This is a genomic window from Mariniflexile sp. HNIBRBA6329, assembly GCF_043558645.1.
GTDB lineage: Bacteria > Bacteroidota > Bacteroidia > Flavobacteriales > Flavobacteriaceae > Mariniflexile.
Window position 1 is genome coordinate 403,701 of sequence record NZ_JBIFXS010000001.1, and the last position, 115,343, is coordinate 519,043.

Sequence of the window (115,343 nt, forward strand, 5' to 3'; positions counted from 1 at the left end):
AATTACTTCCAAGGGTTGTGTAATCTGGTTTAAAGTAATCAGCCGTAGATGCCGAACCGGAATACGTAGCCACTTGATTAGCAGTACCCAAATTAAATGGCCATGTAATAGTTGCTGTTTCATTAACGGTTTGCGCACTTAATTGCAAACCGGTTGCCAAAAAAACAATAAAAAAGGCAAAAAAGACTCCATGCCTTTTTAAGCGTAAAGTTGAATTCATAATGTAAAATTTAGTTTAGTTTAATAATGTTGAATACAATTATACACTTTTTTAGTCAAAAAAAGTAATCGATTACATAAAAATATTTTAATAGCATAAAAAACAGATATAATGAAGCTTTTTGATTATAAATCCTTAAATAGTGTTTACTTTATTTACATAACTTTTAACCGTTAACACTTTTACTATTCAATGTAAAATATAAAAGTTAGATCGAATAATTTTAAGACCAAGCATTGTTAACATAATATCATCAATTAAAATACAGGACATTATAAATCAAAAAAGCCTTTCAATTACTTGAAAGACTTTGTAGATAGTGGTCCCACCTGAACCTAAATTAACTTGAATCTATGTTAACCTATTTTACCATAAAATAATCATAAACCCTTTATTTACAAGGTTTGCAAGGTTATACAAATAATTTGTTTATATTTGAAATCCATATAATTAAAGAATATGTTGTCCCTAATGTTGTACCCTTTTAATAGAATTATAATTAAATGAATTCAATACAATTAACTTCAGGCACTGTAAAATTCAGACTTAAAGAAACTAACACATCCAAAGAAACTCCAATAATCTTTGACTACAGCTTTGGCAGAGGAAATAGGTTAAAATATTCAACTGGTTATAAAACTACAGTAAAAAATTGGGATGCCAAAAATCAAAGAGTAAGAGCAATTTCTACATTAAACAATAGAGAAGAAATAAACAATCGTCTTAAAGAAATTGAATTAAACTTTATCAAATCTTTGTCCGATTTGGATGAAACAGATAAACAAAACAAAAGCATTCTTAAAAGAATTTATAACGAAGCATTAGGAAAAACTAATAGTCCTTCTCAAGTAGAATCTCAGATTCCGTTTATTAAATACGCTGAAAATTTTGTTGAAACAAAAGAAAATGGTCTTATTAACGCTGCCAGCATGAAATTAAGCCCTGGCACTATTAGATCCTATAAACAAACTATCAAACAATTAAAAGAATTTGATTCCCAACACAAATATCAATTAGATTTCGACAAAATTGATATGACATTCTATTATTCATTTGTTTCCTTTTTAGAAGAGGAAAACTTTTCACTAAACACTATCGGAAAACATATTAAAAATGTTATAGCCCTATTAAACCGCGCTACAGAGGACAGTGTTAATACAAATCTTAAATTTAAGCACCGGGACTTTAAAAGGGTTTCAGAAAAAACAACATCTATCTACCTTACAGTAGATGAGATTGAATCCATTTATAAACTAAACTTATCAGATCTTCCTGAGTGGGAAAAAGCCAGAGACATTTTTCTAATTGGTTACTATACTGGACAACGTGTTTCTGACTATAATAACTTAACATATAAAAACATTAAAAAGTTTGAGGGCCAAGAGGTATTTGAAATTTTTCAAAAGAAAACTAAGAAAACTGTTTATGTACCAGTTCATCCAAGAATTAAAAAAATAATGAAATTACGTTACAAAGGAAAACTTCCTACCAAAATGCCAGATCAGGAAATTAATGAGCATATTAAAAAAGTTGCGAGAAAAGCAAAAATTAAAGAAAATGTATTGACAAAGATTACTATTGGAGGAGTAGTAAAAGAAGAGACGATTCCAAAACACAAATTAATTGGTACACATACAGCAAGAAGGTCATTCTGCACGAATGCATACCTCTCTAAAATGCCTGTAATAGATATCATGGCTTTAAGCGGCCATACTACAGAAAAGGAATTTTATAACTATATCAAAGTAACTCCGCAAGAGAGGGCTATTAAAATTGCCGATAGTAGCTTTTTTAAATCTTAAATAATTTAAATACCCAACTATGAACTACAAAGAAGCCTTTGTTATTAATGACATTCATTATAATAAATTGAAAGAGGATGAAAAAAACACAAATTCAAACTTTGATTTAAACAATTTTGACTACTATGAACCAAAACTTATTGAAGATTTCTACTTAAAACATTTCCTGCGTAAATTTTTATTTGATATTGATATTTTAAATCTGGAGCAGTTTATTTACTATCAATATGATTATTGTAAAAATCCTAATGATTTTATTTCGATAATTAAATATAAAGTTGATCCTATAGCCCAAGATATTATTGATAATGCTGGGTTTGCTTTGGGACATGAAGGGTATTACAAAGAAATTAGATTAGAAGATGATTTTGCAGAAACTGAAGGGGTAATAAAAAATTATCAATACGAAGTTCCATTTTTCTACTATACAGCAGGAATAAGAAAGAACAAAGCAGAACTGTTAAAAAGAGTTGAAATTTTAAAAACTTTTATAGAAAAATTAGACAGCTTAGTAGAAGGATTATTACCTGCTCCGCTTGAATGGGTAGCAGGTTCAGCTCAACTTGGTTTTATCATTTCAATGCTAGTTCAAAATGGTTACATTAAACCACCTATTGGGCAAAAAAACAACGGAAAAAACAAAGGAAAGATAGGAGTAAACCATTCACAATTAGCCAGGGATGTTCTAGCCGCTTTTAAGATCCCTGGACAAGGCTCAGAAAATAGTCTAAAATTATATTTAAACCCGACAAATTATAAAAATACAGAAATAAGCAAAAAATTAATTTCCAATGGTTTCTTCTTACCAAAGTATGACCAACTAGACTAAGTATTAATACCCGTTGATACCCTATAGTAGGGTAATTAATCATTATTAAAACTTCTTAATATTAGTTTTGAACTATGAAAACTTCAAATAAGTTAACATGGATTCAAAACAAACTATATTTTATCAAGCTAACCCAGAAGATATTGTTACAAATGTTCTTATTGGTGTAGATAAGAAAATTGAAGAATGCATTAAGAAATTCAAGCAATCTCAAAAGGACAATGAAGAATTGCTCTCGGTAGATGAAACCTTAAAGTTTCTTAAATGCTCCAAACAAGCCCTTTGGAATTGGCGCAAAAATGGCATACTGCCCTCTTACCGTCTGGGAAACCGCGTCTATTATAAAAAAAGCGACATCTACGCTAAACTTGTTAAACAAGAATAGAATGATAGGTTTTATATTTCTACATAGAGACTTATTAGAGTGGGAATGGTACCAAAACCCAGAGGTTAGCCGCTTATACATCCATATTTTACTTAAAGCAAACTTTACCGATAAAAAATGGCAAGGTATAAGTGTAAAGCGAGGGCAGTTTATTACTTCATCCAATCACTTAGCCTCTGATTTGAATCTATCTATTCAAAAAATTAGAACCGCTTTAAAAAAACTCGAATCCAGCGGATACATAACACGCCAAACAACAAACAAGTTTACCCTAATAACAATTGTTAATTATAACAACAGGCAACACCAATCAGTTCTAACCAACAAACAAAAAATAACACAAACCCAAAACAAACAACTTACGAACAACAATCCACCAACAACAACTAAAGAAAGTAATAAAATAAAGAACTTAAATAAAGAAAAAATAGAGTTGCGTTTAGCAAAATTCAAAAAACAAGTTTTTGAACACTCACAATATTCAACTAAAATTTTAAATGCTTTTTTTAATTACTGGAGCGAATTTAATACAGCAAAGACAAAAATGAAATATGAAAGCCAGCGCGGTTTTTTTGAAATCGAACGACGATTGAAAAAATGGACCGAAAATGAATGGAAAACAACTAATAAAAATAATCAACAAAAAAATACAATTTCAAATCGATAATTATGGAAAATTTTAATTCACAACCCAATCATGACCCCAACATTTTTAATCAAATCAGAAACAATCTTAAAAACGCTTCCTTAGAAACAAAAAGAGAACATCCTTTTAACAAGAAGACTTTGTGGAATTTATTTATCTGTGAATATCGCCTACTTTTTAGTAAACCTTTTTTGTGCGATGCTGTTGTAGCTAGAAATATCGAAGCTATATTTTATTATTTTTTAGAATCTGAAGAGTTTTTTAATTGTCAAAATTTGCGTTCAGACATTTCTGCGCCATCCTTTAATAAAGGATTATTACTTTTTGGGAATGTTGGTGTTGGTAAAACACATATAATGAGAGTCTTTGAAAGTATATTTAAAAAATACCCTCCTCACCGATTTACAATATCACCGACATATGAGGTCGTAGACAAATATGAAGCCATCAGTACTAGAGCTGATAAAGATTTCTTTTATCAATCTTATACGAACGGAACAATTCTTTTTGACGATCTAAATTCCGAAAAAATTGCAAACAATTATGGTTCCGTAAACATTATGAAGGAATTGATTATTCGCCGTTGCGACAAAGGGAATAAAACACATTTAACAATGAACCCACTTCCAGGTTTTGAAAATGACATAGACGGTTCTTTATTAGGGTTAGGTGACGATTATGACCAAAGAACAGTTGATAGATTTTATGAAATGTTCAACGTTATCCAATTAACTGGAAAAAGCATAAGAAGATAATAGGTTAAATTAAACTTTATTTAACGGATTAAAACACAAAACAACCATGAATAGAATAAAAAAATGTAACTATTGCAACGAAAACTTCACACCAAGAAGGCGTAATCACCTGTATTGCACTGGTAGCTGCAAAACCATGGCAAGCTATAAGAGAAACAACTATAAATATATGACAGGTCATTATCAAAAACAACAATTAACTAGGCTCGAAGCAGAAATCATTCCTATCTCAACAGAGATTAAGACTTCCGGACAAACTTTAGAAGATCGCGTTGAAAAAATGAGTAAGGTTAATGTATCCTCCGTAACAAATGCTGCACTTGGTTCATTGGCTGCAAGCACTGCTATAAATGGAGCTAAACGATTATTTGCACCTAATACATTGCCCGCGACAAAAGGAGATGTTGATACTTTAAAAAAGGAAATTAATGAACTAAAGAACTTATTAAAGGGTAAAGAAACAAATTGATTTCCTTTTAAAAATTAATAAAACAAATATGTAGATATTATCTTATATTTAACTTTTAAAAGTATCATTCTTAAATTTTATGGGTTCAACTTTTTCTTTTCTAAAATCCGATTATCCGGAATTATTTACAATTTGTGAAATTTCAGAAGAGTTAATTCATATTGACCCCAGTTCAACACTTTCTAAAACACGGTTACTTTCAGAAAAAATAGCGGCATTAATTTGGAGTTTTGAAGACTTGGGTTATTTCAGCGGCACACAAGTAGACCGTATTAATCAACTATATTATAAAAACGTATTACCCGAAATAATTAAAGGACTATTACACACTATAAGAAAATCTGGGAACAAAGCCACTCATGACGGAACTGGGTCAAGAGAAGAAGCGTTGTTTGTTTTAAAAAAATGCTTCCAACTGTCTAAATGGTTCTATGAAACCTACAACAACGATTATGTTGAAATAAAAGAATATGTGTTACCTCCTAACCCACAGAATAATATAGAAGTGTTAAATACGCAACTTGAAACTTTATCTAAACAAGTTGTAGATTATAAATCAAAAATTGAAAGTCTTAATCAAAACAAACAGGTAACTGACGCTAGAAAAAGAAGAGGTGAAAACAATGCTAAAAACCTTACGCTTAGCGAAAAAGATACACGTCTATTATTAATAGACCCTAAACTTCGTTTGGCAGGTTGGGAATGTGATACAGAAATTCTAAACTATAAAACAAATAAAACACTTCCTGAAAAAGGAAAGATGATGGCTATTGCTGAATGGCCATGCGAAGGTAAGTGGGCGGACTACGCACTTTTTATTGGAAAAACATTATATGGTATCGTTGAAGCTAAAAAATATGCCAGTGATATTTCTACAGATTTAAGACAATCTAAAATTTATGCAGAACGCATAGAACAACGTAATGATTTTGAAATACTCAACAATTGGTACGGTTATAAAGCACCATTCTTATTTTCAACAAATGGTCGAGATTATTTGGAACAACTGGAGACAAAAAGTGGGATTTGGTTTTTAGATATTAGAAACAACCGAAATAGGCCTTCTGCCAAAAAAGGCTGGTTTTCTCCGGAAGGTTTAATTGGACTTTATGAAAAAGATATTAATGAAATTAATGAAAGGTTAGAAAAAAGCGATTATGATTACCTTCAGGAAAAAGGAGGGTTATCACTTCGAGACTACCAAATAAACGCTATTAAAGCCGTCGAAAACAAACTACTAACTCAACCTGAAAACCCAAAATCATTATTAATTATGGCAACGGGTACAGGAAAAACAAGAACCGTTATTGGACTATCGTACAGATTCATTAAATCTAATAGATTTAAACGTATTTTATTTCTCACCGATCGTAAATTATTAGCATTACAGGCTATTGCCAATTATAAAGATAATAAAATTGAACGCCTAAATACTTTTGGCGATGTATATCAAATAGACGGACTAAAAGATAAAAACCCTGACTCTGACACGAGACTGCATTTTGCAACGGTTCAAAGTATGGTAAAACGTTTATTCTATTCGGAAAATGACACTTTACCTATTGACTCCTACGATTGCATAATAATAGACGAAGCCCATAGAGGTTATAATCTAGATCGTGAAATAGATGACGAAGACATCCATTTCAAAGACCAAGAAGATTACGTAAGCCAGTACAAACGGGTTATTGAATATTTTAACGCCTATATCATTGGTTTAACCGCTACTCCTGCTTTGCATACTACTCAAATTTTTGGCAATCCCGTTTTTAGCTACTCCTACAGGCAAGCTGTTTTAGATGGCTATTTGGCTGACCACGAACCTCCCAACCGTATAAAAACCCGTTTAAGCGAAGAAGGAATTCTTTGGAAAAAAGGAGAGCGTCCAAAAGTTTTTAATCCTGAAACCAATACTATTGAAGAACTTGCCGAATTAGAAGATGATTTATTAATTGAAATAGAGCAATTCAATAAATTAGTATTGACCGAATCTTTCAATCGCACAGTTTGTAAAGAACTCGTGAAGCATTTGGATCCCGAAAGTGACGAAAAAACGTTGATTTTTGCTGTTCGTGATTCTCATGCAGACGATATTGTAAAAATACTAAAAGAAGAGTTTGCTGAAATTGGCATGGATGTGCACCAAAATGCTATTCAAAAAATAACGGGTAATGTTTATGACCCAGAACAACTAACAAAGGAATACAAAAACGAAAAATATCCAAATATTGCTGTAACAGTAGATTTACTAACAACTGGAATAGATGTTCCTAAAATTTGCAACTTAGTCTTTTTACGTCGAGTAGGTTCTCGAATTTTATACGAACAAATGATAGGCCGTGCTACCCGTAAATGCGATGAGATTGGTAAGGAAGCCTTTAATATATACGATGCGGTTAGGGTTCATGAAGCTCTGGGCGATTATACCCAAATGTCCAGTGTTGCAAAACCAAAAGTATCTTTTGTGCAGTTGGTAGAAGAACTTGATTTTATTGATTCTGATGAACGTACTAAATCTCAAATAGAACAAATTATTGCAAAACTACAACGGAAACGAAATAAAATAGAAGAACACACCATGGAAGAATTTATGTATGCTTCCAACGGGCTTTCACCTGAAGATTTAATTGAAAAACTTCAAAATTTAAAAGCTTCAGAAACCAAACAAATTATAAAAAATTATGGTTCCCTTTGGCACTATTTGGACACCAAAATATATATTCCTAAAAACCAATTGGTATCTGAACATCAAGATGAATTTTATGGTATTGAGCGTGATTATGGCACCGCAAAAAAACCGGAAGATTATATTGATAATTTTAAAAAATTTATTGAAGAAAACAAAAATAAAATTGCCGCCATTCAAGTAATTTGCAATCGTCCTTCATCATTGGATCGGGCATCACTTAAAGAATTAAAATTACTTTTAGACCAAGAAGGCTACAATGCCAGAACATTGCATGCAGCTTGGAAAAATGCCAAAAATGAGGATATTGCAGCCGATATCATTTCGTACATTCGCACACTGGCATTGGATGTGCATTTGGTTAGCCATAAAGACCGCATTGATAAAGCATTTGAAACTGTTTATGCCTTGAAAGATTGGAATAAAATTCAATTAAAATGGTTAGAGCGTTTCCATGCGCAACTTATTGCCGAAACCGTGCTGTCTAAAGAAGATTTAGACAAAGAACCGTTTAAAGAGGAAGGCGGCTTTAAACGTATTAATAAAATATTTGAAAATCAACTGGATGCCATTCTAAAAACTATAAACGATAATTTGTATTCAGCTTAAACCAATTAACTATTTATGAGTGCAGACGAAATTGCTCAAAAACTATGGAACTTATGTAATGTGTTGCGCGACGATGGCGTAACCTATCACCAATATTTAAACGAACTTACTTATATCCTGTTTTTAAAATTAAGTGAAGTTAAAGATTTTGAAGAACACATCCCTGAAAACTACCGTTGGCAATCTTTTGTAAACGAACACGATAACAACGAAGCTTTTTTAAAGTATCGAAAATTTTTAGCTGAAATTAGTGCACAAACCACTAGCGAAAGCATTAAAGAGATTTATGCAGATGCCTCCACCAGTTTACGCAAACCAGTGAACTTTAATACCCTAGTGCAAGCCATTGATAAATTAGATTGGTACGAAGAAAGTGACCGTGATGTTATGGGCGATATTTACGAAAGTTTGCTGGAAAAAAATGCAGGGGAGAAAAAAAGTGGTGCAGGACAGTATTTTACGCCACGACCATTGATTAATATCATGGTAAGTTTAATGGCACCCAAATTGAATGAACGTTGGAATGATCCTGCCGCAGGTACCTTTGGATTTATGATTGCTGCCGACGAATATCTTAGAAACAAACATGATGGTTATTTTCATTTAAATGAAAAAGATCGAAAATTCCAAAAAGAAGATGCCTTTAGTGGTGTTGAATTAGTAGGAGATGCCCACCGTTTGGCATTAATGAATGCACGATTACATGGTATGGAAAGCCGCATCTATTTAGGTGATACTTTAACGGATTTAGGTAAAAAACTCAGCAATTTTGATGGCGTATTAGCAAACCCGCCCTTTGGAACCAAAAAAGGTGGAGAGCGCCCAACCCGAGATGATTTTACCTTCCCAACAAGCAATAAACAGCTTAACTTTTTACAGCACATTTACCGAAGTCTTAAAAAAGATGGAAAAGCCCGTGCCGCCGTGGTGTTACCAGATAACGTGCTGTTTGAAGATGGAGATGGCCAAAAAATACGTCGCGATTTAATGGACAAATGCAACCTACATACTGTATTGCGCTTACCAACAGGCATCTTTTATGCTGCAGGCGTAAAAACCAACGTACTGTTTTTCACCCGTGGCACCACTGAAACCGACAATACTAAAAATGTGTGGTTTTACGATATGCGTACCAACACGCCCAATTACGGTAAGCGCACCCCATTTGTTGAAGCTGCTTTTAAAGACTTTGTAAAAGCCTACACAGGGGGTATTGGCATTGATACATTAGATGAAGATTTTAATGGTTTAATAAGTGATGAAAAACGAAAGACAATTACAGACGAACGTTGGCAATGCATAAGCAGAGAAACCATTGCAAAGAAAAACCACAATCTGGATTTAGGTTTAATTGCAGATGATAGTATTAGTAATTCTGAAGATTTGGGAGAACCGATTGATTTGGCAAAAGAAGCATTGAAGGAGTTAAACAGTATTACAGAGCAATTGAATGCCATGATAAAGGAATTAGGATAATGGGAGAGAAATTGCCGAAGAATTGGGTTACGACAGAACTTAAAAACATTATTTTTTTTGTTATTGGTGGAGATTGGGGAAAAGACCCCGAAGCCGATTTAGATGATGAATTTATTGATGCTTTATGTATTAGAGGAAGTGAAATTAAAAACTGGGTAAAAGAAAAAGGCGAAACAGCCAGTTTAAGAAAAATTAAAACAGCCAGTCTCGAAAAAAGAAAACTACAGATAGGAGATATTCTTATAGAAATTTCTGGTGGTGGTCCAGAACAACCTGTTGGCAGGGTAGTATACATGGACAAAGAATCTATAACAAAAAATAGTCTGCCAAAGGTTTGTACAAATTTTTTGAGAATGATTAGGCTTCATGACTTATTAAACAAAAACTATGTAAGTAACTATTTGGAATACTTCTATTTGTCAGGAGAAGTGATTAAATATCAGGGAGGAAGTAATAATTTAAGAAATTTAAAATTTAAAGATTATCAAACGATTCCGATTCCTCTCCCACCCTTACCCGAACAAAACCGTATCGTAGCCAAATTAGACCAATTATTTTGGCAGTTAGAGTTGATAAAGTTAAGTTTGGACAGCATCCCACAACTTTTAAAAGATTTTAAACATCAAGTGTTGACACAGGCGGTTACTGGGAAGTTGACGGAGGAGTGGAGAAAAGGGAAGAATTTATCTGATTGGAAAATTGAACTAGCAAAAAATTGTTGTGAAAAAGTTCAAAGCGGTGGCACTCCAAAAGGAAGTAATTTTGCTCTGTCTGGGATTCCTTTTTTTAAGGTCTATAATATTGTAGATCAACAAATATCATTTGATGATAAACCTCAATATGTATCCGAAGAGATTCAAAATACCCAATGTAAAAAGTCAATCTGCCATCCCAATGATGTTTTAATGAATATTGTTGGTCCTCCTTTAAATAAAGTTGCAATTATTCCTGAACGCTTTAAAGAATGCAATATAAATCAAGCCATTACGCTATTTAGACCAAAGCCGTATTTAAATTACAAATTCCTTTATTACTTTTTAAGAGAAGGTACTCCTGTGAATAATTTAGTTAATGAAACAAGAGGTGTGGTTGGACAGGTTAACATATCACTAACTCAATGTAGAGAGTTTAAAATTCCCATTCCATCTGAACAAGAACAAGAAGAAATTGTCAATCGTGTTGAAAGCCTATTCACCAAAGCCGACAGCATAGAAAAACACTATGATGCCTTAAAGGAAAAAATAGACAACCTACCACAAACCATTTTGCATAAAGCGTTTAAAGGTGAGTTAGTGCCGCAATTGGCCAGTGATGGTGATGCTAAAGATTTGCTAAAGGAGATAAAGGCTTTAAAAGCACAAACCAATATAACACCAAGAAACAGTGTTTCTAAAAAAATATTACATGACGTAGCGGCAAATAGTAAACAAAAAAAACAGCTATATAAAGCTAATGAAAACCCTTTAAGCCAAGTAGCCGAAGAGAATTAAATTTATAAATAAAACCGTGTCATTTTATATTAAGTAACATTTAATTACTTTTAAGCAACATTGTTTTACAATCACAAACCCCCTATACATTAAGGGCTAAGACACATTAAGCAACATTTATTAACAAATAAGCAACTTTATTAACAAATCAAGAAGCCATGAGTACAACAGCCATATCCTCTATTAACACCATAATTACCGAGGATTACCTGCGCACTAAACCCGAAAACCAATATTTTGAACGCAAAGGTTTGGGCGATAAAGAGATTAAACCCGGCAGAATAGCCGAAGAACTTATAGGGATGCTAAATGCAGACGGGGGCATTCTTGCCTTTGGGATTTCAGATAATGGAGATTTTGAAGATTTAAGACAATTGGGAGATAAACTTAATAGTTACAGAACCCTTGTTATGGACTATGTGCATCCTGCTTGTAACATACAACTCGAAGAAATAGAAATTGGTGGTAACTTAATTTTTTTATTTCATACAGAACAAGAGTTGGAGCGTATATATTGCCGAAAAGATACTGAACAAGTTTTTTTACGTGTTTTCGATACCAACAGGAAACTAGATAGAGACGCAGTAAAAAAACTGGAATATGATAAAACGATTCGTAGGTTTGAAGAAGAGCAATCTAAAAACTTTGACTTTGAAGATTTAGACCAAGACTTATTACTTGCGTACAAGGAACGGCTTAACTATGCAGGTGATCCTTTAGATCTATTGACAAAGCGATATTTAGCCGTAAAGAAAAATGACAACTTTACTTTAAAAAATGCTGCCGTTTTATTGTTTGCAAAAGACCCTGAAAAATATATCCCATCAGCTTCTGTTCGCTATATCCGTTATGATGGTACCGAAGCACTTTCAGGTACAGATTATAATGTTGTTAAGGACGAACGTTTTGAGGACAACATCCCGAATCTTATTGATACAATTAAGACCTTCCTAAATACTTCTTTTAGAGACTATTATTTTCTGGATATGGAAGAAGGAAAATTTAAAAAAGTACCCGAATATCCAGAAGATGCTTGGCTAGAAGGCATTGTAAATGCTTTATGCCATCGCTCCTATAATGTTCAGGGTAGTGCCATTTACATTAAGCACTTTAATAATAGATTGGAGATTTCCAACAGTGGTCCGCTACCAGCTCAAGTTACCGTTGAAAATATAAAGACTGAACGTTTTGCTAGAAACCCAAGAATAGCAAGAGTTCTAGAAGATATGGGTTATGTAAGACAATTGAATGAAGGTGTCTCCCGTATTTATAAATCTATGGAAAAATCTATGTTGTCCGTACCAGAATACAAAGAGGCCAACGGCAATGTATATCTTACATTGAGAAACTTGATAAGTAAACATTTAAAAACTATTCATGATTCTGTTATCAAAAAAATAGAAAGTGATTGGCAAACTTACAATCCTACTCAAAAGAAAATACTCAATTATTTATTTATAAAGCACCAAGCTACTTTGGATGAATTATCCGAATACACAGGGATTAATAATAATACCATTCGAATTTACATCAATAAGTTTACAGATGATGATATATTAAATCGCAATAGTGAAAAACAAAGAGACATAAATGCGCTTTATACTTTTAAGAAACAATAATCCGCAATTAAGCAAGGTTGATAGATCTAAATGAATTCCTTGTTTTTCGGCAACCAATAAACATTAAGAAACAAATTTGATTAATTAAGCAAGGGACAAACACTACTAGTAAACATATAGTAATCAAATTTCATTATTGTTTGCTAGTATTATTTTGACATTTAAATTAAAGAAAAGTATGCCAATTAATATTGAAAAAAAATCAAAAGAGCTTAAATCTTTTGTCAGTCAATATGACACCAAAACTTTTATGGGGGATTTGAGTACTTTGCTTACTATGGTTCCCATGCAAAATATACCTCCAAGTTTAGTTGGGCTTGTAGCACCACAAAGACAATTGTTCTATTTAGCAGGATTACATTTAACGTCAAAGAAAGATGATAATATTGAAACTAAATATCAATATACTGAAGAAGATTGGGATCAAATAAAAGCCCTATTGATTAAAATTGAGTCAGGTTATGAAGAAAACTTTTATCCTGATGATGGAATAGTAATAAATGATGTTTTAAAAGAGCAGCGTATAATTGGTTTAATGTACCATTTAAATTATTTTAATCAAGGTGATTTAAATTATGAGGAACAAATTATTGAACGAATAGGTATATACTTTGCTCCTTTCGATAATGAAATCAAAGTTCATTTTGGTTTAAGTTTAAACGAATTTATATCTATTTATAGATTCCTTGACGAGATGCTTCATCAGAAATTAAATTCGGTCTTTCCTGTTGAAGGAGAACAAACATGGGATGATATAAGCATAGAACAATTTGCAGAAGGTATGACGAACCCTGACAAGATGCATTTGGCTGTTCCTCCACATTATTTAAGAATGTCTGAAAGTATGATTGATCCAGGGAAAAAATATCGATTTAATTTGGTTGAATTGAATAAAGAATTTGACCCTAATATTGTTAGTGCATTTATTGATACTCTATCTATACGAAGAGTCGAAAGTGATTTTCTATATTACACAGAAAATAACCCCTATTTTAATCATCCAATTTTTGAGGTTGCAGAAAAAGAATATCAATCAATTGATATGAAACAAATCGTTATAGCTATTTACAATCAGTTATTAGATTTTGTTACTTCAGGTATCCCAATTACTGAGCCATTTTATAAACATAGAGGTATTGAATTAGAAAACAAAATCGTGAATTTATTTAGATTGGTTTTAGGAAATAAGGCAATAATATATCAAAGCTATTACACAAAAGTTGGAAACGAACAAGATATATTGGTTTTATACAAAGGTATGGCGTTAATTATTGAGGCAAAAGCATCAAAACGAAAAGAACCGCGTTCAGATCCTGATAAAGCCTATGGTTTAATTAGAAAGAATTTTGATAAAGTTATACAAAAAGGCTATGACCAGTCATATAGAGTTAAGCAGCGTTTTATTAAAAAGGAGACATTCAAATTATATGAAGATTTAGCATTAACAAATGAAATAGGACAAATAAATACTAGAAAATATCACCATGCTTTTAGTTTAGTTGTAACTCTCGAGCGATTTGGTCAAATTCAAACTGATCTCGACGCAATGTTATCGGTAGAAGAAGAAGACCAATTTCCATTATCAATTTGTATCGATGATTTAGAGGTTTTCTTATTGGCCTTTAAAAAAAGAGGCTCAAAATTTAATGAACTTCTTAGGTATTTTGATTTGAGAGAATATCTTCATGGTGGTTTGTTGTGTGGTGATGAGCTTGAAATATGTGGAGCTATACTCGACAAACTAATTCCCGATAAATATTTAAAATCGGATCAAGTAATAAGAACCCGTCCTAATCATGCTCAGCTTTTTGACGATTATTATCATGGTGGATTAGGGTTTGAGAATGAAATTAACCTTGATAGAAAAACTAGTGGAAAATTCATAACCATGTTTAGATAATTAAATAATTAAAACTATGCCAATTCCAAAACACGATGACATCAGAGTACCAGCGTTAAAATTACTTTCTGAAAAAGGACTTTTAAAATTAAAAGACTTTGTGGAATTGCTCGGAAGCCACTTTAAACTCACAGAAGAAGAGCTTTCAGAAATGTATCCATCTGGTAATGGTCACATTTTTTATGATCGTGTCTCTTGGGCATTAAGTTATCTCAATATGTCTGATTTAGTGGAAAAGCCAAAAAGAGGCACCTATTCAATCAATAATGTAGGCCTAAAATTACTTAAAACACCAGAAGCTGTAAATGATTATATAGCTGAGAAATTAAGTCAAAGAGAGGTTCCAAAACAACAAAAGAAGGCAGTTATAAGTTCTGAGTCGGAAACCATGACATCAGACTTCACACCAGCAGAAAAGTTGTATGCGTCTTTTGAAAAAATAAAGAAAACCCGTAAAGATGAAATCTTAAATACCATTTTAAGTAAAACTCCTTTCGAGTTTGAAACAATTGTTGTTAAGTTGCTTCAAAAAATGGGCTATGGTGGTGAAATAAAGGATTCTGGGTTAGTAACAAAAGCGACTAATGATGGTGGCATTGATGGGGTTATCAAAGAAGATGTTCTAGGTCTTGGCCGTATTCATATACAAGCCAAACGATATGCTTTAAACAACAGTATTAATCGTGATGAAATCCAAAAGTTCGCTGGTGCATTGTTAGGCGCTCCAATGAGCAAAGGTGTTTTTATAACAACCTCATATTTTTCAGACGGTGCATTGACTTATGTGAAAAATTTAAATAACTCCACGATTATCTTAATTGATGGTGATCAACTTGCAGAATATATGTATGAATATGGTTTGGGTATGCAAATTGTGCAAACCATAGAACTTAAAAAACTCGATACCGATTTTTGGGATGCGATGAAAGATGATTAATTTATGGATTATTCTATAGTAAAATTAAACTTAAAGAAAGAACTGAGCGCACTCTCATCACTTGTCGAAAGAACAACTTTAACAAGGTATAATGATATTTTTAGTATCGATGCTATAAAATTACAAACTCATTCCAATGAGACAGTAAAAGAAAATATTAGAGACTTCTTTAAATCATTTGAACAACCTGTTATTTATACTTTCGAGCTAAAAGGCTGTGATGATTTCACTATATTAAATAAAGCATTTAATAAGGCTAAAAACACAAACCACGAAGGTCGTGCCTATTCTAAATTTAATGATAACTTTCCAAAAAACGAAATTACATTGTATGTTGGAAGCAGTAAGGGAGAGAACCTGACAGCCAGAATGATCAATCATTTTGGAGTTGGATCTAAAAGCGTGTATTCTATGCATCTAAAAGCATGGTTACCCAAAGATTATAATTATAAAATTCAGGTTAGCTTATTTACGCCAATGATACCCAATCATAATCTTTCTTTTTTCAAAGTACTTGAAGTTATTGAACAAGGTTTTTGGAACTACCAGAGACCGTTATTTGGTAAGCAAAGTGGGTTACTTTAAAAAGTAAATATTTTCTAAATATTAAAAACTTGAAACAAGAAACTGAACAAAATGATTTATAGGTTATACTACTTTATTTTAAAATTTAAATAAACAATAAAAACTGAATGAAATATTCTTTATTACAAGGAGATCTTAAATTTAAGATTATCCCTATTTTACAAAATATCGTATCCTACAACCAATCGGAATTGTCAAATTTATTCGATGGTATAGAGGAGTCTAAAAATGAATTAGATTTTACTAAAAGAGGAAAGCCTGGTGATATTTTAAATGATAATTTTGAAATGTTTTTTGATAAAATAGGTTTAGGAATTGATTTACCTATATGGTTTGAATGGGAAAAAGACAAAAAGAAAACCATGATAATTGGAAGAGACCCTCAACGAAATCATAATACCCATGAATTAATAATTAGCTCACCTTTTGGGCTGGCTAACAAAAAAGGTCGAGAATCTATTAAAAATAAATATTGGCAATTTACTGAACCTCTTTTAGAAAATAATAGAGTTTATATAACGGATGTTTATAAACTATTCGCTAAAAGTCTAACTGATCGAAAATTAATTCGAAAAGATAAAGAAACTCATTATGGGATTTTAAAACAAGAAATAGATGTAATTAAACCCGACAATATTATTACAATTGGAAAAGATGCTAAAATTGCCATCTCAAAAATTCTAGAGTGTTCCTCAGAAGATCCCTTTTTAACCACAAAACGTGGTATTGATGTTCATTTCGTGCCTCATATTTCTAATATGGTTCTTCAAAATTTTATTCCTATTGCAAATTTATTTTTATCCATTGGAAAACTTAAAAATGAGTCTCATTTGCAAAAAATAGGCAAGGATATTTTAGAACATAAAGATGAGTTATTTAAATAGCTCATCTTTATGTATAATACTTATAACAAGAATATGACTTGATATTTAATTTAAAAATACTTTAAACTATGCTTAATACTTGATAATATTTTTGAATAAATTCAGATAACTCATTAACTGCCTTATTTAAAAGTTTTTCATGGTTATCAGCGGACATTAATTTTGAAAGGAATGCAACATCATTAAAGTCTATTTTTTCACCATTTAACTCCTTTAAGTAATACCAAATAGGGAAATGATTTGTTGTATTTACTTTGCCCTTTAAAAACTCCTGAACCAATTTTATATTTTCAATATTGGCTGTATGGTTATAAATACCGTAATAAACATGTTCCCCTTGATTAAACATTATAGCAAAGCATAATTGTTCGCTTTTATAATTAGGCAATCCTATATACGTATTTCCGGAATCTATTCTAAATTCTAATTCTTTTGGTATTCTTTTATATAAAGCTATTTCGAATTTCTTTCTAAAATCTTCTCTTATTTTCCTCTTTACAACTGGAAATGTATTGGCAACTTGTTCAGCCTCTAATAGGTTATTTATTAACATCATTTCTAATTCATCCATAAATTCATCTTTAAGTTGGTTCGTTATTTTTTTTACTAAATTCAAATATTGTCTAATATTTATTTTTAAATATGCATTGGAGCATTTTTCAATGCAGTTTTCGAGCCACTCAACAATATGCTCCTGATAGCTAATAGGGTAATAATCCTTATGTGCCAATAGTTTTCCTGCACTATGGTTTGATGCTTCATTACCCCATAAATTCAGATAAAAAATAATGCTTTTATTAGGCTTGTAATTATTGTATCGTTCTAATTGGAGTAACTGATCACTAGCATCAATTTTGTTCTCTATTATAATATTGGTTTCATTAGATTGTATTAAAATATCTATTCGCCCACCAGTACCTTTATCTAAATTAATAGTACCAATCGATTTTTCTTGAAATACTATGGGTTTAGCTTTTATAAAATCGCTCGCTTTTTTTTCTAAATCACAGTTTTCATCTTTAGATTGGTAAACAATTGAAAAAATGATTTTTATAAACTCATCTAAAAACATAGCGCCCTGATGATGCGACCCTTTTGGATTTAACAATTCGGTAATCATTGCAGAATGCGTGTTATTTTCGTAACGCTCAATTTTAGTGATACTGAAGATGTTGAAATCTTCTCCACTTTCTTGTAAATATTTTTTTTGTTTTTCTAAAATGGTTTTGGTTTTAGAAATTATTACATTCTCTCTTTTAATCATTTTCTTAATTTATTTACTCATAACATGAATTTTAGAACAACACAAAACTCCTTAACCTAAACACTTTTGTTTAAAAACTTAATATAATTATTTAAAAGTCCTTTAATTTGTTCAGCGGCAACAGGATTAGCAGAATGTACATTAAATTTTAAACGTTGTAAATCTAATCCCGATTCATAAACCAACCATTTAGCAGCTGCTAAACCATCTGGAGCAATTATGCCATCTTTATCCATTCCAAGGTCATTGTCAAAACTAATCAACTCTGGAAGCCCATTTAGCTCTATGTAATTAACAAACTCCTTATAGGTGCGGACAACATCAAATTCGGAGACCATGGTTTTATCATAAACCATGTCTACTGTTCTTATATCATCTAAAAAAAGTTTTTTCATTGCAATTAATAATACATTTTATAAAAAATATTTTCACTTCTTTTTCAAATACATCAATAAAAATACGATGTGCTAAATTATTGTGAATGTATATCTTGAACTCAGGATTCACCGTCAAAATCTCGTCAATAAGGTTAAGCGTAAGTTTGGGGTCAACTACATAGTCACGGGTTCCCAAAACTATTTGTCTAAAAACACTTGATTCATTTTTGACCTCAGAAATATTTTGCGGTATTGATCTTTAAGCTAAAGCCGTTAAATAATAAGTCAGTACGCTAAATGGCATTTGAAATAAAATAGCATACCACTCACAATAATGACATTAATTGCCTTTTTGTTAAAGTCTTGTATTAAAGTACTAATACTATTCAGTTTTGCTAAATAATCAATTCTTGGAACAAAAACTTTACCATTTATCTCTAAAACAACTCTTTTCTCTTGACCAAAACAGATATTAAGCCTAGGTAGATAAAGTATATTCATAAACTTGTTATATCTTTAAAATATTCATAAATCATAACCATTGCTAGAGTATCTAACTCACAATACTTTAAAAGTCCTTGTGAAATTTCTTGTCTTTCAGTATCGGACATATTCTCAAATTGTAACTTACCATAGGCCGTTAAAGCAGCTCCTCCATCGGCAATCATACCCATTTCGGAAACCAATGTTTCCAAATCTTTATCATTCCAATTATCAAATAATGGAGGCAATGTTTTATAGGGACTTATCACATACTCATTTTCAAAATTCAAAAAAACATGGTTACTTTCAAAGTTCTTACTTGTGATATTAATTTCTGAAATTGGTTTAACGTATTTCATTTTTAGAAAATTACTTGAGTTTAAAACCGCTGGTAAAACAGCTTTAATTGAAATAGACCCTTGGGTTTGTGGGCTGTAATAAAACTCTTTAACTACACGATATAAATCAATCATATCTCTTTCTCCACACCATAAATTAGCACTACTATTGGTTGCGTGCGATATTTGTTCAATAAAACCTTTTAAGTCTTCCTTGTCTACTTCGTTTGAATTATCCAATTGCAAATGGATTTGATTTAGCACGGTGTTTTCATGATTATGATACCTGAAAATACTGCCAAAATTTGATTCTAAAGCTCTTTTTAATGCTCTTACAAAATCAAAATTAGGAAACATTCCCATTTCGGCATTTAGATATTCTGTTTTGTGTTCCACCCTACCATCTTCATAAACCATGTGATGTGAAAATTGAAATGCAGTTTGCTCATAAGGGCTTCTTCCAGATGTAAAAGGTAATGCCCCCATTGAAGTTTCAAAATCAATAAAATTTAAAGGGTATACCCATGTTTTCATTTCATTTTTTAAACCCTCAAATTTAACAACTGGAGAGATATCTAAATATTTTACTTTTCCAACTTGTATCCATTGCCGATCAGAATTTGAAATTTTACCTGGTTCGGGTTGAGGGTTAATATCCGTTTCAACCAAATCATGCATAAAATATTTTCCACTTTCAATAAGAGATTTGGCACCCCTAAAATTCCATATATCATATACTTTAGGTCTATTTATCATTTGATTTGACACTTCTAATTGTGATGACCAACATTCATGGAAACCACTTTTATTCTCTTGGGTGGGTTGCTCTAAATAAAACTCGCAACCTTTACAATGGTGACCTATAGGTGTGTTGATTTTTATGTCATTGCTGTAATGTTTTTTAAAATACAATACGGTCTCTTCAAATGACATCCCCTCAATGTGCGGATTATCTTTAAAAATTAAATCAATTTCAGACTGAATAAGAATATCAGACAATAAAGGGTTTCCTAAGTCTTCTAAAGTTAACCCCTCCTTTTTTAGAATACCAGTCCTTAAATCTGATGATTTAGTAATTTTAAAGTATTGATTAATACCATCAACAGTTGCAACAGAATCCTTATTCACTAATTTAAGAAATGGAGTTATTTTCCACTTAGGATATGCTTTTTGAATTACATATTGCTGAAAAGCTACGTCGTACAAATATGCTGACCATCCACTATTTAAATTTCCACGGGAACCAATAAATCCATTATGTTCACTTTCCCGAACTGATTTAGCTTTAACTTCTATAAGTTTTATATTATTATCTCTTTTTTCTAATATATCAACACGAATAAATAAGCCTTCGTACAAAAAAGCCGCTTCAAAAATAACAACCTTCTCTTGTTGTAGTAAATCGGCAGTTTTTCTAGCAAGCAAATCATAGTTCCAATCATTACCTATAATCGCAATACCGTCAGGATAATACATGCGTGACAATTCTTCCACTTGAAAACCACCTTCTGCCAAAGCTTCCAAAAACGGATCGCTTTCACTTTGATTTTCATACTCTTGTTTACGAGTGTAAAATAGCTTTGTAGGACAATCTAATGCCAATTTAAAACGAGATTTTGTTAAATATCTTGGTTTTTTATGAGTCATGCATTATTGTATTTGTTGTAAATAGCTGATACTTTTTGTTTGATTTTTTCTCTGAACCACAAAGGTTCAATCACTTCTACCTCAATACTCATTTTCAAGATTTCAATAATAAACTCATAATTAGGTATTAGATCATAAGATACATAACTAAAGTCTTTATTCATTTCAATTGTTTTTTGTGATGCATGCAACGGTAAACTTTCTAAATATTTCAAATGATTATTTGTAACCTTTATGATAATGTTTTCGGGTTCATTTTTTGAATAGTTTAAACCAATAATATTATCAAACTTTGCTATTTGCTTCAAGTATTTCAGCTTATTTAGCTTAGTTAATTCACTTAGTTTCATCTCCAGTAATCTATCAATACCAAATGTTCTAATTTCGCTTTTCCCATCTGGAAGTCCAATAACATACCAGCGGTTTAGATACTCTTTTAAGACTAAAGGCGTAATACTGTAAGCTGTTTTAGTGTTCTTATAATAATTATAATGGGTAAATTCCAGCACTCTATCCTGTTTTATTGCTATAAGAATTGTTTCTAAATTTTCAATTCCTTTAAGTTTACTAGAATCATCGAAAATCACATAATCCAAAACCTTATGGTTATCCTTTAAACCGTCAGAAAACACATCCGCCAAAGTAACCAACTCTAAAAACTTAAAAAACGATTCTACTTTCACGCTTCTATCCTTATCTATAAAATAACCATTATGCTGTTTACTATAACCTAACTCAATTCCAAAATCAGCCCTTATTTTACTCATATCACGTTCCAAAGTACGCTCAGAAATATCAAAATCTTTACTGTTTAAAAATTCAACAAGCTGATCTTTAGAAGCATAATTTCTATCGTTTACATATTGTATTATAAACTGTAATCTTCTGGAAATATGATATTTTGACATAACAAGCAATATTAAAAAGTTAAACCGCCAAATCGTGTCGGCGTGATAAATATAGTCGAAATTTATTACGCCGACACGATTTGGCGGTCAATTGTAATTGGTTTGCCTCATAATCATTAAAAACATAATTATGAATACAAAACTTATAAAGTTAAAAGATGAATTTATAACCAAGCAAAAACAATTAGAATATGCACGAAATACCTTAAAAAAAGAGTTTTTTGGAATTGATAAGGCTATTGACGAATTGGTTAATAATACACGTTCCTGGTATGTGCTAAACGAATACCAAACAAGGCCATTAGTAGTAAATCTTTGGGGTTTAACAGGTGTGGGAAAAACTTCTTTAATCACTCGACTTGCCGAGTTATTAAATTGTAATGATAGCCTTTTTAAATTTGATTTAGGAATAAAAACCAGCAGCTCTTCTTTTACACGAGGACTTGATGACTTATGTGAAAAGGATGAATCTAAACCAATAATAATAGCTTTAGATGAATTTCAACATAGTCGAACTTTAAGAGGGCCATTACGTGAAGAAGTTCAAGAAGACGATAATAGAAAAGTGTGGGAATTAATAGATTCTGGGAAAATTGAATACTATCCATGGGACCATGGGCTGTATAACTTGATAGATTACACTAAAAAACTACAGTTTTTACTTCAATCTTCAGTAAAAGTAGAAAAAGGAAAAATAATAAAAGGAATAAGTATTTATAATGCTGAATTTAATGGAGATAGTTTCTGGGATGATGATGATGATAATAAAAAAAATTTGTTTGTTAAACGTTCTATTTACTCATCTATTCTAGACTATGCTGGTAAAGCATTCCATTTTAATTTAATCCAAGATGTTAATAAACATCTTTTAAACTTAAACGGAGAAGAAACTATAGCTTTTTTATATAATGTTATTAAAATTGCAAAAAAACCAAAAACTAAAAACTTTACAAAGGCTCTCATTTTCATAATTGGAAATCTAGACGAAGCATATACTATGAGTAACAATTTAACTGCAGATATTGATGCTGATTTGTTTCATGAATCATCATTAAAAATTACAATTCCACAAATAAAAAATGCACTCTCTAACAGGTTTAGAAAAGAACAAATATCAAGGCTGGGCAATATTCATATTATTTATCCTGCACTAAATAAAGAGGCTTATAAAGCAATAATTTTAAATGAATTACAAAAGGTTATAACAAAAACCAAAAATCATATTGGATTAAAAATAAAATTTGATGAATCTGTTTCAGATCTAATTTACAAAGAAGGTGTCTTTCCAACCCAAGGAGTAAGACCTTTGTTAACTTCATTAAATTACTTGATCAAGACAAACTTGTCTATTTTCTTTTCAGAAATTATAATCAAAAATTTAAACAGTTCAGAGCTATCATTTCATATTTTTGAGAAGGAACTCGTTTGCTCTTATCTTTATAGAAATAAGATTGTGCACAATAAAAAAGTATCTGTACTAACACCTCTTGAAGATATTAGAATATCAAAAAAAGACGATTTACAAGCCATTACTGCTGTTCATGAAAGTGGTCATGCTATTATTTCAGCCATATTACTCAAAGTTGTTCCAGAGCACATTTATTCGGTAACTACTGAAGGTGATAATAATGGCTTTATATATACTAAATTTCCATGGAATTATATTGCCAAAAAAGAAATTGTTAAAAGAATAGCAATGTACTTAGGTGGCATAATGGCGGAAGAATTGGTATTTGGAAAAGACAATATTACAGCTGGATCATCAAGTGACATTATTATGGCTACAAAATTTTTAAGCAACATGTATAAATTGAATGGTTTAGGAACGATACCTATGTTTTTTGATTTAGATTCTGCAAACAATGATAGCTATCATGATTGTAATGATGTAGAATTGCTAATCAAGGAGACTTTAAAAGAAGGTTATGAACTAGCAAAATGCACTCTTATTAAAGAAATGAAGTTATTGTTGACTTTATCCAATTATTTAAGCGACCATAGTTCGATAGACAAATTAGCTTTGGAAAAAATGATAAAAAAATATAAAATTTCAGAAGTAGAATTAATTAATAACAGTGAATTATTGTATTACAGAAATGAATTAAAATCGAAAATATCTTCAGATTTAAGTAGCATATCTAAAGAGCTCTTTAATACGATTTCTCTAAACCATAAAAATAACAAATGAAAATACTCTGGTTGGATGACCTGCGAAACCCATATATCAATTTAGAGAAACGTGCCTAAAGAAGACGGAATAATCAAATGGGTTTTGAATTTTGAACAATTTACTCAATGGATTACAAAGTTCAGTTTACCAGATATAATATCTTTTGACCACGATTTGGCTGATGTTGACAAGAACAATGAAGGGAATTTTGCACATTATCAAGAAAAAACGGGAATGGATTGTGCAAAATGGCTGGTGAATTATTGTATTGATAATAATAAAAAATTACCAAGATTTTATGTGCATTCGGCTAATCCTGTAGGTTCTAAAAATATAGAAAGTCTTTTAAATAATTTCATTAAGCATGCAAAAAACAGTTGAATACCAAAATCTAATAATATCAATTAAATTGGAATTCAACATGATTTACACCAATTATTGTCCCTTTTGTTGTCCCTCATGCAAAAATAAAAATCCGTAAATAGCTAAAAAACAGCTATTTACGGATTTTAAAAGTGGTCCCACCTGGGCTCGAACCAGGGACCACCTGATTATGAGTCAGGTGCTCTAACCAACTGAGCTATAGGACCGATTCGTATATGTTACTGTATAAAATACGGTTTCATTCCGAAATTGGCTGCGAATTTAATACTAATTTTAAAACTCTACAAGAAAATTATTCTTTTAAAACAATTTCTTGACAAAGCTCTATAAGAACACCGTTTGTGGTTTTGGGGTGAAGAAAAACAACTAGCTTATTATCAGCTCCTTTTTTAAGTCCCGAAACCTCGGGATCGTTTAAAACCACGAACCCTGCATTGGTTAACCTCTTTACTTCTGCTACAATATCATCTACATCAAAAGCAATATGATGGATGCCTTCACCTTTTTTTGCTATAAACTTTGCAATGGGACTATCTTCATTTGTTGCCTCTAAAAGTTCAATTTTATTGGTTCCTACTTTAAAAAAAGACGTTTTTACGTTTTCGCTTTCTACAGTTTCCGTTTTATAGCTTGGTACACCAAAAAGTTTGGAAAACAATTCATTAGAATTTTCAAGACTTTTAACCGCTATTCCTATGTGTTCAATTTTATTCATTTACCTACGCTTTATAGTAAGATACAAATTTTGTAAATCAAAAGTAAGATAATCTTTAAATAACCGCTATTTTTGCATTCTAAACCTATAAGAGGTATCAAAATGAGTAACGTAGAGGAAAGTCAAAGACAAAAAAAAATAGGATCGGTTTTACAACGCGATTTAGTTGAAGTTTTACAAGGTGCTGCCACACAAGGTGGTATGCATGGCATATTAATATCGGTATCTAAAGTTAAAGTAACTGTAGATTTAGGTGTTGCCAAAGTATATTTAAGTATCTTTCCTAATGATAAGGCCAAAGAATTATTGGTAGGGATCAAATCGAACACCCCGTTAATTAGGCATGAATTGGCACAACGCACCAAAAACCAACTGCGACGTATGCCTAATTTAGAGTTTTTTATAGATGACTCTTTAGAATATATTGACCAAATTGACAAATCTTTAAAAGGCGAAGATAACCCTATTAAAGACCCAAGTATTTTAGACAAAAGGAAAAAAGCCTAATTAAAAATTGAACTTCCCCTTATATATAGCTAAACGTTATTTACGCTCAAAAAGCAGTAACAACGCTATTAATTTTATTACCATTATAGCCATTGTTGGTGTTATTTTAGGCTCTGCATCCTTATTTATTGTGCTTTCTGGTTTTGCGGGTTTAAAAGATTTTACACTTCAGTTTTCTAGCATTATAGACCCTAATTTAAAAGCCGAAACTTCCAAAGGAAAATCGTTTGAACTAACGGACAGCGAAATTTTTAAGCTCAACAATTTAGATGAAATTGCTATGTACTCTAAAATTGTAGAAGAACGCGTTATTATTGCTTCACAAGATAAAAACACATTAGCAAACATAAAGGGCGTTGATGAACGTTATCAAGATGTTGTTGATTTTGATTCGGTAATTGAACACGGCAATTGGATAGAACAAAATTCCAGACAAATTGTAGTGGGTTGGGGCATTGCAAACAGTCTTTCTTTAGGACTTTTAGATTACACAAAACCTGTAAATATATATGTTCCAAAACCCGGAAAAGGGCAAATAACCTCAACAAAAAATGCATTTAATAGCATTAAAGTTGTTAATGTTGGTGTGTTTTTTGTGAACGAAAAACTAAACGATACCTATATTTTCTCTCCTATAGGTTTAGCACAAAACCTCTTAAATTATGAACCCAACCAAGTAACAGCTATTGAATTTAAGTTGAAAGAAGGGGTAGATGAAAGCGTAGCCATAGAAAAAATAAAAACCATTTTAGGTGATAAGGTCATTTTAAAAAACAGAGCGCAATTAAACGATGCCCTTTACAAAATGCTAAACACCGAAAATTTAGCAGTTTACCTAATATTTACACTCGTTTTGATTATTGCATTTTTCAATGTTATAGGCTCTTTAATTATGATGATGCTCGACAAAAAACGAAGCCTAAACACCTTGTTCAACATAGGTGTTACCGTAAAAGATATTCGCCGGATCTTCTTTTACCAAGGCAGTTTAATGAGCATTGTTGGTGGCTTTATAGGCATTATTGTTAGCCTTATTGTGGTGTTTCTTCAAAAAACATTCTCGTTGGTTATGATAACCCCGTCACTTCCCTACCCCGTAACCATCAGGTTTGGAAACCTCATACTTGTGTTTTTAACCATTTCGGTTTTAGGCATTATTGCCTCAAAAATTGCATCGGTACGTATTTCAAAAAGTTTGGTAGAAGAATATCATTAATTAGGGCAAGTTGCCATGAAAAATGGCAAAAAAAGATGCCGCTTCAAATGCGAAGCATTCACGAATTCCAAATTATTAAAATAGTATGCATGAGTAATCCTTCGTGCGATCAACCCGCAATGGTATAGCTAAAACCTAAAATCATCTTTTTGACTTGTTTTCAAGATCTCACAGGTTTTAAAAACCTGTGAGGTCTGTACATTGTGATCCCACAAACCTTAAGGTTAGGGTAAAACCATTGGATAGCCCGCAAAAGCGATAGTAGCGACATCCTTTTTAAAATTTAATAAGAACTACCTTTGGTATAAACTAGAATTTAACAGATTGCTTAGTCGTAAACTCCTTGCAATGACGTTTTAAAAAGATATAGTGAATAGCGCGGTTGCTTGCCATTTGCCCAAAAACTACTCTGTAAATTGGTAATCAGCAAATTGTTCCAACACCTCATCAAAAGCAGCAAATACATCTTCGGAGTGGTCGCTGGTTACCATTTTGGTGCGTAATTCTTTAAAATGCGGAATGTTTTTAAAGTAATTGGTGTAATGGCGGCGGGTTTCGAAAACACCCAAGGTTTCACCTTTCCAATCGATAGCCATTTGCAAATGACGACGGGCTGCCTCCACACGTTCTTCAATAGAAATGGGCGCTAAATGTTCACCTGTATTAAAAAAGTGCTTTACTTGTTTAAAAAACCAAGGATTCCCAATGCTGGCGCGCCCTATCATACAGCCATCCAATCCATAAACATCGCGCATTTCCATAGCTTTTTCGGGCGAATCTACATCGCCGTTTCCAAACACGGGAATGTGCATACGTGGGTTGTTTTTTACTTGGGCAATGGGTTTCCAATCGGCATTACCCTTATACATTTGCGCGCGGGTACGCCCATGGATAGCAATGGCTTTACAGCCAACATCTTGTAAACGTTCAGCCACTTCCAGGATTCTTATGGAATCGTGGTCCCAACCCAAACGGGTTTTTACGGTTATGGGTATGTTGGTGCGTTTTACCATTTCGGCAGTAAGTTGCTCCATTAAACACACGTCTTTTAAAATACCAGCACCAGCGCCTTTACTCACTACTTTTTTTACGGGGCAGCCAAAATTAATATCGATGATGTCTGGCTTAGATTCTGCCACAATATCTATGGTTTGCAGCATGCTATCTAAATTAGCTCCAAATATTTGAATGCCAACGGGTCGTTCTTTTTCATAAATATCCAACTTCATAACACTTTTGGCGGCGTTACGAATTAAACCTTCGCTCGATACGAATTCGGTATAAACAACATCGGCACCTTGTTCTTTGCATAAGGCGCGGAATGGTGGATCGCTTACATCTTCCATAGGTGCTAAAAGCAATGGAAAATCAGGAAGTTCTATGTTGTCTATTTTTACCACGTTTTTTATTTTGGACTGCAAAATTACAGTTTTTTATGTTATTTGAAACATATAAATTTAAAACTAAGTGTCTAACCCTTTAATTTTTAATAATATAATCCGTTTTTACCACAACAGGAATACCCGTTGCAGTAATACCTTCCAAAGTTACTTTTACGGTAGTTTCAACCTTGCTGTTGTAATAGGTTACTTGAGAAACGCCCGTTTTATCTGGATGTACATACGGATTCCAAAATAATGTGTTGCGTACGGCATCTGTATTATCCATTTCTAAGGATGGCTTGTTTGGATCGGGTGAATAAAACACACGAGCATCATAAAACCCTTCTATTTTTTGATTGATATTATGGTATTGTTTTTTAGACTGCACATTTGCCGTAGGGTCTTTTGTGTAAATAGCAATAACCCCGTTAGCACCCTCTGATCCAAATATAGCTGCAGATGGTCCTTTAATGGCATCTATTTTTTCAACATTATCTGGCAGGATAAAGTTTATTTGTGAGGAGTCGTTTATTGGAAATCCATCCAGTATAATATGCGCTGCACCATTAAATCTCATAAAACGAATGCTGTCACCTTCAACAATAACACCTGGGATGTTGTATTGAATTAGTTGGTAAATATCATTAAAAACAGGTGTTTCATCGCCTACCACATAGCTAAAATCCGGTATGCCGTATAAACTTGGGGTGGTATTTTTCTTTTTGGCTATAATTTCAACTTCATCTAATATGTTTTCTGGCGCAATACCATAGTTGATATATTTTCTTAATATGGTTTCTTGGAGTTTTTCTGTATCAAAAGAAAAATGGGTTACTTGAGGTTTAAAATCTATCGGTATGGGAGGAGTGTCCATTGGAAATAAAATAATCTCTCCTTTACCTTTTCCTTTATCGTTTTTAGAATTTAAAAACATATTGGCAGTTCCATAAATCATAAGGTTTTCAAACTTAAAAATCCCAAGAGAATCTGTTTCCGAATCAAATATATTTATCCCAGTTTTACCCATTAAGGCTAAAGTTATGTTGCTATTTGCTTTTGGCTTATCTCCAAAAAGCTGTTTTACCCTGCCTGATACCGTAAACCCTTTTTCGGCTTTATAATAATGAGTATCGTCCATTTTTGGGATTTTTTTCCATAAAAAATCACGCCAACCTTGTGTTAAAAGCAATAAATCTAAATGGTATAACCGCTTTGGTTGACCAGAATCAAAATAATAACTTGGGTTATGCACTTTTCCTTTAATATCAGACTCCATTAAAAAATAAGAACTAATATTTGTTCCAAAATCTTTTGTTTCGTCCTGACCATTCGTATCGATACAGGATAATGAAAAGCTTGCGGGCACTAAATTACCTGTATTGGTTTTAGATGACACATTAACCATAACCTGTTCTAAAGGTTTATAAACCTTTTTATCGGTTGTTACATTTACATGCAGGTCCTGTTCTTTTTCAACATAAACCAAACGTTCGCTTTGAGGTCTTAAATTAGTATCGTATAATGTTATTTGAGTGATGCCTTCGGGAATTTCGGCTGTAGGCAATTCAAAAGAAAGCGATGTACTGGTTAAAGGAAAGTTTCCTTCAAAATAAGAAGCGCCTCTTGTGGCACAAACAAAGGTAAGCAATGCTTTTGGTGCTTCTGCTAAAGTTTCCTTGTTCGTTTTTATGGTTATTATGTCTTTTCCTTGAACATTCTTAAAACTTAATAGGTAACCTGTTTCGTTAGCCTTAGGAAGTGGTACATCAATTAAGCGCCCATCTGAAGTTGAAATTTCGGCATGATACTCTTTCCCTGTTTGTGGCTCCATTTGAAATTTTCCCATTCCATCATGATTGCTTAAAAACATGGCCACTAATTCCTTATTTGCATTAAAAACCTTTCCTTTTACCTCAATGGGGTTTCCAAAATCATCAACCGCCTTGAAAGCTACAACACTTTGAACATTATTTACAAGTGAACCTCCTTCTGGAAAAAATTGAATGTTAGGGGATTTTTCAGAAGATTCTACTGAATTTTCAGCTGTTTTCTTAGGCTTCAATTTATCTGCTGTTTCTTTTGCCTGCTTCTGTTTTTCAAAAACATCAATAATTTCAATCTCTTTTTCAAAAACAAAATCATCTCCAAAATTTCTGCTATAATTGGTATAGGCCCGTATTTGATACGTGCCTGCTTTTTTTACACCAATAGAATCGGTCAATTTAAAATCGCCATGACCTAAACCGTTTTCCAAGGGTGTTTTATTACGTGAAATTATTTTAGAATCGGGCGAAATTAATTCTACATATAAAATATTGCTTTCGTTAAAAAGTATATTATTATAGGCGTAAACCGAATAAGCTTTGTACCACAACGATTCTCCTAAAGTATACGTGGTTCTATCGGTATGTATATATACTTTTTCAATTTTAGGAATCGACTTTTTTTCCTGCGCATTTAATAAAATAGTAGTGAAAAAAAACACTAAAAAACACTTTAATAATGGTTTCGTAATTCTGTTTAAAAGAAGCAGCATTTAAAAATAGAGGTTAATTTAGTTTAGGTATTATATAGCACAAAACGAGTATAAGACTTTAAAAATAGATAAAAGTTTAATTTCTTACAGAAAAAATATCAAAATAATATTACAAATTTAATGCCAAAAAACCATCATTTAAGTTTAAAATATACATTTAAAAACTAATCTATTAGAAGATAGGATAATTTACATGTATGCAATCTTTCAGCCTCATTTAAAAACATCTATATTTGCAAATTAAATTAGGATAGAATTTCCTTTATGAAGAATATTAGAAACTTTTGCATTATTGCACATATAGACCACGGTAAGAGTACTTTGGCAGACCGTTTATTGGATTTTACAGGTTCGGTTACCGAGCGTGAAAAGCAAAACCAATTACTCGATAATATGGATTTGGAGCGCGAACGTGGTATTACCATTAAGTCGCACGCCATACAAATGGACTATACCTATAAAGGGGAACAGTATGTTTTAAACTTGATAGACACCCCGGGACACGTCGATTTTTCATATGAAGTTTCTCGTTCTATTGCTGCTTGCGAAGGTGCTTTACTTATTGTTGATGCAGCACAAAGCATACAAGCGCAAACCATTTCAAATTTATATTTGGCTTTAGAAAACGATTTGGAAATTATTCCTGTTCTTAATAAGGTAGATTTACCAAGTGCCAACCCAGAAGAAGTAACCGATGATATTGTCGATTTATTAGGCTGTAAACCCGAAGATGTTATCCACGCCAGTGGAAAAACTGGTTTTGGGGTTGATAATATTTTAGCTGCGGTAATTGAACGTATTCCGGCTCCTAAAGGCGACCCCAATGCGCCGCTTCAAGCCTTAATTTTTGATTCGGTTTACAACACCTTTAGAGGTATTGAAACCTATTTTAGGGTTTTTAATGGCGAAATTAAAAAAGGTCAAAAAATAAAATTCGTTGCGACCGATAATGAATATTATGCAGATGAAGTTGGTACCCTAAAACTAACCCAAGTTGCAAAACAATCGGTTAAAACAGGTGATGTTGGTTATTTGATAACAGGTATTAAAACCGCTAAAGAAGTAAAAGTAGGTGATACCATTACCGATTTTGCAAACCCAACCACCAATATTGTTGAAGGTTTTGAGGACGTAAAGCCCATGGTTTTTGCGGGTATTTACCCTGTTGATACCGAAGATTACGAAGAGCTTCGTAGCTCCATGGAAAAGCTTCAATTAAACGATGCATCTTTAGTATTTACCCCAGAAAGTTCAGCGGCGTTAGGTTTTGGTTTCCGTTGCGGGTTCTTAGGAATGCTTCACATGGAAATTATCCAAGAACGTTTAGAACGTGAGTTTGATATGACGGTAATAACCACTGTTCCCAACGTATCATACCACGCATTTACAAACAAAAACCCTGACGAGGCTTTTATTGTAAATAACCCATCCGATTTACCAGACCCTTCCACCGTAAACCGTGTTGAAGAACCTTATATAAAAGCAACCATTATTACCAAAGCCGATTTTATTGGTAATGTGATGTCGTTGTGTATTGAAAAACGTGGTATTGTTACCAATCAAACCTATTTAACTACCGAACGTGTTGAATTATCTTTTGAAATGCCTTTGGCTGAAATTGTATTTGATTTTTATGATAGATTGAAAACTGTTTCAAAAGGGTATGCGTCGTTTGATTATCACCCAATTGGGATGAAAGTTTCCAAGTTGGTGCGTTTAGATATTTTATTAAATGCACAACCTGTGGATGCCCTTTCGGCATTAATTCATGCCGATAATGCACAAAACATTGGTAAAAAAATGTGTGAAAAGTTGAAGGAGTTAATTCCGCGTCAACAATTTGATATTCCAATCCAAGCGGCTATTGGTGCTAAAATTATTTCACGTGAAACCATTAAAGCACTTCGTAAAGATGTAACCGCTAAATGTTACGGTGGTGATATTTCTCGTAAACGTAAACTTTTAGAAAAACAGAAAAAAGGTAAAAAACGTATGCGTCAAGTAGGTAATGTTGAAATACCTCAGCAAGCGTTTATGGCCGTTTTAAAATTGAATGACTAAAAAAACACCTGATTTTTATTACTTTTTTCTAAATACCAGAAAGCTTTAAACCTTTTAAAAGCCTTGAAATAATAGAAAATCTTAACATTTAATTGAATGATTGCTATTATTTCAAGGCTTAATTTAAAATTTATTATTGAATATTTCGCTTAATTAGCAATCCTCAATAATTTCTTCAAAAATAAATTTCCCCCAAAATATTGCATAATATTTTTGTAAGTTTATAAACAAAGCAAAATATTAATGACAATAATTCACATAAGCGCAGAATGCTATCCGGTTGCTAAAGTAGGAGGACTAGCCGATGTTGTTGGAGCTTTACCTAAATACCAGAACAGCTCTAAAGTATCGTCGCAGGTTATTATGCCTTTCTACGACAATAAATTTACTAAAGAAAATGAGTTTACAACTATATATAGTAACCACATTACGTTAGGAAACAACACTGAAGATTTTAGTGTTTTAATACTTAAAGAAAAACCTTTAGATTTTGATGTGTTTTTTATAGACGTTCCTGAATTATTATTTAAAGAATATGTATATTCTTTTGATGATACCGAGCGTTTTCTGGCATTTCAAATAGCAGCACTCGATTGGATGCTAACTTGGGAAAAACACCCAGATATTATACATTGTCATGATCACCATACAGGTCTTATTCCTTTTATGCTTCAAGAAAGTTATAAATATGAAGCATTTAGAAAAATACCTAACATATTAACCATTCATAATGCACAATACCAAGGGTGGTTTTCACATATAAAAGTAGGGTTAATTCCAGCATTTAATTTTAACCATGTTGGTATATTAGATTGGGGAGGCGTTATAAACCCACTAGCTGCTGCCATAAAATGTGCATGGCGTGTTACTACAGTTTCACCTAGTTATATGGAAGAATTAAAATTGGCCGCCAACGGATTGGAAAGTTTGTTAAGTGCCGAAAGCGCCAAATGTTCTGGTATATTAAATGGTATTGATACCGATGTTTGGAACCCAGAAACCGACCATTATATTGTAAAAAATTACACCATACAAACAGTTGCTGAAGGCGCCGAAGCCAATAAACAATATTTGTGTAACCTTTTTAATTTAGATTTTGAAAAACCTTTATTTGCCTTTATTGGTAGGCTGGTTGAAGAAAAAGGCTCAGATTTATTTCCAGATACATTTAAAATAGCGCTTGAAAAAAATAACCTTAATATATTATTATTGGGTTCTGGCAATAATTTTGTTGAAGAACAGCTAGAAAACCTAAAAAAAGATTATATTGGTACATACAACGCTTTTATAGGCTACGACGAAAAACTATCGCATATTATTTATGCAGGTGCCGATTTTTTACTCATGCCTTCGCGCGTAGAGCCTTGTGGTTTAAACCAAATGTATGCGTTACGCTATGGCACCATTCCTATTGTTAGAAGCATCGGCGGTTTAAAAGATACTGTTACAGATATTTCCAAAGAAAATGGCTTTGGAATTTGTCATGATAATGTTTCGGTTTTAGAAATAACCAACGCTATAGATAGAGGTGTAGACCTATATCAAAAGCAATCAGAATATAAAAACATACAACATCGCATCATGGAAATAGACCATTCATGGCATGTTTCAGCACAAGAATACATAAATTTATATAACTCCATAAACTAACTAATTATGATTAACAACAAGGTTTTAGCCATCATATTGGGTGGTGGCCAAGGTTCTAGACTACATCCACTAACAGAAGAACGTTCAAAACCCGCTGTGCCAATAGCAGGTAAATACAGATTGGTTGACATCCCTATTTCAAATTGTATTAATGCAGACATAAAACGTATGTTTGTTTTAACGCAGTTTAACTCAGCTTCTTTAAATCGCCATATCAAAGACACCTATCATTTTAGTTTTTTTAGTAGTGCTTTTGTTGATGTATTAGCTGCAGAACAAACCCCAGGAAATAAAGGATGGTTTCAAGGAACTGCCGATGCTGTTCGCCAAAGTATGCACCACTTTTTAAGACATGAATTTGAGTATGCTTTAATATTATCGGGAGACCAATTATACCAAATGGACTACGATAAAATGATTGAGGCCCACGAAAAAAGTGGTGCAGAAATATCTATCGCTACCATACCAGTTAATAAAAAAGATGCAACTTCATTTGGAATTTTAAAAGCCAATGACGACAGTATTGTTACTGCTTTTATAGAAAAACCAGATGCTAGTTTACTTCCCGATTGGACATCAGAAGTTAGTAACGAAATGAAAAACGAAGGCAGAAACTACCTGGCCTCCATGGGTATTTATATCTTTAACAGAGATTTGTTAATTGAGTTAATGAGCGATACTACTACCATAGATTTTGGTAAAGAAATTATTCCACAGTCTATCGAAAAACACAAAACCTTAAGTTATCAATACGAAGGTTACTGGACAGATATTGGAAACATAGACTCGTTTTTTGAAGCAAATATTGGTTTAACTGATGATATCCCAAAATTTGATTTATATGATAAAACAAAACGCATATATACGCATGCACGCATGCTGCCCACTACAAAATTGGCAGGAACAACTCTGGAAAAAGCGGTAATAGCAGAGGGCTGTTTAATTAGTGCTGCAAAAATTGAACAATCGGTAATTGGTATTCGTTCCAGAATTGGTAAAGAATCAACCGTAATAAAAACCTATATGATGGGTAGCGATTATTACGAAACACTTCTTGAAATTGAAGAAAAGAAAATAAAGATTTTAATGGGAATTGGCGAACGCTGTTTTATTAAAAATGCCATTTTAGATAAAAACTGCCGTATTGGAGATGATGTTAGGATAAATGGCGGAACACACCTAGAAAATACCGAAACCGACACGTATGTAGTTAGGGATGGCATTGTAGTAATTAAAAATGGAGCAATAATCCCTAACGGATTTGTAATATAATATATGGCACAAGTAAAAGTTTATAGTCTATTTACAGACTTCGATATTAACCTTTTTAAAGCAGGTAAACACTATAGGCTTTATGAAAAATTTGGATCTCATATTACCACCGTTGATGGTATTGATGGCACTTATTTTGCTGTTTGGGCACCAAGTGCCAAACAAGTTTCTGTAATAGGCGATTTTAATTATTGGACAGAAGGCGAGCACCAATTAAATGTACGTTGGGACAGCAGTGGCATTTGGGAAGGCTTCATACCACTAGTAGGTAAAGGCAACATTTATAAATACAAAATTGAGAGCCATAACAATGGTATAAAAACCGAAAAGGCCGACCCTTACGCACGCCGTTGTGAGCATCCACCAAAAACAGCTTCCATTATTTGGGACGATAAATATAAGTGGAAGGATACCGATTGGATGAAAAAGCGTAAAAAACATAACGCTTTAGATGCGCCTTATTCGGTTTACGAAGTTCATCTAGGTTCTTGGAAACGCCATTTAGAAGAAGATCGATTTTTATCGTATTACGAATTGGCAGACGATTTGGTAAACTATGTAAAAGACATGAATTTTACCCACGTAGAGCTCATGCCCATTATGGAATATCCATACGACCCTTCTTGGGGCTACCAGCTTACAGGATATTTTGCACCCACATCTCGCTTTGGTTACCCTGAGGAATTTAAGTATTTAGTTGATAAATTGCATCAAAATGATATTGGTATTATTCTAGATTGGGTACCCTCCCACTTTCCTGAAGACGCCCATGGCTTAGGCTTTTTTGATGGTTCTTGTCTATACGAACATCCTGATAGACGTAAAGGCTATCATCAGGATTGGAAAAGTTTAATTTTCAACTATGAAAGAAACGAAGTAAAATCCTTTTTAATAAGTAATGCAGCGTTTTGGATGGATCAATACCATGCTGATGCGTTGCGTGTAGATGCCGTTGCCTCAATGCTGTTTTTAGATTATTCCAGAGAAGATGGCGAATGGGAACCGAATATTTATGGTGGTAGAGAAAACCTTGCCGCTATTGAATTCCTTAAAGAATTAAACCAAGAAATTTATGCTTCATTCCCAGATACACAAACCATAGCTGAAGAATCTACCGCATTTCCAGGTGTTTCAAAACCTGTGTTTTTAGGCGGTTTAGGCTTTGGAATGAAGTGGATGATGGGTTGGATGCATGATACCCTAGAGTACTTCGGAAAAGACCCTATTTATAGAAAATACCACCAAAACGATATCACTTTTAGTTTAGCCTATGTATTCTCTGAGAATTTTATGCTTCCGCTTTCGCACGACGAGGTGGTATATGGCAAAAACTCTATTTTAGGTAGAATGCCAGGTGATGAATGGCAACGTTTTGCAAACCTTCGGCTTTTATACGGCTATATGTTTACGCATCCTGGAACAAAATTACTGTTTATGGGTGGCGAATTTGGGCAATACAACGAATGGAATTTTCAAGAAAGTTTAGATTGGAATTTATTGGAATTTGAACCTCATAAAAACTTTCAAAATTATTACAAAGCCATCAATGGTCTTTACAAATCAACTCCTGCCCTTTTTGAAAAAGCATTTTCAGGTGAAGGTTTTGAGTGGATTAGTTACGACGACCACGAAAATTGTGTTATTTCATACATTCGAAAAGGAAATGACGCAAAAGAAAATGTCGTGGTAGTTTGTAATTTAACACCCGCAGTTAGAGAAAACTACAAAATAGGACTTCCTACTAATGGAAAACTAATTGAAATATTCAATAGCGATTCTAAAGAATTTGGCGGCGTAGGTGTTTCAAACAAAAAAGAAATAACCATTAAAAAACAAGCTTGGAATGGTAAAGCATATTCCGCAGAAATCATTCTTCCTCCATTAGCAATAACAATTTTTAATTTTAAATAAAAAAATCCCATTGAGATTTATTAAAATAACTCCTTGCAATATTGCGCATTACGCAATATTGCAAGTTGTTTTTTAGTAAAAACAAGCCTTATACGTGCATAGAATTTAGTATTTTGGCTGTATTAATTATTAGCTTTAATTTATGATATTAAATACCGAATTAGAATATAAAGGGAATCTGTTCCCGTCAAAAATAGTTTCCTACAAAAAAAACCTAGACACTTTATCATTTACCTCTGAAAACAATGTTGTATTGCAAGTTACCGTACAACGCGATAGTATCTTAAGATTTAGATATACTACAACAGGTGTATTCGAAAAAGACTTTTCATACGCTATAACTAAATACGCGAGTAGAGGATACAATTTTTTGGAAGTAACCGAAGAAGACGATAAATATATTATTACTACTTCAAAGCTTATTTGCCACATCGCAAAAGTTGATATGCGAACGGCTCTTTATGATGCTAAAGACAAAACGCTTATTTGTGAAGATGAGTTAGGTTTCCATTGGGAAGAAAGTTATGAGTTTGGTGGCGATATTGTAAAAATGTCCAAAACCGCTCAAGAAGGTGAAAGTTATTATGGATTGGGCGATAAACCCGTTGATAATAACCTAAAAGGCAAGCGTTTTGAAAATTGGGTAACCGACTCTTATGCTTATGGAAAAAATACCGATCCTATTTATAAAGCCATTCCGTTTTATACTGGGTTGCATCACAAAAAATCATACGGGATTTTCTTTGACAACACTTTCCGTACCTTCTTCGATTTTTGCCATGAACGTAGAAACATTACAAGTTTTTGGGCACAAGGTGGTGAAATGAATTATTATTTCATTTATGGCCCTCAAATGGCCGATGTTGTTTCCATATACACCGATTTAACAGGGAAACCACACGAATTACCAGCATTATGGACCTTAGGGTACCACCAATGTAAATGGAGTTATTATCCAGAGTCTAAAGTAAAAGAAATCACAAGTAAGTTTAGAGAACTACAAATACCGTGTGATGCTATTTATTTAGATATTGACTATATGGAAGGCTTTAGATGCTTTACTTGGAGTAAAGAATACTTTCCAAACCCTAAAAAAATGGTTAAGGAATTGGCCGATGATGGATTTAAAACCATTGTTATTATAGATCCGGGAATTAAAATAGACAAAGATTACTCGGTTTACCAAGAAGGATTGGAAAAAGATTATTTCTGTAAACGTGCCGACGGGCCTTACATGAAAGGAAAAGTATGGCCTGGGGAGTGTTATTTCCCAGATTTTACAAACCCTGAAGTACGCGAATGGTGGTCTGATTTATTTAGAGAACTTGTTGAAGACATAGGTGTTAAAGGTGTTTGGAACGATATGAATGAACCAGCCGTTATGGATGTACCTGGTAAAACATTCCCTAACGATGTAAGACACGATTACGACGGAAACCAATGCAGCCACAGAAAAGCGCATAACGTTTATGGTATGCAAATGGCTAGGGCCACCTATCAGGGGCTTAAAAAATTCGCCTACCCTAAGAGGCCTTTTGTTATTACAAGAGCCGCATATTCGGGAACACAACGTTACACGTCTAGCTGGACGGGTGATAACGTAGCGTCTTGGGAACATTTAACCATTGCCAACATTCAAGCGCAACGTATGTGTATGTCTGGATTTTCGTTTATAGGTTCTGATATTGGCGGATTTGCCGAACAACCAAATGGCGAATTATACGCACGTTGGATACAATTAGGGATATTCCACCCATTTTGTAGAACGCACTCATCTGGAGACCATGGTGACCAAGAGCCTTGGGCTTTTGGCAATAACATCACAGATATTGTTAGAAAATTTATTGAAATTAGGTATCAATTGCTGCCTTACTTATACACCGCTTTCTGGAGATATGCCAACGAGGGCATTCCTATTTTAAAATCACTTGTTTTATACGACCAAAGTGATGCCCATACCCATTATAGAAACGATGAGTTTATTTTTGGCGAAAAAATATTAGCCTGCCCTATTACCGAGCCTAATGCTAAAGGAAGACGTATGTATTTCCCTATTGGAAACTGGTATAATTTCTGGACTGATGAAATATTTGAAGGCGGACAAGAGCTTTGGGTTGATGCCGATCTAGATAGCATGCCTATCTTCCTTAAAGAAGGTGCTATTATTCCTAAATACCCTATTCAACAATTTGTAGGCGAAAAACCTTTGGATGAACTTATTTTGGATGTTTACTATAAAGAAGGCGAAGAAACATCCCAGGTTTTTGAAGATGCCCAAGATGGATACGATTACATTAAAGGTAGATACAGCCTTAGAAACTTTAAACTTGTTGGTAAAGAAAATACCGTTATTATTCAACAATTTAAATCGGGTAAATACACGACGCCTTACGAAACTTTGAAGATTAGATTCCACGGCTTACCGTTTGAAATATCGAAAATTCAAATTGATAATGAAGAGGCTTTATTTGAAGATGTAAAACTTAATGGCGACAATACCATTGTTGTTAGTAAAGAGTTTACAGAACTTCATGTTATAGCATAGAAAATTTACATACCTCGTTTAGGTTTACTAGAAAAAGGCTTACCAAGATATACTAACTTGTAGCCTTTTTCTATTTTATCTATAGCCTTATTATACGACGAAATTATTTCCAAAACACCTCGTTTGTCTTTTACCAATAATGGAATGATGTCTTCATCATGATTCGTGATTTCAATCAATTCATCATAGTGCCCTTTACTATTTAGTTCTATTTCATGAATTTCGGGATATTTTCTAGCTACTTCAGTTAACGATATAAAGTTATCAGTATGCGAAAACAACCCTTCCCTTGGGCTATTGTCTGGATTATACATTTCATCAACGGTAATAAGTCTGTATGAACCTGTTTCACCAAATTGTTCAGAAAACTTTTTAATGGCATAATCATTAATATCGGCACTTCCTGTTAACGCCATTAAAAAACCAACATCGTTAAGCTCTATATTGTCCTCTAACGTATCGGAATATATATCGGTATTAATGGCTTCCAATCCTGCTTCATGAGCCAATTGTATATTATTCTGGTTACTATCAATTAAAACAACATGTCGGCCATTATCTTCTAAATACCGTGCAATAAGTCTGGAAAATTGAGACGCCCCAACCATCAAAATACCTTCAGAGCGTTTTAAAAACACCCCTAAGAGTCTTGCAAACGGACGTGCTGTAGTGGCGTTTAATAATACCGTTCCCAAAACGATCATAAACACCAATGGTGTAATGTATTCGGCGCCCTCTACCCCTTGTTTTATTAATTTACTACCAAAAAGCGATGCAATACCTGCAGCCACAATACCACGCGGCCCTACCCAACTTATAAATACTTTTTCGTTAAACCTTAAGGTAGACCCAATGGTGCATAAAAAAACGCTAAGCGGCCTAATCACGAAAACAACCACAGCAAAAAGTGCTACGGTTTTCCAGGTATAAAGCAGCATTAAATCATCAATATTGATGTTTGCTGCAAGCAGAATAAATAAAATGGAAATGAGCAAAATACTCAACGATTCTTTAAAATACAGCAGTTCCTTTATGTTTTCCAATTTACCGTTTCCTAACACCATACCCATAACTACTACAGCCAATAAACCGGATTCGTGCGCAAAAATTTCAGATTCAACAAAAACCAATAACACCGTTGATAGCGATACTACATTTAAAAGGTAATGGGGAATAAAGTTTCTGTTAATGGCAAAAGCCAAAGCATGGGCAAAAGTAAACCCAAAGGTAGTTCCAAAAAGTACAATTTTTCCAAACTCAATCAAGGCGGTTCTGGTAAAGCCACTATCACCTTCTACACTTATAAATTCAAACACCAATACGGCAACCAATGCTCCAATAGGGTCTATTAAGATGCTTTCCCATTTTAAAACGGTTGAAACATCTTTTTTAAGAGGAATATTTCTTAAAATTGGTGTGATAACCGTTGGCCCGGTTACAATTACCAAACCTGCAAACAAAAATGAAAGATCTAAACTTAAATCGAATAATAGGTGTGCTGTAATTCCTGCGGAAAAGAACGTAATGGTAGAGCCTAAAGTAATTAATTTAGTAATAACAGGCCCAACATTATTTATTTCAGAACGTTTCAATGTTAAACCTCCTTCAAAAAGAATAATACTAATGGCCAACGACACAAAATAGAACAATCCATCTCCAGGAAACAACCCTTTTTTGCCATTCCAAACGGGTTCTATCCACTTACTGCCATCTACATTTATATAAGCTGCTGCTATAGGACCTACCAGTAAACCTATTAAAATTAAGGGTAAAATAGCGGGGATTTTAAATTTCCAAGCAACCCACTGAGCCAATATACCCAAAATAATAATACCTGCTAGTTCTACCATAAACTGAATTTTGGTGTTAAAATACTAATTTTTATTCTATTTAAAATACCAACAACTATTCAAGCCATCCCTTTTTAGGTATTATAATATACGGCACACATTTAAGTGTGTTTTATTATTTTATGGGTTGCTTTACTTTGGTTTTATCAAAAAAACAGTTAAAAAGGAAAAAAATAAGGGATAATAAATGAGGCAGCAAGCCAAATAATTAAATTTAATGGCGTACCCACTCGTAAAAAATCATTGAATTTATAATTTCCCGGAGCGTAAACCATTGTGTTTGTTGGATAACTCATAGGTGTCATAAAAGTTAATGAACACGCAAACATAACTGCAACCAAAAAAGGGCGCTCGCTTACCTCCATGATAGATGACAAGGTTATAACAACAGGTGTTAACAATGCTGCCGTAGCTTTACTTGAAATAAGATTGGTTGAAATAAAAGTGACTAAATACAGCAAACTCAATGTTATATGAGGATTGTATTGCCCCAGGGTATTCTGTATAAAATCTGCAATAAGTTTAGCGCCACCTGTTTTTTCCAGTGCAGTTCCCATAGAGAGCACACCTGCCATCATAAAAATAACCTTCCACTCCACCGCATTATAAGCTTCCATGGGTTTCAATATCTTCATTAAAACCATTAATAATGCTCCAACCATGGCACTTATTAATATTGAGGTAAGGTTTAGTGATGCTGCTAAAACCACTCCTATCCCTATTAAAACAGCAGGTATTGCTTTTCGTAAATTGGTTTTTCTTTTTTGATATTCAGAAAGTGTTACAACAAGCTTTTTAGTTTCTAAATTTTTAATTTCTTGTTTTTGGCCTAAAACCAACAACATATCACCTTCCACTAATTTTACCGATGAAAGCTTATCGAATAAAATTTCACCTCGCTTGCGAATGGCTAAAACCGACATATTATAACTTCTATTAAATCGCATGGATTTTAAAGAGCCTTCGGACAAACTAGACCCAAATGGTATAATGACTTCATAAAGATTGTAGTCGTCAGATTTAATATCAGAATTATTTATTAATGCGCTTCCTTTCACCTTATACCCTTCAATATCTAGCAATTTATAAATCATTTGTGGTGGTAAAACTACTTTTAACACATCGCCTTTAAGAATGATGGTTTCAGGTCCTAAATCATACCTTAAACCACCTTCTCTCATTATAGATAAAATGTTTACATTATAATCTAAAACCAGTTTTGAATTAACGATGGCTTTATTAATGTCTTTGCTACCTTCTTCAATAACTATTTCAGTAATGTATTTCTCTACTTCTTTAGTAAGTTCATCGTCTTTATCTTTACGTTTTGGAAGTAAAAATGGTGCTATTAAAAAGATGTATATAAATCCAATAACCAACAAACAAGCCGCAGCAGCACTAAATTCGAACATACCAAATTCAGCCAATCCATACTTTTTTGCATAACTGCTAACTAAAATATTGGTAGATGTTCCAATAAGCGTACAAGTGCCTCCAAAAAGGGCTGCAAATGATATGGGCATTAATAATTTTCCTGGACTTATATTGGTTTCTCTACAAACCGTTAAAGCTATGGGCAGCATGAGGGCAACTACCGCCGTATCATTAATAAACGCTGAAAATAAAGCTGTAATAACACAAAAAACAATAAGCGCTACAGCATAATGAATTTTGGCAAGTTTGATAATGTAGTCGCTTAACCCATCTAAAATACCCGAATTAAAAACACCTCCGCTAACCACAAAAATGCATCCTAAGGTTAAAGTTGCTGGATGATTAAACCCCGAAAAACCTTCTTCTGGATTTAATACCCCGGCAACGATAAACATAGCCATAATGAGGATAGACGTTGTATCTATTGAAAAGTAATCCTTCACAAAGAGAAAAACACCAACACCAATAATGCAAAATGTGATAATTAAATCGATGCTCATACCTTACTAAACTTTAATTACTTAAACAAATTAGTTACCATCTTCTTTAGATTCAGACAAATAGTAAAGTCTTTTCAAGCTTTTTTTAAGAAGCGTAAATCTATATATACCTATCACTAGAAAAAGCGCACTAAAAAAAAGCGAGACAAAAGCTAAATATTTAAAATTTGGAAAGATTTCAAGTTGAAAAAAAGCAATACCACCAAGTAATAGGTAAAGTGATGAACGAATGTATGAAAGCAACGTGCGTTCGTTTGCCAATCGTGTACGTTCAATGGCAAGATAATCTCTTAAGATAATTTGTTCTTCAGGTTTAAAATCGCGTCCAAACCGCAAGAGATTCATTTTTTTGATCTTTAAAGGAGCTTTTTTTATATGTTTTAATGACATTTTTAAAATTATTTTTATAAATCTAATTGAAATTTTAAAGGTTTCAAAAGAATGTTTATTTAAATTATTCTAATCAAATGTTAAAAAAATCTAATAAATTAAATGATTTTGAACTTATCAATTACGTTTTTAGTAATTTGCGCAACATTTTCTCTATTAAAGCCTTAAATGCAATTATATCCCATAGAATCTGGAAATTTTAAACTCGACGGTGGCGCCATGTTTGGTGTTGTACCAAAATCGTTGTGGCAAAAAACAAACCCTGCCGATGCCAATAATATGATTGACATTGCAGCCCGATGTTTGCTTATTGAAGAAGGCAATCGCCTGATCCTAATCGATACGGGTATGGGCAACAAACAGTCCAGTAAGTTTTTTGGTTACTACCATTTATGGGGCAATCATAGCATTGATAACTCTCTTAAAAAATACGGTTTTCACCGCGATGATATTACCGATGTGTTTATGACACATTTACACTTCGACCACTGCGGTGGCAGTGTTCAATGGAACAAAGATAAAACAGGTTACGAACCGGCCTTTAAAAACGCCCATTTTTGGAGCAATGAAGACCACTGGTTGTGGGCGACCCAGCCTAATAACCGCGAAAAGGCATCCTTCTTAAAAGAAAACATTTTGCCAATGCAGGAAAGTGGTCAGCTTAAATTTACTAGCGTTCCAACAGATGATACGCTTTCAAATTCCGAACTTGGTTTCGATATTTTTTTTGCAAACGGGCATACCGATAAGCAAATGATTCCAATTATAAAATACAAAGGGAAAACCATTGCTTTTATAGCAGATTTGTTGCCTACCGTTGGGCACTTACCACTACCCTACATAATGGGTTACGATACCAGACCGCTTTTAACATTAGATGAAAAAGAAAAGTTTCTTAATATAGCAGCTTCCAATAATTATTATTTATTTTTAGAACACGATGCCCACAATGAAATTATAACCGTGACTAATACCGAAAAAGGGGTCAGATTAAAAAACATATATACTTCTCAAGAAATATTTCAATAAAAAAGTGACTAATACAAAAACAAATAAATGAAAACAATTAAAACAATAATGCTTTCGGCACTACTAGCCGTATTATTTTCTGGCTGTGGAGGAACAGCTAATATTCTATCTACACCTGTTGAAAACATAGACAGTTCACCCCTAAAAGTTTCAGAATTAACTGAAAAAGAAAAACACAACTGGGGGCATTTAGATTTGGTAAAAGACACCATTCCAGGTATGAGCGTAGATAAAGCCTATACCGAACTTATTAAAAACAAAAAAGGAAACACCATTATTGTTGCTGTTATAGATTCAGGAATTGATATAGACCATGAAGATTTAAACGATGTTATTTGGACCAACAAAGGAGAAATTCCAAACAACGGAAAAGACGATGATAACAATGGTTACATTGATGATGTGTATGGTTGGAATTTTTTAGGCGATGGCTATAATGAACAATTGGAATATGTACGCATACTAGCAAGCGGAGATACTACAAATCCCGATTATGCTAAAGCTGAAAAACTATACAACGAAGAATATCAAACATGGATGGGCAGAAAAACCCAATACGACCAAATTTACCAACAAATAAAATCTACAGATGATGTTCTCACAAAACATTTTGGTAAAAAAGATTATACCAAGGAAGAAGTAAAAGCCATTAAAACCGAAGACCAAGCACTTCTTCAAGCTACCCAAGTTGCTAACTATATGTTTGGCAATGGGATGGACTCTATGGCAGATGCTTTAAAAGAAATTAGTGATGGTTTGGAAAGCATTAACGACCGCCTAAACTACAACCTAAACAAAAATTTCAAAGGGCGTGTAAATGGTGACGACCCCAATAACATGAACAATAAATTTTACGGTAACGGAAATGTAAAACCTGTAAAAAAATCTGAAAGTCATGGTACCCATGTTGCTGGAATTATAGCTGCAGAACGCAACAATGGTAAAGGTGCCAACGGTGTTGCTAACAATGTGAAAATTATGAGTATTAGAGCCGTTCCTAATGGCGATGAATACGATAAAGATGTGGCTTTAGCAATTCGTTATGCAGTAGATAACGGTGCTACTGTAATTAATGGAAGTTTCGGAAAAAGTTTTTCGCCACATAGCGATTGGGTACGCGATGCCATTAAATATGCCAACGATAAAGATGTGGTATTTGTACATGCAGCAGGTAACGATAGTGAAAATGTTGATATAGCCAATAATTTCCCTGACGATAACGTAAATGGCGTAGAGGTTTCAAACTCATACATTAGAGTAGGCGCTTTAGAACCAAAATATGGCTCAAACCTTGTTGCAGGTTTTTCTAACTACGGAAAGCAAAATGTTGATGTATTTGCACCAGGAGCCAAAATATATTCTACAACCCCTGAAAACGAATACGACACCAAAGGAGGCACCTCAATGGCGGCCCCTGCGGTAGCTGGTGTTGCAGCATTAATTCGTTCTTACTATCCAAAATTAACAGCTGCTCAAGTAAAGCAAATTATTATGGAATCTGGTTTGCCTATTAAAACAAAAGTGGTTGTTGGTGGCGATACCAATAATGTAAAACCATTTGCCGATTTATCTAAATCTGGCAGAATTGTTAATGCATATAACGCCTTCATTATGGCAGCTAAAATGTCTATGTAACTTAAAATTTATAGACATAAGTATTAAAATATTTTAGTTTCTCAAAAACTATAACCTTATTTAAAATAGATTCTGAAAACTATATCAGAATCTATTTTTTTATTATTTTCAAACAGTTATAAAAAGAAAAACAAATGAAAAAATTAACTATTTCTATACTGTCTGTTTTGGTGTTTTGGTCTTGTAACAGTGCACAACCCGTTACCACACCTTCACCATCACAAAACAATACAAATTCATGTTATTGGCAACAGCATGTAGATTACAAAATGGACATTGATATGGATGTAAACACCTATCAATACAAAGGCAAACAAACCTTGGTGTATACCAATAACTCGCCCGATATTTTAAACCGTGTGTATTATCACTTATATTTTAATGCTTTTCAACCGGGTAGTGAAATGGACGTTCGTTCTCGAACCATAGCTGACCCAGACCGCAGGGTTAAAGATCGTATTAGCAAACTGCAGCCAAACGAAATTGGTTATATCAAAGTAAATTCGTTAAAACAAAATGGCAAAACCATTAAGCACGAAACCGTTGGAACCGTTTTAGAAGTTGATTTGGCAAAACCCATTCAACCGGGTGAAAGCGTTACTTTTGAAATGGATTTTGATGCCCAAGTACCTGTACAAATTCGTCGTTCCGGTAGAAACAATAAAGAAGGAGTAGCTTTATCAATGGCACAGTGGTACCCAAAAATAGCTGAATACGATTTTGAAGGCTGGCATGCACACCCCTATATTGGACGTGAATTCCATGGCGTATGGGGCAATTTTGATGTGAAAATTAATATCGATAAAAACTATATTATTGGTGGTACAGGTTATTTACAAAACCCTAACGAAATTGGTTATGGTTACGAAACAGGCACTGTAACCAGACCAAATACCGATAAATTGACATGGCATTTTGTAGCGCCTAATGTACATGATTTTACTTGGGCTGCCGACCCCAATTATATTCACGATACGATGCAGGTACCTAATGGCCCAATGCTTCACTTTCTTTATAAAAACACCATGTCCGATGAACAAAAGGACAACTGGAAACGCATACAACCTAAAGCTGTTGAATTCATGCAATATTTTAGCGACCTTGTAGGTAAGTATCCTTATAAACAGTATTCCATCATTCAAGGAGGCGATGGTGGTATGGAATATGGTATGTGCACCCTTCTTTTGGGTGAAGGCACTTATGAAGGTATGATAAAAGGCACGATATCACATGAAATGGCTCATACTTGGTTTCAATTTTTATTGGCTAGCAACGAATCTAAACACCCATGGATGGATGAAGGTTTTTCTACATATATAGAATATAATGCCGTTAACAGTCTATTTAATGAAGGTAAGGAAAACCCTTTAGAAGAAGCTTATGAAGCCTATATATCCTTAGCCAAATCAGGTAGAGAACAACCCTTAACAACACAAGGCGACCGCTACGTTTATAATAGAGCCTACAGTTTAGCATCATACTATAAAGGCGCTGTATTTTTAGCACAATTGGGCTATATTATGGGTGAAGAAAACTTAACAAAAACCATTAAAAAATATTTTGACGACTTTGCTTTTAAACATCCTAAGCCATTGGATATTATCCGTACTGCAGAAAAAGTTTCAGGCTTAGAACTCGATTGGTATTTAACCGATTTTGCCCAAACCACCAACACCATAGATTATGGTGTAAAAACTATTGAAAGCAACACCATTTCCTTAGAACGCATTGGCTTAATGCCCATGCCTATTGATGTAACCGTAACTTATACCGATGGTAAAACCGAAGATTTTTACATCCCATTACAAATGATGCGTGGTGAAAAACCAACCAAAGCTACGTTAATAAAAGATTGGGCTTGGGCATACCCTACCTACACTTTTGAAACCAAAAAAGCGGTAAAAAGTGTAGTAATAGACCCAAAAAATTTAATGGCGGATATTAATAAAGAAAATAACAGAAAGTAATTAAAATTGTTTTCAAATAAACTTGGTGTTATTGATGCTCTCCACAAAATTTATTATTGATATATTTGAAATTAAACAGAACTTAACAAATAATTAAAATGGAGATATTAATTAAGAATATCAAAAAACAAATAGCCTTATTTACACTATTTTTATTAACGGCAAGCGTTTGTGTTGCTCAACAAAACGAAGAAGCTAAATTAATAGAAAAAGCTGGTAACTGGGTTGCAGAATTAAATCTCAATAATAAAGAAAAGGAAATACAGGTAACCGAAGATATATCAACACATTTAATAGCGGTACGTAATTGGCACAACAGTCACCCGTTTGATAGTGTTCCTGCAGGTATTAATCCAGTAACCGGTCAACCCTTATCGGAGTTAGACCGCTCCATTATCGCCGATTCAGCAATGCCTAATTCTGTACATGAGGCACTTATGGCAGGACTCAAAGCAAACCTTAACGATAACCAAATTGAGGCTATTCTAGATAAATATACCATTGGCAAAGTGGCGTTTACCTTAAAAGGATATCATGCAATAGTTACTGATCTCACAGAAGAAGAAGAATCTATTATATTAAAAAACCTAAAAGAAGCTCGAGAAATAGCTGTGGATTTTAAAAATATGAAGCAAATCTCGGCCATTTTTGAAATTTATAAAACCAAAAACGAACAATATTTAAACTCTAATGGAAGAAGTTGGAGACAATTGTATAAAGATTATGGAAAGCGTATGAAAGCTGAAAAAGCTAAAAAAAACTAACTTTTTAATAAATAACTCAATCATATTCTAAAGCCTTCTTTGTATTAAGAAGGCTTTTTGTATAGATTTCTATCTTTTTTTAGAAAAAATTACAATACACCCTTATTTTTTTATACATTCGCTCTGTAAACTTTAGGGGTGTTCTACTTTAAGAACTGAGATATACCCTTTGAACCTGATACGGTTAGTACCGTCGAAGGGAAAAGTTGAATAATACATTGCAATATGTATTAGCAATTCTTTTCTAAAATAAAACTCACCAACACTGAGTTTATTTTTTTCAAACATTTAGATACTTCTACAGTTTACAATAATTAAAAACTATTGTGAATGGCAACTATTTACCTAAATGAATCTCCTATAAATATTGAAGAAAACATCAATATTTCACAACTTCTACATCAAGTCAATTTACCCAAAACCGGTATTGCTGTAGCCGTTAATACAACTATTATTTCACAAAATAATTGGGAAACGGTTCAGTTAAAGCAAAACGACCATATATTAATTATTCAAGCAACACAAGGGGGTTAATTAATATTTTAAGATTCCTCATAGTTCCAACAATCTCTATAAAATACATCCTAAAAATGAAAAGAAAAGATACCGCACCAAAACAAGAAAAAATAACAAGACAGCCTTTTCCTAACTCAAAGAAAATTTATGTGTCCGGAAAAATTCATCCAGAAATAAAAGTGGCCATGCGTGAAATTTCATTAACCGATACCAAAGATTCTTTAACCGGCAAGTTAACACCCAATGAGCCTGTAACCGTTTACGATACTTCTGGCCCATATACAGATCCTAATAAAGAAATAAATATACTCAACGGTATAGAACGCATACGGGAACAATGGATTTTAAACCGGAATGATGTTGAACAACTAGACTCCTTTACTTCAAAATACTGTAATGAACGCTTAAATGATAAAAGCTTAGACCATATGCGCTTTTCTCACTTAAAAAAACCATTACGAGCAAAAAAAGGGCAAAACGTAACGCAATTACATTATGCTAAAAAAGGCATTATCACACCAGAAATGGAATATATCGCTATTCGTGAAAATCAACGTATTGATGAAATAACCGAAATAGCAAAACAACATAAAGGCGAACATTTTGGAGCTTCGATACCATCTAAAATCACGCCAGAGTTTGTGCGCGACGAAGTTGCAAGAGGTCGTGCTGTAATACCTTCAAACATTAACCACCCCGAAGCTGAACCAATGATTTTGGGTCGTAATTTTTTAGTGAAAATAAATGCTAACATTGGCAATTCTGCAACCACCTCATCTATTGAAGAAGAAGTAGAAAAAGCGGTTTGGGCGTGCCGTTGGGGTGCTGATAATATTATGGATTTATCTACTGGACAAAATATTCACGAAACTCGTGAATGGATTATTCGTAACTCACCGGTTCCTGTAGGTACAGTTCCAATTTACCAAGCCTTAGAAAAAGTAAATGGCGTAGCCGAAGATTTAACTTGGGAAATTTTTAGAGATACACTCATAGAACAAGCTGAACAAGGCGTTGATTATTTTACAATTCACGCCGGCGTCTTATTGCGTTATGTACCTATGACCGCTAAACGCGTCACAGGAATCGTTTCAAGAGGTGGATCGATAATGGCAAAATGGTGTTTAGCACATCACAAGGAAAGTTTCTTATATACCCATTTCGAAGAAATTTGCGAAATTTTAAAACAATATGATGTTGCCTTTTCTTTGGGTGATGGGTTACGCCCAGGCTCTGTTGCGGATGCTAATGATGAAGCACAATTTGCCGAATTGGAAACCCTAGGCGAGCTAACGCAAATTGCACGCAAGCACGAAGTACAATGCTTTATTGAAGGCCCTGGTCACGTACCCATGCACATGATAAAAGAAAACATGGAAAAACAAATAGAAGTTTGTGATGAAGCGCCTTTCTACACCTTAGGGCCATTAACAACAGATATAGCTCCAGGTTACGACCATATTACCTCTGGTATAGGAGCCGCCATGATAGGTTGGTTTGGTTGCGCCATGTTATGTTATGTAACACCAAAAGAGCACCTAGGTTTGCCTAATAAAGAAGATGTTAGAACAGGTGTTGTAACTTATAAACTAGCTGCGCATGCTGCCGATTTAGCAAAAGGGCACCCAGGATCGCAACACAGAGATAACGCACTAAGTAAAGCACGATTTGAATTCCGTTGGGAAGACCAATTTAATTTAGGGCTCGATCCTGAATTGGCACGCGAATATCACGATGAAACCTTGCCTGCCGATGGCGCTAAAATTGCCCATTTCTGTTCTATGTGTGGGCCAAAATTCTGCTCCATGAAAATATCACAGGAAGTTAGAGATTTTGCAGCCGTAAACGATATTGTAGACAACGAAGTTATTGCAAAAGGCATGGAAGAAAAATCGAAAGAATTTAAAGAAAAAGGATCGGAGGTATATTTATAAAAAACCAATGAATAATCCGTCAACTTAAAACAGAAGCAAATGATTGTTCTTATTGCTCCAGAAGAAGATATACCAAATGAAATTGACATACTTAACAAGCTGTTTAAAAACGGGTTGCTCTATTACCATTTAAGAAAACCAAATAAAGATTTTAAAGAGCATTCCGAATATTTAAATAAAATAGAACCGGAATACCATAATAGAATTGTAGTTCACTATTTTCACGAATTGGTAAATAGTTTTGACCTAAAAGGAATTCATTTTCAAGAACAAAAAAGAATAGACCATATTGATAATCCGGGGCAATATTTTAAAAACCTAAACATGTTTGGAAAAACAATAAGTTCATCGTTTCATGAACCAGAAACTTTAAGTGCTTGTTACTTTGAGTTCGATTACCATTTGCTAAGTCCGGTATTTTCATCACTATCAAAAGAAGGGTATGAAGGTCGGGGTTTTGATGTAAACCATATTAACAAAACTATTGTGGGCATGGGAGGTGTAACGAACGAAAATTTAGACTGCTTTAAAAAATTAGGTTATAAAGGAGTAGGCATTTTAGGTAGCATTTGGAACACCGAAAATCCAGTTGAAAGTTTCAATAAAATAAAAAACAGTTATAAAATATAATTCTAACGTATTGCAACCAAAACCATACATAATAACCATAGGTGGCTTAGACCCCTCTAGTGGAGCAGGCATTACTTCGGATATTAAAACATTTGAAACTTACGGGCTCTATGGGTTATCGGTTTGTACAGCGGTTACTGTTCAAGACGATGCGTCTTTTAAACAGTGCGAATGGGTAAGACCACAGGTTGTAATAAATCAATTAGAAGTTCTATTGAATCGTTTTCCTGTTAGTGTCATAAAAATAGGCATAGTAGAGCATTGGAAAACACTTCATAACATTATCGAAAAAATAAAAGCACTAAAACCCGAAATAAAAATAATAGTAGATCCTATTTTAAAAGCCAGTGCCGGGTTCGATTTTCACCATAAAGAAAGCATAAACTATTTTGATAACATTTTAGATAAATGCTACCTTTTTACACCTAATTATAACGAAATAAAAGGTTTGTACCCAGAAAAATCTATTGAAGATACCATTTCTTATATTTCTAAAAAATCAAACATCTATTTAAAAGGCGGTCATAGAACCGATAAAAAAGGCTGGGATGAATTGTACTATGGCGGTATCGTTCAAATAAACATAGAACCCATAGCTGATAAAATTTATGAAAAACACGGAAGTGGTTGTGTATTAGCTGCTGCCATAGCTTCAAATTTAGTAAAAAACATGCATTTGGAAGATGCTTGTAGGCAAGCAAAATACTATACCGAACAGTTTTTAAACTCAAATACATCCTTATTAGGACACCATAATTACCAAAACACATGATAAGTAAATTACATTATATATCGCAAGGCGAAACACCTAGACAACATTTAGAAAACATACAAAAAGCATGTACTTCTGGAGCAGAATTAGTGCAATTACGTCTTAAAAATATAGACCTTAAAACCATTTTTGAAACCGCACTACAAGCTAGAGAAATAACCTCCCATTTTCAAACACGATTAATAATAAACGATCATTATAAAATAGCTCGAGAAGTGAAAGCGGACGGTGTTCATTTAGGAAAAACCGATGCTTGCCCTTTAGAAGCAAAAAGCTATTTAGGAAAATTTTACAGTGTAGGAGGTACTGCAAATACACTTGAAGATTGCAAAAGATTAATTGAAAAAAAGGTAGATTATATTGGCCTAGGACCTTTTAAATTCACTGAAACGAAAACCAATTTAAGTCCAGTTTTGGGTATTCTAGGCTACCAAACCATTATTGATGCTTTGCAAACAAAAACCCCCATAATTGCCATTGGAGGGATTATGGTATCTGACGTTCCTGAATTATTAAAAACAGGAATTTATGGCGTTGCAGCATCGGGAGAAATTACCAAAAACTTTAATAATATAAGTACTTTCAACACGCTCTTAAAAGCACCTTCAACAAACGAACAGGTATGGAAAGTCAATTTAAAAACAGAGTAGCAGTATGGATGATATACTTAGAATAGCAAATAAAACCTTTATGTCTAGATTATTTACTGGCACAGGAAAATTTAGCAGCACAGCACTTATGCGAGATGCCATTATAGCATCAGAAAGTGAATTAGCCACCGTTGCATTAAAACGAGTGGATGTTAACAACGAATCTGATGACATGTTAACACATTTAAATCATGTTAATTTATTACCAAACACCTCTGGAGTAAGAACTGCAAAAGAAGCTATTTTTGCGGCCCAATTAGCTAGAGAAGCCTTAAATACCAATTGGATAAAATTAGAAATTCATCCAGATCCAAAATATTTATTACCAGACCCCATAGAAACTCTAAAAGCAGCCAAAGCATTAGTGAAATTAGGTTTTATTGTGATGCCATATATACATGCTGACCCTGTTCTATGCAAACGTTTGGAAGATGTAGGTACACAATGCGTTATGCCACTTGGTGCTCCAATAGGCAGTAATAAAGGGATAAAAACCGTCGATTTTTTAAAAATAATTATAGAACAAAGTAATGTGCCTGTTATTGTTGATGCTGGTATTGGAGCACCATCACATGCCGCGTATGCTATGGAATTAGGAGCCGATGCCGTTTTAGTAAATACCGCCATTGCTGTGTCTCAAAACCCAGTTGAAATGGCTATCGCATTTAAAATGGCTGTAAAAGCAGGCAGAATGGCTTATAATGCAAAAATGGCTCCCATAAAAAACCACGCCGATGCCAGTAGTCCGCTTACTTCTTTTTTAAATGAAACGTAATAAACAAATTAAAAAAGCTTCAAATGTCATTTAAAAACACCTTTTATAATTACGATTGGTCAACCATAGAAAACGAAATTTATACCGTTACGCCCGATGCTGTTGAAAAAGTGCTTCAAAAAGCGCATATAACTTTAGACGAATTTAAAATATTAATTTCTCCTGCAGCAAAACCATATATTGAACAAATGGCACAACGCAGTAGTATATTAACCAAAAAGCGTTTTGGCAATACCATGCAAATGTATATTCCCATGTACCTGTCCAACGAATGTCAAAACATTTGTACTTACTGTGGTTTTAGTATGACTAATAAAATTCCGAGAAAAACATTGAGTGATGCCGAAATTTTAAAAGAAGCTCATTATATAAAAAACTTAGGGTACGATCATATTTTACTGGTTACGGGAGAAGCCAATAAAACTGTAGGAGTAGACTATATAAAACATGCTATAAATTTAATCAACACTCACTTTTCTAATATTAGTATAGAGGTGCAACCTTTAGATCAGGAAGAATACGAATTACTCATAGAAGCAGGTTTATATGCCGTTTTAGTATACCAAGAAACCTACCATGAAGCAACCTATAAAGAACATCATCCTAAAGGAAAAAAATCTAATTTTCATTATAGATTGGATACCCCCGACAGACTTGGAAAAGCCGGAATACACAAAATAGGCTTAGGTTCATTATTTGGTTTGGAAGATTGGCGTGTAGATAGTTTTTATACAGCATTACATTTAAAATATTTACAAAAGACCTATTGGAAAACAAAGTACTCCATTTCATTTCCAAGGTTACGCCCTCACTCTGGTGGTTTAGAGCCTAAAGTAGAAATGACCGATGCAGACTTAGTACAACTAATTTGTGCATACAGATTGCTTGATGAAGATGTAGAACTATCCTTATCCACTCGCGAAAATGAAGTTTTTAGAAACAATATTGTGAATTTGGGAATCACATCTATTAGTGCAGAATCGAAAACAAATCCTGGGGGTTATAGTGTAGAACCACAGTCCTTAGAACAATTTGAAATTTCAGATGAGCGTTCTACAACCGACATAAAAAACATGCTTCAATCGCAAGGCTTTGAGGTAGTTTGGAAAGATTGGACCAATAATTGGCAATGATAAAATTAAGTTTATAAAAATGCTTAGCAAAGAAGAAGAAAAACAATATAGTAGACATCTTATTTTAGACGAAATTGGTAATGCTGGACAATTAAAATTAAAACAAGCCAAGGTTTTAATGGTTGGTGCTGGAGGTTTAGGTTGCCCCATACTACAATATTTAACAGCTGCCGGTGTTGGTACTATTGGAATTATAGACCTCGATTGTGTAGATCAAAGCAATTTACAGCGCCAAATTTTGTATACATATAATGATATTGGCAAGTATAAAGCTAAAGTTGCTGCAACCAGATTATCACAATTAAACCCATTTATAACTTTTAAAACGTATGTAGAACCACTTACCAAAGAAAATGCCATCAACATATTTAAAAACTTTGATGTTATAGTAGATGGAAGCGATAATTTCCCTACGCGCTATTTGGTTAACGATGCTGCAGTTTTAACAAATAAGCCCTTGGTTTTTGGTTCTATTTTTAAATTTGAAGGACAAGTTTCCGTGTTTAATTACAAAAATGGCCCCACATATAGATGCTTATTTCCAACCCCACCAAAATCAGCATCAGTTCCAAATTGCTCAGAAATTGGCGTACTAGGTGTTTTACCAGGCATCATTGGTGTACTTCAAGCAAACGAAGTTTTAAAAATAATTTGCGAGATGGGTACGGTTTTATCTGGAAAACTATTGGCATTTAATGCGCTTTCCTTACAACAAAGCCTGTTTAATTTTGAAAAAAATCCAGCTGTAAACATAACATCACTAGAAAAAAACTATAAAACTTTCTGTAGGGTTCTTAATTCAATTAATGAAATAACGTACAGCGACTACAAAAAACATCCCGAAAATTATAATTTATTAGATGTTAGAAACTTATTGGAACGTAAACACCATAATATTGGCGGTATTCATATTCCCTTAAATGAACTTTTAAATAAGTTAGATGAAATTCCTTTAAACAAACCCTTAATTGTGTATTGTAAATCTGGCATACGCAGTAAAAAAGCTATTGAGATATTAACAAATAATGCTATAAAAATAGATCTCATAAATTTAAAGGACGGCCTAATAAACAGTTCATTTTAATTTTATTGGTTTTTTTATGTTAGTTTCATTCTTACCTTTGGCTTTCTATGGCACAAACATTTCCAAAAAAAGAAAAACTAAAAAGCAAAAAGCTTATCGAGCAATTGTTTGCCACTGGGCAATCAGTTTCGGCGTTTCCTTTGCGTTTGGTTTTTTTACCTACTGCTTTTGATGATGGTGTTATAGCGAAAACAGGCGTTTCGGTTAGTAAACGCTATTTTAAAACCGCGGTAGACAGGAACCGTATAAAACGTTTGATGCGAGAGATTTACCGACTAAATAAAGCCACGTATTTTAACAACATTACAACACAATATGCGTTTATGATTTTGTACATTGGCAAAGATAAACCTACTTTAACCCAAGTTGAAACCCGAATGAACCACCTTTTTGAGAAGTTTTTAAACAAGGTTTCTGAAACTGAAAAATTAAATAGTGATGAACAAATTACTTAAAAAAAGAATTATAATTCCCGTTTTAGCGGGTGTTTTGTTTTTATCTACCACGGCTTTTAGAAACGATTTTTTTGAAATAGCGAAACAAATAGAAATATTCACCACGCTTTTTAAAGAACTCAACATGAATTATGTAGATGATACCAATCCGGGCGACCTAATGGATACCGCCATAAAAAGCATGTTGGAAAACCTAGATCCCTACACCAATTTTATGAACGAACAGGATGTAGAGGCTGCCAGAATTAACAATACGGGCGATTATACGGGTATTGGTGCCAAAGTAAAGACCCTAAAAGATAAATTGGTAATTGTAGAGCCTTATAAAAACTATCCAGCAGATAAGGCTGGTTTAAAAGCGGGCGACGAAATTATAAAAGTTGGGAACACCCTAATTGAAACCTACAAAGAAGATGCAGGCGAATTGCTAAAAGGCGCAACGGACACACCAGTAGAAGTAACCTATAAGCGCCAAGGAAAAACCCAAACCGCTACCATAAAACGTGCTGAAGTAGAGATAAAAGCAGTTCCGCACTTCTCTATGGTAAATAACAAAACCGGATATATTGTTTTAAGCCGCTTTAATGATAAAGCCTCGGCCGAAACCAATTACGCTTTACGTGATTTAAAAGCCCAAGGAGCCGAACGTATTATTTTAGATTTACGTGGCAACCCTGGTGGTTTACTTAACGAAGCCATAAATATTGTAAATCTGTTTATTCCAAAAGGGCAGTTGGTGGTTACCACAAAATCTAAGGTAAAAAAATACAATAAAACCTATTACACCCAAAACGATGCCATTGATACCCAAATACCTTTGGTTATTTTAATTGATGGTAGTAGTGCATCAGCAAGCGAAATTGTTTCAGGTGCGTTACAAGATTTAGACCGCGCCGTTATTGTTGGCTCTAGAAGTTTTGGTAAAGGTTTGGTACAGCGCCCTAAAGAACTGGTTTATGGTACTCAGGTAAAAATTACCATTTCGCGTTATTACACGCCTTCTGGTAGATGTATACAGGCGTTGGATTATTGGCACAGAAATGAAAAAGGGGAGGCTGTAAGGGTAAAACAGGAAAATTATAACGAGTTTAAAACCAAAAACGGAAGAAAAGTATTTGATGGTGGTGGCGTATTTCCTGATGTGAGTTTTAATGGTACAAAAAATTCTTCCATCATAGACGCCATTGTTAATAACGATTTAATTTTCAATTACGCTACCAATTACTATTATAGTCACGATGTGAAAGACATTAACACTTTACAGCTTAACGATACCGATTTTTCAAATTTTAAAAACTTTTTAAAGACCAATAATTTTTCTTTTGAAACGGAAACCGAAAAAGCCTTGAATAAAGCTTTTGAAGCCGCTAAAAATGATGATTTGGATGATAACATCAAAACAGATTTCAATACGCTTATTAGCAACTTAAACAAGTCTAAAACCACTGTTATAGACGAAAATAAAACGTATTTATTAGAGTTGCTAACTGAAGATATTGTAAAACGCTACGTATACCGAGAAGGTTTGTACGATTATTACAAAATACACGATAGTGAAATAAAAAAGGCAACCGAAATACTTGGAAATCAATCGACATATTTAAGCTACTTAAAATAAAAATTGTTGTTTTTCAACCTATTGGAATAACTGTTGAACCTAAAAAGTTCGCAGCATGAATCAAAATTCATTAAAAATAGTATATTTATATCCAGTTCAACTACCTACTTTATGAATAAACGGTTGGTTTTTTTATTAATATGGCTTCATTGTACACTGGTTTTTTCTCAAAAAGAACTAACACACGAAGTTTATTTTGATACCGATAAATTCGATATTATTCCAACAGAAGAAAGCCGTTTACTCCTTTTCATTTCAAACTTATCGGATATTGATATTGAATCCATTTCTATTTTTGGTTTTTGCGACGATATTGGTGCCGATTCCTATAATTTAAAACTTTCACAAAATCGTGCTAATGCCATTAAAACCGTTTTTTCAAATAATGAAATTAGCGAAGATTTAATAAGTAACGTAGATGGTAAAGGCAAAATTTTATTAAAAATAGTTGAAGAAAAAAATGTTATTAAAATAAGAGGTTTAAACCGAAAAGTTGAAATAATAGTAAAACCGAAACCTTCAAAAAAAATAGAAGCGAAAGAAGAAGTAACAAAAGAAAAAGTGGTTGAAGAACCAAAAAAGAAAACAACACCCGAGCTACTTAGCGGCGATCTTAAAGTTGGCGATAAAATAGTGTTTGAAAACATTTTATTTAAAACTGGTTATAGCCAAGTAATGCCCGAATCTAAAAAAATATTAGAGGAAATTGCAAAAGTTTTGGTAGAACGAAAGGATATTTATTTTACCATTCAGGGGCATGTATGTTGTACCCAAAACACAAGAGATGCAATTGATAGAAAAACAAAACTTCGCAACCTTTCTGAAGCACGCGCAGAATATATTTACGATTACTTTGCTAAAAAAGGGGTTGATAAAAAACGCATGCGCCATTTAGGGATGCGTCGAAAATTTCCACTTGGAGGCGATCCAAAATTTGATAGACGTGTAGAAATATTAATTACACATGTAGGTAAATAATATTTTTTAATAATAGCTTAATAAAATCACTTTTTAATCATTGCAATATGCGGAATATCATCTTCTAAATATTCATCACCAACTTCAATAAAACCACAGTTGTTATAAAAAGATTTTAAATGCGCTTGCGCGGAAATTTTTATTTTTTTCTCTTTAAAATGTGTTTCAATCGCCTCAATTGAAACCTTCATTATATCATACCCATATTTAAAAGCACGTTCTTTTTTTGCCACTACAACCCTACCTATACTGGCAAATTCAAAATAATCACCTGGCTTAAAAACGCGTGTATAAGCAATTATCTTTTCGTTTTTAAAACCTATAATATGAAGCGCTTTTTCATCTTTTCCATCAATATCTTGATATACACAATCTTGCTCAACTACAAAAACCTCACTTCTTAGTTGCAAAACTCTGTAAAGTTCTTGAAGGCTTAGTTCTGAAAAGGTTTTTACTTGAGTTTTCAACATTGTTTTAATGAATATATTATTAAGAATATGTTTCTATCTACAATATAAACAAATTAACAGATTCCTGCTTTCGCAAGAATCTTAATCTTGAACAATAATTTCTTTAGGATCGTTTTTATTGAATTCTGGTTGAATGGTTACATGGTTAATGTTGTACTTTTCATGTAAAACAGTTTCAATACTTCGCAATATCGTGTCAAATTCTGAAATAGAAACATCTTCTTTTAAATCTAAATGGGCTTCTAAATGCAATTCATAATCACTTAAATTCCAAATATGTACATGATGTAACTTTTTGACTTTTGGCAACGCATCAATAGTTTCAACCAAAGCTTGTATGTTTATGTTTTCTGGCGTGAATAACATAAGCATTTTAGTAGATGTTTTTAGTAAAAAATAACCCACCCAAATTAAATACAACGCAATTAAAAAAGTAAGCACACTATCTACCCAAAACATTTGATAGTATTTCATCAACAAGCCACCAATAAGTACCGCAACACTTGCTAACATATCGGTTAATAAATGTACGTAGGCAGATTTTACATTAATGTTATGTTCAGAATCCTTTTTTAACAACAATACGCTCAAACCATTAAAAATAATAGCTAAAAGTGCTAACCAAATAACTAAATTGGATTCTATTTCTTGTGGATTTTTAAAACGCTCTATAGCTTCTTTAATTAAAATTATTGCAACTATTATTAAAGTAGAAGCATTAACAAAAGCCGCTAAAATTTCAGCACGCTTATAGCCAAAGGTTTTATTTTCAGAAGCTTGCTTTTTGGAAATTTTAGAAGCTACATAACTTACTATTAAAGAAAGGACATCGCTAAAATTATGTAAGGCATCACTAAGTAATGATAAACTTCCAGAAATTAAACCACCTACTACTTGAGCTGCGGTAATAAATATGTTTAAAAGAATAGAAACCATAAGATTTTTATTCTTCTTATCATAATGATGTATATGATTATGGAAATGATGGTTATGCGCCATTTAGCAAGAAACCGGAATTTTATCTATACGCGTTTGATGCCTTCCACCTTCAAAATCTGTACTTAAAAAAACTTCAACCATTTCAATGGCTTGTTGTACTGCAGTAAATCGGGCTGGAATACATAAAATATTAGCATTATTATGGCTACGGATAAGGTTTACAATTTCTTTATTCCAAGCTAAACCTGCTCTAATTTTTTGGTGCTTATTTGCAGTCATAGCGACACCATTGGCACTACCACAAATTAAAATACCAAAGTCTACTTTTTTATTAGCAACTTCTTCAGCAACGGGGTGTACAAAATCAGCATAATCAACACTATCCATACTATCAGTGCCATAGTTATTAACAGTATAACCTTTTGATTCTAAGTACTTTAAAATAGCAAATTTATAATCAGTGCCCGCGTGGTCGTTTCCTATAGAAATTTTCATTTTATATATATTAATGTATACTTATACAAAGGTAGCAATTATAAACAATGTGTATTAGTATATTCATTACTTGTTAATAAGTGTTAATACTTTTTTAAAAGAAAAATATTGATATTCCATTTATTTTTCCAATCAAAAACTGAAAGATGATAACCAAAAATTTAACTCACTTTTTTTAGCTAAGTTTTAAGCTTTCAAAAGGACATATATAAACATCAATTTTAAAATATTTTTCAAAAATTAACAGTGTTTTTTAGTTGTTAACAACTGTTCATATAAAATTTAAATGAGTTAAAAATGAACCTTTTAAATTAATATAACATGTTAATTAAGTTTTAATAGAATGTAAATTAATTGTAATCAAAATTAAATTTAAAAAAGTTATACCGTTATTAACAAGCAATCATAATCATCATTTAATTTTTTAAATTTTAAAAAGAAAATAATAGTATTATATATAATGTGGATAAGTACATTTTAACATATGATAACATTAAAAAAATACGATTTAATATATTAATTGTAGCTTTGTATAAAATAAATAGCAAACCTTCTCCTAAAATAACGCTATTTAATAACAGAATTTCCAGTATCTTAGGAAACGACTATGAATTACAAATATTAAATGACAAGAAAGAAAAAAGGGAAATCCAAAAAAGGTATTTCCAACCTTACAAATACTATTTTAAGTATTTTAAAAAAAGATAGAAACCAAAGTTTTAACTACAAACAAATTGCTGCTAAATTAGATGTGAACGATGCCAGTAGCAGAAATCAAATTATAAAAAAATTAGCGGAACTTGCTGTAAAAAAGGAAATTGAAGAAGTAGAACGCGGCAAGTTTAAAGCAGTAATTACTACCGAATACCATATTGGAATTTTAGATTTATCTGGAAAAGGAACCGGTTATATTATTAGTGAAGATTTTGATGATGATGTATTTATAGCATCAAACAATATAAATAAGGCCTTAAATGGTGATGAAGTAGAGTTTTACGTTTATAAACGTCGCCATCGTGGTAAGTTAGAAGGCGAAATTACCCAAGTTTTAAAACGTGAAAAAAGCGAATACGTTGGTACCATTCAAATTCATGAGAAAAAGAATTTTGCCTTTGTAGTAGCCGATAGCAATAAAATGTACAAAGATATTTTTGTACCTATCAATAAAATAAATAAGTCTGAAGATGGTGATAAAGTATTGGTAAAACTTGAAGATTGGCCAGAAAAAGCCGATTCTCCTTATGGAAAAGTGATTCAAGTTCTTGGAAAACCAGGAGATCATAATACCGAAATCCATTCTATTTTAGCTGAATATGGATTGCCTCACGAATTTCCTCATGAAGTTGAAGAATTTGCTAATAAAATAGATACTTCAATTACTAAAGATGAAATTGCTAAACGTCGTGATATGCGTCAAGATTTAACCTTTACCATCGACCCAAAAGATGCAAAGGATTTTGACGATGCACTTTCTTTTAAAATATTAAAAAAAGGTTTGTATGAAATTGGTATTCATATTGCCGATGTATCGCATTATCTACAAGAAGGTACTGTGTTGGATGATGAAGCTTACGAGCGTGCTACATCCATTTATTTGGTAGATAGGGTAGTACCTATGCTTCCAGAGGTATTATCGAATAACGCTTGTTCTTTACGTCCGCATGAAGAGAAATTAACCTTTTCCGCAGTGTTTCAAATGAATGATAAATGTGAGATTAAGAATGAATGGTATGGCAGAACGGTAACGTATAGTGATGCGCGTTTTGCTTATGAAGAAGCACAGGCCATTATCGAAAATAATGTTGGTCTTGTCATTCCTGCGAAAGCAGGAATCCATAATTTAAACGAAATTAACATTGAAATTCCTCAAGAAGTTTCTCTAACCGGAAAATCATATAATACCCAACCGGAAATAGCCCAAGCCATTATAAAAATGGATGAGCTAGCAAAAAAAATGCGTGCAAAACGAATGATTTCTGGCGCTATTTCGTTTGATAAAGTTGAAGTAAAGTTCGATTTAGACGAAAATGCAAACCCTGTAGGCGTGTTTTTTAAAACTAGTAAAGATGCCAATAAACTTATTGAAGAATTTATGTTATTGGCAAACCGAAAAGTATCGGAATTTGTTGGTAAAAAAGACCCTAAAAAGACCTTTGTTTACAGAATTCACGATGAACCAGACGATAGTAAACTTGCTAATTTACAAGGGATTGTTGCAAAATTTGGTTATAAATTAAATTTTAAAGACCGTAAAACAACATCGGCTTCGCTTAATTTTTTACTAAAGGAAGTAAATGGTAAAAAGGAACAAAATTTAGTAGATACTTTAGCAATTCGAAGTATGAGTAAAGCGGAATATTCTACCCATAACATAGGTCATTATGGATTAGCGTTCGATTATTACAGTCATTTTACATCGCCTATTCGTCGTTATCCCGATGTGATGGCACATCGCTTGTTGCAGCATTATATAGATGGTGGAAAATCAGCTAATGAAGATATTTACGAAGAAAAGTGCAACCATTCCAGTAACATGGAAAATTTGGCCACCAAAGCAGAACGTGATTCTATAAAATATATGCAGATTAAATTCATGCAAGATCATAAAGATGAAGATTTTGTAGGTGTTATTTCAGGGGTTACCGATTGGGGCATTTATGTTGAAATTATTTCGAATAAGTGTGAAGGTATGGTTAGCGTTCGCGATATGAAAGACGATCATTACGCATTCGATCAAGAACAGTATGCTATGGTAGGTAGAAATAATAAAATTATGTACCAATTGGGAGATGAGGTTATTGTAAAAGTTAAAAACACCGATTTAGTTAAAAAGCATCTGGATTTCAACTTAATAGGAAAAAACGAATAATTTAACCTGCAAGGTTTCTAAAACCTTGTAGGTTTAAATAGAAAAATGTTTACTAATTAAAAGTTAACAACGGAATAATTATTGATTATTTCCGTTCATATAAAAAATCATTTAAAAATAATATGAAACGTTTAATCTTATTAATTACTATTTTAATATCTGGAGCATCTATTGCCCAAAAGTCAATTGAAAAAAATATTGGAGACTTTAAAGAACTCAAAGTTTATGATTTAATAGAAGTTGAATTGGTAAAATCCAACGAAAACAAAGCCATTATTACAGGAAACAACATACAAGATGTGGTAATAAACAATAAAAATGGTACCCTTAAAATAAAGATGAATATTGGAAAAATATTTGATGGCAACAATACCAAAGTTATGTTACATTATACGTCTTTAGATATTATTGATGTTAATGAAGGTTCTATTGTATCCGGAAAAGATAGTATTAAGCAATTTGAAATAGATTTAAGAGCACAAGAAGGTGGTAGTATAGAAATTCCTTTAGAGGTTAGTTATGCTATTGTAAAAGCTGTGACAGGTGGAAAAATAAAAACATCTGGTCATTCAAAATCTCAAAAAGTATCACTTTTAACAGGAGGAATATATGATGGAGAAATGCTTGAAACCGATAAAACAGAAGTATCTATAAATGCAGCTGGTGAAGCGCGAGTAAAAGCATCAAAACAAGTAGATGCAAAAGTACGAGCAGGAGGTGATATTTATATTTATGGTAAACCAGAAATTATAAATGAAACTACGGTTTTGGGTGGTAGAGTGAAAAAAATGGAATAATTATTATTATAGCATGTTTTTAAAAAGCAATACTTAGGTGTTGCTTTTTTTGTTTTTGAAAGTATCTATACGATTACCTATACAAAAACAATTTTCTCTTTAAATTTTAGTACTTTAGTATTACTATAAATATTTACTTGATTTAATGCCAATTAAACAACTACCAATATTGTTCATATTCTTTTTTTGCACTTTGGTTAATGGGCAAGAGCATCCGCCCATACAAACATTTATGCCAAATGAATACGGTGCAGAGAATCAGAATTGGTCCATTTCACAATCTAAAGAAAAGCATATTTATGTAGCTAATAATAAAGGCTTATTGGTATTTAATGGTGCTAAATGGGTACTATACAACTCACCAAACCAAACCATTGTTAGATCTGTTAATGTTATTGATGAATTAGTTTATACAGGTTGTTATAGAGAGTTTGGTTTTTGGGAAAAGAATAATTTAGGAATTTTAAATTATACGTCTCTATCATCAAAACTAAAAATATCATTTTTAGAAGATGAAGAAATTTGGAACATCATTCATGTTGATGACTTTATTCTGTTTCAATCACTAAAGCGCATTTATGTTTACAACAAAAGAGATGGTACATGTTCTATTATAAGCTCCAACACGATTCTTTATAAAGTATTTAAAATTAATGAAGGTGTTTATTTTCAAAAAACCAAAGAAGGTGTTTTCGAAATTGTTAATGGTAAAGTACGTTTAGTAAGCAACCACCCTATTTTAAAAGAAAATTTACTGGTTAATATTTTCAACCATCAAGGTAATTTACTATTTCAAACGGAAGATAATGGATTTTACATTTTTAAGTATGATACACTTATAAAATGGGATATTTCAGCAAATGAAGTTCTTTTAAAGGATAGAATTTATAGCAGTATTCAATTGAAGGACCATAGTTTTATTCTTGGAACTATTTCAAATGGCATTTTACATGTAACTTCAGATGGCGATATTGAACATCACATCAATCAAAATAATGGATTAAGTAATAATACGGTGCTTTCGGTTTTTGAAGATGGGGATAATAATGTATGGTTAGGTTTAGAAAACGGTATTAATTGTATTAACCTTAGTTCACCATTTACAATTTATAATGGAGAAAAAGGTAAAATAGGTTCGGTAAATACCTCCATTTTATTCAATAATTATTTATATATAGGAACCAATCAAGGCTTATTTTATAAAGAAATAAATTCTAATAATCAATTTAAATTAGTACCAGGTACTCAAGGCGCAGTTTGGTGTTTAACTAGTATAGACAACACACTTTTTTGTGGAAATAATTCTGGAACTTTTATAATCAATGGTGAACAGGCACAGTTTATTTCAGACATACAGGGTACATGGAACATAAAAACCATATCAAAAGATGATAAACTACTGCTTCAAGGTAACTATAATGGTTTAAATATTCTTGAGAACAAACAAGGACAATGGGTGTTTAGAAATAAAATTGAAGGTTTTGATACTTCCAGTCGCTATTTTGAAATACTTAATGGCACAGATGTGTTTGTTAGCCATGAATATAAAGGTGTTTTTAAAGTAAAGTTAGATACTAATTATACAAAAGCTATCTCTGTTTTGAAGGACACTTCAGTGGCTCAAGGTCTTAAAACAAGCTTAATTAAGTATCATAACCAATTATTATACACACAAAAAGACGGTGTTTTTAAGTATGATGAAATAAAAAACAGGTTTGTAAAAGATTCAATTTTAAGTGGATTGTTTCTAAAAGAACAATTTACTTCAGGTAAATTAGTATTCATTAAAGAAACCAACACACTTTGGTCTTTTTCGTTACATGATATTAGTTATTTTGCACCTTTTAAACTTAGTAATAGTTATAAAATAAATAAAATCCCATTACCAAGTTCCTTAAGAAATGATGTCTCAGGTTATGAAAATGTATCGTATATAAACAATAATAAATACCTGTATGGAAATACATTAGGGTATATAATAATAGATTTAGATAAACTTAATAAAAAACCACATAAAGTAAATGTAGATCTAATTTCTAAAGGTTATTATAAAAATAACAGCTTTAAAACTGAATTTTTAGATCCTTCAACAAAAGGTCTTTTTAAGAATAACGAAAACAATTTAGAGTTTAATTTTAGCGTACCAGAATACAATAAATATTTAGAAGCCGAATACCAATATAAGTTAGAAGGCATCTATGATTTTTGGAGCAATTGGTCAACCCAATCCAATGCATTATTTGAAAATTTACCATTTGGTGAATATACATTTTATGTAAAATCCAGAATAGGTAATGAAGTTTCAGAAAATATAGAAAGCTATAGCTTTAAAATAGATCCACCTTGGTATTTAACCAAAGTTATGTTTGGAATCTATTTTATTTTGGTGGCATTATTTTCTTTGTTTATGCATACCGCTTATAAGCGCTATTATAGAAAGCAACGTGAAAAATTGCTTTACAAAACACAGCGCGATTTAGAATTGAAAGAATTAGAGAATAAGCAACAATTGATGCATTTTAATAATGAAAATTTAAAACAGGATATTGATAACAAAAACAGAGAGTTGGCTATATCTACTATGAGCTTAATTAAGAAAAATGAATTCTTAAATACCATTAAGAGTGAACTGCAAAAAGCCCAAGACCAGAAAAGTTTAAAAAGTGTTATAAAAATTATTGATAAAAATTTAAATAATACAGACGATTGGCATGCTTTTGAAGAAGCCTTTAATAATGCAGATCAAGATTTCCTTAAAAAGATAAAATCTGAACACCCTTCACTTACTTCTAACGATTTAAGACTTTGCGCCTACCTTCGTTTAAATCTTTCTTCAAAAGAAATTGCACCACTACTTAATATTTCATCTAGAAGTGTAGAGGTAAAACGCTATAGATTGCGAAAAAAAATGGATTTACCCCATGAATCGAGTTTAACAGATTATATTTTAGAAATCTAACTACACTACAACACTTCATTTTACCTATACAACACCACAACATTGAGGCTTTTTCGTTGTATGTTATTTTAAATTATAAAGTGAATTACATATTAAATCCGCTATGAATTTAAGATTATCATAAATAAAAGCAGTTTTTTTTGAATTGTATGTTTTTTGTATAGGCTTAATATTAGAATTCAATAATATATATAGCTAGTTTTACTTAAACTAAAATTAAACTAAATTAATATGAGACAAACCTTTTTTAAAATTCTTTGCTTTTTCTTTTTTGCATACTCAGGTGCGCAAAATTTTGATATTAGCGGAACTGTCCAAGACAATACAGGATTTCCAATTGCTGGAGTTAATGTACTTGTTAAAAGCACTACTAAAGGAGCTGTAACCGATTTTGATGGTAATTTTACAATTACTGATGTAAAAAAAGGATCTACGCTCACATTCAGTTACATTGGTTATGTAACTAAAGAAATAGTTGTGACAAATAGTACGAAGTTATCTATTCAACTTGAAGAAGATTTAGCAAAACTGGATGAAATAGTTGTTATAGGTTATGGTACACAAACTAAAAAAGAAATTACAGGAGCAGTAAGCGTTGTTGGCGCAGAAACTATCGATGCACTTAAGCCAACACGTATAGAACAAGCTTTACAAGGTCAAGTAGCAGGGGTTAATATTACCACACAATCTGGTACTCCTGGTGGTGGTTCTACAATTAGTATTAGAGGTGTTTCTACCAATGGAGATAGCCGCCCTTTAATATTGGTGGATGGCAATGTTATTGAAGACCTTAGTGTTATTAACCCAAACGACATTGAAAGCATGAACATACTTAAAGATGCCACTGCAGGTATCTATGGGGTTAGGGCTGCTAATGGGGTTATACTTATTACGACTAAAACTGGACGTAAACAGATGCCATTAACAGTTGAGTATAACGCATACGGAGGTTTCCAGCAAACCACTCGAAAAATACCTGTTTTAAACGCTACCGAATATGCCTTATTGGCTAATGAAGCATCAGTTGCTGGAGGGGGGGCATTACTATACACAGATGTTTCTTCATTAGGTGCAGGAACCGATTGGCAAGACCAAGTTTTTAAAAATGCGTTTATTATGAATCATAATATACTTTTTAAAGGTGGTGGTAAAAAATCTTCTTATTCTTATAGTGGGTCTTTTTTAACGCAAGATGGTATTGTAGGAGGAGCTGATTCAAATTTCACACGTTTTACAAATAATGCCAGTTATAATTTAGATTTTTTTGAAAATTTTAAATTCACATCAGGGCTTACTTTAATGCGCACCAATAAAAATAATCTTCCAGAAAACTCTAATGCTTCGGTGCTTTTTAATGCCTTAAATATGGCACCTACTTTTTCTATAATAGATGAAAACGGCAATTACACAAAAGCAGAAGGTTTAGGCGCGGAAGTTATTAACCCATTAGCTCAAATAGATGATACCTATGATAGAGGTAAGGTTCTGAAACTAAGTGGAAATGCAGGATTATCATACAACTTCTTAGATCATTTTACAGCACAATCCAATATACAGTTTAATTACGCTGAGGTAAGTTCCCATGTTTTTAACCCTATTGCAAATTTTGGTAGCGGAAAAGTTTTTAATGTGGATAGAAGTAGTGTATTTGAAGGTTTAAATTACTTCAGAGATTATACGTTTGACGCTTTTGTTAAATATGAAAATAAAATTAACGACATTCATAATATCAATGTGCTTTTAGGAACATCCGTTTTTAAAACAACAGGTGAATTTACAGGAGCAACAGGTTATGATATTATTAATAATAGTTACGAAAATGCCAATTTAGATCAAGCTTCAGATATTGAAAACATAAACAGATTTACTGGTAGAAATGCCATTTTTGATTCCAGATTACTATCCTATTTTACAAGATTACAGTACGATTATAAAGGCAAATATTTACTTTCAGCGGTAGTAAGACGTGATGGTTCTACCAAATTTGGGCCTAATAATAGGTTTGGTATTTTCCCTTCAGCATCTGTTGGTTGGGTAGCTTCCGATGAAGAATTTCTTAAAGATAGCAACGTTTTTAATCTATTAAAATTGAGAGCTTCTTATGGTATTCTTGGTAATGATAGAATAGGTGATTACAGATATATTTCACTATTAAGTAGAGGAAGCAATTATTATTTCAACAATATTGAAACCATTGGAACAGCAAGTGGAGGCATTGCAAACCCTGAAATTAAATGGGAAAAGCAAAAAACGTTGGATATAGGTTTAGATATGAGGTTGTTGAACAACAAAATAGATATCACAACCGATTATTTTAAAAGAAGAACAGAAGATTTATTAGTAGCTCCAGAAGTATCAGGCTTATTAGGAGTAGGTGGTTCACCTTTTGTAAATGGTGGTGTAGTAGAAAATACAGGACTTGAATTTGCAATTGGTTATTCAGATAGATTTTCGGATGATTTTAAGTTTAGCATCAGGTATAATGTTACCTATATTAAAAACGAAGTTATCTCCGTAAATACAAATACAGGGGTTTTGATAGGTGGTTCGTTTGGCATCGGTCAACCCGCACCATCAAGAATGGAAGCAGGTTTTCCAATAGGATATTTTTATGGTTACCAAACAGCAGGGGTTTTTCAAAATCAAGCTGAAATTGACGCTTCAGCAGTTGGGGATATTGCACCACAACCAGGCGATTTAAAGTTTGTTGATCAAAATTTAGATGGCGTTATAAACTTAGATGATAAAGTTGATATTGGTAACCCACTACCTGATGCAACTATGGGTTTAAATCTTTCGTTAGATTATAAAAACTTCGATTTTGCAGCTTATGCTTTTGCATCTGTAGGGAACGATATTGTTCGTAATTACGAAAATAATAATATTTTAACCAATAGCACAATCTATCGTTTAAACCGTTGGTCTGGTGAAGGCTCAACAAATTCATCACCAAGGGTAACAGGAGGTGCAACATCTAATACATTATTTTCAGATTACTATGTAGAAGATGGTTCTTTTATACGTCTTCAAAATGTACAGTTAGGATACACATTTTCAGATAAAGTTCTAGAGAGTTTAAAAATTAGCAAATTACGTTTGTATGTTTCTGGAAGTAATTTATTAACACTAACCAAATATACTGGTTTCGACCCTACGGCTTCTTCCGGAGCTCCATTAGGTGGTGGTATAGATCAAGGTTTCTATCCAAGTGCCAAAACATTTTTATTAGGGCTAAACGTAAAATTTTAATTAGAAATTATGAAAAATATAAAAATAAAAAGTAGTCTTTTTTTATTGGTATTTGTAACGTTGTTTTCATGTGCAGACGATTTTATAGATGTTAAATCTCAAGACGAAAATTCAGAAGACTTTTTCAATACAGAAGCAGATTATCAATCGGCATTAGTTGCTGCTTATGATATGTTACAAGCAACTGCAGAACAGTTTCAAACGGCCGAAATCGCTTCAGATAACACCTTGTGTGGTGGGCAAGATGCTAATGATACTCCTGGAAAACAGGAAATTGATGACATGATTCATACACCAATAAACGCACAGTTAAGAAATATTTGGACATGGATGTACACAGGAGTTAACCGTGCTAATTATATTATGGAATTTCAAGACAAAATAGATTTTCCTAATAAAACAAGTGTTATTGCTCAAGCTCGTTTTTTAAGAGCATTTTATTATGCAGAATTGGTAAAATGGTTTGGCGATGTACCATTAGCTATAGATAAAAGAATTCAATTTGGCGATCAGTTTAGTATTGACAGAACACCAAAAGAAGATGTTTATGCATTAATAGAGCAAGATTTAATTTTTGCAGCAGCCAATTTGCCATATGTTCAAAATGAAACAGGAAGAATTACCAAAGGAGCTGCTCAAGCACTATTGGGCAAAGCGTATTTGTATCAAGGCAAATTTCCAGAGGCAGCAACAGTATTAGAAGATTTAATTGCTAATGGGCCTTATGATTTGTTGTCTTCAGCTGAAGCAAAAAACATGTTTGAAAATGACTATGAAAACAATATAGAATCTGTTTTTGAAATACAATATTCTGATAATAAAGGCGGAAGCTATGATTGTTTTTATTGTCTTGATGGAAATTATGCCGTAGGATTTAATGGCATAAGAAGTTATGATGGTCCACTTTACGATTTTGGATACAGCTTTAATGTACCTGTTCAAGATGCTGTTGATGCGTTTGAACCAGGAGATATCCGTTTGGAGTATTCTATACTGGATATTGCTAAATGGGCAGAAGAAACGGGTGCTACATACACAGAAGGGTATGAGCATACAGGCTATTATAATTTAAAATATATAGCCCGTAAAGGCGATTTAAACCTACCAGATGCGGCGCTTACAAACCCAAATAACTTTCGTGTCATTCGCTTTGCAGATGTGTTGCTAATGGCAGCAGAAGCTTTAAATAGAGGTAGTATTAGTGATGATAGAGCAAGAATTTATTTAAATAGGGTAAGAAAACGTGCTTTTAATGATGAATTGCATAATGTAACAACTTCAGGAGCAAACTTAACCAATGATATTTATAAAGAACGTCGTGTAGAATTTGTTGGTGAAGGGCTTCGTTTCTTCGATTTAGTTCGAACAGGTAAGGCCGTAGGGACCATTCCTGATTTTCAATCAAATAAACATGAACTTTTTCCAATTCCTATTCAAGAAATAGAATTGTCTGGAAATAGATGGTCGCAAAACCCAGGATACACAAACTAAAAACTTATAATTATGAAAAAAATTAAATATATATTAATTAATTGTCTGGCATTATTAATACTTTTTAGTTGTAATAAAGAGGATGATAATTTCGATTATTTGGATAGTCTTGCAGCACCAGCAAATGTGTCTGCCTCATTTCAAATAACCCAAGATAATACAGGGTTAGTAACCATAACACCTAATGCAGAAGGCGCGGTTTCCTATAATATAACTTATGGTGACGGTACCGCGGAATCGGTAGTAGTTAAACAAGGAGCAAATACACAGCATGTTTATGCTGAAGGTTCTTATACGGTAAAAATAGAAGCTACTGGTATTACTGGACTAAAAAGTGAGGTGGAAAAGGAACTTATGGTGTCGTTTAGAGCACCAGAAAATTTGGAAATAAATGCAGAAATAGATAGTTCTAACCCATTTGTGTTAAATGTGTCTGCTACTGCAGATTATGCAACCTATTTCCTTGTGTATTTTGATACATCCAATCCAGATGAAGAACCTACACATTTAGATAGCGGCGCATCGGTTAGTTTTCAATACCCAGTAGTTGGCGATTATACCATTAAAGTGGTTGCTTTAAGCGGAGGTGTAGCAACTACAGAAAAAACAGAAGTCATAACCATTGCTAAACCAACGGAATTACCAATTGATTTCGAAATTTTTGACTCAAGTGTGTTTATTGGGTTTGGTGGTGCATCAGCAGCTGTTGTAGATAATCCAGATACTAAGGGAAACACTTCTGCTAAAGTTGGTAAAATAGTAAAAGGAGGTCCAGAAACTTGGGCAGGAAACGTTATTACTACATCAGCACCTATCGATTTTTCTACTAAGAAATTCATTAAAATGAAGGTTTGGTCTCCAAGAGCTGGTGGAAAAATGATATTGAAATTAGAGAATTTAACCGACGGTAATATCAACAAAGAAGTTGAAGTTACAACTGTAGGAAACGGAGCTTGGGAAGAGGTAGTATTTGATTTTAGTACGATTGATGTAAGTAAAACATATCAAAAACTTGTAATGTTTTTTGATATTGGAACTATTGGAACTGGAGGCGCAAACTGGACATTCTATATTGATGACATTAAACAAGTTGCTAGTGCATCTGGAGCATTTTCTAAATTAACAGTAGAAGATTTTAACGGTACTGCGCCAGCAGGAGGCGCTTTTGGTAATGCAGGTTATGGCGTTGTTACTTTAAATGATTTACCTTCTGGTTTAGGGGTTGTTACCAATGGTGTGGGAAAATTTGATAAAGCATTAGGCGCTGAAACTTGGGCTGGATTGTTTTTCAGCACCACGACATTGGATTTAGATACTTACAGTAAAATAAGCATAAAAACTTGGTCACCAAAATCAGGCGCTGTGGTAAAACTAAAAATAGAGAATGCAGATGCAAGTATCACTCATGAAGTAGATATGAACACTACTGTAACAAATGCCTGGGAAGAAATAGTGTATGACTTTAGTGGAGCCCCAGCAGCTAACTATGTAAAAATTGTGTTATTCTTTGACTTTAATGTAGCAGGTGATGGTTCAGTATATTATTTTGACGATGTTCAGCTAAGAAATACTGGAACTTCACCAACTTTATTTGAAGGTTATGAAGGTGTTTTACCTCAAGGAGGCGCTTTTGGAAATGCAGATTATGGCGTTGTTACTCTAGACGATCTACCTTCTGGATTAGGAAATGTTACTGCTCATGTGGGTAAATTTGATAAAAAGGTAGGTGCTGAAACTTGGGCTGGATTGTTTTTTAGCACAACTACACTAGACCTAGATACTTACAATAAAATAAGTATAAAAACCTGGTCACCCAAAGCAGGCGTTGTTGTAAAGCTAAAATTAGAAAATGCCGACGCAAGTATCACACATGAAGTAGATATGAACACTACTGTAGCAAATTCATGGGAAGAAATAGTGTACGACTTTAGTGCAGCTCCAGCAGCTAACTATGTAAAAGTTGTATTATTCTTTGACTTTAATGTAGCAGGTGATGGATCAGTATATTACTTTGACGATCTAACACTTACTGATTAATTAAATATGAAAAGGATTTAAATATAAAATAAGACAATATGAAAAACTTTAAATATATAATAGGAGTATTCCTTACGTTTTTGATGCTATTTACTAGCTGTCAAGATGATAATGTGGAATTTGGAGATTTAATAGCACCTACAAACATTCAGCTGTCAGTTGATATTGTTGGAGCCGATGCTACAAATCCAAATGGAGATGGTAGTGGAACCGTAAACTTTACGGCCACTGCAGATAATGTAACTGCAATACACTTTGTGGTTCAAAACACAACAAAACTTGCCCCAGGCGGGGTTATTTCACATGATTTTACACAACTGGGTCTCAATACCTATCCCGTAACCGTGATTGCATTTGGTACAGGAGGTGTTTCTTCAAGTAAAACATTCGAGGTAGAAGTTTTATCAACATATTCTCCACCCGCAGATTTGTTAACCATGTTAACAGCGGACAGTCAAAGAACTTGGAGAATAAAAGCAGAAGCTAAACCTCACTTTGGTTTAGGACCAGTTGGCGGAAGCACCCCTTTTGAGTGGTATAGTGCAGGAGCAAATGATAAAGTTGGAACAGGGATGTACGATGACAGATATACATTTAATATAGATGGTACGTTTACCGCAGTAACTAATGGAACTGTTTTTGGTCGTGAAGTTTTAATTGATGAATTAGGGGGTTCTGGTGGAACTGCCGATGGAGCTGATATTTTAAATTATGTTTATGGTGATTATACAGAGCAATGGTCTTTAACTGCACCAGGTGGTGTTGAAACAATTAGTTTTACTGGTTTAGCTTTTGTAGGATATTATACGGGTGGTAATCACAAATATATCATTCACAGTCGTTCATCTAATGAAATGGTTTTGACTACTACAGACGGAAATAATGGCTTTAATTGGTGGTTCACTTTAGTACCAGAGTAAAAAAGGTAATTAATAGCAATAAGAAGGGAGATTTCGCATCTCCCTCTTTTTTAAAATCAAGAAAATTAAAAATAGATCAAATGATAAAAAACAGGCTTTATATCATTCACATATGCTTTTTTATGATAATGTCATGCTCTAGTAGTGGTGATGAACCAAAAAATGAAGAACCTCAAAATAGTATACCTACTAATTTAACGTTACAAATAAACATTTTGGGTTCAGATATTAGTAATATTAATGGTGATGGGTCTGGTTATATAACGTGTAATGCTACGGCAACAAATGCTGTTTCTTATGGCTTTAAAGTAGGTAGTGATGCTGAAGTAAAAAACACAACAGGTACATTTAATTACACTTGTACTAAAGAAGGTTTAAACGATTATATTATAACTGTTTTTGCTTATTCAAGTACAGGAAATGCTATTAGCGATTTTAAAAAAATAACAGTTTTTGTTGCCGAAAAGGGCCCACAACTAATCTGGTCCGATGAGTTTGATAGCAAAGGATTTCCAGATGTCACAAAGTGGGGTTATGATATTGGTACTGGTGCTAATGGTTGGGGTAATGGTGAAAAACAATATTATACAAACAGAACCGAAAACGTTAAAGTTGAAAATGGCGTTTTAAAAATAATTGCCAAAAAAGAAAATTATCAGGGTTCTGAATATACATCTGCTAGATTATTGACCAAAGGTAAATTCGATTTTACTTACGGTAGAGTTGATGTTAGGGCTAAATTACCAACAGGTACTGGTACATGGCCAGCTATTTGGATGTTGGGTGCTAATATTGATACCGTTGGTTGGCCAGCATGCGGTGAAATAGATATTATGGAGCATTGGGGTTACAATCCAGCCGTTATATCAAGTGCTACTCATACACCATCATGTTCAGGGGGCTGTGGTAATACTAAAGTTGGTGAAACCACCATAGCCGATTACAGTACAGAGTTTCATGTATATAGTGTAGAGTGGACAGCAAACGAACTTAAGTTTTTTATAGACGACGTCTATAAGTACAGTTATAAGCCATCGGTTATAAATAACAGTACTTGGCCATATAATGCAGCACAATTTTTAATTCTTAATGTAGCCATGGGAGGAAGTTGGTTTACCATCGACCCTAATTTTACAGAGTCTGTAATGGAGGTGGATTACGTTAGAGTATATCAATAATTATGAAAAAATACAAACTTAATAGTTTACTTATTGTTGTTCTTTTAATGGCAACGGTATCATGTAAAGATAAAATGGAAGCTTCAGGTGAAACAAGTAATTTAAACGATGCAATAGAAAAGAAAGTTTCAGAATTACTATCAAAAATGACACTAGAAGAAAAAATTGGTCAAATGAATCAATATAATGGCTTTTGGGATGTTACTGGGCCAACGCCATCCACTGGAGATGCATCTAAAAAATATGAGCATTTAAAGAAGGGTTATGTAGGTTCTATGCTTAATGTAACAGGTGTAGATGAGGTAAGAGCAGTACAAAAAATAGCTGTGGAAGAAACCAGATTGGGTATTCCGTTAATCATTGGTTTTGATGTGATTCATGGTTATGAAACATTAAGCCCAATTCCGTTAGCTGAAGCTGCAAGTTGGGATTTAGAAGCCATTAAAAAATCAGCGCAAGTAGCAGCAAAAGAAGCTTCAGCAGCAGGTATAAACTGGACGTTTGCACCTATGGTTGATATTTCTCGTGATGCCCGTTGGGGACGTGTTATGGAAGGTGCTGGAGAAGACACATATTTGGGTAGTAAAATAGCTATAGCTCGAGTTAAAGGTTTTCAGGGAGACGATCTAGCATCACCAGAAACCATTGCCGCTTGTGCTAAACATTGGGCGGGTTATGGGTTTGCCGAATCGGGTAGAGATTATAATACCGTTGATGTAGGCACTTCAACATTAAATAACATCATTTTTCCACCATTTAAGGCCGCTACCGATGCTGGTGTACGAACCTTTATGAATTCTTTTAACGAATTAAATGGTATTCCTGCAACAGGAAATGCTTTTTTGCAGCGTGATATTTTAAAAGGAAAATGGGGTTTTACTGGTTTTGTGGTTTCAGATTGGGGTTCTATCAACGAAATGATTGCTCATGGGCATGCTAAAAATAAAAAACATGCTGCTGAATTGGCATCGAATGCTGGTTCGGATATGGATATGGAATCGTATGCTTATGTTGAAGAGTTGGCAAATTTAGTTAGAGAAGGTCTTGTAAAAGAAACGCTTATAGATGATGCGGCTAGACGCATTTTGAGAATTAAATTTGAACTTGGTTTGTTTGATGACCCATATAAATACTGTAATAAAGAAACTGAAAAAAGGGTTATTGGAAGTCAAGAAATACAGGATGCTGTTTTAGATATGGCTAAAAAATCAATCGTATTACTTAAAAACGAAAATGCCTTATTACCTCTTAAAAAAGAAGGACAGAAAATAGCTTTAATAGGTGCTTTAGCAGCTGATAAAACGAGTCCGTTAGGCAGTTGGCGATTAGCCGCAAAAGATAGTACAGCAGTTTCAGTACTCGAAGGCATGCAAGACTATAAAAGTAATACATTAACTTATGCTAAAGGAGCCGATTTAACATTGGGGCAAACCGTGTTTCCATTAGAGTTAATAATTAATACTACAGATAAAAGCGAGTTTCCCGAAGCAATTCAAACCGCTAAAACGGCCGATGTTGTAGTCATGGTTTTAGGTGAACACGGTTTTCATAGCGGTGAAGCACGTAGTAGAACAGATTTAGGTTTGCCTGGTGTACAACAAGAGCTTTTAGAAGCTATTTACAAGGTTAATAAAAACATTGTTTTAGTTTTAAATAATGGGCGTCCACTAACAATTCCTTGGGCAGATGCACATATTCCCGCTATTGTTGAAGCGTGGCAATTGGGTACTAAAAGTGGTAACGCCATAGCACAAGTTTTGTATGGCGATTATAACCCTAGCGGAAAATTACCAATGACGTTTCCTAGAAGCGTTGGGCAAATACCAATTTATTACAATTATAAAAACACAGGCAGACCAGTTATTCCTGCACCAAACGAAGTGTTTTGGTCGCATTATACCGATGAAAGTAATACGCCTCTATATCCGTTCGGGCATGGGTTAAGCTATACCACATTTTCATATAATAATCTTTTAGTTGAAAAGATTTCTGGTGAAGAAGTGAAAGTTTCAGTGAAGGTAAAAAATACGGGAAATGTTGCAGGTAAAGAAGTAGTTCAGCTTTATATACGAGACATATTTGGAAGCATAACCAGACCAGTAAAAGAATTAAAAGGCTTTGAAATGGTTTCTTTAGGACCAAATAAAGATGTTAAAGTAAGCTTCAGACTCACTAAAAATGAATTAGGATTTTTTAATAATGAAGGAGACTTTGTTTTAGAACCAGGAGATTTTAAAGTTTTTGTTGGGGGTAGTTCGGAAACCGTTTTAGAAGCTGATTTTAAAATTTAATACATAAAGAATTTCATTAAATTAGTTTAATTTGTTTGTTGTTTAAAAGGTGTGTTATAGTTTAACACACCTTTTTTTCTTTACTTTGTAGTAAACCCTCATAATATTCTATGTTTGATGATATTTTAGCGGCCATTCCTTTCGGAATCATTCTAGCTTTTACAATAGGCCCAGTTTTTTTTGTGCTTCTTGAAACGAGTGCTACCAAAGGTTTTAAAAGTGCTTTAATCTTTGATTGTGGTGTTATGTTGGCAGATGTTATATTCATTATAGTGGCCTTTTTTAGTACCAGTAAATTGTTGGAAACCATAAAAGACGATCCTAGTTTTTTAATTTTTGGAGGTGTTTTGTTAGTAACCTATGGGTTTATTTCCTTCATTAAAACTTCAAAATCATTTAGAGAAATTGTTAGAGAATATCATAAAATAGAAATTAAAAGAGGCTACGGGAAGCTATTTTTAAAAGGTTTTTTACTCAATTTCATAAATATTGGTGTTTTATTGGGTTGGGTGGCATTTATTGTAATAGCCAACTCTATTACAAGCTCTGATGATGGGGTAGTGGTTTTTTTAAGCACTATTTTAATTGTTTATTTTCTGGTAGATTTAGTTAAAATAGTAATAGCTAAAAAATTAAAGAGCAGGTTAACACCACGTATTATTTTTAAAACTAAAAAAATAATAGCTTTAGTAATATTGGGTTTTGGAGTTTTACTTTTAGTTCAAGGTTTTTTCCCAAAGGAAAAGGAACTTTTAAAGGAAAAATTAGAAAAAATAAGTCCTTTAAAATAAAAAAGCTTCTGATTGGTTCAGAAGCCTTTTTGAGGTGTCGAGCGGATTCGAACCGCTGTACGAGGTTTTGCAGACCTATGCCTAGCCACTCGGCCACGACACCTTATTTACGTGTGCAAATGTAAAAAAAAATAAGACTTCACAACAGTTAAAATCAATTTTTACGCTTATCGGTCATTTTTATAGTTACTTTTTCAACATCCCCACCAATAGGAGGGTTTAATTTACTAATTAAAACAGTTGCTTTTTCAACCAATTTATCTTCAGTAAAAATTCTATTTAAAATACGTCTGGCAACGGTTTCAAGTAGGTGGGAAGCGATACCCATTTCTTCTTTTATAATGCGGTTTAAAAATACATAATCCACAGTGTCAGAAAGTTTATCTGTTTTAGCTGAAGTTTGTAAATTGGCCTTAACTTTTAAATCTACGCGATAATCGCTACCTATTTTTGTTTCTTCTTGTAAGCAACCATGATAGGCAAATACACGAATATTTTCAACTTTTATAATTCCCATGTTAAGCAGTTTTAAGTCGGCAAAATTACCTAATTTTACGCAATAATTTTGTTTAATTAATTTAATGTTTCTTACAAATAGTAAAGCATTTCTATATATTTTATGTCTGAAGAAAGAAAATCGCTCAATTTTTTAGAGCAAATTATAGAAGAAGATTTGGCAAACGGTATGCCACAAAACAAATTACGATTTCGTTTTCCACCAGAACCTAACGGATATTTACATATTGGTCACACAAAGGCTATTGGTATTAGTTTTGGTTTGGGTGAAAAGTATAATGCCCCTGTAAATCTTCGTTTTGATGATACCAATCCTGCAAAAGAAGAGCAAGAATATGTAGATGCCATTAAAGAAGATGTAGCATGGTTAGGTTATAAATGGGATAAAGAATTATTTTCTTCAGATTATTTTCAACAGCTTTATGATTGGGCTATTTTATTTATAAAAGAAGGAAAGGCCTATGTAGATTCGCAAACAAGTGAAGCTATGGCCGAACAAAAAGGAACTCCCACACAACCTGGGGTTGATGGTCCTTTTAGAAATAGATCTGTAGCCGAAAATTTAGATTTGTTTGAACGTATGAAAGCGGGCGAATTTGAAGAAGGCGAACATATTTTACGTGCTAAAATTGATATGCAGCACCCTAATATGTTGATGCGAGACCCCATTATGTACCGTATTTTAAAGAAACATCACCATAGAACGGGTAACGATTGGTGTATTTACCCTATGTACGATTGGACCCATGGTGAAAGTGATTATATCGAGCAAATTTCACATTCATTATGTTCCTTGGAATTTAAACCCCATAGAGAACTTTATGATTGGTTTTTAGACCAAGTAACAGACCCAAATTTAGTTAGACCAAAACAACGTGAATTTGCGCGTTTAAATTTAAGTTATACCATTATGAGCAAGCGTAAGCTGCTTAAATTGGTTGAAGATGGTATTGTAAACGGGTGGGACGACCCGCGTATGCCAACTATTTCTGGTTTGCGTCGTAGAGGTTACACACCTGCAGCTTTAAGAAAGTTTGTTGAAACCGTTGGTGTTGCCAAACGTGATAACGTTATTGATGTATCGCTTTTAGAGTTTTGTATTCGCGAAGATTTGAATAAAACAGCGCCCCGTGTTATGGCGGTTTTAGACCCTGTTAAATTGGTTATTACTAACTATCCTGAAGGAAAAGAAGAATGGTTGGAAGCTGAAAATAACCAAGAAGATGAAAGTGCAGGTTTTAGAAAAGTACCATTTTCTCGTGAATTGTATATTGAAAAAGAAGATTTTAAGGAAGTTGCTGGTAATAAGTTCTTCAGACTTAAATTAGGTGGTGAAGTACGACTTAAAAACGCTTACATCATTAAAGCAGAATCGGTTGTAAAGGATACAAATGGGAACATTACAGAAATACACTGTACCTATTCTGAAGATACCTCTAAAAAAGTAAAAGGGACACTACATTGGGTATCTATAAAACATGCTATAAAAGTGGAGGTTAGGGAATACGATCGTTTGTTTATGGACGAAGCGCCCGATAGCCATCAAGACAAGGATTTCATGGAGTTTTTAAACCCTGAATCTTTAAAAATTATTGAAGCTTATGTAGAGCCAAGTTTGTTAGATGCTAAAGTAGGAGAGCGTTTCCAGTTTCAACGTTTAGGTTATTTTAATGTGGATAACGATTCATCTTCAAATAAATTAATATTTAATAAAACCGTTGGATTAAGAGATTCTTGGGAGAAACAAAAACCTGACGAAAACACCAACAAGAGCCAAAATAAACAACAAAACAATGCATCGCAGCCACAACGCAAAGCCATTGATGTGATTCAGCAATTAGGTAAAAAATACACCAACTTACCAGAAGCAAAACAACTAAAAGTAAAAGAAGAAATTCAAGAACTTGCCAAAGATGTTAGTTATGATGAGTTGCAACCGCTTTTTAACACCGCTGCAAAAAAAGTAGGAACACGTATTGCCACCATGATTGCTTTAGGTGTATTAATCAAAAATGGTTTAGAAAAAAATGCCGAGGTTAATGATTTTATAAATAAAGCCCAAGAAGATTCAAACACTATTTTAGTTGAAGAAGCAAATGCGCTTATGTAGTTTGTTTTTCAAATAACTAAAAATGAAGCACATATTATTATTTTAACTATATTTATAATCTAACTTTTAACTAACTTTATTATGGATTTTTTAAACATTTATGCAATTCTAGTAGCAGCTGTTTCTGCTTTAGTTGTAGGCTTTATTTGGTATCATCCAAAAGTATTTGGTAACGCTTGGATGCAAGCGGCAGGTTTAACAGAAGATCAATTAAAAGGCGGAAACATGGCTAAAATATTTGGTTTAGCCTTATTGTTTGCTTTTTTACTTGCAAGCGCATTACCAGCATTAGTGGTGCATCAAATGGGAGTTTTAAGTTTAATAGGAGGCGATTCTAGTGTTGCTTTACAATCGTATTCTGATTTTATGACCGATTACGGAAATAATTTTAGAACCATTAAACATGGTGTTTTACATGGTGTTTTAGCAGGCATTTTTATTGCTTTACCTATTTTGGGCACCAACGCTATATTTGAACGTAAAAGTGCCAAATACATATTTATAAACGCTGGTTATTGGATAGTAACGCTTGCCATAATGGGTGGTATTATTTGCGCTTGGAAATAATTTTTTGTAAACTTTTAATATAATCAAAGACTGAAGTGTTTAACTTCGGTCTTTTTTATTATCCAATTTGAAATCATTTAAAATTTATCATTCGGTTGCTAACCTTCCACCTTCATGGGATGGCATTGTTGCACATGATATTTTTTTACAATCTTCTTATTTAAAAGCTTTAGAAGAAGCATCGCCCAATAATATTCAATTTTTTTATGTTGGAATTTTTAATGATGGTGCTTTAGTGGGGGTTGCTATTATTCAACGTGTGCAGCTGTATTTAAAAGATATGTTCAGAACCATAAATGTATCTTGTGTAAAAGAGTTTTTTCGCGATGTGGTTTCAAAAGTATTAAAAGGCAATATTTTGGTGGTTGGAAACTTAACGCATACCGGACAGCATGGTGTGTTTTTTCAAAAGGAAAACATAGCCCAGGCCAATTATTTGGAATTGGTTTATGAGGCCTTGGAAGTTATTAAAAACCATATAAAAACAAATCAGAATAAAACTATACGCGCCATCATGTTCAAAGATTATTTTCAAGATGATGCCATGCACTTGGAAACTAATTTTTTTAATACAAACAAGCTTCATAAGGTTACGGTTCAGCCCAATATGGTGTTGACGATACAACCAAATTGGTTAAGTTTTAACGATTATTTAAGCGCACTCAATAAGAAGTATAAAAGCCGCTATAAAACAGCCAGGAAAAAGCTAAATGGTATTACGGGTTCAGAATTGGGCTTAGAGGCCATTAAAACCAATTCAAGTAGGTTACACGCACTTTATTTAAACGTATCTAACAATGCCAAGTTTAATACGTTTATATTGCCTGAAAATCATTTTTATAGCCTTAAACGTTATTTACAAGATAACTTTAAAGTTTTTGGATATTATTTAGATGAAGAATTGGTTGGTTTTTTCACTTTAATACGGAATGAACAACACCTTGAAACGTACTTTTTAGGATATGACGAAGTGCATCAATACAAAAATCAGTTATACTTAAATATGCTTTACAGTATGTTGGATTTTGGCATCAATAATCATTTTAAGACAGTGGTTTACGCCAGAACCGCTATGGAAATTAAAAGTTCAGTAGGTGCAAAGGCTAAACCCATGTTTGTATATATTAAGCATACCAATAGTTTTATGAACGCTGTTTTAAAACAGTTGTTCGGTTTAATGAACCCAAAACAAGACTGGGAAGAGCGGCACCCATTTAAAAGTTAGGGCTTTTGTAAAGAGAGAATAATTTTTATTAGTCGTTTTATTTTAGTAATTTAAGTGTTTAATTAAATAAGAATAAAATGAAGGCTAAACTGCTTATGGAAATATCAAATATTACTCGGGAAATTGAAACCGATTATCCTGAATTATATCAATATTTAGATGAAAACCCCATGACGATTCCCAGTGAAGATAATTTGAATGTTGATGATAAATCGTTAAAAAATTATCTAGAAACTTTAAAAACAATGCTTAAAAAGTATAAAGAAGAGCATCCATAAAAAAGCCCCATAAATAGTTATGAGGCTTTTTTGTTACTAGGTAAAATGTTATTCTTTTTTCTTTTTCTCTTTAGCTTCTTTCATAGCTTCACCAATTTGGTTACTGGCAGTAAAACTTGCAAGCATTTCGTTAAGCATATTACTTCCTGCCTGTGGTGAATTTGGCATCAATATTAAATTACTATTTGTGTGTTGACCAATAGATTGAAGTGTATCGTAATGTTGGGTTACAACTATTAGGGCAGAGGCTTCTTGCGAGTTTATTCCAACTTTGTTCAACACTAAAACGGATTCCTCTAAACCACGTGCAATTTCACGACGTTGGTCTGCAATACCTTGTCCTTGTAAACGTTTGCTTTCAGCTTCCGCTTTTGCTTTTTCAACTATTAAAATACGCGCAGCATCACCTTCGTATTGTGCGGCAGTTTTTTCTCTATCGGCAGCATTAATACGGTTCATAGCTTCTTTTACTTGAGGATCGGGGTCAATATCGGTTACAAGTGTTTTAATGATATCAAAACCATAATCAAGCATGGCATCGTTCAATTCTGCTTTTACAGCTAATGCGATATCATCTTTTTTCACAAAAACATCATCCAATTTCATTTTTGGTACTTCGGCACGTACCACATCAAATACATAACTGGTTATTTGGTCGTGTGGATAGTCTAACTTATAAAAGGCATCGTACACTTTTTCGGATAAAACACGGTATTGTACAGATACTTTTAAGCGAACAAATACATCATCTAAAGTTTTAGTTTCTACGATAACATCTAATTGCTGAATTTTTAAACTTAATCTGCCAGCAATTCGGTCTATTAAAGGGATTTTTAGTTGAAATCCAGAATGACGAATACTTTGAAATTTACCAAATCGTTCTATAATAGCAGCGGTTTGCTGCTTGACGGTAAAAACGAAAGATATAAATAAAAGGACACCGAGTACGATGTAGGGGATTGAATAAATGCTCATGATATGTTGTTTTTAAATGGTTAAAAAAATGATAATTGTTAAATTAATTTATATTTGCGTATAGAACTATAAAGATACTATGAAAAAGCCACAACTAATCCTATTAGTAGCCATTATGGCCTGTTTTGTTACAAAAAGTTTTTCCCAGCATCAAAATTACCATATCACTAATGGTTTTGGCGTTTTTGGAGGTATTACAAAATTTAATATAGCAACCGATAATTTTAACACCAAACAAGGTGATGGTTTTTTAGGAGGACTTTCTGCAACTGTTGATATTCCGCATAGATGGTATGATGTAAGTTTTGGTATGCAATTGTCAGAAAGTACTATTGGTATATCTGCAAGACCATTAGCAGTTGTTGAAAATAGTGAATTTATAGACTATAAACTTTTTGCTGCACAAGTGGCTTTTCTGATGCACATCAAAGTAATTCCATATTATTTTACGATTGATTTAGGGCCGATGTTACAATACAACAGTAAGCTGGAGTTAAAAGATAAAGACAAAGAAAATTATTTTGTAGAAAATTATTCAAATTTAACAGCCGAAGACATTAGTGATATTTCCCAGTTCAATTTTAATGGTGTTATTGGCGCGTCCTTAGGGTTCAAATTTTTTAAACTGAAAGCACAATATATTTATGGCTTTACAAATATTTTGAATAAACTAGAAAAGCAAAATTTAGATACTACTGGAGGTGATGCTCTTTTTAAAGGCAACCAAAACATGTTGGTTTTAGGCGCTACGGTTTCTTTTTAATGAAAAGAACTATCATGTTTTAAAGCATGACAGTTCTTGTTTTTTGCATTTATTAGTGTATTCGTAGCTATTAAATAGTTGATATCTTTTTTTCAATACGCTTAACAGTTTCAGCTTTTCCAATCAAAAACATAATATCAAAAACATCGGGTCCTTGTAAAGCACCAACCAATGCAATTCGTAAAGGCATCATTACTTGCCCAAAACCAATATTATTAGCGGTTATCCAGCCTTTAATTTCTGTTTGCAGAGTTTCTGTTGAAAAATCGTCAATACCGTTTATAATCGCTTTTATTGAAGCCATTATATCCGCTGTATTATCTTTTATTGCTTTTTTGGTAGCTTTTTCGTCGTACGATTTTGGCGCTTCAAAAAAGTAAGAGCTCAACTCCCAAAAATCTGATATAAACGTTGCACGTTCTTTAACCATGCCAACAACAAGCGCAATGTAATTAACGTCAATATCGGCTAATTCTGTACGCTCATTTTTAAAAGCTTCTGCCAAAGCATCATTACTTTGCTCTTGCATGTAGTGGTGGTTAAACCATTTAATTTTATCTGGATCAAAACGTGCGCCAGATTTGTTTACACGCTCTAATTCAAATGCAGCTATCAATTCGTCTAAACTGAAAATCTCTTGTTCGGTTCCTGGGTTCCATCCTAAGAATGCCAAAAAGTTTATCATGGCTTCCGGAAAATAACCATCTTCTTTATAGCCTCTAGAAACTTCATAGGTAACAGGATCGGACCATTGTAAAGGAAATACAGGAAAACCTAATTTATCGCCATCACGTTTGCTTAATTTTCCTTTTCCTGTTGGTTTTAAAATTAATGGTAAATGTGCAAATTCAGGAGTTTCCCAACCAAAGGCTTTGTATAATTGGTAGTGTAATGCTAAACTTGGTAACCATTCTTCACCACGAATCACATGTGTAATTTCCATCAAATGGTCGTCTACAATGTTTGCTAAATGGTAGGTGGGCATACCATCACTTTTAAATAAAACTTTATCGTCTAAAACGTTGGTGTCGATTTTAATATCACCACGTATGATATCTTTTAGGTGCAGAGTTTCGTCTTGCGGACTTTTAAAACGTATAACATATTCATCGCCTGCGTTCAATTTTACTTGTACTTCTTCCGCGCTGAGCGATAACGAATTGCTTAATTTCAAGCGGTTGTGCCAGTTGTAAATAAAGGTTTTTCCTTTGGATTCGTGGTCTGTTCTGTGAAAATCCAAATCTTCAGCCGTGTCAAAAGCGTAATAGGCGTTGCCTGATGCAATTAATTCATCAGCATATTGTTTGTACAAATGTTTGCGTTCGCTTTGTCTGTACGGACCAAATTTTTCCTTTTTATCAATACCTTCATCAAACGGAATACCGCACCAATTTAAGGCATCAATAATGTATTGCTCGGCACCTTCAACGTATCGGTTTTGGTCGGTATCTTCAATTCTTAAAATAAAAGTACCTTGATGTTTTTTAGCAAATAAATAGTTGAATAACGCCGTACGAACCCCACCTATATGAAGTGGTCCTGTTGGGCTTGGTGCAAAACGCACACGAACTTTTTTAGTCATGTTTTGTAATTTTGCTGCAAAGATACAATTAACACATAATTATAAACGCTGTAAAAAATAAAATTGTAGTTTAGTAGGTTAATTATACAGATGCAAAGCAATTTTAAAAATATACAAAACAAATTAGAAGCATTCATTAGAAGGTATTATACTAATGAGTTGCTTAAAGGTGCTATTTTATTTTTCGCCATTGGCTTGTTGTATTTTTTATTCACCCTGTTTATAGAACATGTTTTATGGTTGAACACAACGGCAAGAACCTTGTTGTTTTGGTTGTTTGTGCTGGTGGAACTCGGCTTGCTCATCAAATTTATTTTTATTCCATTAGCGAAACTTTTTAAACTTCAGAAGGGGATTAATTATGAAGATGCATCAAAAATAATAGGGCAGCATTTTCCTGAAGTTAATGATAAATTATTGAATGTTCTGCAGCTGCATCAAAACCCATTACAATCAGAATTGCTTTTGGCGAGTATTGAACAAAAATCGTTAGAACTTAATCCAATTCCGTTTAAGTTGGCTGTTAATTTTAAAAGGAATCTTCAGTATTTAAAATATGCAGCTATACCTGTTTTAATTCTTTTGGCCACTTTTGTTTTCGGGAGTACGAATTGGTTTAGTGCTAGTTTAGAACGTGTAACACATTACAAAACGGCTTATGAGCCACCAGCACCGTTTCAATTTTTTGTAGTGAATGATCATTTGAATGCTATAGAAAGCAAAGATTTTAAACTGATAGTTAAAACTGCGGGCGATGTTATTCCTGAGAATGCTGAAATAATTTATAACAAAGAAACCTATTTTTTAAAGCAAACAGGTATTGGGGAGTTTGAATATGTGTTTTCCCAACCTAAAGAAGCTATAGAATTTCAACTCACTTCAAACAATGTTACTTCCAAACCATATACCATTGAAGTAGTAGAAGTGCCATCTTTATTAAGTTTTGAAATGTTTTTGGATTATCCAAACTACACCAAAAAGAAAGACGAAGTTTTAAAAAGCACAGGAAATGCCATCATACCAGAAGGCACTTATATTACTTGGCGTTTAAGAACAAAAGCAACCAAAAAAGTGCAGTTGTTTACAAAAGACACCTTGAATTTTTCTACGGAAAATGATGGTGTTTTTGAAACCTCAAAACGTGTTTTCAATAATTTGCAGTACAGTTTAAGCACCAGTAACAATCAGTTAAAAAATTATGAGACCTTATCTTTTAATTTGAATGTGGTAAAAGATGAATACCCAAATATCAATTTAAAAGTTAAGACCGACAGCCTTGATTTGCAAACACTTTATTTCCATGGGCAGGTAAGTGATGATTATGGCTTTAGCAAATTGCAGTTGGTTTATTATCCTTCAGAAGATGAAACCCAAAAGAAAGTAGAACCCATTAATGTTTCAAATTCCAATGTTTCAGAGTTTATTACTGCTTTTCCTAATAATTTGATGGTTAAAGAAGGCGTTTCGTATGAATTATATTTTCAAATATTTGATAATGATGAAGTTAACAAGTATAAAAGCTCTAAAAGTAATGTGTTCACCTATAGAAAGCGCACAAAAGAGGAAGAAGTCGCCAAACAGTTGAATGCACAAAGTGAATCTATTAAAGATTTCAATAAATCTTTAAAGAAGTTTGATGAACAAGAGAAACAATTGGAAGAGTTATCGAAAACCCAAAAGGAAAAATCGAATCTAAATTTTAATGATAAAAAGAAACTGGAAACTTTTTTACAACGTCAGAAGCAGCAAGATGAAATGATGAAAAATTTCAACAAAAAGCTTAAGGACAATTTGGAAGAGTTCGAAAATGAAAACAAAGAAAAAGACCAATTTAAAGAAGATTTAAAAGAACGTTTAAAGGCCAACGAAGAGCAGCTAAAACAAGATGAAAAGCTTTTAGAAGAGCTACAGAAGCTTCAGGATAAAATCAATAAAGAAGAGCTAACAAAAAAGCTTGATGAACTTGCAAAACAAAACAAGAATAAGAAGCGTAGTTTAGAGCAGCTTTTAGAATTGACCAAACGTTTTTATGTTGAAAAGAAATTAGATAAACTTACTGATGATTTGGAACAACTTGCCAAAAACCAAGAAAAACTATCTAATGTACCAGAAGACAAAAACACTAAAGAAAAGCAAGATGAATTGAATAAGGATTTTGAAGAATTTCAAAAGCAATTGGACAATTTAAAGAAGGAAGGCGAAGCTTTAAAAAAACCTATTGAAATCCCGCAAGATAAGTTAGAGGAAAACGAAATTAAGAAAGAGCAACAAAAGGCTTTAGATGAATTGAAAAAAGAGGAAAGCAATCCTTCCTCCAATAACAATCAAAACAAAAAGAATGCACAGCAAAGCCAGAAAAAGGCAGCTCAAAAAATGAAGAAATTAAGCCAGCAAATGCAAAGTGCTATGCAAGCTGGAGGTGGTGAACAAATGCAAGAAGATGTTGAAATGCTCCGTCAGGTTTTAGACAATGTTTTGCTTTTTTCGTTCGATGAAGAAAAGCTTATGAAGCAGTTTCTAACCGTAGAGGAAAACCATAATAAGTATGCTTCTTTGTTAAAAAAGCAAAACAGTTTACGAGAACATTTTGAGCATATCGATGACAGTTTATTTGCTTTATCACTACGCCAACCAAAACTTTCAGAAGAAGTTAATAAGCAAATTACAGATGTGTATTATAATATAGATAAAGCATTAGGTTTGTTTGCTGAAAACCAAATCTACCAAGGGGTTTCCAATCAGCAATTCACCATTACAGCTGCCAATAATTTATCAAATTTTTTAAGTGATGTGTTGGATAATATGCAAGAGAGTTTGAATATGTCTCCTGGTAAAGGAGGGAAAGGTGAAATGCAACTTCCTGATATTATTATGAGCCAAGAGCAGCTTAACAAAATGATGGAAGAAGGTTTAAAAAAAGGTGAAGACGGCAAGCCAAAGGACGAAGGAGAAGGAAAAAAAGAAGGCGAAAAGGGTAAGGAAGGGGACAAAGGTAAGAATGGAAATAAGCCAGGGCAAGACAAGAATGGCAATAAGAATGGTGGTGAAGGCGAAGGAAACAATGAAGAGTTAAATGGTTTGTTGTATCAAATTTATCAAGAGCAGCAGCAGTTGCGAAATGCTTTAGAAGAAAAGCTAGCTAAGGAGGGGATTTCTGGTAACGCATCCTCATTGCTTAGAAAAATTGAGGAGGTTGAATTGGACTTATTGAACAAAGGGTTTACGAATCAAACGCTTCAAAAGATGATGGATCTAAAGCATCAATTATTAAAAATGGAGAATGCATCCTTTCAACAAGGTGAAGATAATAAGCGTGAATCTCAAACGAACAATAAGAACTTCGATAACAATACGAACAACCAAATACCTACTGCTAAGCAATATTTTAACACTACTGAAATATTGAACAAACAAACACTACCTTTGCAGCCAGTTTACAAGAAAAAAGTTCAAGAGTATTTTAAGCAATATAATGATTAATTTTAATTACGAAACAAAGTTTTTATTAGAGAACGAGCAGCGTATTGGTTCCTGGATTTCCGATGTTATCAAAGCAGAAGGTTGTGTTTTGGAAGAGGTCAATTACATCTTTTGTGACGATGAATATTTGCATAAATTGAATGTTGAATTTTTAAATCACGATACTTTAACCGATATCATTAGCTTTGATTATTCGGTCGGAAAAAATATACAGGGCGATATTTTCATTTCAGTTGAAAGAGTAGTAGATAACGCTAAAGACTTTAATGTTGCTTTCCATGAGGAGCTGAACCGCGTTATCGTTCATGGCGTGTTGCATTATTGTGGATATAAAGATAAGTTGGAAGCTGATGAAAAGCTGATGCGCGAAAAGGAAAACCACTACTTAAAACAACTTGTTTAATATTCAGCAAATCAGTGTATATTTGCAAATTCAAAATTTAAAAAATTACATTGTTCCACGTGGAACATACAAAAAAATATAGTTATGTTTAATGATGTTTATGATGTTATAGTCGTTGGTGCTGGTCACGCAGGAAGCGAAGCTGCTGCCGCTGCTGCCAACATGGGAAGCAAGACATTACTTATTACAATGAATCTTCAGAACATTGCTCAAATGTCCTGTAATCCTGCCATGGGAGGTATTGCTAAAGGGCAAATTGTTCGAGAAATTGATGCTCTTGGCGGTTATTCGGGCATAGTGTCCGATACCTCTGCAATACAGTTTAAAATGCTTAACAAATCTAAGGGGCCTGCTATGTGGAGTCCTAGAGTGCAAAGTGACCGAATGCGTTTTGCTGAAGACTGGAGATTGCTATTGGAAGGAACACCAAATTTAGATTTTTACCAAGAAATGGTTTCTGGTTTGTTGGTAAAAAGCAATAAAGTTGTTGGTGTAAAAACATCATTAGGTGTAGAGATAAAAGGGAAGTCTGTAGTATTAACTAACGGTACTTTTTTAAATGGATTGATACATATTGGCGATAAGAATTTTGGTGGAGGTAGAGCCGGTGAAAAAGCAGCCACTGGTATTACTGAGCAGCTAGTAAGTTTAGGCTTTGAATCTGGCAGAATGAAAACAGGAACACCGCCACGGGTTGACGGGCGTTCTTTAGATTATTCAAAAATGATAGAGCAACCTGGTGATGAAAACCCAGAAAAGTTTTCATATTTAGATGTTACCAAACCGCTCCAAAATCAGCGTTCTTGTCACATGACTTATACCAGTGAATTGGTACACGATTTGCTTCGTGAAGGTTTTGATAGATCGCCTATGTTCAACGGTCGAATAAAAAGTTTAGGACCGCGTTATTGTCCATCTATTGAAGATAAAATTAATCGTTTTGCGGATAAAGACAGACATCAATTATTTGTAGAGCCGGAAGGGTGGAACACGTGCGAAGTTTATGTAAATGGTTTTTCTACTTCTCTTCCCGAAGATGTGCAGTTTAAAGCATTGCGTTCAGTAGTTGGTTTTGAAAACGTCAAGTTTTTTAGACCCGGTTATGCGATTGAATACGATTATTTTCCGCCTACGCAATTAAAACATACGCTAGAAACCAAACTTGTAGAAGGTTTGTATTTTGCTGGTCAAATTAATGGGACTACTGGTTATGAAGAAGCGGCATCTCAAGGTTTGATGGCAGGCATCAATGCGAGTTTAAAAGTTCAAGAAAAAGAAGCCTTCACCTTAAAAAGAGATGAAGCTTATATAGGTGTTTTGATAGATGATTTAATTACCAAAGGTACTGAAGAACCTTATAGAATGTTTACCTCTAGAGCAGAGTATAGAACTTTGTTGCGCCAAGATAATGCCGATTTAAGATTAACGCCTAAAGGTTTTGAAATAGGTTTGGCTAGCGAAAAGCGTTTACGAAGAATGGAACAAAAGCACAAGGAAGCTGAAAAGTTTGTCAAGTTTTTTGCTGAAACAAGTGTAAAACCAGAAGACGCAAATCCAGTTTTGGAAGCTAAAGAATCATCACCTATTAAACAATCAGATAAGATGTTTAAAATTTTTTCCAGGCCTAATATTACGATTGACGATATGCGTCAATTCGAATCTGTTGAGGCATATATCAAAGATAATAATCTAGATAATGAAGTGGTGGAACAGGCGGAAATTCAAATTAAATATTCAGGCTATATTTCTAAAGAAAAGAACAACGCCGATAAATTAAGTAGGTTAGAATACGTTAAAATACCAGAGAATTTTGATTATTCTCAAATCAAATCCATGAGTTTTGAAGCCCGTGAAAAACTTAAAAAAATACAACCAACAACGGTATCTCAAGCTTCAAGAATTAGTGGTGTTTCTCCTAATGATATTTCTGTATTGTTGGTTTATATGGGAAGATAAATTCCTGCGAAAGCAGGAATCTAATATTTTAAATCTATTAAAAACTAACTATTATTTCAGACGTTCCACGTGGAACGTCTGAAAATTTGAATAAATATTCGTGAATTCGTGACAAAAGAAAATCTAAAATCACCTTTCTTAAAAGTAAAAGATCATTCGGTTTCTGGTGAAAGTTTTGAGCTGTTCGAAAATATGGAATATGGTTTTTTAGAAACCTTGCCACAGCCTTCTGCTGATAAACTGCCCGAATATTATAAAAGTGAAGATTATATTTCGCATACCGATTCTAAACGAAATCTGTTTGAGTATGCTTACCACTTGGTTAGAAAAATTTCATTAAAACAAAAACTGAAATTGATTAATGGTTTTGCTTCAGCAGAAAAATCGCTTTTAGATATAGGTTGTGGAACAGGAGATTTTTTACTGGAAGCAAAAAAGAACCATTGGAGTGTTTTTGGTATTGAACCAAATGATGAAGCTCGTTTAATTGCAAACATAAAAACCGATAATGCGGTTTACAATACCAATAAGCTTTTAAAATTCGAACCCGAAAGTTTTGATGTTATTACTCTTTGGCATGTATTGGAGCATTTACCAAATTTAGAGGAACAAGTTCAAACTTTTAAAAAACTTTTAAAACCTAACGGCACTTTAATAATTGCAGTACCAAATTATAAAAGTTACGATGCAGAATATTATAAAGAATTTTGGGCAGCTTTTGATGTGCCCAGACATCTTTGGCATTTTAATAGAGATTCCGTTTCAAAATTGGTATCAAAAATGTCTATGGAAGTAATAAAAACCAAACCTATGTATTTTGATGCGTTTTATGTAAGCCTTCTTTCTGAAAAATATAAAAACGGTAAAATGAATTTTTTAAAAGGTTTTTGGGTTGGAATGCGTTCAAATTTAAAATCCTTATCGACAAAAGAAGCTTCTTCGTTAATTTATGTCATTAAAAACAGCTAAAATCGAATTTTAAGGCTTTAAAACCGTTTTTAAGCACAAAAAGAAGCAATTGCCTTCCGGAATTTTAAAAATCGATTTAAACGCAGATATGGAGCTTGTTTTTAATAAGATATTGTTATAAATCTTATGCTAACTATAAATAATAGCTATATATTAAAATCAAACAAATTTTACTCTAACTTCTACTTTACTTTATTACTTTTGTTCGACTTATAAATTTAAAAAAATGAAAAACATATTTTACGTTGTAGTATTAGCGTTGGCATTTACTTCTTGCCAAAAACAAGCAAAAATTGGATTTGTAGATAATGGTACCGTTATAAACGATTATCAAGAGAAAAAAGATGTTGAAGCAAAGTATCAAGCAGCAGAAGAAGCTTTTAGAAAAAAAGCTGATAGTGTTGGGAAAGAATTTCAATTAGAAGTTCAAGAAACACAATTAACAGCTCAAAAATCATCTCAAGCAAAAGCTCAAGAGTTAATGGGCGGTTTACAACAAAAACAACAATTGTTGCAACAAAAAATGCAAATGGAGCAACAAGAATTACAACAAAACTTTCAAACAGAAATAGATTCTGTAATTAGTAAAGTTAAAAAACACGTTAAAGAATACGGAAAAAAGAACGGATACACTTATATTTTAGGAACAAGCGATGCAGCTGCTACAGTTATGTATGGTACTGAGGATAACGATTTAACTAAAGTTATTTTAGAAGGCTTAAATAAAGAGTATAAAAAATAGTCATTTATTAGTTGATATATTTCAAGTCCAGATAAGAGCTATCTGGACTTTTTTTATAAATATATGACATAAAAAACCCCTACTAATTTAATTTAGCAGGGGAACAATAAAAGCTAGAACCCTCATTCTCTTTTAAAGTATCGTTTAATATTATGAACTACATTTTATTTTAAGTTGTTTGTTTTCAACAAGTTATATGTAATTCTTTCAGATTGAATCACAATTTTCTTGTTATTAAATTTTATAATATTTAAAGGATTATCACTTCCTTTAGCTTCTAAAGGTGGTGTCAGTTTATTTGTCATAATTTAGTTTGCAAATTTGCGACAAAGTCTTACAGATTGGGGGCTTGCTTCGACGCAAATTAGCTAACTAAACCTTCAGATGTATTTCATCTGTTTATTAAAATCATTTACGTTACATAAATAATTTTTTTTCACTCTCATTAAAATAGTAGGTAAGCAACATGTAGATTTGGGGCTTGGGGCAAGTAACTAGAAATTAAATGGGGGCACATTTAGTATTCCAGTTATAAGTATAACAGTTAGAAAACAAAACACCCTACTTTTTTATCTAATTTTATTTTATTTTATTTAATTTTAAAGCTTAGTATTGCATTTAAATGTCATTATGACTGAAGAAAACAAATCTGTTTGTAATCAGAAAACTTATGAATTCCTTTTCAATACGCATTCCAAAACCTTGAGGAATTTTGTGTATTATAAGTGTGGTGATATTCAGCAAGCCGAAGACATTGTGCAAGATGCTTTTATTAAATTATGGGATAACTGTGCTAAAGTCATCTTAACAAAAGCTAAATCTTTTTTATTTACAGTAGCCCGAAATCTTTTTTTAAACGAAGTAGCGCATAAAAAAATTGTTTTACAGCACATGGTTCACCTTCCTGAAGATAAAACTATTGAAACCCCAGAATTTCTTTTAGAAGAGCAACAATTCATGAAAAAATTGAAAGATGCAATTGCAAATCTTCCAGAGAAACAGCGTGAAGTTTTTTTATTAAGTAGAATAGATAAAAAGAAATATCCTGAAATTTCTGAGATTATTGGAATCTCTGTGAAAGCAGTTGAAAAGCGAATGAGTCAAGCTTTGAGCACATTAAGAGAACAACTTGGAAATATATAAAAGTAGGGTAAAACCAAAATTAATTGTTTTATATATATGATTGAACTATTACAATATGGAAAACCATTTTAAAGATAGCACTTTTTTAGCACGATGGATTTCTGGAGAATTAACTCCAGAGGAACTCAACGATTTTAAAAATTCAAAAGACTATCAAGCCCTAAACAAAATAAACGAAGCCTCCCAATTACTTGAAACCCCATCATATAATAGTGAAGCATTGTTTAACAGCCTAAAAACTAAAATAAATACCAAGCAACAAGACAAAGCACCCACTGTTATAAAACTTATACCTACTTGGGTTTATGGTGTTGCCGCATCTATTGTTTTAGCATTTGGTTTGTTTTATTATTTAAATACTAACAAGCATTTCGAAACAAGTTTTAGTGAGCAATTGGCTGTCGTACTTCCGGACGACTCTAAAGTTCAATTAAACGCAAATTCTCAATTAGATTTTAAATCTAGAAATTGGGATAACAATCGGGTTCTTAATTTAAATGGTGAAGCCTTTTTTGATGTTGAAAAAGGAGCAAAATTCAAAGTCTTGACTCAACAAGGTATTGTTGAAGTTTTAGGAACTGAATTTAATGTTATTTCCAGAAACGATTATTTTGAAGTTCAATGTTTAGAAGGAAAAGTTAGAGTTGAAAGTTTAACAGCAAACAAAGAAGCCATTCTTTTGCCAGGAAAAGCCATTAGAATTCTTAATAAAACAGCAGAAGAATGGGGTTTTATTTTAATTGATGAACCAAACTGGGTACTTGGTGAAAGTACCTTCATGAATACGCCTATTTCACAAGTCTTATTATCAATAGAAAACCAATATAATATTCATTTTGACACGTCAAACATAGATTTAAGTAAGCGCTTTACTGGAGGTTTTACTCATAAAGACCTCAATCTTGCACTTAAAACCGTTTTTGTCCCTATGGAAATATCCTACTCATCTAATGGTAATAATCAAATAATTCTTGTTAATTCAAAGAACAAAAATTAATTAAATATTTATTTTAGTTTTTTTACCCTAAATTTAGCAGGGATTTGATTTAATATTGAATAAATTGAAATTTAGAATAACACTATTCATTTTTTTAGTTTCTTTATGCATGATGTCTCAGCAAAAGACACCTGTTAATTATTCCGAACTACAGTTAAGTGATGTTTTAATTGATATTGAAAAGACATTTAAAGTTAAATTTTCTTTTAATTCCGATATAGTAAACAATCGATTGATAACATTTCAGATTGAAGAGGCTAGTTTAGAAGAAATTTTAAGTGCCTTGGAAGCACAGGCTAGTATTAACTTCACGAAAGTATCTAACAGGTATTATATTATAAAAAAACAATCAAACATAAACCTGTCAAACACCCAACATTTAGAAGAGGTGCTAATAAAAGAATACATTACTTCGGGAATAAGAAAAAAAAGTGATGATGCATCCATATCCCTTTCACCAAAAGCTTTAGGCATTATTCCTGGGTTAACTGAGCCCGACGTTTTGCAAAGTATTCAATTAATACCTGGAGTTCAAAGTCCAACAGAAACAGCTTCTGGGTTATATATTCGTGGTGGAACGCCAGATCAAAATCTTATTCTATGGGATGGCATAAAAATGTACCATTCAGGACATTTTTTTGGAACCATATCTGCATTTAATCCTTATATAACGGAAGAGATTAAACTCTATAAAAATGGCACAAAAGCTCGGTATGGAAACAGAATATCGGGCGTCATAGATATTGCTTCAGACAATAATATTCCAGAGACTTTAGAAGGCGGAATGGGCTTTAACATGACACATGCCGATGCCTATTTAAAGACACCATTAAATCAAAACGCCGTGATTATGGCTTCGGCAAGACGCTCTATAACAGATGCGTTTAATACCGAAACGTTCAAAAATTTATCAAAAAGAGTCTTTCAAGAAACAAAAATTTCAAATGGAAACGTACTACAAGAAGGTGATGAGGTTACTACGACAAAGGATTTATTTTACTTTACAGATTTTACATTAAAGGCGATTTTAAAACCTAGCCCAAATAATAAGATTTCTGTTAGTAGTTTGTTCACAAAAAACAAGTTGGATTATGGGTTTTTAATTGAAGAATTCGATGAAGCTTCTCAAGATAAATTAGATATTGAAAATCAAGGGGCAAGTTTAAATTGGAGTCACAATTACAGTAATGTATTTTCACATGCGCTAAGTGTTTATTATTCTAATTATGATTTGGAGTATGTTGGATTTAATTCAATTCCGGATGAATTTAGCGATCAATTGAGTAAAAGTAATGTTATTGAGGATTTAGGCTTTTCTTTTGATACAGATTGGAGTTTAAACGAATCTTCAAGCTTGGGCTTTGGTTATCAGTTTTCATCTAACAAGGTTAATTTCAAATTAGCATTTGAAGATAGTGAAGCACCTGAAGATAATTATAATGAGTCTAATGAAGAAACAAATAATTTACACGCTGTATATTCTGATTTTAAATTAAAAAAAGCAGACAGATGGCTTTTAAATTTGGGAATCAGAGCTAATTATTTTTCGGTGTTAGATAAAGCTTTTGTTGAGCCAAGAATTCAATTTGAATCTAAGTTGTATAAAAATTTAAAATTCAAGGCTTCTGTTGAGATTTTGCATCAGGCTGTGAGTCAAGTTCTTGAGTTTAATACCCAAGAATTCGGATTAGAGAACCAGATTTGGGTGTTATCTGATGGGAACGAAGCTCCTTTATTAAAAAGTTTTCAATTAACCTCTGGTTTTATTTTTAATAAAAATGGATGGAACATAGATATTGAGGGGTATTATAAAAAGATAGAAGGTTTAACATCATTAACCCTTGGATTTGATAACATAGGCCAACTTTTTTCTGAAGGAAAAAGTGACGTCATAGGTTTAGATGTACTTATTAACAAGAAAATTAAAGATTATCGTACTTGGTTAAGTTATTCAATTACCGAAAACGAATTTACTTTTAATAATATTAATGGGGGAAATTCGTTTTCTGGAAACTCAGATATTACCCACCATTTAACATGGTCTCATACGTATGATTGGAAAAATTTTAATGTTTCGCTAGGGTGGAATATTAGAACAGGAATTCCATATACAAAGGCAAATGGCATTACAGATACGACTGAAGGCTTTGTTATTGATTTCGATAAAACAAATGGCAGTCGACTTCCAGATTATCACAGACTTGATATTTCAACAACCTATAAATTTAATTTATCTGAAAACAGTAAATGGAAAGGTAAAATAGGTTTGTCCTTATTGAATATTTATAATCGAGAGAACATTTTAAGTAGAACTTATGAAATACGACAAGGGGCAGCAAGTGATGCCGAAAGGCTTCGTGAAATTAATAAGTCATCTTTAGGAATCACACCTAATTTAGTGTTTAGGGTTGAGTTTTAGTAAAAGCCTTCAAGCCGATTTTTTATGAAGCAATCGTGTTAATTTAATTGATAAATCGGTTAATATGATTTTCGAATTACCATTTCTCTCTATATGATAAATGGCATCTTGAAGTTCGTTACTTATTTCTAAAATATTATTATTATGAACAAATGGCGCAAAGTTTTCTAGCTTAAAAGTGTCTGTTTTAGGCTCAAAGTAAACCAAATCGGCGGCATTATAGTTTAGCAATAAGGCTTGTCTGAAAAAGTCTAAACAAAAACTAAGGAATTGCTTTTGGGTTTCGCGTCCGGTTTTAGAAATATCTTCACTCCAGGAAATCAAATCATGAATAGCGGCTTTATTTCCTTTAGCTTTAAAAGCACTCCGTATCCAGAAAACAAACCAAGTTTCAAACTGAATATCTTCAGAATCTTGATATACCAAATCGCAAGCTTTATTGTAATTCCCATTGGCCTGATGTGCAATTTTAGTTGCCGTTAAAGGATCTAAAGTATATTGTTTAATTAAAGCGTCCTTAATAACATTTTCAGCCAAAAGAGGAAAATGCAACACTTGACAACGTGAACGTATCGTATTAATTATCTGCTCTTCATCTTCAGCAATTAAAATAAAAACAGTATTATTTGGTGGTTCCTCAATAAGTTTTAAAAGTTTGTTGGCGGCGGCAGTGTTCATTTTTTCAGCCATCCAAATCAGCATCACTTTATAACCACCTTCGTAGGCTTTTAACGATAGTGCTTTTACAATATCCTGTGCTTCATCAACACCAATTTGCCCTTGTTTGTTATCAACACCAAGCAACTTGTACCAATCGAACAAATTTCCATAAGGTTGTTCTTTCAAAAGTTGGCGCCATTCCTTTAAATAATGACTAGAAACAGGGTGGCTTTTAGCTTTATCACTGGTGGTAACCGGAAATGCAAAATGCAAATCGGGGTGCGAAAAGTTGTTGAATTTCAAATTACAAGCTTCATTGCCCGTATTATTTTCCCCATTGGTGTTGCTGCACAACAAATATTGTGCGTAAGCAATAGCAATGGGCAATGTGCCACAACCCTCGGGACCCACAAACAATTGTGCATGAGGGACTCTACCATTATTAGCACTTTGCGTTAGATGCTTTTTTATATGCTCTTGCCCTAAAATTTCCGAAAATAACATGAAACAAATATAACAGATTTATTGATGTTCACGTAGTAAGACTAATTAAATCGTTAATCATCGAATTTTATATGGGTTATTTCAATTTTATTATAGATTTGAGTCCCTCATTAATCTATTCGTTTTTAATTATTTACAATTAGAATCATGATAAAAACTACTTTATTACCATACATATTTGTTCTGAGCATGTTTATTTCTCAGGCTCAAGTTGCAAAACAAAGTTTTGATAAATCAACGAACGACAATTGGGGGTATACTTCTAATATTTCTTTTTACTCTCAGAACAATGGTGCTGATCTCTGGAAAGAATGGGCAGGAGCGAATGGTAGAATTCCTAGTGCTTTTTCTGGATCGACGTATTTAGCTGGTCGTGATTTAGATAATGAATATTCTCAAACCATAACAGGATTAGCTTCACCAGAGCATATACTTACGTTCGATACTTTTAATCTAAATGGTTTAGGTGCGGAAATTTCGTTTAGAGTACATTATGTTGGTTTAGACAAAGGCGATTACATGTACTACGAATTAATGTATGATAATGGAACTAACTGGCCAGCTAATCCAAATCATAAAGCAGATATTTTCAAAACGACACAAAACGGTAATTTCAATTCAAGAGGATGGGAAGAAGTAACATTTAATGTACCATCTGGAAGAAGTTATGTTAGAATGCGACTAGTTGTTTATCAAAACGGAAATGAATATTTAGGCTTTGATAGTTTCGAATTAAAGACAGAAACACTTTCAGCAAATAATAATGTGATTGACGGCTTTTCGTTTGGACCAAATCCCACAGCAGATATTATTAAATTGAAAGCAAATGTTACATTAGACCATGTGGTCTTTTACAATGTTTTAGGAAAGGAATTAATATCTAGAAAAATTAAAGATAAAGATGTTGAAATCAATTTATCGAATTTGCCAACAGGAATATATATTGCTAGAGTCTCTTCTGGAGATATGACACAATCTTTTAAAGTGATAAAAAAATAAGAATTTCATAAAATTTTATATATTATTAAAGAATCCCAGTGGCTTTTATAAGTAATTGGGATTCTTCATTTATATTTGTGTTTCATAAAAAATCACAAAAACATTTCAGATGAAAACCCTTAACGATTTTAATTTCGAGAATAAAAAAGCATTAATACGCGTAGATTTTAATGTGCCTTTAAATGAGCAATTTGAAGTAACAGATGCCACAAGAATAGTGTCTGCTAAACCAACAATCATTAAAATTTTAGAAGATGGCGGAAGCTGTATTTTAATGTCGCATTTAGGGCGTCCAAAAGGTGTACAAGATCAATTTTCATTACGTCACATTGTAAAAAATGTTGAAGATATTTTAGGTGTTGAAGTTAAGTTTGTAGACGCATGTATTGGTGAAAAAGCTGAAACAGCAGCAGCAAACTTACAACCAGGCGAAGTTTTATTGTTAGAAAACCTTCGTTTCCACAAAGAAGAAGAAGCTGGTGATAAAGCATTTGCAGAACAATTATCAAAATTAGGCGATATTTATGTAAACGATGCCTTTGGAACTGCACATAGAGCGCATGCATCAACTACCATTGTTGCAGAATTTTTTCCAAACAGTAAATGTTTTGGCTATTTATTGGCACAAGAAATTGAAAGCATCAACAAAGTATTAAAAGATGGTGAAAAGCCAGTTTTGGCAGTACTTGGTGGTGCTAAAGTATCTTCAAAAATAACCATTATAGAAAATATATTAGATGCCGTGGATCACTTAATAATTGGAGGTGGTATGGCTTTCACTTTTATAAAAGCACAAGGAGGAAAAATTGGAAACTCTATTTGTGAAGACGATAAGCAAGAATTAGCTTTAGAAATTTTAAAACAAGCCAAAGCTAAAAACGTACAAGTACACATTCCTGTTGACGTGATAGCCGCCGATGCTTTTAGTAACGATGCCAATACACAGGTTGTTGATATTGATGCCATTCCAGATGGTTGGGAAGGTGTAGATGCCGGACCAAAATCTAGAAAGCAATTTCACGATGTGGTTATGCAATGTAAAACTATTCTATGGAATGGACCTCTTGGAGTTTTCGAAATGGAAAGTTTTGCTGGCGGAACGATTGAATTAGGTAATTCTATTGCTGAAGCAACTAAAAACGGTGCATTTTCACTTGTAGGTGGTGGCGATTCCGTTGCTGCTGTAAAACAATTTGGTTTTGAAAATAAAGTAAGTTACGTGAGTACCGGTGGAGGTGCCATGTTAGAAAGTTTAGAAGGTATTGTATTACCAGGAATTGCAGCGATTTTAGAGTAATAAAATCTATTTTATAAATTTTGCCACAAATACACAAATGGTTTTATATTTATGTATTTGTGGTTTTTTTCATATAAATAAACAAAAAATCCGACAAAAAGTATTAAAATCCGACGTTTTACATGTTTTTTTGATAGATAAATCAAATTAAGCTTTTATTTTAAATTAAAAAATACGATTTTAGCCATAATATCGTTCAATATGACCAAATGAATAGATTTATGAAGTTTAGATATTTTAACATTTTGTTCCTTTTTAATTTTGCTATTTGTTTTTCGCAAGTAAAAGATTCTCTTAAAGTTACAGATGGGAACAAAGAGACTTTAAAGCAAATTAAAACTCAAAAAGACAGTCTTTTAATTCAAAAAGTAGAAGATGATTTGTTGGCTGCCGATTTTGACCAAAAATGGTTGGAAGAACTATACAGCAATTCGCTTTACGATACCATTTATAATTCCGTTACTGAACTTACTTTTGATGAAGTTGAATACCCTGAACTTTCAACAGAATTACTTAAATCCAGATTAACTGAATTAAGCGCTAAAACACCTTTTAATGTAGAGTATAATCCCGGTTTAGAAAGCGTTATTAAGTCGTATCTAAAACACAGAAGAGAGAGTTTGCAAAAACTTATAAATTTAAGTGCGTTTTATTTTCCCATGTTTGAGCGTGAATTAGATAACCACGATTTACCACTTGAAATAAAATATTTAGCTATTGTAGAATCGGCATTAAAACCCAGAGCTAAATCTAGAGTAGGTGCGACAGGTTTATGGCAGTTTATGTATACAACGGGCAAAATGTACGGGTTAGATGTAAGCAGTTATGTAGATGAACGCAGCGACCCTATTAAATCTACCGAAGCCGCAGCAAAATATCTATCTAAACTTTATGAAATTTTTGGCGATTGGGATTTAGCCCTTGCAGCATATAATTCTGGCCCAGGAAATGTTACCAAAGCCATTCGTCGTTCTGGTGGTTATCAAAATTATTGGAACATCAGGCATAATTTACCACGTGAAACGGCAGGTTATCTACCAGCTTTTTTAGCTACCATGTATATTTTTGAATATGCTGAAGAGCACGGGTTTACGAAACCAAAACCCGAAGTTGCTTATTTTGAAACCGATACCATACGGGTTAAACAAATGGTAACGCTCGATCAAATATCAGAAGCTACAGGTGTGGAAATTGAAGAGTTACAGTTTTTAAATCCTTCATATAAATTAGATATTATTCCGGTTGTAAAAGGTGAAAATTACACATTGCGTTTGCCTAGAACCGTTATTGGAGATTTTGTAACCAATGAAGAGCATATCTATGCACTGGCCAAGGCTGAATTTGATAAACGAGAAAAACCAATGCCTCAGTTTTTTGAAGCCGATACAAAAACAACGCATCGTGTTAGATCTGGAGAGTTTCTAGGACTCATCGCCAGAAAATATAGTGTAAGGGTAAGCGACATTAAAAAATGGAATGGATTACGAAGCAATAATATAAAAATTGGTCAGAGGTTAACTATTTATCCACGGAATTCAAAAGCATCGGCAATTGCTTCTACAAGTAAACCAACAACTTCCAAAGCAGTTTCTGGTACTTCAAAAATATATACAGTTAAGAGTGGCGACTCATTATGGAGTATTTCTCAAAAATTTTCTGGAGTTTCTGTACAAAATATCAAAGATTGGAACGATATTAGTGGTAGTAAATTAAAACCGGGAATGAAACTTAAAGTTTCTAAGAGTTAAGTTCCTTAAAACTAATTGAAATTATGCGAAAAATTCTTTTTTCAGCCTTACTATTCACACTATTTGTATCATGTAAAGACAAAGATTCGTCTGATAAAAAAATTATTTTAGATTCATCGGGAAGTATCAACAATGTATCGGTAGTTGTTGATAATGAATTGTGGGATGGCAGCATAGGCGATGCTATTAGAAACATACTTACAGCTCCAATTTATGGCTTACCACAAGATGAGCCCATGTTTACTATCAGCCAAATCCCTCCATCGGTTTTTTCAGGATTTGTTACCAAAAACAGAACCGTTTTAAAAATTCAAGTTAATAAAGAAACTGGATTTGAAGTTTTAAACAACGTATACGCACAACCTCAAAAAGTAATTGTGGTTTCAGGAAAATCTAGAGAACAAATTATTGAAACCTTAAATAATAATGCTTCAAAAATAGTTAAAACATTCAGAAGTGAGGAAATGGCAGAGCGTACCAGACAAATGGCAAAATCGCCTCATAATTTTACATCCATTCAAAAAAAATTAGGACTTACCATTCAGTTTCCATCGGTTTATAGAATTGCTAGAGAAACTGATAATTTCTTCTGGATTAGAAAAGATATTACTACAGGAACCACCAATTTAATGATTTTTGAAGTGCCTTATACAGCCATTCAACGAAATGATAGTTTAGTAAGCCAAATAGTAAAGATAAGGGATTCTATTGGTAAAGAGTACATAAAAGGAAGACAAGATGGCGAAATAAAATCGAATGGTGAAAAAATTGAATCGTATTTGGCGACAGAAGATTCTTATGCCCCTTTTATATCTGAAACTATTGTAGATAATAAACCAGCCATTGAAACCAAAGGATTATGGGATTTAAAAGCAGATTTTATGGGTGGACCGTTTATTAACTATGCTATTGAAGACAAAATAAATAAACGATGGGTAATAGTTGAAGGTTTTGCTTTTGCACCTTCGGTTGAAAAGCGAGACTATATGTTAGAACTTGAAGCCATTATTAAATCGGTGAAAATAAATTAATTACTAATGATATAAAACAAAAAGGACCAACAGCAATGTTGGTCCTTTTTGTTTTATATCAAAAGAAGATCTATTTTTTATCGTCTTTTTTGTCGTCGTCCTTACTGGCATCTTTAAATTCCTTAATACCACTACCAAGACCTCGCATTAATTCAGGGATTTTCTTTCCTCCAAATAATAATAGAACTACCACAACAATTAGTACAATTTGCATTGGACCAATAGCTAGAAATATACCTAATGAAATCATAATTGCTAAATTTATTACGCAAAGTTAATAATTAAAGTTTAATAAAACCGTTTTGAGGATAACTTTAGCATAAAGCAACCAGTCTTGAAATAATTTTATTTAATTTTGTTTTACATGGAAACCAAGAAACCGGTAAAAAGGAAGATAAAACGAAAGTTACTCGATAAGTATCGATTAATCATACTCAACGAGCATACGTTTGAAGAGCGCTTATCTATTAAGTTAACACGCTTAAATGTTTTTATATTAGTCTCTTTATCTGCTATTATTTTAGTAGTTGCAACCACCGTACTTATTGCCTTTACACCACTAAGGGAATACATACCGGGGTACTCTTCGGCTTCATTAAAGAAAAAGGCAACAGCGTTAAATTATAAAACCGACTCTTTGCAACAAGTAATAACCATGAACGAACGGTATTATGAATCCATAAAAAAGGTTTTGCAAGGGGAAGTAAGCAAAGTAGATTTTGCTAGAGATTCCATAATACAAGCCGTTAAATTGGAAGCTAGTGAAGTAAATTTAAAACCAACCGAAGAAGATTCGCTTTTAAGACAAAAAGTAGATAAAGAAGATAAATACAACTTGTTTGAATCGGCAACATCGGCATCAAATTTTGTGTTATTTCCACCAGTAAATGGTACTATAAGCGAATCATACAACGTAAAAAACAAGCATTTTGCTGTTGATATTGTAGTAGCAAAAGGCACACCTATAAAAGCAACTGCTGATGGTATTGTTATTTTTGCCGAATGGACAGCCAGCACAGGATATGTTGTTATTATTGAGCACAGTTATGGATTGATATCGGTTTATAAACACAATTCAGCGTTAACAAAAACACAGGGCGATTTGGTTAAAGCAGGTGAAGTAATTGCCATCGCAGGAAATGCAGGAGAGCTATCTACGGGCCCGCATTTACACTTCGAACTTTGGAACGACGGATACCCAATAAACCCAACAAACTTTATAGATTTTAAATAAGATGATATCACTAAAATCGGCTTTAGCAAAACCTTTTGCAAAACGGGTACATTATACCATTCAAAAGTGGGCAAAAAAGCCTTTTGAAACCCAAGAAAAGGTGTTTCAAAACCTAATTTCTGAAGCAGCCGGCACTCAGTTTGGTAAAGACCACGATTTTATAAGCATAAACTCATATGAAGATTTTGTAAAACGTGTTCCCATACGAGATTATGAAGAATTAAAGCCATATGTAGAACGTGTTGTAGCGGGAGAAGCGGATATTTTGTGGAAAGGTAAACCTATTTATTTCGCCAAAACATCTGGTACAACGTCGGGCGCTAAATACATACCCATTACCAAAGAAAGTATGCCGTACCATGTAGAAGCGGCTAGGAATGCTATTTTGATGTACATTAACGAAACCGGAAACAGCAAGTTTGTAGATGGTAAAATGATTTTCCTTCAAGGAAGTCCTATTCTTAAAGAACAAAATGGGGTCCAGTTAGGAAGACTTTCGGGCATTGTAGCACATTATGTACCTAAATACCTTCAAAAAAACAGATTGCCTTCATGGGAAACCAATTGTATTGAAGATTGGGAAACCAAAGTAGATGCTATTGTTGAGGAAACGCTTCCAGAGAATATGACCATCATTTCGGGCATTCCATCTTGGGTACAGATGTATTTTGAAAAACTTCAACAAAAAACAGGTAAAAAAGTAGGCGATGTTTTTAAGAATTTCAACCTTTTTATTTTTGGAGGTGTAAATTATGAGCCATATCGGGCCAAATTTGAAAACCTAATTGGAAGAAAAGTTGATAGTATAGAACTGTACCCTGCGAGTGAAGGTTTTCTTGCATTTCAAGACAAACAAAATGAAAAAGGGATGTTGCTTCAGTTAAACTCAGGCATTTTTTATGAGTTTATTAAAGCTGATGAATTTTTTAATGAAAACCCAAAACGAATTACCATTAAAGATGTTGAGGTTGGTGTAAATTATGTTATGATTATTTCTACGAATGCTGGACTTTGGGCATACAATATTGGAGATACAGTAGAATTTACTTCTACAAAACCATACCGATTAATAGTCTCGGGGCGTATCAAACACTTCATTTCTGCATTTGGCGAACACGTTATTGGAAAAGAAGTAGAACAGGCTATGCAAGATGCTGTTTTGGGAACAAATGTTAGGGTTACAGAGTTTACGGTAGCACCACAAATCAATCCGTCTGAAGGATTGCCATATCATGAATGGTTTGTAGAATTTGAAAACGAGCCAGAAGATATTTCAGCGTTAGCCCAAAAAATAGATCAATCGCTTCAAAAGCAAAATATTTATTATTTCGATTTAATTCAAGGAAAGGTTTTGCAACCGCTTAAAATTTCTAAAGTGAAAAAAGGCGGTTTTCAAGAGTATATGAAATCTGTAGGTAAATTGGGTGGACAAAACAAGCTTCCAAGATTATCAAACGACCGAAAAATAGTTGAGGGATTTCCACAAACAAATTAAATCAAATAGTAGTATATTTGGCACGGTAAAAAACGCGTATGAGTAACAAAAAACATCATGAAAGAACTAGAGCCCAAGAAAGCTCTAATGCCATTGAAAGGATGTATATTACCATGCGTCACTTGTTTAACCGTGGTTTTTATAAACCTATGGGTATTTCGGGTGAAACACTGCGCCAGTCGCTATTACTACTAAGGCCAGAAATTTATGGTTCAATAGGTGAAGAAAAAGCTGAGTTGGAAGGTTTACTTTACGTAATAGATAGACTTCCTATTGGTATAGAAGAATGTACTTTTATTAACCTTACAAGTGACGAAGGCTATTCAAATTCACATTTTAAGCCTATAATTCCAGAAAAAAGACGTAGAAATTGCTACAGAATTGATGCGGAGCAAATGAATATTGAGATTACGCGAGGACGTTCAGAAATCTATGATATTTTAACGCACTTAACGTTTCTTTTTATAGAATCGCACAAAATTAGCAATCGCGTTTTAATTGATGAAAGTGGTGCTACAACAAGAGATTGGAAAAAGCTTGAAACTGCTTTTTTTTCAAAAGAAAAACTCACGCAAACCGAACGCGAAATAGCGATAACGCATACCGCAAATATTTTAGGACGAACGTTTAATGAACTGAGAGCGGTATATTCAGATTTTGCCACACCAGAACAACCAGAACGTTTGTTGCATATTGTTTATTGGTTAGGAAAGTTGGCCATTGATGAACAAATTCATAATAATAAGCGAACCATTACCTTCAGTCCTGTTTTAAGAGAACGACTTGGACATCATATTCATGGTGAAATTTGGGCAAATACTATAAAAGAAGTTCTTTTTAAAAACAGTTTATTAAAACGGCAAATACACATTATTAGTGCCAATATGCACAGTGTAATGAACACGCTTTTTGCGCCATCAACTTTAAAAACTTCAGCATCAAAAGATATTTATAGTATATATGAGTCTTTAAGTAAGAGGGAGAATAATGATTTACGTAATAAAGTGACCAAAGAGGCGTTACAAAACGGAATGATTTATATTGAAGACACTTCGGGAACCAAAATAGATGTGCAGATTCTTGACACGAGTAAACTAGATGTATCTAGGTTGGATATTCGAATAAATGAAGCAAAAATCAGTTCTGAAAAACCCGTTATATTGGTTATGGATTATGCTTTTGGCGAGCAAGCTTACGAAACTATTGATGAATTATTGAAACCCTATAAAGTAAAAGGGAATAAAATTCATTTGAATGTAGATTCGATTTCTATTATGGGTAAAGCAGGAATTCTAGAGGGAGGCAAAGGCGACATCATGATACCAACTGCCCATATTTTTGAAGGAACAGCCGATAATTATCCATTTGTTAATGAGCTTTCAAAAAAAGATTTAGAAGGACAGGGTATTGATGTTTATGAAGGTACTATGATTACCGTTTTAGGCACCTCGTTACAAAACAAAGACATTTTAAAATTCTTTCACAATTCAACATGGCGCGTTATTGGATTAGAAATGGAAGGTGCACATTACCAAAAAGCCATACAAGCAGCCTCAAAAGTACGGGGCAGTATAAGACCTGATGTAAAAGTAAGATACGCTTATTATGCTAGTGATAACCCTTTAGAAACAGGCGCTACATTAGCATCGGGAGGTTTAGGAACCACTGGGGTAAAACCAACGTATTTAATAACAAGAAAAATAATAGAACAAATATTTAATTAACAACATTTAAAAAAATGAGTAACGATTTACCAAAACCAAAAGAATCTGAAGAAGTAGATTTAGGGCAGCTGTTTAAACTTATAGGAAATGCTTTTACCAGATTATTTAATTCTATAGGCAATATTTTTAAAGGAATATTTGGTGTTATAATTTTGTTTTTGCTTTTTGTTCAAAAACATATTATAAAGTTTGCTATTGCAGGGATTGTAGGCTTAGTTATTGGAATTTATTTAGATAACAATAAACAAATTAAATACATGTCTACAATGGTGTTAGAGCCAAATTTTAATAGTGTTCAACAGTTATATAATAATATTAACTTTTATAATGAATTGGCTGAAGCAAAAGATTCTAGTGCTTTAGCTGAAGCATTAAATATTTCAAAAAAAGACGCTTTTACTTTAAAGGAGTTTAAAGTGGAATCATATTCTGATGAAAACCAAAAAGTAATATTATTTGACAAGTTTGTCCGTAGTTTAGATACAACAACTCAAAAAACAATAGATATGGAGGATTATCTTAAGAACTTCAATTCGTTAGAAGCTCGATTCCATACGTTATCTGTTGTTGCAACTAATAATGGTGTAGCAAAAAAGATTCAGTCTTCAATAATCAATTCTATTTCTAAAAATGAATATTTTAATCTTCAAAAGGACATTAGTGATGTAAATATAAATCTTCAAGATAGCATTTACAATAAACAGATTAGAGAAATAGATTCACTTCAAAAGCTGTATAAAGAGGTAATGCTTAAGGAAGCAGATCGCGAAATACAAGGTACTAATATTAGTCTTGGTGAGAACGGTAGCAATGAAAATAAAGAACTTTCATTAATAAACAAAGTGGAGGAATTAAAAATGGGTCTTGTTAGACTAAATGAAGAACGCGCTAACAAGTCTAGTATTTTAAATGTTATTTCTGAGTTTCCAAGAAAAGGTGTTGAGATTAAAGGTTTTTTCAAAAGTTATAAATTTCTTGTCCCATGTTTGTTTTTAAGTATTTTGTTAGGTGTTTTCGGTCTTCTATCACTTAATGAGTATCTTAAGAATTACAAAAAACATTAGTTATGAAAATTTTAATTACCGGAGGGGCAGGTTTTATTGGTTCTCATGTGGTAAGACTGTTTGTTGAAAAATATCCTAATAACCATATTTTCAACTTAGACTCACTTACGTATGCTGGAAATTTAGAAAATCTAAAAGATATTGAAGCCAAACCAAATTACACTTTTATAAAAGGGGATATTACAAATGAAACTTTTATAAATGAGTTATTTGATAAGCATAAGTTTGATTCGATTATCCATTTAGCTGCAGAGTCACATGTAGATAGATCTATTAAAGATCCATTAGCATTTGTTAAAACCAATGTTATAGGCACTATGATTCTTTTGAATGCTTTTAAAAATATATGGAAAGACAATTTTGAAAACAAACTGTTTTATCATATCAGTACCGATGAGGTTTATGGAACATTAGGAGTTACTGGCTTATTTACCGAAACAACATCGTACGATCCGAACTCACCATATTCAGCATCAAAAGCAAGTTCTGACCATTTTGTACGAGCTTACGGAGAAACGTATGGAATGCCATATATCATTACCAATTGCTCCAATAATTATGGACAAAACCAATTTCCAGAAAAGTTAATTCCACTTTTTATAAATAACATTATAAACAACAAACCGTTACCAGTTTATGGCGATGGCAATTATACCCGAGATTGGCTTTATGTAAAAGACCATGCTATTGCCATTGATTTAGTTTTTCATAAAGGAAAGAATCATGAAACTTATAATATTGGTGGCTTTAATGAATGGAAAAATATAGACTTGGTTAAGTTATTATGCCAACAAATGGATGAAAAATTGCAAAGACCTAAAGGTAGTTCTGAAAAATTGATAACATATGTTAAGGATCGCCCAGGGCATGATTTACGATATGCTATTGATGCATCAAAAATAAATAAGGAATTAGGATGGGAACCATCAGTAACCTTTGAAGAAGGATTGAATAAAACAATAGATTGGTATTTAAGCAATGAAACTTGGTTAAAAAATGTTACCAGTGGAGAATATCAATTATATTACTCGAAACAATATAACTAAATGAAAGGAATTGTATTAGCAGGAGGATCAGGTACTAGGCTACACCCCTTAACACTATCAGTAAGCAAACAACTGATGCCTATTTATGACAAGCCTATGATTTATTATCCGCTTTCTACCTTAATGTATGCAGGAATAAATGAGGTGTTAATAATATCTACTCCAAAAGATTTGCCTTTATTTCAAGATTTGTTAGGTAATGGTAAGAAATATGGCTGTAAGTTTGAATATGCTGTTCAAGAAGCCCCTAACGGATTGGCAGAGGCATTTATAATTGGTGAAAAATTTATTGGAAAAGACAAAGTTGCTCTAATATTAGGAGATAATATTTTCTATGGGACAGGTCTGGCTAAGCTATTGCAATCAAATAATGATCCAGAAGGGGGTATCATTTATGCCTATAGAGTACATGACCCTGAACGATATGGTGTAGTCGAATTTAATAACGAAGGACAAGCGATTTCTATTGAAGAAAAGCCCGAATACCCTAAATCAAATTATGCGGTCCCTGGCATTTATTTTTATGATAATCTAGTTGTTGAAATAGCAAAGAGTATAAAACCAAGTCACAGGGGAGAACTCGAAATTACCGATGTGAATAAAGAGTACCTTAAGCAAGGTAAGCTTAATGTTAGCATATTAGATAGAGGCACAGCTTGGTTAGATACAGGCACGTTTCAATCGCTTATGCAAGCTTCTCAATTTGTAGAAGTCATTGAAGAGCGCCAAGGACTTAAAATAGGGTCTATTGAAGCAGCCGCATATGAAATGGGATACATAGATGCTGAACAATTTAAAGCTATCGCGCAGCCTTTGTTAAAGAGCGGTTATGGTAAAAACTTATTGGCCTTACTTAATTAAAAATAATGATTGAAAAAGAGACTAAATTAAAAGGTTGTTTTGTGCTTGAGCCCAAAGTTTTTGAAGATAGCAGGGGTTATTTTTTTGAAAGCTTTAATCAAAATACGTTTAATAGATTAATAGGCAACACCGTCAATTTTATTCAAGATAACGAGTCTTTTTCGAAAAAAGGAGTACTTAGGGGGTTGCACTATCAAACTGGGGATCACGCGCAAGCAAAACTAGTAAGAGTTATAAAGGGAAAAGTGCTAGATGTTGCCGTAGACATACGAAAAAATTCTGAAACATTTGGGCAAT

At 33.1% G+C, this 115,343-nt stretch carries 92 protein-coding genes, 2 tRNA genes and 1 riboswitch (2 of these 95 cut by a window edge); of the genes, 72 read left to right on the top strand and 22 right to left on the bottom strand.

The features are described from left to right. Positions 1 to 220, bottom strand: the 5' portion of a protein-coding gene (locus tag ACGK9U_RS01645) for a pectinesterase family protein (RefSeq protein ID WP_394464616.1). Its footprint begins 3,215 nt before the window's first position; only the first 220 of its 3,435 coding nucleotides appear in the window; its start codon is at positions 218 to 220; its stop codon lies off the left edge, out of view. Between the two features lie 503 nt (positions 221 to 723). Between ACGK9U_RS01645 and ACGK9U_RS01650 the strand changes: the two genes are divergently transcribed. From ACGK9U_RS01650 to ACGK9U_RS01715, 14 genes are all read left to right on the top strand, one after another. Continuing rightward, positions 724 to 2,022, top strand: a complete 1,299-nt coding sequence (locus tag ACGK9U_RS01650; RefSeq protein WP_394464617.1) for a phage integrase SAM-like domain-containing protein — start codon at positions 724 to 726, stop codon at positions 2,020 to 2,022. A 19-nt stretch (positions 2,023 to 2,041) separates the two neighbouring features. Continuing rightward, on the top strand, positions 2,042 to 2,851 hold the full coding sequence (locus ACGK9U_RS01655; RefSeq protein WP_394464618.1) for a hypothetical protein: 810 nt from the start codon (positions 2,042 to 2,044) through the stop codon (positions 2,849 to 2,851). Between the two features lie 97 nt (positions 2,852 to 2,948). Further along, positions 2,949 to 3,236, top strand: a complete 288-nt coding sequence (locus ACGK9U_RS01660; protein WP_394464619.1) for a helix-turn-helix domain-containing protein — start codon at positions 2,949 to 2,951, stop codon at positions 3,234 to 3,236. Between the two features lies 1 nt (position 3,237). Continuing rightward, complete coding sequence (locus ACGK9U_RS01665) at positions 3,238 to 3,903, top strand: hypothetical protein (RefSeq protein ID WP_394464620.1); 666 nt, start codon at positions 3,238 to 3,240, stop codon at positions 3,901 to 3,903. Between the two features lie 2 nt (positions 3,904 to 3,905). Further along, a complete protein-coding gene (locus ACGK9U_RS01670) occupies positions 3,906 to 4,637 on the top strand; it encodes a hypothetical protein (protein WP_394464621.1) in 732 nt (243 codons plus the stop codon). Between the two features lie 136 nt (positions 4,638 to 4,773). Then, positions 4,774 to 5,106, top strand: coding sequence for a hypothetical protein (locus ACGK9U_RS01675; protein ID WP_394464622.1), 333 nt, complete (start codon positions 4,774 to 4,776; stop codon positions 5,104 to 5,106). 79 nt (positions 5,107 to 5,185) lie between these two features. Then, positions 5,186 to 8,401: a type I restriction-modification system endonuclease gene (hsdR, locus tag ACGK9U_RS01680; RefSeq protein ID WP_394464623.1), complete on the top strand. Its 3,216-nt coding sequence runs from the start codon at positions 5,186 to 5,188 to the stop codon at positions 8,399 to 8,401. Positions 8,402 to 8,416: 15 nt separating this feature from the next. Further along, positions 8,417 to 9,877 (top strand): N-6 DNA methylase, encoded by a 1,461-nt coding sequence (locus ACGK9U_RS01685; RefSeq protein WP_394464624.1) that lies wholly within the window; start codon positions 8,417 to 8,419, stop codon positions 9,875 to 9,877. Further along, the gene (locus ACGK9U_RS01690; RefSeq protein ID WP_394464625.1) at positions 9,877 to 11,367 is read left to right on the top strand and encodes a restriction endonuclease subunit S; all 1,491 of its coding nucleotides are present in this window, start codon (positions 9,877 to 9,879) and stop codon (positions 11,365 to 11,367) included. The genes ACGK9U_RS01685 and ACGK9U_RS01690 overlap by 1 nt, the downstream gene beginning before the upstream one ends. Positions 11,368 to 11,525: 158 nt before the next feature. Further along, on the top strand, positions 11,526 to 12,986 hold the full coding sequence (locus ACGK9U_RS01695; RefSeq protein WP_394464626.1) for an ATP-binding protein: 1,461 nt from the start codon (positions 11,526 to 11,528) through the stop codon (positions 12,984 to 12,986). A gap of 178 nt (positions 12,987 to 13,164) precedes the next feature. After that, a complete protein-coding gene (locus ACGK9U_RS01700) occupies positions 13,165 to 14,886 on the top strand; it encodes a hypothetical protein (protein WP_394464627.1) in 1,722 nt (573 codons plus the stop codon). A gap of 16 nt (positions 14,887 to 14,902) precedes the next feature. Further along, positions 14,903 to 15,823: a restriction endonuclease gene (locus ACGK9U_RS01705; RefSeq protein WP_394464628.1), complete on the top strand. Its 921-nt coding sequence runs from the start codon at positions 14,903 to 14,905 to the stop codon at positions 15,821 to 15,823. Positions 15,824 to 15,826: 3 nt separating this feature from the next. Next, complete coding sequence (locus tag ACGK9U_RS01710; RefSeq protein WP_394464629.1) at positions 15,827 to 16,408, top strand: hypothetical protein; 582 nt, start codon at positions 15,827 to 15,829, stop codon at positions 16,406 to 16,408. Between the two features lie 107 nt (positions 16,409 to 16,515). After that, the gene (locus ACGK9U_RS01715; protein ID WP_394464630.1) at positions 16,516 to 17,292 is read left to right on the top strand and encodes a uracil-DNA glycosylase family protein; all 777 of its coding nucleotides are present in this window, start codon (positions 16,516 to 16,518) and stop codon (positions 17,290 to 17,292) included. Positions 17,293 to 17,353: 61 nt separating this feature from the next. Here the strand turns inward: ACGK9U_RS01715 and ACGK9U_RS01720 are convergent, their stop codons facing one another. From ACGK9U_RS01720 to ACGK9U_RS01735, 4 genes are all read right to left on the bottom strand, one after another. Next, positions 17,354 to 18,556 (bottom strand): PD-(D/E)XK nuclease family protein, encoded by a 1,203-nt coding sequence (locus ACGK9U_RS01720; protein WP_394464631.1) that lies wholly within the window; start codon positions 18,554 to 18,556, stop codon positions 17,354 to 17,356. A 56-nt stretch (positions 18,557 to 18,612) separates the two neighbouring features. Continuing rightward, entirely contained in the window at positions 18,613 to 18,951 is a 339-nt protein-coding gene (locus ACGK9U_RS01725; RefSeq protein WP_394464632.1) for a cyclic-phosphate processing receiver domain-containing protein, read from the bottom strand. A gap of 479 nt (positions 18,952 to 19,430) precedes the next feature. Continuing rightward, a complete protein-coding gene (locus tag ACGK9U_RS01730) occupies positions 19,431 to 21,401 on the bottom strand; it encodes a DUF2779 domain-containing protein (RefSeq protein WP_394464633.1) in 1,971 nt (656 codons plus the stop codon). Beyond that, positions 21,398 to 22,309 (bottom strand): helix-turn-helix transcriptional regulator, encoded by a 912-nt coding sequence (locus ACGK9U_RS01735; RefSeq protein WP_394464634.1) that lies wholly within the window; start codon positions 22,307 to 22,309, stop codon positions 21,398 to 21,400. Before ACGK9U_RS01735 ends, ACGK9U_RS01730 begins: the two co-directional genes overlap by 4 nt. A 130-nt stretch (positions 22,310 to 22,439) precedes the next feature. Here ACGK9U_RS01735 and ACGK9U_RS01740 point away from each other — a divergent pair, with 130 nt between their 5' ends. Together ACGK9U_RS01740 and ACGK9U_RS01745 are read left to right on the top strand one after the other, a co-directional pair. After that, positions 22,440 to 24,497 (top strand): hypothetical protein, encoded by a 2,058-nt coding sequence (locus tag ACGK9U_RS01740; protein ID WP_394464635.1) that lies wholly within the window; start codon positions 22,440 to 22,442, stop codon positions 24,495 to 24,497. A gap of 51 nt (positions 24,498 to 24,548) precedes the next feature. Further along, positions 24,549 to 24,860, top strand: a complete 312-nt coding sequence (locus ACGK9U_RS01745) for a cyclic-phosphate processing receiver domain-containing protein (RefSeq protein WP_394464636.1) — start codon at positions 24,549 to 24,551, stop codon at positions 24,858 to 24,860. A 135-nt stretch (positions 24,861 to 24,995) separates the two neighbouring features. Here the strand turns inward: ACGK9U_RS01745 and ACGK9U_RS01750 are convergent. Both ACGK9U_RS01750 and mce read right to left on the bottom strand, forming a co-directional pair. Then, positions 24,996 to 25,069: transfer RNA gene (locus tag ACGK9U_RS01750), tRNA-Ile, on the bottom strand. Positions 25,070 to 25,155: 86 nt separating this feature from the next. Next, positions 25,156 to 25,578 carry a methylmalonyl-CoA epimerase gene (gene mce, locus ACGK9U_RS01755; RefSeq protein ID WP_394464637.1) on the bottom strand — a complete coding sequence of 141 codons (423 nt, stop codon included), beginning with the start codon at positions 25,576 to 25,578 and terminating at the stop codon, positions 25,156 to 25,158. A gap of 102 nt (positions 25,579 to 25,680) precedes the next feature. On the opposite strand from mce, the gene rbfA reads away from it, so the two are divergent. Further along, positions 25,681 to 26,085 carry a 30S ribosome-binding factor RbfA gene (gene rbfA / locus ACGK9U_RS01760; RefSeq protein WP_394464638.1) on the top strand — a complete coding sequence of 135 codons (405 nt, stop codon included), beginning with the start codon at positions 25,681 to 25,683 and terminating at the stop codon, positions 26,083 to 26,085. 7 nt (positions 26,086 to 26,092) lie between these two features. Continuing rightward, entirely contained in the window at positions 26,093 to 27,301 is a 1,209-nt protein-coding gene (locus tag ACGK9U_RS01765) for an ABC transporter permease (RefSeq protein WP_394464639.1), read from the top strand. Positions 27,302 to 27,705: 404 nt separating this feature from the next. Here the strand turns inward: ACGK9U_RS01765 and dusB are convergent, their stop codons facing one another. Further along, a complete protein-coding gene (gene dusB, locus ACGK9U_RS01770; protein WP_394464854.1) occupies positions 27,706 to 28,701 on the bottom strand; it encodes a tRNA dihydrouridine synthase DusB in 996 nt (331 codons plus the stop codon). A 79-nt stretch (positions 28,702 to 28,780) separates the two neighbouring features. Further along, positions 28,781 to 31,219 (bottom strand): TonB-dependent receptor plug domain-containing protein, encoded by a 2,439-nt coding sequence (locus ACGK9U_RS01775; RefSeq protein WP_394464640.1) that lies wholly within the window; start codon positions 31,217 to 31,219, stop codon positions 28,781 to 28,783. A 264-nt stretch (positions 31,220 to 31,483) separates the two neighbouring features. On the opposite strand from ACGK9U_RS01775, the gene lepA reads away from it, so the two are divergent. The 5 genes from lepA to ACGK9U_RS01800 all read left to right on the top strand — a co-directional run bounded on the left by lepA (position 31,484) and on the right by ACGK9U_RS01800 (position 40,658). Then, positions 31,484 to 33,280: a translation elongation factor 4 gene (lepA, locus tag ACGK9U_RS01780; protein ID WP_394464641.1), complete on the top strand. Its 1,797-nt coding sequence runs from the start codon at positions 31,484 to 31,486 to the stop codon at positions 33,278 to 33,280. A gap of 243 nt (positions 33,281 to 33,523) precedes the next feature. Beyond that, positions 33,524 to 34,930 (top strand): glycogen synthase, encoded by a 1,407-nt coding sequence (locus tag ACGK9U_RS01785; RefSeq protein WP_394464642.1) that lies wholly within the window; start codon positions 33,524 to 33,526, stop codon positions 34,928 to 34,930. A gap of 6 nt (positions 34,931 to 34,936) precedes the next feature. Continuing rightward, positions 34,937 to 36,202: a glucose-1-phosphate adenylyltransferase gene (locus ACGK9U_RS01790; RefSeq protein WP_394464643.1), complete on the top strand. Its 1,266-nt coding sequence runs from the start codon at positions 34,937 to 34,939 to the stop codon at positions 36,200 to 36,202. Between the two features lie 3 nt (positions 36,203 to 36,205). Then, complete coding sequence (glgB, locus tag ACGK9U_RS01795; RefSeq protein WP_394464644.1) at positions 36,206 to 38,113, top strand: 1,4-alpha-glucan branching protein GlgB; 1,908 nt, start codon at positions 36,206 to 36,208, stop codon at positions 38,111 to 38,113. Positions 38,114 to 38,255: 142 nt separating this feature from the next. Next, on the top strand, positions 38,256 to 40,658 hold the full coding sequence (locus ACGK9U_RS01800; RefSeq protein ID WP_394464645.1) for a glycoside hydrolase family 31 protein: 2,403 nt from the start codon (positions 38,256 to 38,258) through the stop codon (positions 40,656 to 40,658). 5 nt (positions 40,659 to 40,663) lie between these two features. On the opposite strand, the gene ACGK9U_RS01805 is transcribed toward ACGK9U_RS01800, so the two are convergent. The 3 genes from ACGK9U_RS01805 to ACGK9U_RS01815 form a co-directional block, all read right to left on the bottom strand. Next, positions 40,664 to 42,508 carry a cation:proton antiporter gene (locus ACGK9U_RS01805; protein ID WP_394464646.1) on the bottom strand — a complete coding sequence of 615 codons (1,845 nt, stop codon included), beginning with the start codon at positions 42,506 to 42,508 and terminating at the stop codon, positions 40,664 to 40,666. A 158-nt stretch (positions 42,509 to 42,666) separates the two neighbouring features. After that, positions 42,667 to 44,442 carry an SLC13 family permease gene (locus ACGK9U_RS01810; protein WP_394464647.1) on the bottom strand — a complete coding sequence of 592 codons (1,776 nt, stop codon included), beginning with the start codon at positions 44,440 to 44,442 and terminating at the stop codon, positions 42,667 to 42,669. Between the two features lie 30 nt (positions 44,443 to 44,472). Next, the gene (locus ACGK9U_RS01815; RefSeq protein WP_394464648.1) at positions 44,473 to 44,832 is read right to left on the bottom strand and encodes a YidH family protein; all 360 of its coding nucleotides are present in this window, start codon (positions 44,830 to 44,832) and stop codon (positions 44,473 to 44,475) included. 168 nt (positions 44,833 to 45,000) lie between these two features. Here ACGK9U_RS01815 and ACGK9U_RS01820 point away from each other — a divergent pair, with 168 nt between their 5' ends. The 15 genes from ACGK9U_RS01820 to ACGK9U_RS01890 all read left to right on the top strand — a co-directional run bounded on the left by ACGK9U_RS01820 (position 45,001) and on the right by ACGK9U_RS01890 (position 60,772). Then, positions 45,001 to 45,861 carry an MBL fold metallo-hydrolase gene (locus ACGK9U_RS01820; protein WP_394464649.1) on the top strand — a complete coding sequence of 287 codons (861 nt, stop codon included), beginning with the start codon at positions 45,001 to 45,003 and terminating at the stop codon, positions 45,859 to 45,861. 27 nt (positions 45,862 to 45,888) lie between these two features. Then, a complete protein-coding gene (locus ACGK9U_RS01825; RefSeq protein ID WP_394464650.1) occupies positions 45,889 to 47,496 on the top strand; it encodes a S8 family peptidase in 1,608 nt (535 codons plus the stop codon). A gap of 134 nt (positions 47,497 to 47,630) precedes the next feature. Further along, on the top strand, positions 47,631 to 49,463 hold the full coding sequence (locus tag ACGK9U_RS01830; RefSeq protein WP_394464651.1) for a M1 family metallopeptidase: 1,833 nt from the start codon (positions 47,631 to 47,633) through the stop codon (positions 49,461 to 49,463). Positions 49,464 to 49,561: 98 nt separating this feature from the next. Beyond that, positions 49,562 to 50,227: a DUF3826 domain-containing protein gene (locus tag ACGK9U_RS01835; RefSeq protein ID WP_394464652.1), complete on the top strand. Its 666-nt coding sequence runs from the start codon at positions 49,562 to 49,564 to the stop codon at positions 50,225 to 50,227. Positions 50,228 to 50,351: 124 nt separating this feature from the next. Continuing rightward, positions 50,352 to 50,446, top strand: a riboswitch (TPP riboswitch). 111 nt (positions 50,447 to 50,557) lie between these two features. Continuing rightward, positions 50,558 to 50,761 carry a sulfur carrier protein ThiS gene (gene thiS / locus ACGK9U_RS01840; protein WP_394464654.1) on the top strand — a complete coding sequence of 68 codons (204 nt, stop codon included), beginning with the start codon at positions 50,558 to 50,560 and terminating at the stop codon, positions 50,759 to 50,761. Positions 50,762 to 50,817: 56 nt separating this feature from the next. Beyond that, positions 50,818 to 52,677 carry a phosphomethylpyrimidine synthase ThiC gene (gene thiC / locus ACGK9U_RS01845; RefSeq protein ID WP_394464655.1) on the top strand — a complete coding sequence of 620 codons (1,860 nt, stop codon included), beginning with the start codon at positions 50,818 to 50,820 and terminating at the stop codon, positions 52,675 to 52,677. 39 nt (positions 52,678 to 52,716) lie between these two features. After that, on the top strand, positions 52,717 to 53,307 hold the full coding sequence (locus tag ACGK9U_RS01850) for a thiamine phosphate synthase (protein WP_394464656.1): 591 nt from the start codon (positions 52,717 to 52,719) through the stop codon (positions 53,305 to 53,307). A gap of 10 nt (positions 53,308 to 53,317) precedes the next feature. Further along, positions 53,318 to 54,079, top strand: a complete 762-nt coding sequence (locus ACGK9U_RS01855) for a hydroxymethylpyrimidine/phosphomethylpyrimidine kinase (protein ID WP_394464657.1) — start codon at positions 53,318 to 53,320, stop codon at positions 54,077 to 54,079. Further along, on the top strand, positions 54,076 to 54,729 hold the full coding sequence (locus tag ACGK9U_RS01860; protein ID WP_394464658.1) for a thiamine phosphate synthase: 654 nt from the start codon (positions 54,076 to 54,078) through the stop codon (positions 54,727 to 54,729). The genes ACGK9U_RS01855 and ACGK9U_RS01860 overlap by 4 nt, the downstream gene beginning before the upstream one ends. Positions 54,730 to 54,733: 4 nt before the next feature. After that, complete coding sequence (locus ACGK9U_RS01865) at positions 54,734 to 55,504, top strand: thiazole synthase (protein WP_394464659.1); 771 nt, start codon at positions 54,734 to 54,736, stop codon at positions 55,502 to 55,504. Positions 55,505 to 55,527: 23 nt separating this feature from the next. Continuing rightward, complete coding sequence (thiH, locus tag ACGK9U_RS01870) at positions 55,528 to 56,637, top strand: 2-iminoacetate synthase ThiH (RefSeq protein WP_394464660.1); 1,110 nt, start codon at positions 55,528 to 55,530, stop codon at positions 56,635 to 56,637. A 19-nt stretch (positions 56,638 to 56,656) separates the two neighbouring features. Further along, positions 56,657 to 57,721 carry a molybdopterin-synthase adenylyltransferase MoeB gene (gene moeB, locus ACGK9U_RS01875; RefSeq protein ID WP_394464661.1) on the top strand — a complete coding sequence of 355 codons (1,065 nt, stop codon included), beginning with the start codon at positions 56,657 to 56,659 and terminating at the stop codon, positions 57,719 to 57,721. A gap of 47 nt (positions 57,722 to 57,768) precedes the next feature. Beyond that, positions 57,769 to 58,176: a ribonuclease P protein component gene (gene rnpA / locus ACGK9U_RS01880; protein WP_394464662.1), complete on the top strand. Its 408-nt coding sequence runs from the start codon at positions 57,769 to 57,771 to the stop codon at positions 58,174 to 58,176. After that, positions 58,160 to 59,794: a S41 family peptidase gene (locus ACGK9U_RS01885; RefSeq protein WP_394464663.1), complete on the top strand. Its 1,635-nt coding sequence runs from the start codon at positions 58,160 to 58,162 to the stop codon at positions 59,792 to 59,794. The genes rnpA and ACGK9U_RS01885 overlap by 17 nt, the downstream gene beginning before the upstream one ends. A 111-nt stretch (positions 59,795 to 59,905) precedes the next feature. Beyond that, positions 59,906 to 60,772 (top strand): OmpA family protein, encoded by an 867-nt coding sequence (locus ACGK9U_RS01890; RefSeq protein WP_394464664.1) that lies wholly within the window; start codon positions 59,906 to 59,908, stop codon positions 60,770 to 60,772. A 26-nt stretch (positions 60,773 to 60,798) separates the two neighbouring features. Here ACGK9U_RS01890 and ACGK9U_RS01895 read toward each other — a convergent pair whose 3' ends face one another. The 3 genes from ACGK9U_RS01895 to ACGK9U_RS01905 form a co-directional block, all read right to left on the bottom strand. Beyond that, positions 60,799 to 61,242 carry a GNAT family N-acetyltransferase gene (locus ACGK9U_RS01895; RefSeq protein ID WP_394464665.1) on the bottom strand — a complete coding sequence of 148 codons (444 nt, stop codon included), beginning with the start codon at positions 61,240 to 61,242 and terminating at the stop codon, positions 60,799 to 60,801. Positions 61,243 to 61,323: 81 nt separating this feature from the next. Beyond that, positions 61,324 to 62,241 (bottom strand): cation diffusion facilitator family transporter, encoded by a 918-nt coding sequence (locus ACGK9U_RS01900; RefSeq protein ID WP_394464666.1) that lies wholly within the window; start codon positions 62,239 to 62,241, stop codon positions 61,324 to 61,326. Then, on the bottom strand, positions 62,242 to 62,676 hold the full coding sequence (locus ACGK9U_RS01905; RefSeq protein ID WP_394464667.1) for an RpiB/LacA/LacB family sugar-phosphate isomerase: 435 nt from the start codon (positions 62,674 to 62,676) through the stop codon (positions 62,242 to 62,244). It lies immediately after the preceding gene. 625 nt (positions 62,677 to 63,301) lie between these two features. On the opposite strand from ACGK9U_RS01905, the gene ACGK9U_RS01910 reads away from it, so the two are divergent. The 10 genes from ACGK9U_RS01910 to ACGK9U_RS01955 all read left to right on the top strand — a co-directional run bounded on the left by ACGK9U_RS01910 (position 63,302) and on the right by ACGK9U_RS01955 (position 81,258). Next, a complete protein-coding gene (locus ACGK9U_RS01910) occupies positions 63,302 to 65,545 on the top strand; it encodes a ribonuclease R family protein (protein ID WP_394464668.1) in 2,244 nt (747 codons plus the stop codon). A gap of 122 nt (positions 65,546 to 65,667) precedes the next feature. Further along, the gene (locus ACGK9U_RS01915; RefSeq protein ID WP_394464669.1) at positions 65,668 to 66,342 is read left to right on the top strand and encodes a head GIN domain-containing protein; all 675 of its coding nucleotides are present in this window, start codon (positions 65,668 to 65,670) and stop codon (positions 66,340 to 66,342) included. 169 nt (positions 66,343 to 66,511) lie between these two features. Continuing rightward, positions 66,512 to 69,301, top strand: a complete 2,790-nt coding sequence (locus ACGK9U_RS01920) for a triple tyrosine motif-containing protein (RefSeq protein ID WP_394464670.1) — start codon at positions 66,512 to 66,514, stop codon at positions 69,299 to 69,301. A 231-nt stretch (positions 69,302 to 69,532) separates the two neighbouring features. Beyond that, positions 69,533 to 72,550, top strand: coding sequence for a SusC/RagA family TonB-linked outer membrane protein (locus ACGK9U_RS01925; protein ID WP_394464672.1), 3,018 nt, complete (start codon positions 69,533 to 69,535; stop codon positions 72,548 to 72,550). Positions 72,551 to 72,559: 9 nt separating this feature from the next. Continuing rightward, a complete protein-coding gene (locus tag ACGK9U_RS01930) occupies positions 72,560 to 74,041 on the top strand; it encodes a RagB/SusD family nutrient uptake outer membrane protein (protein WP_394464673.1) in 1,482 nt (493 codons plus the stop codon). Positions 74,042 to 74,053: 12 nt separating this feature from the next. Next, positions 74,054 to 76,078 carry a hypothetical protein gene (locus ACGK9U_RS01935; protein WP_394464674.1) on the top strand — a complete coding sequence of 675 codons (2,025 nt, stop codon included), beginning with the start codon at positions 74,054 to 74,056 and terminating at the stop codon, positions 76,076 to 76,078. Between the two features lie 38 nt (positions 76,079 to 76,116). Continuing rightward, positions 76,117 to 76,998, top strand: coding sequence for a glucan endo-1,3-beta-D-glucosidase (locus ACGK9U_RS01940; protein WP_394464675.1), 882 nt, complete (start codon positions 76,117 to 76,119; stop codon positions 76,996 to 76,998). A gap of 122 nt (positions 76,999 to 77,120) precedes the next feature. Next, on the top strand, positions 77,121 to 78,176 hold the full coding sequence (locus tag ACGK9U_RS01945; RefSeq protein ID WP_394464676.1) for a family 16 glycosylhydrolase: 1,056 nt from the start codon (positions 77,121 to 77,123) through the stop codon (positions 78,174 to 78,176). 2 nt (positions 78,177 to 78,178) lie between these two features. Continuing rightward, complete coding sequence (bglX, locus tag ACGK9U_RS01950) at positions 78,179 to 80,467, top strand: beta-glucosidase BglX (RefSeq protein WP_394464677.1); 2,289 nt, start codon at positions 78,179 to 78,181, stop codon at positions 80,465 to 80,467. Positions 80,468 to 80,577: 110 nt separating this feature from the next. Then, a complete protein-coding gene (locus tag ACGK9U_RS01955; RefSeq protein ID WP_394464678.1) occupies positions 80,578 to 81,258 on the top strand; it encodes a LysE family translocator in 681 nt (226 codons plus the stop codon). 32 nt (positions 81,259 to 81,290) lie between these two features. Here ACGK9U_RS01955 and ACGK9U_RS01960 read toward each other — a convergent pair. Then, positions 81,291 to 81,361 (bottom strand) — tRNA-Cys (locus ACGK9U_RS01960). A gap of 51 nt (positions 81,362 to 81,412) precedes the next feature. Next, entirely contained in the window at positions 81,413 to 81,775 is a 363-nt protein-coding gene (folB, locus tag ACGK9U_RS01965) for a dihydroneopterin aldolase (RefSeq protein WP_394464679.1), read from the bottom strand. A gap of 102 nt (positions 81,776 to 81,877) precedes the next feature. Here folB and ACGK9U_RS01970 point away from each other — a divergent pair, with 102 nt between their 5' ends. The 4 genes from ACGK9U_RS01970 to ACGK9U_RS01985 all read left to right on the top strand — a co-directional run bounded on the left by ACGK9U_RS01970 (position 81,878) and on the right by ACGK9U_RS01985 (position 85,954). Continuing rightward, on the top strand, positions 81,878 to 83,884 hold the full coding sequence (locus ACGK9U_RS01970) for a glutamine--tRNA ligase/YqeY domain fusion protein (RefSeq protein ID WP_394464680.1): 2,007 nt from the start codon (positions 81,878 to 81,880) through the stop codon (positions 83,882 to 83,884). A gap of 81 nt (positions 83,885 to 83,965) precedes the next feature. After that, complete coding sequence (locus tag ACGK9U_RS01975; protein ID WP_394464681.1) at positions 83,966 to 84,451, top strand: DUF1761 domain-containing protein; 486 nt, start codon at positions 83,966 to 83,968, stop codon at positions 84,449 to 84,451. A gap of 67 nt (positions 84,452 to 84,518) precedes the next feature. Further along, positions 84,519 to 85,676 carry a GNAT family N-acetyltransferase gene (locus ACGK9U_RS01980; RefSeq protein WP_394464682.1) on the top strand — a complete coding sequence of 386 codons (1,158 nt, stop codon included), beginning with the start codon at positions 84,519 to 84,521 and terminating at the stop codon, positions 85,674 to 85,676. A 77-nt stretch (positions 85,677 to 85,753) separates the two neighbouring features. Beyond that, positions 85,754 to 85,954 (top strand): hypothetical protein, encoded by a 201-nt coding sequence (locus tag ACGK9U_RS01985; protein WP_394464683.1) that lies wholly within the window; start codon positions 85,754 to 85,756, stop codon positions 85,952 to 85,954. 48 nt (positions 85,955 to 86,002) lie between these two features. On the opposite strand, the gene ACGK9U_RS01990 is transcribed toward ACGK9U_RS01985, so the two are convergent. Then, entirely contained in the window at positions 86,003 to 86,929 is a 927-nt protein-coding gene (locus ACGK9U_RS01990; protein ID WP_394464684.1) for an SPFH domain-containing protein, read from the bottom strand. Between the two features lie 79 nt (positions 86,930 to 87,008). Here ACGK9U_RS01990 and ACGK9U_RS01995 point away from each other — a divergent pair, with 79 nt between their 5' ends. Then, entirely contained in the window at positions 87,009 to 87,692 is a 684-nt protein-coding gene (locus ACGK9U_RS01995) for a hypothetical protein (RefSeq protein WP_394464685.1), read from the top strand. 70 nt (positions 87,693 to 87,762) lie between these two features. Here ACGK9U_RS01995 and gltX read toward each other — a convergent pair whose 3' ends face one another. After that, complete coding sequence (gltX, locus tag ACGK9U_RS02000; protein ID WP_394464686.1) at positions 87,763 to 89,274, bottom strand: glutamate--tRNA ligase; 1,512 nt, start codon at positions 89,272 to 89,274, stop codon at positions 87,763 to 87,765. Positions 89,275 to 89,364: 90 nt separating this feature from the next. Here gltX and ACGK9U_RS02005 point away from each other — a divergent pair, with 90 nt between their 5' ends. From ACGK9U_RS02005 to ACGK9U_RS02025, 5 genes are all read left to right on the top strand, one after another. Beyond that, positions 89,365 to 92,754 carry a DUF4175 family protein gene (locus ACGK9U_RS02005; RefSeq protein WP_394464687.1) on the top strand — a complete coding sequence of 1,130 codons (3,390 nt, stop codon included), beginning with the start codon at positions 89,365 to 89,367 and terminating at the stop codon, positions 92,752 to 92,754. Continuing rightward, positions 92,747 to 93,157: an rRNA maturation RNase YbeY gene (gene ybeY, locus ACGK9U_RS02010; protein ID WP_394464688.1), complete on the top strand. Its 411-nt coding sequence runs from the start codon at positions 92,747 to 92,749 to the stop codon at positions 93,155 to 93,157. Before ACGK9U_RS02005 ends, ybeY begins: the two co-directional genes overlap by 8 nt. Before the next feature lie 84 nt (positions 93,158 to 93,241). Next, a complete protein-coding gene (mnmG, locus tag ACGK9U_RS02015; protein ID WP_394464689.1) occupies positions 93,242 to 95,113 on the top strand; it encodes a tRNA uridine-5-carboxymethylaminomethyl(34) synthesis enzyme MnmG in 1,872 nt (623 codons plus the stop codon). A gap of 108 nt (positions 95,114 to 95,221) precedes the next feature. Next, positions 95,222 to 96,082, top strand: a complete 861-nt coding sequence (locus ACGK9U_RS02020) for a class I SAM-dependent methyltransferase (protein WP_394464690.1) — start codon at positions 95,222 to 95,224, stop codon at positions 96,080 to 96,082. A gap of 226 nt (positions 96,083 to 96,308) precedes the next feature. Continuing rightward, a complete protein-coding gene (locus ACGK9U_RS02025) occupies positions 96,309 to 96,824 on the top strand; it encodes an OmpH family outer membrane protein (protein WP_394464691.1) in 516 nt (171 codons plus the stop codon). A gap of 164 nt (positions 96,825 to 96,988) precedes the next feature. Here ACGK9U_RS02025 and ACGK9U_RS02030 read toward each other — a convergent pair whose 3' ends face one another. Then, entirely contained in the window at positions 96,989 to 97,129 is a 141-nt protein-coding gene (locus ACGK9U_RS02030; protein WP_394464692.1) for a hypothetical protein, read from the bottom strand. Positions 97,130 to 97,454: 325 nt separating this feature from the next. On the opposite strand from ACGK9U_RS02030, the gene ACGK9U_RS02035 reads away from it, so the two are divergent. The 3 genes from ACGK9U_RS02035 to ACGK9U_RS02045 all read left to right on the top strand — a co-directional run bounded on the left by ACGK9U_RS02035 (position 97,455) and on the right by ACGK9U_RS02045 (position 101,383). Next, positions 97,455 to 97,967, top strand: a complete 513-nt coding sequence (locus ACGK9U_RS02035; protein ID WP_394464693.1) for an RNA polymerase sigma factor — start codon at positions 97,455 to 97,457, stop codon at positions 97,965 to 97,967. Positions 97,968 to 98,022: 55 nt separating this feature from the next. Then, positions 98,023 to 98,964: a FecR family protein gene (locus ACGK9U_RS02040; protein ID WP_394464694.1), complete on the top strand. Its 942-nt coding sequence runs from the start codon at positions 98,023 to 98,025 to the stop codon at positions 98,962 to 98,964. 109 nt (positions 98,965 to 99,073) lie between these two features. Then, positions 99,074 to 101,383, top strand: coding sequence for a TonB-dependent receptor domain-containing protein (locus ACGK9U_RS02045; protein WP_394464696.1), 2,310 nt, complete (start codon positions 99,074 to 99,076; stop codon positions 101,381 to 101,383). A 9-nt stretch (positions 101,384 to 101,392) separates the two neighbouring features. On the opposite strand, the gene ACGK9U_RS02050 is transcribed toward ACGK9U_RS02045, so the two are convergent. Beyond that, entirely contained in the window at positions 101,393 to 102,547 is a 1,155-nt protein-coding gene (locus ACGK9U_RS02050) for an ATP-binding protein (RefSeq protein ID WP_394464697.1), read from the bottom strand. Between the two features lie 147 nt (positions 102,548 to 102,694). Between ACGK9U_RS02050 and ACGK9U_RS02055 the strand changes: the two genes are divergently transcribed. The 4 genes from ACGK9U_RS02055 (at position 102,695) to ACGK9U_RS02070 (ending at position 107,622) form a co-directional block, all read left to right on the top strand. Further along, on the top strand, positions 102,695 to 103,546 hold the full coding sequence (locus tag ACGK9U_RS02055) for a T9SS type A sorting domain-containing protein (protein ID WP_394464698.1): 852 nt from the start codon (positions 102,695 to 102,697) through the stop codon (positions 103,544 to 103,546). Between the two features lie 109 nt (positions 103,547 to 103,655). Then, complete coding sequence (locus ACGK9U_RS02060; protein ID WP_394464700.1) at positions 103,656 to 104,843, top strand: phosphoglycerate kinase; 1,188 nt, start codon at positions 103,656 to 103,658, stop codon at positions 104,841 to 104,843. A gap of 221 nt (positions 104,844 to 105,064) precedes the next feature. Next, on the top strand, positions 105,065 to 106,591 hold the full coding sequence (locus tag ACGK9U_RS02065; protein WP_394464701.1) for a LysM peptidoglycan-binding domain-containing protein: 1,527 nt from the start codon (positions 105,065 to 105,067) through the stop codon (positions 106,589 to 106,591). 23 nt (positions 106,592 to 106,614) lie between these two features. After that, positions 106,615 to 107,622, top strand: a complete 1,008-nt coding sequence (locus ACGK9U_RS02070; RefSeq protein ID WP_394464702.1) for a DUF4837 family protein — start codon at positions 106,615 to 106,617, stop codon at positions 107,620 to 107,622. 70 nt (positions 107,623 to 107,692) lie between these two features. Here ACGK9U_RS02070 and ACGK9U_RS02075 read toward each other — a convergent pair whose 3' ends face one another. Beyond that, positions 107,693 to 107,872: a twin-arginine translocase TatA/TatE family subunit gene (locus tag ACGK9U_RS02075; RefSeq protein WP_209652690.1), complete on the bottom strand. Its 180-nt coding sequence runs from the start codon at positions 107,870 to 107,872 to the stop codon at positions 107,693 to 107,695. Positions 107,873 to 107,986: 114 nt separating this feature from the next. On the opposite strand from ACGK9U_RS02075, the gene ACGK9U_RS02080 reads away from it, so the two are divergent. The 7 genes in view from ACGK9U_RS02080 to rfbC are tightly spaced (at most 38 nt apart) and all read left to right on the top strand, a layout consistent with a single transcriptional unit that may run on beyond the window. Beyond that, a complete protein-coding gene (locus ACGK9U_RS02080) occupies positions 107,987 to 108,856 on the top strand; it encodes a M23 family metallopeptidase (RefSeq protein WP_394464703.1) in 870 nt (289 codons plus the stop codon). Position 108,857: 1 nt separating this feature from the next. Beyond that, positions 108,858 to 110,351, top strand: a complete 1,494-nt coding sequence (locus ACGK9U_RS02085; protein WP_394464704.1) for a GH3 auxin-responsive promoter family protein — start codon at positions 108,858 to 108,860, stop codon at positions 110,349 to 110,351. A gap of 38 nt (positions 110,352 to 110,389) precedes the next feature. Next, a complete protein-coding gene (locus ACGK9U_RS02090) occupies positions 110,390 to 112,075 on the top strand; it encodes a DUF6909 family protein (protein ID WP_394464705.1) in 1,686 nt (561 codons plus the stop codon). Positions 112,076 to 112,089: 14 nt separating this feature from the next. Next, positions 112,090 to 113,139, top strand: coding sequence for a hypothetical protein (locus ACGK9U_RS02095; RefSeq protein WP_394464706.1), 1,050 nt, complete (start codon positions 112,090 to 112,092; stop codon positions 113,137 to 113,139). A 2-nt stretch (positions 113,140 to 113,141) separates the two neighbouring features. Beyond that, the gene (gene rfbB / locus ACGK9U_RS02100; RefSeq protein ID WP_394464707.1) at positions 113,142 to 114,185 is read left to right on the top strand and encodes a dTDP-glucose 4,6-dehydratase; all 1,044 of its coding nucleotides are present in this window, start codon (positions 113,142 to 113,144) and stop codon (positions 114,183 to 114,185) included. Next, on the top strand, positions 114,186 to 115,046 hold the full coding sequence (gene rfbA, locus ACGK9U_RS02105; RefSeq protein WP_394464708.1) for a glucose-1-phosphate thymidylyltransferase RfbA: 861 nt from the start codon (positions 114,186 to 114,188) through the stop codon (positions 115,044 to 115,046). Between the two features lie 5 nt (positions 115,047 to 115,051). After that, a protein-coding gene (gene rfbC / locus ACGK9U_RS02110) for a dTDP-4-dehydrorhamnose 3,5-epimerase (protein WP_394464709.1) crosses the window boundary here: on the top strand, positions 115,052 to 115,343 show its 5' portion. The gene runs 254 nt beyond the window's last position; the window shows 292 of its 546 coding nt (coding positions 1–292); the start codon lies at positions 115,052 to 115,054; its stop codon lies off the right edge, out of view.

Excerpts from the sequence above, each read along its gene's own strand:
- ACGK9U_RS01785 (WP_394464642.1), top strand. The coding sequence starts at position 33,524 with ATGACAATAATTCACATAAGCGCAGAATGCTATCCGGTTGCTAAAGTA.
- ACGK9U_RS02025 (WP_394464691.1), top strand. The coding sequence starts at position 96,309 with ATGAAAAACATATTTTACGTTGTAGTATTAGCGTTGGCATTTACTTCT.
- ACGK9U_RS01690 (WP_394464625.1), top strand. The coding sequence starts at position 9,877 with ATGGGAGAGAAATTGCCGAAGAATTGGGTTACGACAGAACTTAAAAAC.
- mce (WP_394464637.1), bottom strand. The coding sequence starts at position 25,578 with ATGAATAAAATTGAACACATAGGAATAGCGGTTAAAAGTCTTGAAAAT.
- thiC (WP_394464655.1), top strand. The coding sequence starts at position 50,818 with ATGAAAAGAAAAGATACCGCACCAAAACAAGAAAAAATAACAAGACAG.
- ACGK9U_RS02035 (WP_394464693.1), top strand. The coding sequence starts at position 97,455 with ATGACTGAAGAAAACAAATCTGTTTGTAATCAGAAAACTTATGAATTC.
- ACGK9U_RS01700 (WP_394464627.1), top strand. The coding sequence starts at position 13,165 with ATGCCAATTAATATTGAAAAAAAATCAAAAGAGCTTAAATCTTTTGTC.
- mnmG (WP_394464689.1), top strand. The coding sequence starts at position 93,242 with ATGTTTAATGATGTTTATGATGTTATAGTCGTTGGTGCTGGTCACGCA.
- ACGK9U_RS01830 (WP_394464651.1), top strand. The coding sequence starts at position 47,631 with ATGAAAAAATTAACTATTTCTATACTGTCTGTTTTGGTGTTTTGGTCT.
- ACGK9U_RS02095 (WP_394464706.1), top strand. The coding sequence starts at position 112,090 with ATGAGTAACGATTTACCAAAACCAAAAGAATCTGAAGAAGTAGATTTA.
- ACGK9U_RS02005 (WP_394464687.1), top strand. The coding sequence starts at position 89,365 with ATGCAAAGCAATTTTAAAAATATACAAAACAAATTAGAAGCATTCATT.
- ACGK9U_RS01790 (WP_394464643.1), top strand. The coding sequence starts at position 34,937 with ATGATTAACAACAAGGTTTTAGCCATCATATTGGGTGGTGGCCAAGGT.
- ACGK9U_RS01825 (WP_394464650.1), top strand. The coding sequence starts at position 45,889 with ATGAAAACAATTAAAACAATAATGCTTTCGGCACTACTAGCCGTATTA.
- gltX (WP_394464686.1), bottom strand. The coding sequence starts at position 89,274 with ATGACTAAAAAAGTTCGTGTGCGTTTTGCACCAAGCCCAACAGGACCA.
- ACGK9U_RS01815 (WP_394464648.1), bottom strand. The coding sequence starts at position 44,832 with ATGTCATTAAAACATATAAAAAAAGCTCCTTTAAAGATCAAAAAAATG.
- ACGK9U_RS01665 (WP_394464620.1), top strand. The coding sequence starts at position 3,238 with ATGATAGGTTTTATATTTCTACATAGAGACTTATTAGAGTGGGAATGG.
- ACGK9U_RS01925 (WP_394464672.1), top strand. The coding sequence starts at position 69,533 with ATGAGACAAACCTTTTTTAAAATTCTTTGCTTTTTCTTTTTTGCATAC.
- ACGK9U_RS01695 (WP_394464626.1), top strand. The coding sequence starts at position 11,526 with ATGAGTACAACAGCCATATCCTCTATTAACACCATAATTACCGAGGAT.
- ACGK9U_RS01990 (WP_394464684.1), bottom strand. The coding sequence starts at position 86,929 with ATGAGCATTTATTCAATCCCCTACATCGTACTCGGTGTCCTTTTATTT.
- ACGK9U_RS01915 (WP_394464669.1), top strand. The coding sequence starts at position 65,668 with ATGAAACGTTTAATCTTATTAATTACTATTTTAATATCTGGAGCATCT.
- ACGK9U_RS02080 (WP_394464703.1), top strand. The coding sequence starts at position 107,987 with ATGGAAACCAAGAAACCGGTAAAAAGGAAGATAAAACGAAAGTTACTC.
- thiS (WP_394464654.1), top strand. The coding sequence starts at position 50,558 with ATGGCAACTATTTACCTAAATGAATCTCCTATAAATATTGAAGAAAAC.
- ACGK9U_RS01905 (WP_394464667.1), bottom strand. The coding sequence starts at position 62,676 with ATGAAAATTTCTATAGGAAACGACCACGCGGGCACTGATTATAAATTT.
- ACGK9U_RS02040 (WP_394464694.1), top strand. The coding sequence starts at position 98,023 with ATGGAAAACCATTTTAAAGATAGCACTTTTTTAGCACGATGGATTTCT.
- ACGK9U_RS01850 (WP_394464656.1), top strand. The coding sequence starts at position 52,717 with ATGATTGTTCTTATTGCTCCAGAAGAAGATATACCAAATGAAATTGAC.
- ACGK9U_RS01890 (WP_394464664.1), top strand. The coding sequence starts at position 59,906 with ATGAATAAACGGTTGGTTTTTTTATTAATATGGCTTCATTGTACACTG.
- ACGK9U_RS02090 (WP_394464705.1), top strand. The coding sequence starts at position 110,390 with ATGAGTAACAAAAAACATCATGAAAGAACTAGAGCCCAAGAAAGCTCT.
- ACGK9U_RS01895 (WP_394464665.1), bottom strand. The coding sequence starts at position 61,242 with ATGTTGAAAACTCAAGTAAAAACCTTTTCAGAACTAAGCCTTCAAGAA.
- glgB (WP_394464644.1), top strand. The coding sequence starts at position 36,206 with ATGGCACAAGTAAAAGTTTATAGTCTATTTACAGACTTCGATATTAAC.
- ACGK9U_RS01865 (WP_394464659.1), top strand. The coding sequence starts at position 54,734 with ATGGATGATATACTTAGAATAGCAAATAAAACCTTTATGTCTAGATTA.
- ACGK9U_RS02065 (WP_394464701.1), top strand. The coding sequence starts at position 105,065 with ATGAAGTTTAGATATTTTAACATTTTGTTCCTTTTTAATTTTGCTATT.
- ACGK9U_RS01675 (WP_394464622.1), top strand. The coding sequence starts at position 4,774 with ATGGCAAGCTATAAGAGAAACAACTATAAATATATGACAGGTCATTAT.
- ACGK9U_RS01650 (WP_394464617.1), top strand. The coding sequence starts at position 724 with ATGAATTCAATACAATTAACTTCAGGCACTGTAAAATTCAGACTTAAA.
- ACGK9U_RS01735 (WP_394464634.1), bottom strand. The coding sequence starts at position 22,309 with ATGTCAAAATATCATATTTCCAGAAGATTACAGTTTATAATACAATAT.
- ACGK9U_RS01685 (WP_394464624.1), top strand. The coding sequence starts at position 8,417 with ATGAGTGCAGACGAAATTGCTCAAAAACTATGGAACTTATGTAATGTG.
- bglX (WP_394464677.1), top strand. The coding sequence starts at position 78,179 with ATGAAAAAATACAAACTTAATAGTTTACTTATTGTTGTTCTTTTAATG.
- ACGK9U_RS01945 (WP_394464676.1), top strand. The coding sequence starts at position 77,121 with ATGATAATGTCATGCTCTAGTAGTGGTGATGAACCAAAAAATGAAGAA.
- ACGK9U_RS01910 (WP_394464668.1), top strand. The coding sequence starts at position 63,302 with ATGACAAGAAAGAAAAAAGGGAAATCCAAAAAAGGTATTTCCAACCTT.
- ACGK9U_RS02030 (WP_394464692.1), bottom strand. The coding sequence starts at position 97,129 with ATGACAAATAAACTGACACCACCTTTAGAAGCTAAAGGAAGTGATAAT.
- lepA (WP_394464641.1), top strand. The coding sequence starts at position 31,484 with ATGAAGAATATTAGAAACTTTTGCATTATTGCACATATAGACCACGGT.
- ACGK9U_RS01805 (WP_394464646.1), bottom strand. The coding sequence starts at position 42,508 with ATGGTAGAACTAGCAGGTATTATTATTTTGGGTATATTGGCTCAGTGG.
- ACGK9U_RS01810 (WP_394464647.1), bottom strand. The coding sequence starts at position 44,442 with ATGAGCATCGATTTAATTATCACATTTTGCATTATTGGTGTTGGTGTT.
- ACGK9U_RS01975 (WP_394464681.1), top strand. The coding sequence starts at position 83,966 with ATGGATTTTTTAAACATTTATGCAATTCTAGTAGCAGCTGTTTCTGCT.
- ACGK9U_RS01720 (WP_394464631.1), bottom strand. The coding sequence starts at position 18,556 with ATGATTAAAAGAGAGAATGTAATAATTTCTAAAACCAAAACCATTTTA.
- moeB (WP_394464661.1), top strand. The coding sequence starts at position 56,657 with ATGCTTAGCAAAGAAGAAGAAAAACAATATAGTAGACATCTTATTTTA.
- ACGK9U_RS01835 (WP_394464652.1), top strand. The coding sequence starts at position 49,562 with ATGGAGATATTAATTAAGAATATCAAAAAACAAATAGCCTTATTTACA.
- ACGK9U_RS01885 (WP_394464663.1), top strand. The coding sequence starts at position 58,160 with ATGAACAAATTACTTAAAAAAAGAATTATAATTCCCGTTTTAGCGGGT.
- ACGK9U_RS01955 (WP_394464678.1), top strand. The coding sequence starts at position 80,578 with ATGTTTGATGATATTTTAGCGGCCATTCCTTTCGGAATCATTCTAGCT.
- ACGK9U_RS02070 (WP_394464702.1), top strand. The coding sequence starts at position 106,615 with ATGCGAAAAATTCTTTTTTCAGCCTTACTATTCACACTATTTGTATCA.
- ACGK9U_RS01715 (WP_394464630.1), top strand. The coding sequence starts at position 16,516 with ATGAAATATTCTTTATTACAAGGAGATCTTAAATTTAAGATTATCCCT.
- ACGK9U_RS01995 (WP_394464685.1), top strand. The coding sequence starts at position 87,009 with ATGAAAAAGCCACAACTAATCCTATTAGTAGCCATTATGGCCTGTTTT.
- rnpA (WP_394464662.1), top strand. The coding sequence starts at position 57,769 with ATGGCACAAACATTTCCAAAAAAAGAAAAACTAAAAAGCAAAAAGCTT.
- thiH (WP_394464660.1), top strand. The coding sequence starts at position 55,528 with ATGTCATTTAAAAACACCTTTTATAATTACGATTGGTCAACCATAGAA.
- ACGK9U_RS01820 (WP_394464649.1), top strand. The coding sequence starts at position 45,001 with ATGCAATTATATCCCATAGAATCTGGAAATTTTAAACTCGACGGTGGC.
- ACGK9U_RS01900 (WP_394464666.1), bottom strand. The coding sequence starts at position 62,241 with ATGGCGCATAACCATCATTTCCATAATCATATACATCATTATGATAAG.
- rbfA (WP_394464638.1), top strand. The coding sequence starts at position 25,681 with ATGAGTAACGTAGAGGAAAGTCAAAGACAAAAAAAAATAGGATCGGTT.
- ACGK9U_RS02050 (WP_394464697.1), bottom strand. The coding sequence starts at position 102,547 with ATGTTATTTTCGGAAATTTTAGGGCAAGAGCATATAAAAAAGCATCTA.
- ybeY (WP_394464688.1), top strand. The coding sequence starts at position 92,747 with ATGATTAATTTTAATTACGAAACAAAGTTTTTATTAGAGAACGAGCAG.
- ACGK9U_RS01740 (WP_394464635.1), top strand. The coding sequence starts at position 22,440 with ATGAATACAAAACTTATAAAGTTAAAAGATGAATTTATAACCAAGCAA.
- ACGK9U_RS01730 (WP_394464633.1), bottom strand. The coding sequence starts at position 21,401 with ATGACTCATAAAAAACCAAGATATTTAACAAAATCTCGTTTTAAATTG.
- rfbA (WP_394464708.1), top strand. The coding sequence starts at position 114,186 with ATGAAAGGAATTGTATTAGCAGGAGGATCAGGTACTAGGCTACACCCC.
- ACGK9U_RS02055 (WP_394464698.1), top strand. The coding sequence starts at position 102,695 with ATGATAAAAACTACTTTATTACCATACATATTTGTTCTGAGCATGTTT.
- ACGK9U_RS01935 (WP_394464674.1), top strand. The coding sequence starts at position 74,054 with ATGAAAAAAATTAAATATATATTAATTAATTGTCTGGCATTATTAATA.
- ACGK9U_RS02060 (WP_394464700.1), top strand. The coding sequence starts at position 103,656 with ATGAAAACCCTTAACGATTTTAATTTCGAGAATAAAAAAGCATTAATA.
- ACGK9U_RS01705 (WP_394464628.1), top strand. The coding sequence starts at position 14,903 with ATGCCAATTCCAAAACACGATGACATCAGAGTACCAGCGTTAAAATTA.
- ACGK9U_RS01930 (WP_394464673.1), top strand. The coding sequence starts at position 72,560 with ATGAAAAATATAAAAATAAAAAGTAGTCTTTTTTTATTGGTATTTGTA.
- hsdR (WP_394464623.1), top strand. The coding sequence starts at position 5,186 with ATGGGTTCAACTTTTTCTTTTCTAAAATCCGATTATCCGGAATTATTT.
- ACGK9U_RS01710 (WP_394464629.1), top strand. The coding sequence starts at position 15,827 with ATGGATTATTCTATAGTAAAATTAAACTTAAAGAAAGAACTGAGCGCA.
- ACGK9U_RS02085 (WP_394464704.1), top strand. The coding sequence starts at position 108,858 with ATGATATCACTAAAATCGGCTTTAGCAAAACCTTTTGCAAAACGGGTA.
- ACGK9U_RS01775 (WP_394464640.1), bottom strand. The coding sequence starts at position 31,219 with ATGCTGCTTCTTTTAAACAGAATTACGAAACCATTATTAAAGTGTTTT.
- ACGK9U_RS02045 (WP_394464696.1), top strand. The coding sequence starts at position 99,074 with ATGATGTCTCAGCAAAAGACACCTGTTAATTATTCCGAACTACAGTTA.
- ACGK9U_RS02075 (WP_209652690.1), bottom strand. The coding sequence starts at position 107,872 with ATGATTTCATTAGGTATATTTCTAGCTATTGGTCCAATGCAAATTGTA.
- ACGK9U_RS01660 (WP_394464619.1), top strand. The coding sequence starts at position 2,949 with ATGGATTCAAAACAAACTATATTTTATCAAGCTAACCCAGAAGATATT.
- folB (WP_394464679.1), bottom strand. The coding sequence starts at position 81,775 with ATGGGAATTATAAAAGTTGAAAATATTCGTGTATTTGCCTATCATGGT.
- ACGK9U_RS01860 (WP_394464658.1), top strand. The coding sequence starts at position 54,076 with ATGATAAGTAAATTACATTATATATCGCAAGGCGAAACACCTAGACAA.
- ACGK9U_RS01940 (WP_394464675.1), top strand. The coding sequence starts at position 76,117 with ATGAAAAACTTTAAATATATAATAGGAGTATTCCTTACGTTTTTGATG.
- ACGK9U_RS01985 (WP_394464683.1), top strand. The coding sequence starts at position 85,754 with ATGAAGGCTAAACTGCTTATGGAAATATCAAATATTACTCGGGAAATT.
- ACGK9U_RS01670 (WP_394464621.1), top strand. The coding sequence starts at position 3,906 with ATGGAAAATTTTAATTCACAACCCAATCATGACCCCAACATTTTTAAT.
- rfbB (WP_394464707.1), top strand. The coding sequence starts at position 113,142 with ATGAAAATTTTAATTACCGGAGGGGCAGGTTTTATTGGTTCTCATGTG.
- ACGK9U_RS01800 (WP_394464645.1), top strand. The coding sequence starts at position 38,256 with ATGATATTAAATACCGAATTAGAATATAAAGGGAATCTGTTCCCGTCA.
- ACGK9U_RS01970 (WP_394464680.1), top strand. The coding sequence starts at position 81,878 with ATGTCTGAAGAAAGAAAATCGCTCAATTTTTTAGAGCAAATTATAGAA.
- ACGK9U_RS01725 (WP_394464632.1), bottom strand. The coding sequence starts at position 18,951 with ATGAAAAAACTTTTTTTAGATGATATAAGAACAGTAGACATGGTTTAT.
- ACGK9U_RS01655 (WP_394464618.1), top strand. The coding sequence starts at position 2,042 with ATGAACTACAAAGAAGCCTTTGTTATTAATGACATTCATTATAATAAA.